This window comes from Paenibacillus sp. W2I17 (genome assembly GCF_030815985.1).
Taxonomy (GTDB): domain Bacteria; phylum Bacillota; class Bacilli; order Paenibacillales; family Paenibacillaceae; genus Paenibacillus.
On sequence record NZ_JAUSXM010000001.1, the window covers coordinates 5,303,610 to 5,418,952 of the forward strand.

Annotated in this window: 82 protein-coding genes, 1 tRNA gene, 3 rRNA genes and 2 pseudogenes (2 of these 88 cut by a window edge); 77 read left to right on the forward strand and 11 right to left on the reverse strand. The window is 45.6% G+C overall.

The window, feature by feature from the left end; all coding sequences use genetic code 11:
- A protein-coding gene (locus QF041_RS23700; RefSeq protein WP_307415910.1) for a hypothetical protein crosses the window boundary here: on the reverse strand, positions 1-221 show its 5' end (the start). The gene continues 340 nt to the left of window position 1, outside the view; 221 of the gene's 561 nt are visible here — the first part of the coding sequence; its start codon is at positions 219-221; the stop codon falls past the left edge of the window.
- Between the two features lie 844 nt (positions 222-1,065).
- Here QF041_RS23700 and QF041_RS23705 point away from each other — a divergent pair.
- The 5 genes from QF041_RS23705 (at position 1,066) to QF041_RS23725 (ending at position 8,136) form a co-directional block, all read left to right on the forward strand.
- The gene (locus QF041_RS23705; protein ID WP_024631599.1) at positions 1,066-1,263 is read left to right on the forward strand and encodes a cold shock domain-containing protein; all 198 of its coding nucleotides are present in this window, start codon (positions 1,066-1,068) and stop codon (positions 1,261-1,263) included.
- 421 nt (positions 1,264-1,684) lie between these two features.
- A complete protein-coding gene (gene hpf, locus QF041_RS23710) occupies positions 1,685-2,248 on the forward strand; it encodes a ribosome hibernation-promoting factor, HPF/YfiA family (RefSeq protein WP_047840659.1) in 564 nt (187 codons plus the stop codon).
- Positions 2,249-3,230: 982 nt separating this feature from the next.
- The gene (secA, locus tag QF041_RS23715) at positions 3,231-5,735 is read left to right on the forward strand and encodes a preprotein translocase subunit SecA (protein ID WP_307415911.1); all 2,505 of its coding nucleotides are present in this window, start codon (positions 3,231-3,233) and stop codon (positions 5,733-5,735) included.
- Between the two features lie 285 nt (positions 5,736-6,020).
- Positions 6,021-7,134, forward strand: a protein-coding gene (prfB, locus tag QF041_RS23720) for a peptide chain release factor 2 (RefSeq protein WP_145324346.1) whose coding sequence is annotated in 2 segments (ribosomal slippage) — positions 6,021-6,092 and positions 6,094-7,134 — 1,113 coding nt in all. Because the reading frame shifts where the segments join, the coding sequence is not laid out codon by codon here.
- A gap of 93 nt (positions 7,135-7,227) precedes the next feature.
- On the forward strand, positions 7,228-8,136 hold the full coding sequence (locus QF041_RS23725; protein WP_145324344.1) for a YitT family protein: 909 nt from the start codon (positions 7,228-7,230) through the stop codon (positions 8,134-8,136).
- Between the two features lie 248 nt (positions 8,137-8,384).
- Here the strand turns inward: QF041_RS23725 and cls are convergent, their stop codons facing one another.
- A complete protein-coding gene (gene cls / locus QF041_RS23730) occupies positions 8,385-9,833 on the reverse strand; it encodes a cardiolipin synthase (protein WP_307415912.1) in 1,449 nt (482 codons plus the stop codon).
- A 330-nt stretch (positions 9,834-10,163) separates the two neighbouring features.
- Here cls and argC point away from each other — a divergent pair, with 330 nt between their 5' ends.
- The 7 genes from argC (at position 10,164) to argH (ending at position 19,553) form a co-directional block, all read left to right on the forward strand.
- On the forward strand, positions 10,164-11,213 hold the full coding sequence (argC, locus tag QF041_RS23735; protein ID WP_307415913.1) for an N-acetyl-gamma-glutamyl-phosphate reductase: 1,050 nt from the start codon (positions 10,164-10,166) through the stop codon (positions 11,211-11,213).
- A 131-nt stretch (positions 11,214-11,344) separates the two neighbouring features.
- A complete protein-coding gene (gene argJ / locus QF041_RS23740) occupies positions 11,345-12,583 on the forward strand; it encodes a bifunctional glutamate N-acetyltransferase/amino-acid acetyltransferase ArgJ (RefSeq protein WP_307415914.1) in 1,239 nt (412 codons plus the stop codon).
- 319 nt (positions 12,584-12,902) lie between these two features.
- Positions 12,903-13,742 (forward strand): acetylglutamate kinase, encoded by an 840-nt coding sequence (gene argB / locus QF041_RS23745; protein WP_100528444.1) that lies wholly within the window; start codon positions 12,903-12,905, stop codon positions 13,740-13,742.
- Positions 13,743-14,101: 359 nt separating this feature from the next.
- Entirely contained in the window at positions 14,102-15,355 is a 1,254-nt protein-coding gene (locus QF041_RS23750) for an aspartate aminotransferase family protein (RefSeq protein WP_307415916.1), read from the forward strand.
- Between the two features lie 200 nt (positions 15,356-15,555).
- Positions 15,556-16,521: an ornithine carbamoyltransferase gene (argF, locus tag QF041_RS23755; RefSeq protein WP_017692003.1), complete on the forward strand. Its 966-nt coding sequence runs from the start codon at positions 15,556-15,558 to the stop codon at positions 16,519-16,521.
- A gap of 286 nt (positions 16,522-16,807) precedes the next feature.
- Positions 16,808-18,043, forward strand: a complete 1,236-nt coding sequence (locus tag QF041_RS23760; protein WP_017692004.1) for an argininosuccinate synthase — start codon at positions 16,808-16,810, stop codon at positions 18,041-18,043.
- A gap of 106 nt (positions 18,044-18,149) precedes the next feature.
- Positions 18,150-19,553, forward strand: a complete 1,404-nt coding sequence (gene argH / locus QF041_RS23765) for an argininosuccinate lyase (RefSeq protein ID WP_036612430.1) — start codon at positions 18,150-18,152, stop codon at positions 19,551-19,553.
- Between the two features lie 203 nt (positions 19,554-19,756).
- Here the strand turns inward: argH and QF041_RS23770 are convergent, their stop codons facing one another.
- On the reverse strand, positions 19,757-20,545 hold the full coding sequence (locus tag QF041_RS23770; RefSeq protein WP_307415918.1) for an alpha/beta hydrolase: 789 nt from the start codon (positions 20,543-20,545) through the stop codon (positions 19,757-19,759).
- A 273-nt stretch (positions 20,546-20,818) separates the two neighbouring features.
- On the opposite strand from QF041_RS23770, the gene QF041_RS23775 reads away from it, so the two are divergent.
- From QF041_RS23775 to QF041_RS23790, 4 genes are all read left to right on the forward strand, one after another.
- Complete coding sequence (locus QF041_RS23775) at positions 20,819-21,442, forward strand: YhbD family protein (RefSeq protein WP_036612427.1); 624 nt, start codon at positions 20,819-20,821, stop codon at positions 21,440-21,442.
- Between the two features lie 14 nt (positions 21,443-21,456).
- Positions 21,457-22,185: a polymer-forming cytoskeletal protein gene (locus QF041_RS23780; protein WP_307415919.1), complete on the forward strand. Its 729-nt coding sequence runs from the start codon at positions 21,457-21,459 to the stop codon at positions 22,183-22,185.
- A gap of 34 nt (positions 22,186-22,219) precedes the next feature.
- On the forward strand, positions 22,220-22,903 hold the full coding sequence (locus QF041_RS23785) for a hypothetical protein (protein WP_307415920.1): 684 nt from the start codon (positions 22,220-22,222) through the stop codon (positions 22,901-22,903).
- A gap of 72 nt (positions 22,904-22,975) precedes the next feature.
- Complete coding sequence (locus QF041_RS23790) at positions 22,976-24,529, forward strand: MDR family MFS transporter (RefSeq protein ID WP_307415921.1); 1,554 nt, start codon at positions 22,976-22,978, stop codon at positions 24,527-24,529.
- Between the two features lie 121 nt (positions 24,530-24,650).
- Here QF041_RS23790 and QF041_RS23795 read toward each other — a convergent pair whose 3' ends face one another.
- Complete coding sequence (locus QF041_RS23795) at positions 24,651-26,084, reverse strand: VanW family protein (RefSeq protein WP_307415922.1); 1,434 nt, start codon at positions 26,082-26,084, stop codon at positions 24,651-24,653.
- Between the two features lie 254 nt (positions 26,085-26,338).
- Between QF041_RS23795 and ftsE the strand changes: the two genes are divergently transcribed.
- The 5 genes from ftsE (at position 26,339) to QF041_RS23820 (ending at position 32,401) form a co-directional block, all read left to right on the forward strand.
- Positions 26,339-27,025, forward strand: a complete 687-nt coding sequence (ftsE, locus tag QF041_RS23800) for a cell division ATP-binding protein FtsE (protein WP_024631580.1) — start codon at positions 26,339-26,341, stop codon at positions 27,023-27,025.
- Positions 27,015-27,932, forward strand: a complete 918-nt coding sequence (gene ftsX / locus QF041_RS23805) for a permease-like cell division protein FtsX (protein WP_047840643.1) — start codon at positions 27,015-27,017, stop codon at positions 27,930-27,932. Before ftsE ends, ftsX begins: the two co-directional genes overlap by 11 nt.
- A gap of 187 nt (positions 27,933-28,119) precedes the next feature.
- Positions 28,120-29,400, forward strand: a complete 1,281-nt coding sequence (locus QF041_RS23810) for a murein hydrolase activator EnvC family protein (RefSeq protein WP_307415923.1) — start codon at positions 28,120-28,122, stop codon at positions 29,398-29,400.
- Between the two features lie 135 nt (positions 29,401-29,535).
- Positions 29,536-31,008, forward strand: a complete 1,473-nt coding sequence (locus QF041_RS23815; protein ID WP_307415925.1) for a S41 family peptidase — start codon at positions 29,536-29,538, stop codon at positions 31,006-31,008.
- A gap of 64 nt (positions 31,009-31,072) precedes the next feature.
- On the forward strand, positions 31,073-32,401 hold the full coding sequence (locus tag QF041_RS23820) for a PDZ domain-containing protein (protein ID WP_307415926.1): 1,329 nt from the start codon (positions 31,073-31,075) through the stop codon (positions 32,399-32,401).
- Positions 32,402-32,492: 91 nt separating this feature from the next.
- Here the strand turns inward: QF041_RS23820 and QF041_RS23825 are convergent, their stop codons facing one another.
- Both QF041_RS23825 and QF041_RS23830 read right to left on the reverse strand, forming a co-directional pair.
- Positions 32,493-33,182: a response regulator transcription factor gene (locus tag QF041_RS23825; RefSeq protein WP_307415927.1), complete on the reverse strand. Its 690-nt coding sequence runs from the start codon at positions 33,180-33,182 to the stop codon at positions 32,493-32,495.
- A gap of 21 nt (positions 33,183-33,203) precedes the next feature.
- Complete coding sequence (locus QF041_RS23830) at positions 33,204-34,421, reverse strand: sensor histidine kinase (protein ID WP_307415929.1); 1,218 nt, start codon at positions 34,419-34,421, stop codon at positions 33,204-33,206.
- A gap of 211 nt (positions 34,422-34,632) precedes the next feature.
- On the opposite strand from QF041_RS23830, the gene QF041_RS23835 reads away from it, so the two are divergent.
- From QF041_RS23835 to QF041_RS23845, 3 genes are read left to right on the forward strand one after another with little or no spacing between them, the layout of a single operon-like run.
- Positions 34,633-35,568: an ABC transporter ATP-binding protein gene (locus tag QF041_RS23835; RefSeq protein ID WP_307415930.1), complete on the forward strand. Its 936-nt coding sequence runs from the start codon at positions 34,633-34,635 to the stop codon at positions 35,566-35,568.
- Positions 35,569-35,580: 12 nt separating this feature from the next.
- Positions 35,581-36,777, forward strand: coding sequence for an ABC transporter permease (locus QF041_RS23840; protein ID WP_307415931.1), 1,197 nt, complete (start codon positions 35,581-35,583; stop codon positions 36,775-36,777).
- Positions 36,770-37,948, forward strand: a complete 1,179-nt coding sequence (locus tag QF041_RS23845; RefSeq protein WP_307415932.1) for an ABC transporter permease — start codon at positions 36,770-36,772, stop codon at positions 37,946-37,948. The genes QF041_RS23840 and QF041_RS23845 overlap by 8 nt, the downstream gene beginning before the upstream one ends.
- A 98-nt stretch (positions 37,949-38,046) precedes the next feature.
- Here the strand turns inward: QF041_RS23845 and QF041_RS23850 are convergent, their stop codons facing one another.
- Entirely contained in the window at positions 38,047-38,889 is an 843-nt protein-coding gene (locus QF041_RS23850; RefSeq protein ID WP_307415933.1) for a flagellar motor protein MotB, read from the reverse strand.
- Positions 38,873-39,670, reverse strand: coding sequence for a flagellar motor protein (locus QF041_RS23855; RefSeq protein WP_036612388.1), 798 nt, complete (start codon positions 39,668-39,670; stop codon positions 38,873-38,875). The genes QF041_RS23850 and QF041_RS23855 overlap by 17 nt, the downstream gene beginning before the upstream one ends.
- Positions 39,671-39,839: 169 nt before the next feature.
- Between QF041_RS23855 and uvrB the strand changes: the two genes are divergently transcribed.
- From uvrB to galU, 8 genes are all read left to right on the forward strand, one after another.
- Positions 39,840-41,831 (forward strand): excinuclease ABC subunit UvrB, encoded by a 1,992-nt coding sequence (uvrB, locus tag QF041_RS23860; protein ID WP_091013102.1) that lies wholly within the window; start codon positions 39,840-39,842, stop codon positions 41,829-41,831.
- Between the two features lie 719 nt (positions 41,832-42,550).
- Positions 42,551-45,409, forward strand: coding sequence for an excinuclease ABC subunit UvrA (gene uvrA, locus QF041_RS23865; protein ID WP_307415935.1), 2,859 nt, complete (start codon positions 42,551-42,553; stop codon positions 45,407-45,409).
- 338 nt (positions 45,410-45,747) lie between these two features.
- Positions 45,748-45,960 carry a hypothetical protein gene (locus QF041_RS23870; protein ID WP_017692026.1) on the forward strand — a complete coding sequence of 71 codons (213 nt, stop codon included), beginning with the start codon at positions 45,748-45,750 and terminating at the stop codon, positions 45,958-45,960.
- A gap of 273 nt (positions 45,961-46,233) precedes the next feature.
- Positions 46,234-47,346, forward strand: a complete 1,113-nt coding sequence (locus tag QF041_RS23875) for a S1C family serine protease (RefSeq protein ID WP_373461359.1) — start codon at positions 46,234-46,236, stop codon at positions 47,344-47,346.
- 101 nt (positions 47,347-47,447) lie between these two features.
- The gene (locus tag QF041_RS23880) at positions 47,448-49,343 is read left to right on the forward strand and encodes a stalk domain-containing protein (RefSeq protein ID WP_307415937.1); all 1,896 of its coding nucleotides are present in this window, start codon (positions 47,448-47,450) and stop codon (positions 49,341-49,343) included.
- Positions 49,344-49,847: 504 nt separating this feature from the next.
- Complete coding sequence (locus QF041_RS23885) at positions 49,848-52,361, forward strand: U32 family peptidase (RefSeq protein ID WP_307415938.1); 2,514 nt, start codon at positions 49,848-49,850, stop codon at positions 52,359-52,361.
- Positions 52,362-52,466: 105 nt separating this feature from the next.
- Positions 52,467-56,117: a DEAD/DEAH box helicase gene (locus QF041_RS23890; RefSeq protein WP_307415939.1), complete on the forward strand. Its 3,651-nt coding sequence runs from the start codon at positions 52,467-52,469 to the stop codon at positions 56,115-56,117.
- Between the two features lie 296 nt (positions 56,118-56,413).
- On the forward strand, positions 56,414-57,292 hold the full coding sequence (galU, locus tag QF041_RS23895) for a UTP--glucose-1-phosphate uridylyltransferase GalU (protein WP_307415940.1): 879 nt from the start codon (positions 56,414-56,416) through the stop codon (positions 57,290-57,292).
- A 95-nt stretch (positions 57,293-57,387) separates the two neighbouring features.
- On the opposite strand, the gene QF041_RS23900 is transcribed toward galU, so the two are convergent.
- Positions 57,388-59,853, reverse strand: a complete 2,466-nt coding sequence (locus tag QF041_RS23900; RefSeq protein ID WP_307415941.1) for an O-antigen ligase family protein — start codon at positions 59,851-59,853, stop codon at positions 57,388-57,390.
- Between the two features lie 108 nt (positions 59,854-59,961).
- On the opposite strand from QF041_RS23900, the gene QF041_RS23905 reads away from it, so the two are divergent.
- From QF041_RS23905 to ligA, 22 genes and pseudogenes are all read left to right on the forward strand, one after another.
- Complete coding sequence (locus tag QF041_RS23905) at positions 59,962-60,756, forward strand: ABC transporter permease (protein WP_076254116.1); 795 nt, start codon at positions 59,962-59,964, stop codon at positions 60,754-60,756.
- Between the two features lie 19 nt (positions 60,757-60,775).
- Complete coding sequence (locus QF041_RS23910) at positions 60,776-62,059, forward strand: ABC transporter ATP-binding protein (protein ID WP_307415942.1); 1,284 nt, start codon at positions 60,776-60,778, stop codon at positions 62,057-62,059.
- Positions 62,060-62,074: 15 nt separating this feature from the next.
- The gene (locus QF041_RS23915; RefSeq protein ID WP_307415943.1) at positions 62,075-62,956 is read left to right on the forward strand and encodes a class I SAM-dependent methyltransferase; all 882 of its coding nucleotides are present in this window, start codon (positions 62,075-62,077) and stop codon (positions 62,954-62,956) included.
- A 12-nt stretch (positions 62,957-62,968) separates the two neighbouring features.
- Positions 62,969-66,232, forward strand: a complete 3,264-nt coding sequence (locus tag QF041_RS23920) for a glycosyltransferase (protein ID WP_307415944.1) — start codon at positions 62,969-62,971, stop codon at positions 66,230-66,232.
- A gap of 11 nt (positions 66,233-66,243) precedes the next feature.
- A complete protein-coding gene (locus QF041_RS23925) occupies positions 66,244-67,599 on the forward strand; it encodes a mannose-1-phosphate guanylyltransferase/mannose-6-phosphate isomerase (protein ID WP_307415945.1) in 1,356 nt (451 codons plus the stop codon).
- A 23-nt stretch (positions 67,600-67,622) separates the two neighbouring features.
- Positions 67,623-70,193, forward strand: a complete 2,571-nt coding sequence (locus tag QF041_RS23930) for a hypothetical protein (protein ID WP_307415946.1) — start codon at positions 67,623-67,625, stop codon at positions 70,191-70,193.
- 21 nt (positions 70,194-70,214) lie between these two features.
- Entirely contained in the window at positions 70,215-72,311 is a 2,097-nt protein-coding gene (locus QF041_RS23935; RefSeq protein WP_307415947.1) for a YfhO family protein, read from the forward strand.
- Entirely contained in the window at positions 72,289-72,687 is a 399-nt protein-coding gene (locus QF041_RS23940; RefSeq protein WP_307415948.1) for a sugar 3,4-ketoisomerase, read from the forward strand. The genes QF041_RS23935 and QF041_RS23940 overlap by 23 nt, the downstream gene beginning before the upstream one ends.
- The gene (locus QF041_RS23945; RefSeq protein WP_307415949.1) at positions 72,687-73,241 is read left to right on the forward strand and encodes an acyltransferase; all 555 of its coding nucleotides are present in this window, start codon (positions 72,687-72,689) and stop codon (positions 73,239-73,241) included. The genes QF041_RS23940 and QF041_RS23945 overlap by 1 nt, the downstream gene beginning before the upstream one ends.
- A 27-nt stretch (positions 73,242-73,268) precedes the next feature.
- Positions 73,269-74,366 carry a DegT/DnrJ/EryC1/StrS family aminotransferase gene (locus QF041_RS23950; protein ID WP_307415950.1) on the forward strand — a complete coding sequence of 366 codons (1,098 nt, stop codon included), beginning with the start codon at positions 73,269-73,271 and terminating at the stop codon, positions 74,364-74,366.
- Positions 74,347-75,282 (forward strand): glycosyltransferase family 2 protein, encoded by a 936-nt coding sequence (locus QF041_RS23955; protein WP_307415951.1) that lies wholly within the window; start codon positions 74,347-74,349, stop codon positions 75,280-75,282. The genes QF041_RS23950 and QF041_RS23955 overlap by 20 nt, the downstream gene beginning before the upstream one ends.
- Positions 75,257-75,637 (forward strand): GtrA family protein, encoded by a 381-nt coding sequence (locus QF041_RS23960; RefSeq protein ID WP_307417043.1) that lies wholly within the window; start codon positions 75,257-75,259, stop codon positions 75,635-75,637. The genes QF041_RS23955 and QF041_RS23960 overlap by 26 nt, the downstream gene beginning before the upstream one ends.
- 15 nt (positions 75,638-75,652) lie before the next feature.
- The gene (locus QF041_RS23965; RefSeq protein WP_047840616.1) at positions 75,653-76,396 is read left to right on the forward strand and encodes a sugar phosphate nucleotidyltransferase; all 744 of its coding nucleotides are present in this window, start codon (positions 75,653-75,655) and stop codon (positions 76,394-76,396) included.
- A gap of 18 nt (positions 76,397-76,414) precedes the next feature.
- Positions 76,415-76,960: a dTDP-4-dehydrorhamnose 3,5-epimerase gene (gene rfbC / locus QF041_RS23970; protein WP_307417044.1), complete on the forward strand. Its 546-nt coding sequence runs from the start codon at positions 76,415-76,417 to the stop codon at positions 76,958-76,960.
- Positions 76,961-76,990: 30 nt separating this feature from the next.
- On the forward strand, positions 76,991-78,016 hold the full coding sequence (rfbB, locus tag QF041_RS23975) for a dTDP-glucose 4,6-dehydratase (protein WP_307415952.1): 1,026 nt from the start codon (positions 76,991-76,993) through the stop codon (positions 78,014-78,016).
- Positions 78,013-78,885, forward strand: a complete 873-nt coding sequence (rfbD, locus tag QF041_RS23980) for a dTDP-4-dehydrorhamnose reductase (protein WP_307415953.1) — start codon at positions 78,013-78,015, stop codon at positions 78,883-78,885. The genes rfbB and rfbD overlap by 4 nt, the downstream gene beginning before the upstream one ends.
- 291 nt (positions 78,886-79,176) lie before the next feature.
- A pseudogene (locus QF041_RS23985) lies at positions 79,177-80,110 on the forward strand (glycosyltransferase family 2 protein).
- On the forward strand, positions 80,107-81,507 hold the full coding sequence (locus QF041_RS23990; protein ID WP_307415954.1) for an undecaprenyl-phosphate glucose phosphotransferase: 1,401 nt from the start codon (positions 80,107-80,109) through the stop codon (positions 81,505-81,507). Before QF041_RS23985 ends, QF041_RS23990 begins: the two are co-directional and overlap by 4 nt.
- A gap of 131 nt (positions 81,508-81,638) precedes the next feature.
- Positions 81,639-82,514, forward strand: coding sequence for a phosphatidylinositol-specific phospholipase C/glycerophosphodiester phosphodiesterase family protein (locus QF041_RS23995; RefSeq protein WP_307415955.1), 876 nt, complete (start codon positions 81,639-81,641; stop codon positions 82,512-82,514).
- 114 nt (positions 82,515-82,628) lie between these two features.
- Complete coding sequence (gene pcrB / locus QF041_RS24000; RefSeq protein WP_307415956.1) at positions 82,629-83,324, forward strand: heptaprenylglyceryl phosphate synthase; 696 nt, start codon at positions 82,629-82,631, stop codon at positions 83,322-83,324.
- A 436-nt stretch (positions 83,325-83,760) separates the two neighbouring features.
- A complete protein-coding gene (pcrA, locus tag QF041_RS24005; protein ID WP_307415957.1) occupies positions 83,761-86,115 on the forward strand; it encodes a DNA helicase PcrA in 2,355 nt (784 codons plus the stop codon).
- A gap of 419 nt (positions 86,116-86,534) precedes the next feature.
- Entirely contained in the window at positions 86,535-88,556 is a 2,022-nt protein-coding gene (gene ligA / locus QF041_RS24010) for an NAD-dependent DNA ligase LigA (protein WP_047840609.1), read from the forward strand.
- A 128-nt stretch (positions 88,557-88,684) separates the two neighbouring features.
- On the opposite strand, the gene QF041_RS24015 is transcribed toward ligA, so the two are convergent.
- On the reverse strand, positions 88,685-90,058 hold the full coding sequence (locus QF041_RS24015; RefSeq protein ID WP_307415958.1) for a molybdopterin-dependent oxidoreductase: 1,374 nt from the start codon (positions 90,056-90,058) through the stop codon (positions 88,685-88,687).
- A 599-nt stretch (positions 90,059-90,657) separates the two neighbouring features.
- Here QF041_RS24015 and QF041_RS24020 point away from each other — a divergent pair.
- The 13 genes from QF041_RS24020 (at position 90,658) to pssA (ending at position 105,819) form a co-directional block, all read left to right on the forward strand.
- Positions 90,658-92,210, forward strand: a 16S ribosomal RNA gene (locus tag QF041_RS24020).
- Positions 92,211-92,318: 108 nt separating this feature from the next.
- Positions 92,319-92,394, forward strand: a tRNA-Ala gene (locus QF041_RS24025).
- Between the two features lie 213 nt (positions 92,395-92,607).
- Positions 92,608-95,535, forward strand: a 23S ribosomal RNA gene (locus QF041_RS24030).
- A gap of 79 nt (positions 95,536-95,614) precedes the next feature.
- Positions 95,615-95,731: ribosomal RNA gene (gene rrf / locus QF041_RS24035) — 5S ribosomal RNA — on the forward strand.
- Together the 16S, 23S and 5S rRNA genes with 1 tRNA gene alongside form the textbook arrangement of a ribosomal RNA operon.
- A 179-nt stretch (positions 95,732-95,910) precedes the next feature.
- Positions 95,911-96,846 carry a GNAT family N-acetyltransferase gene (locus tag QF041_RS24040; RefSeq protein WP_307415959.1) on the forward strand — a complete coding sequence of 312 codons (936 nt, stop codon included), beginning with the start codon at positions 95,911-95,913 and terminating at the stop codon, positions 96,844-96,846.
- A gap of 25 nt (positions 96,847-96,871) precedes the next feature.
- Positions 96,872-97,087 carry a sterol carrier protein domain-containing protein gene (locus QF041_RS24045; RefSeq protein WP_307417045.1) on the forward strand — a complete coding sequence of 72 codons (216 nt, stop codon included), beginning with the start codon at positions 96,872-96,874 and terminating at the stop codon, positions 97,085-97,087.
- A gap of 461 nt (positions 97,088-97,548) precedes the next feature.
- Positions 97,549-98,010, forward strand: a complete 462-nt coding sequence (locus tag QF041_RS24050) for a CtsR family transcriptional regulator (protein WP_036607135.1) — start codon at positions 97,549-97,551, stop codon at positions 98,008-98,010.
- A gap of 31 nt (positions 98,011-98,041) precedes the next feature.
- Positions 98,042-98,566: a protein-arginine kinase activator protein McsA gene (mcsA, locus tag QF041_RS24055; protein ID WP_036607138.1), complete on the forward strand. Its 525-nt coding sequence runs from the start codon at positions 98,042-98,044 to the stop codon at positions 98,564-98,566.
- A 28-nt stretch (positions 98,567-98,594) separates the two neighbouring features.
- On the forward strand, positions 98,595-99,665 hold the full coding sequence (mcsB, locus tag QF041_RS24060) for a protein-arginine kinase McsB (protein WP_036607140.1): 1,071 nt from the start codon (positions 98,595-98,597) through the stop codon (positions 99,663-99,665).
- 184 nt (positions 99,666-99,849) lie between these two features.
- Entirely contained in the window at positions 99,850-102,312 is a 2,463-nt protein-coding gene (locus QF041_RS24065) for an ATP-dependent Clp protease ATP-binding subunit (RefSeq protein WP_036607223.1), read from the forward strand.
- A gap of 272 nt (positions 102,313-102,584) precedes the next feature.
- Positions 102,585-103,952, forward strand: a complete 1,368-nt coding sequence (gene radA / locus QF041_RS24070) for a DNA repair protein RadA (RefSeq protein WP_036671578.1) — start codon at positions 102,585-102,587, stop codon at positions 103,950-103,952.
- Between the two features lie 13 nt (positions 103,953-103,965).
- Positions 103,966-105,042 (forward strand): DNA integrity scanning diadenylate cyclase DisA, encoded by a 1,077-nt coding sequence (gene disA / locus QF041_RS24075; RefSeq protein ID WP_047841130.1) that lies wholly within the window; start codon positions 103,966-103,968, stop codon positions 105,040-105,042.
- A 45-nt stretch (positions 105,043-105,087) separates the two neighbouring features.
- A complete protein-coding gene (gene pssA / locus QF041_RS24080; RefSeq protein WP_017692048.1) occupies positions 105,088-105,819 on the forward strand; it encodes a CDP-diacylglycerol--serine O-phosphatidyltransferase in 732 nt (243 codons plus the stop codon).
- Positions 105,820-105,945: 126 nt separating this feature from the next.
- On the opposite strand, the gene QF041_RS24085 is transcribed toward pssA, so the two are convergent.
- A complete protein-coding gene (locus tag QF041_RS24085; RefSeq protein ID WP_017692049.1) occupies positions 105,946-106,341 on the reverse strand; it encodes a nucleoside triphosphate pyrophosphohydrolase family protein in 396 nt (131 codons plus the stop codon).
- Positions 106,342-106,514: 173 nt separating this feature from the next.
- Here QF041_RS24085 and QF041_RS24090 point away from each other — a divergent pair, with 173 nt between their 5' ends.
- The 10 genes and pseudogenes from QF041_RS24090 to sigH form a co-directional block, all read left to right on the forward strand.
- The gene (locus tag QF041_RS24090; protein ID WP_047841132.1) at positions 106,515-107,600 is read left to right on the forward strand and encodes a PIN/TRAM domain-containing protein; all 1,086 of its coding nucleotides are present in this window, start codon (positions 106,515-106,517) and stop codon (positions 107,598-107,600) included.
- Positions 107,601-107,682: 82 nt separating this feature from the next.
- A complete protein-coding gene (gene ispD / locus QF041_RS24095; RefSeq protein ID WP_307415961.1) occupies positions 107,683-108,378 on the forward strand; it encodes a 2-C-methyl-D-erythritol 4-phosphate cytidylyltransferase in 696 nt (231 codons plus the stop codon).
- On the forward strand, positions 108,375-108,851 hold the full coding sequence (gene ispF, locus QF041_RS24100) for a 2-C-methyl-D-erythritol 2,4-cyclodiphosphate synthase (protein ID WP_017692052.1): 477 nt from the start codon (positions 108,375-108,377) through the stop codon (positions 108,849-108,851). Before ispD ends, ispF begins: the two co-directional genes overlap by 4 nt.
- Positions 108,852-108,884: 33 nt before the next feature.
- On the forward strand, positions 108,885-110,342 hold the full coding sequence (gene gltX, locus QF041_RS24105; protein ID WP_307415962.1) for a glutamate--tRNA ligase: 1,458 nt from the start codon (positions 108,885-108,887) through the stop codon (positions 110,340-110,342).
- A gap of 538 nt (positions 110,343-110,880) precedes the next feature.
- Entirely contained in the window at positions 110,881-111,540 is a 660-nt protein-coding gene (gene cysE / locus QF041_RS24110; protein ID WP_307415963.1) for a serine O-acetyltransferase, read from the forward strand.
- 42 nt (positions 111,541-111,582) lie between these two features.
- Positions 111,583-112,984 (forward strand): annotated as a pseudogene (gene cysS / locus QF041_RS24115) (cysteine--tRNA ligase).
- A complete protein-coding gene (locus tag QF041_RS24120) occupies positions 112,981-113,460 on the forward strand; it encodes a Mini-ribonuclease 3 (RefSeq protein WP_307415964.1) in 480 nt (159 codons plus the stop codon). Before cysS ends, QF041_RS24120 begins: the two are co-directional and overlap by 4 nt.
- Positions 113,461-113,503: 43 nt before the next feature.
- Positions 113,504-114,250, forward strand: coding sequence for a 23S rRNA (guanosine(2251)-2'-O)-methyltransferase RlmB (gene rlmB / locus QF041_RS24125; protein WP_017692057.1), 747 nt, complete (start codon positions 113,504-113,506; stop codon positions 114,248-114,250).
- Between the two features lie 5 nt (positions 114,251-114,255).
- A complete protein-coding gene (locus tag QF041_RS24130; protein ID WP_036607162.1) occupies positions 114,256-114,777 on the forward strand; it encodes an NYN domain-containing protein in 522 nt (173 codons plus the stop codon).
- 171 nt (positions 114,778-114,948) lie between these two features.
- A protein-coding gene (sigH, locus tag QF041_RS24135) for an RNA polymerase sporulation sigma factor SigH (RefSeq protein WP_017692059.1) crosses the window boundary here: on the forward strand, positions 114,949-115,343 show its 5' portion. The gene runs 250 nt beyond the window's last position; 395 of the gene's 645 nt are visible here — the first part of the coding sequence; it begins with the start codon at positions 114,949-114,951; its stop codon lies beyond the right edge, outside the window.

Here is a 115,343-nt window from a genome sequence, read left to right on the forward strand (position 1 = left end):
AATGGAGTACCCTTTGCCTTGCTATTAATCGTGTAATGCCAATTTTGGGGCAACGTAATCGAATGAAGATCAAGTTTAAAGTTAGCGACTTGTAGGGTACCTTGGGTCGCCTTCTCTTTAACAATGCTGCTCGATAATTCCCTGTGTATGTATGGTCGCCAGGTTTTTTGCCCATCCAGTAATCCTCCTCGGCTAGGATCGTTTTTTTTCTTTTGGAGCATAGATATACACTGTATACTACGCCTGGTAGGCATCGCGAAGCGTGAAGGATATACGGCTGATTTTTTGCCATTTCGACTTTAGAACGCTGTGAATCATCTTGGTAACCTCCCCTTATACAATAGATAATAATTACCACACTTAATTTTACGTTTAATGGATATGAACATCAATTGGACTCTTTATGTTTGTTATTAACGTCTACGCTAAGTTCCCCTTGTACCACTCGATCTAGATCGAAACCACTATTCGTCCAGTGGCTTGCTTGAATTGTTGGAGGTGGTTATTTATAGATACGGTCCATACACCGTAAGCTTAATGAAGAATAAGGTTTTTATGGAATATACTATTAAATATGTTCGGTAACTAGTAGGTAATCGAAGTAAGATTGATTCGGTGTTCTGTACGGATGATGAAAACCCATTAGAATTTGTTGAATGTAAATCAAACTTCACTATTGTAATGCCTTCTACCTTGCCGATTACTGAGCTTAGTCGGAGAGATAGGAAAAAATAGATTATCTTAGGATTGATTATGATTATTTAAGTGGAATTTATGTTCGCCAGAAATATACATAGCTTGCTTTAACGTAGATTACGATGATTCCTAAATATTAAATAGCTTCTCAGATTTTTTATTGTCTGAGCAGATGTCATAATTCATATTCTCTAAACGTTGAATCAATTACATTTTTCATAAGTTCGACAATAATATACAAAAAACTTCCAATAAAACATTTTCATTACCAATTGACAATGGATAACTTTGGATGGTATTATCTGAATTGTGGGCAGAGGTTAAGGCCGAAAGCTTCACTTCATTTGATGACGAAGGGAATGTTAGTGCATGCAAGGTAAAGTAAAATGGTTCAACGCAGAAAAAGGTTACGGTTTCATTGAAACTGAAGACGGCGGCGACGTATTCGTACATTTCTCCGCAATTCAATCCGAAGGATTCAAAACTTTGGAAGAAGGTCAATCCGTAGAATTCGACATCGTCGAAGGTGCGCGTGGACCGCAAGCAGCTAACGTAATCAAATTATAATCATCCGGACAATCCGACCTACATATATGGTTAGATGGTTACCAAATTGAATTATCGCTAGCATCAGACTCCGGTACGTTTCGGGGTCTTTTTTTGTTCTAATAGAATACAGATTTGAGGATCGTTTAGGAAACATTATTCTTAAAAATCTAATAGATTCAAGCGATAGATTAAAGTTCATTTTACATAATAGATTGAGCAAGCTCAAAATGGGTTAATTACATCATCAAGCGCCTAATAAGACATAGCATGTAAATTTGCGATTATGGCTGAATATGATGGAATATCGCGAAATATGGCGTTATGCCTACGTTGGCAGATGTGGCTTGAACAGACGTCATTATTCGGTCACCGGGAGTTTTTACATGGCGCTTACATTCGTGTTATAATGAAGTGGCAAAGGAAAAAGGAGGAGTGCCCTATGAATTTAAGTATTCGAGGTCAACAAATCGAGGTTACTGATGCTTTGAAGGATTATGTCGACAAAAAGTTGAGTAGACTCGAGAAGTATTTCGATGCACCCCTTAACTCTGACGGTGCTGTTACATTGAGCACGACGAGAGGCTTGCATACGGTAGAGGTGACGATCCCTTTGAAAGGCATTGTGCTCCGCGCCGAGGATGAGAGCGACGATATGTACGCATCCATTGACTCCGTGGTGGACAAGCTGGAACGTCAGATCCGCAAACACAAAACAAAAATTAACCGTAAGTTCCGCCAGGAAGGTAGCCTGAAAACACTCTTCGTTGAAGATCCAACAGGTACTGTAGCTACAGCTGAGCTGGATGCGGACACGGATGACGATGATCTGGAAGTTGTACGGACGAAACGCTTTATGTTGAAACCAATGGACGTGGAAGAGGCCATCCTCCAAATGAACATGGTTGGTCATAATTTCTTCGTATTCTCCAACATTGACAGTGAAGAAGTTAGCGTAGTTTACAAACGGAACGATGGTAAGTACGGATTGATCGAACAAGGTTAATCTTAATGTACAGGATCATCGGATCGAACTTGCATATGAATATCTAATAATAATGAACACAGGGACTGTAGTTTCCTGGATTAGACTTAACAAGAGCTTCCATTCCTTAGGGGATGGGGCTCTTTTGTGCGTAGAGGAGCTGGGAAATCACCTTTGGAAATAAAATGGTGAAACTATTCCCTATGCTGCTGCGTCTAATAGATAGTAAGAAGAAGCACAAACTGTAAAAGTTTACTGCCAGATTCGGATGGTTACGAAAATATTCGTACACCTACATTCGAGAACTGGATATTGAGATTTCCATCCAAATTTACCATCAAAATTCGTTGACAGGGGTGTCTATCCTGCAAAACGAAACATGACAATTGAACGCTTCCGCTAACGACTATGATTTTTTGCACTTAAACTCCATTTGATATGTCTCAGAAGTTCAAAGAAGTGTGCCGTGGCGTGTTGCGGCGGCCCTTACAAACTGTTACAATTTATGCAAAGAGAATCATTGTCCTGATGAGGAATTGTCAACGAATGATCGCTAATCATAATCAATGACAGGCACAGCACCATGAACATGATTCGCAAGGCTCGGGCTTCGGCTAGTTTTTAATAACCGAATCCGTTTGAATACCGAATCAGCTTCATGAGGAACCCTTGGCAAGCCTGGAGTTGATTCATCATATTACTTATTAGTATATGATTTGAATTTGATTTTTACACGAATGACGAAGAGGGCAGAAATGACCTGTAGAAGCGAAGCGTTCGCCTTTATCCCCGGATTTAACCCTCTGAGAAGAGAGTTTAAAAGAAATCAGGGGATAACAGCGATCGAAAGGACATTCTGGCAACTGAGTTGATGAAGTGTAACCTTCATTAAGCTCAAATCATATTGTTTGTCACCCCCGGGCAAGTGGATACAACATCCATCCGATGGTGTCGCGTGGCGGCAACAGGGGGTCTATTCTGTTTTGCACGAAAGGGGTATACCATGCTAGGACTTGTCAAAAAGATCTTCGGCGACATGAATGAACGTGATGTTAAACGTCTGATGAAGACGGTCGATGTGATCAATAAACTGGAACCACAATTTCAGGCGTTGTCTGATGAACAACTGAAAGGTAAAACGGACGAATACCGTGCTCGTATTGAAAAGGGAGAAACAACAGATGAGCTTCTTCCAGAGGCATTTGCAACCGTACGTGAGGCATCACGTCGTGTGCTGGGCAAACGTCACTACGATGTACAGATGCTGGGCGGTATCGCTCTGCATGAAGGCCGTATTTCCGAGATGAAAACGGGTGAAGGTAAAACGCTGGTAGGAACACTTCCGGTATATCTGAACGCGTTGATGTCCAAAGGTGTACACGTGGTCACGGTCAATGACTATTTGGCACAACGGGATAGCCAGGAAATGGGACAAATCTATGAATTCATGGGCATGTCGGTAGGGGTTAACCTGAGCGGTATGGACCATGCTTTGAAACAACATGCGTATGCATGTGATATTACGTACGGAACGAACAACGAGTTTGGATTTGACTATCTGCGTGACAACATGGTGCTATACAAAGAGCAAATGGTACAACGTCCATTGTTCTTCTGTATCATTGATGAAGTGGACTCCATCCTGGTCGATGAGGCGCGTACGCCACTCATTATCTCTGGACAAGCTCAGAAGTCGACGGATATGTACTATGCAGCAGATCGTTTTGTGAAACGTTTGGTGCCGGAAGAAGACTTTACGGTAGACATTAAGGTGAAATCCGTAGCGTTGACTGAGGCGGGCGTGGCAAAAGCAGAGAAAGCATTTGGTATCGAGAACTTGTATGATCATGCCAATGTAACTCTCAACCATCACATTGTACAGGGCTTGAAAGCTAATGCAATCATGCGTCGTGACGTGGATTATGTTGTCAGTGATGAGGAAGTCATGATCGTTGATGAATTCACAGGTCGTCTGATGTCTGGACGTCGTTACAGTGATGGATTGCATCAGGCGATTGAAGCCAAAGAAGGCATTGAAGTACAAAACGAAAGCATGACGCTTGCTACGATTACCTTCCAGAACTATTTCCGGATGTACCGTAAACTTGCGGGTATGACGGGTACAGCGAAAACCGAGGAAGAAGAGTTTAAAAAAATCTACGGTCTCGAAGTACTGCAAATTCCAACCAACCGTCCAAACAAACGCGATGACATGGCAGATGTCGTGTATAAAAGCATCGATGGCAAGTTCAATGCCGTCGTAGAAGAGATCGTGGCACGCCACAGTAAGAACCAGCCGGTTCTGGTAGGTACAGTATCCATCGAGAACTCGGAGCGCCTGTCTGACATGCTGAAACGCCGTGGTGTAAAACACCAGGTACTGAACGCCAAGTACCATGCGGAAGAAGCAGAGATCATCTCAGGAGCTGGTCAAGCGGGTGCAGTAACGATTGCAACCAACATGGCTGGACGGGGTACAGATATTATCTTGGGTGAAGGTGTAGCTGAAGTAGGCGGCCTTCATATCATCGGTACAGAGCGTCACGAATCACGCCGGATTGATAATCAGCTGCGTGGTCGTGCGGGACGTCAAGGTGACCCGGGTTCAACACAATTCTACCTGTCACTGGGTGATGAATTGATGAGACGTTTCGGTGCAGACAATGTATTGAACATGATGGAGCGCCTTGGTTTTGAAGAAGACCAACCGATTGAGAGCCGAATGATTACCCGTGCAGTAGAATCAGCGCAGAAGCGTGTTGAAGGTAACAACTTTGACGTACGTAAAATCGTCCTCCAATATGATGATGTTATGAACCAACAACGTGAAATTATATATAAACAGCGCCGCGAGGTACTGGAGTCCGAAAATATCAAACAGATCGTTATGGATATGATCAAACCTTCCATTGAACGTATCGTTGAAGCACATTGTAGTGACGATATCCCGGAAAACTGGGAGCTTCAGGAAGTTGCTGATTACATGAACAGCAAATTGCTGGACGATGGTTCCATAACTAAAGATGATCTGTGGGGCAAGGAAGCAGAAGAGATTATCGAGTTCCTGTTTACGAAAGTTCAGAACAAGTACAATGCACGTGAAGAGCGAATTGGCGAAGAGATGGTTCGTGAGTTCGAGAAAGTCGTTGTGCTCCGTGCAGTAGACAGCAAGTGGATGGATCATATTGATGCAATGGATCAATTGCGTCAAGGTATCCACCTTCGCGCCTACGGTGGTACAGATCCACTGCGTGAATACCAGTTCGAAGGCTTCGAGATGTTCCATCAGATGATCGCTTCGATTCAGGAAGAAGTAGCGACATATGTGATGAGAGCACAGATCGAGAGCAATCAGGAGCGTCAAGCGGTTGTTGAGGAAAGCCAGATCTCGACAAGCGGTGAGCCTGCTGAGAAACGTCCAGTGAAGGTTTCTGACCAAATCGGACGTAACGATCCATGTCCATGCGGTAGTGGCAAGAAGTTCAAACACTGCCACGGTCAAGAGTAGCGCGATCGGAAGATGCTACTGTAATCGGAGTGCAGGTGTAACATTTACTAGGTCAACTTATATAGCATGACATGAACGGCTCCTCGCAGCCGGGTATTCCATAGGATGAAGTGAAGGATGCAAAACAGATTAATGGTGCATAGTTATAATAATATGACCATGATCACGGAGAAGAGATATACTGATACACCAGTAATCTCAACACCGGTTTGGCGCATCGGATACTTGATCTGGAGGAATGCCCTGGATGCGGGGAGCTTATCTTAATGAAAAGAGGAATTGCACATGATCGATCCAAATGTGAAGCATGACCTGCGTGAAATAGGCAAGAAACTAACAAACCTTAGGGGGTCTCTTTGACTTAGATCTGAAGCAAGAGATGATCGGCAACTTCGAAGTGAAGATGTCTGCCCCGGATTTCTGGGATGACAGTGACAAGGCACAATCCGTAATCGCTGAGTTAAACGCGGTAAAGGGATCTGTAGATCAATACACCAAACTTCAACAAGATTATGATGATGCGGTGATGATGATTGAGCTGGCGGACGAAGAAGGCGACGAAGACCTCGCATCCGAGATTGGTAACAGTATTACAGCGATCGTGAACAAAGTCGCAGAGTTCGAACTTCAGCTTCTGCTGAATCAACCATATGACAAGATGAATGCGATTCTGGAGCTTCACCCGGGTGCGGGTGGTACCGAGTCCCAAGATTGGGGACAGATGCTGCTCCGGATGTACACACGTTGGTCCGAGAAGCGTGGCTTCAAGGTTGAGGTATTGGATTATCTGCCAGGTGATGAGGCTGGGATCAAGAGTGTTACGTTGTCGATTAAGGGACATAACGCTTATGGATATCTGAAAGCCGAGAAGGGTGTACACCGACTGGTGCGGATCTCTCCTTTTGACTCATCGGGCCGTAGACATACGTCCTTCGTATCCTGTGATGTGGTACCGGAGATTGATGATACGATTGAATTGGACATTCGCACAGAGGATCTCAAGATCGATACGTACCGGGCAAGTGGCGCGGGTGGACAACATATTAATACCACCGACTCTGCCGTACGGATTACTCACCTTCCGACAGGTGTAGTTGTAACGTGTCAGAATGAGCGTTCACAGATCAAGAACCGTGAGCGAGCGATGACGATGCTCCGTTCGAAATTGTATGAGCGTAAAATTGAAGAGCAAAAACAACAGCTGGATGAAATCCGAGGAGATCAATCGGATATTTCATGGGGTAGCCAGATTCGCTCCTATGTGTTCCATCCCTATAGTATGGTAAAGGATCACCGTACAAGCGTAGAGACTGGAAATACAGGAGCAGTAATGGACGGCGACCTCGATGCATTCATCGATGGTTATTTGCGTAGCCAGATTAAAGTAGAAACCGATTAATATAAGTTCCTGTATGGACCCATACGTGTAGGCGTATGCTGGTGTGTACAGGAGCTTTTTTTGAGTTTACAGACAAAAGGAGAGCAAGATGATATGCAACAACGATCACAACTTCACAATAATCGCAAAAAGAGGATAACTAGCCTCATTCCACTCAATGGTCCATGGAGGAACGTGGTGGATACGGTATCCATCATTGTAGGTTCGTTTTTAATCGCAGTGGCCTTTAATTTATTTTTATTACCGAATCAGATCGCTTCGGGTGGGGTGTCAGGCTTATCAATTCTGGGCAAGGAGTGGCTCAATCTGGAGCCGGCATACACCCAATGGGCAATTAACATTCCACTTCTGATTGCGGGTTTCCTGCTCATTGGCAAGCAGTATGGTGTTCGCTCAGTACTGGGAAGTATTGTCCTGCCACTGTTAGTCTATCTTACGAAGGATTGGGCGATTCCAACAACGAATCCACTCCTTGGTTCACTGTATGGTGGAATTGGCGTTGGCCTGGGGATCGGAATTGTATACCGGGGTAGAGGATCAACAGGCGGCATGAGCATTCTTGCCAGAATCGTGCAGAAGTACAGTGGACTCAGTTACTCTCTCTGTGTTGTGATTATGGATGCCACGGTTATTATTATGGCTGCTTTTGTATTGTCATTGGAACAGTCTCTCTATGCGTTGATTGGGTTGTATGTTACCGGTAAAGTGATCGATGCCGTCGAGATGGGGTTGGGCTTCTCCAAGGTAGCATATATTATCTCCAACCAGACGGAAGCGATTAGCAAAGTGATTCTGGATGACTTGGATCGCGGATTAACGAAGCTGGAAGCCAAAGGTGGTTACACTGACGATCAACGTACAGTACTAATGGTAGTGGTTGGGCAAAATGAGGTGCCAAGACTCAAAGCGTTGATCCGGTCTGTGGACCCGGGGGCTTTTGTCATTATCAGTAACGCGCATGAAGTGCTCGGCGAAGGTTTTAAGCGGGGAGAACATGTGTGAACGGTGTGAAAAATAGCGAGTGAACCATATAGGCTTAATAAGTTTGGGAGTTCAAAACAAGAAAAAAACAGGCATATCCTTCTCCGAAATGACGGGAGAGGATATGCCTGTTTTTTTTACTATTACTATAATTTCGACTAAACATCACGATAACGGAGAGGACAGAAATAGCCTGAAGAAGCGAAGCGTTCGCCTTTATCCTGGGGATAACAGCGATCGGAAGGGATTCTGTCATTGGAGTGCCACCGCTACAGAATCGGAGACAACAGACGGGAAATCGCTTCTTTGAAGCGGATAATCAGACTACGTTTTTGGTATTCATCAAGCGTCATTTCCCGCGATACATGCAGGTCGTGCTCAAAGGTTTGTACAAGTGCTGTCGCAATCGCTTCATCATACATAAAAGCATTAACCTCAAAGTTTAACCGGAAACTGCGGTAGTCAATATTGGCGGTTCCCACGGATGCAACCAAACTGTCAATGATAAGTGTTTTGGCATGAATGAAGCCATTATCATATATAAATACTTTGGCGCCCACCTTCAACAACTCACCAATATAAGATAGCGTAGCCCAATATACAAAGGCATGATCGGGTTTATTTGGAATCATGATACGAACATCTATGCCGGACAGACACGCGAGACGAATAGCTTCGAATACACTGGCATCCGGGATAAAATAAGGCGTTTGAATCAGAATCGATTGTTTGGCACCATTAATCATCTTGAGATAACTGTTCTTGATATGTTCAGTCTCTGCATCCGGTCCACTGGAGACAATCTGCATGGCAATCTTTCCAGTGCCCTCGATATGAGGGAAATGCGCCGGAACGTAAGGTGTGTCGTGTTGTTTGGACGCTTCATTCCAATCCAGAAGGAAACGGGTCTGCAGCGCATGAACGGCATTCCCCTGAATACGCAGATGTGTGTCGCGCCAGTAACCAAATTTCGAGTTTAAGCCAAGATACTCATCTCCGACGTTAAATCCGCCCGTGTACCCGAGGTTACCATCAATGATGACAATTTTACGGTGGTTCCGGTAGTTCATACGCAAGTTGATCAGACTGAATTTGGAGGGGAAAAAGACTTCAACCAAACCGCCTGCTTCGCGCAATTCTTTGAAAAAACGTTTTGATACCCGCCGTGATCCGAGCGCGTCATACAGTAAACGAACTTTGATGCCTTCCCGCGCTTTGCGGATGAGTGCATCCCGGATTCTTTTGCCCAGACGGTCGCCTCTATAGATGTAGTATTGTACGTGTACGTGATCCTGAGCCGCTTCGATGTCATCCAAGAGCCGCTGGAACTTGTCTGTTCCGTCCGTAATGATCTCAACCGCATTATCCTCCGTTAACAGAGCACCGTTCTGCTTCAGGTTCATATAAATCATGTCCTGGCTACTCTCGGTTGCTTGGTTGCGGAAAGGGGCGCGGTTATCGTGCAACTGTGTGAGCTGGGCTTCAATACGTTCCTCTAGCCCGAGCTTCTTACGTTCCTTCCACTGGAAAAGCCGGTATCGGGTCAGATTCTGACCGGTTAAAAGATAAAGTACAAACCCAAACACCGGAATAAAGTTCAAGACGAGCAGCCAAGCCCAGGAAGCGCTGGCATCCTTCCGTTCGAAGAAAACGACTGCTGCCGCAAAAATAATATTCAGGCCCAGGAGTACAATAAGTAAAATGGATTCGATATGCACTATAGTCCCCCACGTCTCATAATGACCATCATGAATCTATTCATATGTCCTTGATTAGCAGGTTAGTTATGAATGAGACCCTGATTGTAATGTTTCCTACTAATACGTATTTTAACAGATGTATACCTATTCGTCCCGGATGTTAAAAAAGATATGTTCGGATTGGATGGAAATCCATGTGAAATTGATGATAGAGTGTTGTATTTATATAACCAGAGTCGTATAATAATACACAAATATGCATATAAGCGACGGAATTGCTGTGTTCGAGTATCCTTCATGCGAGGGCACAGCACAAGTAGCGCATACATCGAGATTGGGGGAGCGAGAGTGAATAATAAATTAAAAGTAGCAATCGTCGGTTCCACCGGCTACGGCGGGGTGGAGCTGATTCGTTTTTTCCAGAACCATCCGCTGGTTGAAATCACATCGGTGATCTCATCATCGAGCAGTGGTGAGTCCATCGCAGATGGATTTCCGCATTTGACGGACGTGATTCACAGGCCACTCGACGGTGTAGATCCGGCTGAAATTGCGAGTCGTGCGGATCTGGTATTCACAGCGACCCCGTCCGGCGTAAGTGCCAAGCTCGTACCAAGTCTTCTGGCAGCAGGGCTTAAGGTGATTGACCTTTCTGGCGATTTCAGACTCAAGGATGGAACAGTGTACGAAGAGTGGTACAAACATCCGGCGCCTTCAGCTGATTTGCTGGAACAAGCGGTATACGGCATGGCTGAGGTGTATGGTGAAGAAGTGAAGGGACAGAATTTTATTTCAAACCCGGGCTGTTATCCAACGGCTACACTTCTTGGACTGATCCCTGCTGTAGAGGCAGGCTGGATTGATCCTTCTACTATTATAATTGATGCCAAATCAGGCGTATCTGGAGCAGGACGCGGAACAAGTCTGACAAACCATTATGCAGAGATGAATGAGAATTTCAAAGCCTATAAACTGAATAAACATCAACATATTCCCGAGATCGAACAAGTGCTTGGCAGTATAACGGGAACGCCTGTTACGGTTACCTTCACAACACATCTGGTGCCAATGACACGTGGAATCATGAGTACGATGTATGCCAGCCTCGTGGGGGGACACAGCGACCGGGAGATCGTAGATTTGTACCGTAAATATTATGAGAACAGACCTTTTGTACGTGTACGTGAACCGGGCATCTGGCCTTCTACCAAGGAAGTGTACGGATCCAACTATTGTGATATCGGATTTGCGGTGGATCCTCGCACAGGTCGTTTAACGATTATTTCGGTCATCGACAACCTGGTGAAGGGTGCTTCCGGGCAAGCGATTCAAAATATGAACCTGATGATGGGATGGGAGGAGAACCTCGGGCTGAACATGACACCGGTATATCCATAAGGGATTGGAAATCAGGAGGAGCACTGGAACATTCGGTGTAAAAGTGCTCTCTCAGAGTCTTCTAGGGAGAACGGATCAGGTTAAGCAGGCGGATCATCAGCATATAGCTGAACGCATACGGGGGATATGATATGGGAACGAATGTGGAGCAACAGACTTTTACCGTGGTAGAGAACGGAACAATTGTAACCCCTGGGGGATTCACTGCTGGTGGACTTCACTGCGGATTGAAAAAGACATCTCGCAATGACATCGGAGCGATCCGATGTGATATACCAGCTACAGCTGCTGCTGTATACACAACGAACGTGTTTCAAGCCGCACCACTCAAAGTAACGCGCGAAAGCTTGAGCAATGGACGCCTTCAGGCTGTTATCGTTAACAGTGGTAATGCCAATGCATGTACAGGGCAACAAGGGGAAGAAGATGCTTATGCGATGCGTTCGGCTGCTGCGCGTGAGTTGGGTGTGGCTGAAGAGGACGTTGCTGTGGCTTCCACAGGTGTCATTGGTGAATTGCTCAAAATGGATGCTGTACATTCAGGCATTACCGGACTTCCGGCGCATATGGGCAAGGAGTCGAATGAGGCGGAGCAATTTTCACAAGCGATTCTGACAACGGATTTGGTGAAAAAGGAAGCCTGCGTCTCCGTTATGGTAAACGGCAAGACGGTAACAATTGCAGGTGCCGCTAAAGGCTCGGGTATGATTCATCCGAATATGGCGACAATGCTCGCTTTCATGACCTCTGACGCGGTCATTGGTGCAGAAGCGTTGCAGCGCCTGCTGCGCCAGGCAACGAATCATACATTCAACATGATTACAGTCGATGGGGATACAAGTACAAACGACATGCTGGTAGCTATGTCCAGTGGATATGCAGGCAATGAAGAGCTGACCACAGAGCATCCGGATTGGGACGCTTTTGCAGCCGGCTTCACCTATGTATGCCAAGTGTTGGCCAAAGCCATTGCTCGCGATGGTGAAGGAGCAACCAAACTGGTCGAGGTAGAAGTTACAGGAGCAGTAAGTGATGAGTCCGCGCAAGCAATCGCGAAAACTGTCATCGGGTCCAGTCTGGTGAAATCCGCCATGTTTGGCGCTGACGCCAACTGGGGACGGATTATTGCAGCCGTAGGGCGTGCAGGACAACCGGTGAACCCGGATACCGTGGATATCCGTTTGGGTGAGATCTCCGTACTCGCGCAGTCCCGCCCAGTCGTGTTTGACGAAGAAGTGGCACTGGCGTATTTGCAGACTGATACAGTTCGCATCGTGGTGGATTTGCACCACGGCGAAGGAACGGCAACAGCCTGGGGCTGTGACCTGACGTATGACTACGTCCGAATTAACGCCGCATACCGCACTTAATAAGAATTAGCATTTATTCTATTGAAGCTAACAGCTTCCCTATGAGAAGCTGTTTCGTAAATATATAGAAAATCTATAAGGATTGAACTTTATTTGGTCTTTGAGATAACTGGCGAAGGCAGTGGAGAAGACGGAATCGATTCTGAAGAAGCGAAGCGTTCGCCTTTGTCTCCGGGTTTCCCCTTTAAAAAGGGAATCAAAAAACCTGGAGACAACAGCGATCAAAAGAACGATCCGGATTCGGAACGGTCAGCTACCGAATATGCATCAATTAAGTGTTAAGCCTTTTAGAATATTTGAACGAAAGGAGCTTGCCCTCATGAACTCAACAATGCCAAACGAGAGTACCGCAACGGAAGCGAGCACAGAGAAACAGATGTTTGTCATGAAATGTGGAGGCAGCACGCTGGCAGCATTGCCCGAGTCTTTCTTTGCGGATCTGCGTGATTTGCAATCTCAGGGCACGCAACCGGTAATCGTGCATGGTGGAGGTCCTGCGATCTCAGATAACCTGGCGAAGCTTGGTATCGAAACCGAATTCGTTAATGGCCTGCGCAAAACGACTGAACCTGTGCTGGACGTAGTGGAGATGGTGCTCGCTGGAAGTATCAACAAGCAGATCGTACGTCTGATTCAACGTGTGGGCGGTCGTGCACTAGGCTTGTCCGGCGTTGATGGAGGTCTGATTCAGGCGAAGCCCGTATCGAACCACGCAGAGATCGGTTGGGTAGGCGATGTCACTGGTGTGAACGCAGAGATTATCCAAGGCATCGTGAACATGGGATACATGCCGGTTATCGCACCAGTTGGCGTAGATGCAACTGGACAACGCTACAACATTAACGCAGATACAGCTGCGGGTGCAGTGGCGTCTCATCTCGGCGTAAGTCGGATGATTGTCGTGACTGACGTTCCTGGCATCATGAAGAACGTAGGCGGCGAGAAAAAAGTACTGCCATCCGTATCTGTACAAGAGATTGAGGACATGATCCAGACCGGAGAAATCTATGGCGGCATGATTCCCAAAGTGCGTGCAGCAATTGCATGTATTCATGGTCAAGTACGTGAGGTCGTCATCGTAGACGGCAGCGAACCTCAGATCCTGAGCCGTGTGCTCAGCGGAGAAATCATCGGGACAAGAATCATCCGTATGCAATAATTTGCTCTCGATGAGCTAGGGTCTTAATAGCCTTATATTATATATAAAAATATGTGCACGATTTTTTTGTGAATCTGGACATAACGCGATAACGGAAGAGTGCAAAGCCAATCTGAAGAAAAGACGTAAGAACGGAGAGGACAGAAATAACCTGAAGAAGCGAAGCGTGCGCCTTTATCCCCGGATTTCTACCTTTAAACAATTAATCAAAGAAATCCGGGGATAACAGCGATCAGAAGGTTGTTCTGTCATCGAAGTGGAAGTATGCATACGTTCGGAAGATGGACTGCAATCGAAGTGGTCTAGTGTTATGTTTATTCACCTTAGGCGTGCACCAACCAATAGGGAGTGATATGGTCATGGCAAAAGGCAACGAACAGCCAGGTTCTGGCATAGCGGTAGCGGGCGCGACAGCAACAGGTACAGCGGCACAGACGGAAAGCTCACTTTTCCAAACGTACGCGCGTTATCCAATCAGTCTGGTTAAAGGTAAAGGCAGCTGGTTATGGGATGATCAGGGTAACCGTTATCTCGATTTCATGTGCGGACTCGCTGTAACTAGCCTGGGCCATGCACCGGAGAAAGTTGGAGCCAAGCTGAAAGCTCAGATTGATGAGTTGTGGCATGTATCCAACCTATTCCAGATTCCAGGCCAGGAGAAAGCAGCAGCATTGTTGACAGCCAATACATGTGCTGACGCGGTGTTTTTCTGTAACAGTGGTGCCGAAGCGAACGAAGCGGCTATTAAAGTCGCACGTCGTTATCACCAGAAGGTGAAAGGCACAGATCGCTATGAAGTGATCACATTTGCCCAGTCCTTCCATGGACGGACACTCGCTACATTGACAGCAACCGGACAGGATAAGGTGAAAGAAGGATTTTTACCATTGCCAGCCGGATTTGTAACCGTACCTTTGCATGACATCCCTGCACTTGAAGCGGCAATTGGACCCAACACTGCAGCTATTATGCTGGAAATGGTTCAGGCCGAGGGTGGTGTGTATCCGGTTGAACCGGAATTCGTCAAACATGTACGGAAATTGTGTGACGAGCATGGATTGTTGCTCATTGTTGATGAAGTTCAAACGGGAATGGGACGTACAGGCAAACTGTTTGCACACGAACATTATGGCATTGAGCCAGACGTGTTCACCGTTGCCAAAGGTATCGGCAGTGGTTTCCCTGTAGGCGCAATGCTGGGTAAAGGTTTCCTGCGGGATGCGTTCACGCCAGGAAGTCATGCGACGACATTTGGCGGAACACCACTTGCTTCATCCGTTGTGATTGCTACAATCGAAACGATGCTTGAAGATCGCTTGCCAGAGCGTGCAGCGGAGATGGGCGAATACCTGATGAGCTCCCTACGGGATCGTTTGGCGGGTAACTCCTTTGTGAAGGAAGTTCGTGGTTTGGGATTGTTGGTCGGCATCGAATGCGCTGAACCGGTAGGTGATATTGTGCTTGCTGGGCAAAAACGAGGTATCTTGTTTGTCTCTGCAGGACCAAATGTGATTCGTTTGCTTCCGAACCTGTATGTGAGCAAAGAAGAGATCGACGAGGCGGTATCTCTGGTAGCCACATTGATCGAAGAGCAAGTAGCGGCGAAAGCCTAATATAAAAATGAGAACCTTTCTGTATCGGGGCCATTACCGGCCTCGAAGCAGAACGAGATGATGAATCCCTGTAGCCGCGCGGTGACTCTCGCAGAAGGTGGAAATGAATAAATTTGAGAAGCACGAAGCCAAGGTGTCAACGTTGCTCTCTCTTCTGCCCATGCGGGTGCAGGGAACCGGAAATAAGGAGGACATTATAGATGACAGCACAACAGACGGAAAAGGTTCAAAAGATTGATCTGAGAGGCCGGGATTTTATCGAATTCACGGACTACACGGCCGAGGAAATTCGTTATCTGCTTGATCTCGCGATTGAGATTAAAGGCAAGCAAAAAAGCGGTGTACCTTTCCAACCGTTGAAAGGTAAAACGATCGGACTTATTTTTGAAAAATCATCCACACGTACACGTGTATCCTTTGAAGTGGGTATGTTCCAATTGGGCGGACACGCGCTCTTCCTGAGCAAAAATGATATCCAGCTGGGTCGTGGGGAAACAACACATGATACAGCCAAAGTATTGTCCCGTTACCTGGACGGCATCATGATCCGTACCTTTGGACACCATAATGTTACTGAACTGGCAGAGCATGCTGATGTTCCAGTCATTAACGGCCTGAGCGATGCAGCGCATCCTTGTCAGGTACTGGCAGACTTCCAAACGGTGCTGGAGCACAAAGGCAAGCTCGCAGGTCTGAAAATGGCTTACATCGGAGATGGCAACAACATGGCACATTCCCTGATGCTCGGAGCAGCGAAGATGGGTATGCATGTTGCTGTAGCAACGCCAGAAGGCTATGAGCCGGATAGCGCAGTTGTGGAGCAGGCACGCATTATCGCACAGGAGAGCGGTTCTGAAGTGACTGTAACCTACAGTGCACAAGAGGCAGCCAAAGATGCAGATATCGTGTATACGGATGTATGGGCTAGCATGGGCTTTGAGGAAGAGCAAAAGATTCGGGAGCAGGCATTTGCGGCATATCAAGTGGACGAGGAACTGATGAAAGGCGCGAAGCCGGACTACATGTTCTTGCATTGTCTGCCAGCACACCGCGGCGAAGAAGTAAGTGCCGGTGTAATTGACGGACCGAACTCCCTGATCTTTGATCAGGCGGAGAATCGTTTGCATGCACAGAAAGCATTAATGGCTGCATTAATGAGCGAATAGCTGCTATTTCATTGAATGGGTTGATTTTAGGCGAAGATTTCGCGATGATAGATTCATCTATAATGTACTTTAAAAAGTTAGTTAAATAAGAAGCATACACAACAACGAAGAGATAGAAAAAACCTGAAGAAGCGAAGCGTGCGCCTTTATCCCCGGATTTTACCCTTTGTCATAAAGGGATGAAAAAATCTGGGGATAACAGTGATCGGAAGGGTTTTCTGGCTCGTAGGGTTCAGTGTATGAAGGCTCTGTTTAACTTAACTGATCTTGGGGAGGACCATCGAACATGGCTAAGGAAAAAATTGTACTCGCATATTCAGGCGGGTTGGACACATCTGTAATTTTGAAATGGTTGAAAGAAACGTATGATGCAGAGATTATTGCGTTCACAGCGGATATTGGACAAAAGGATGAACTGGATGGTTTGGAGGAAAAAGCACTGGCAACAGGCGCTTCCAAAGTATACATTGACGATCTACGCGATGAGTTCGCAAAAGATTTCATCTATCCGATGTTCCAGGCTGGGGCCCTCTATGAAGGACAATACCTGCTTGGTACAAGTATCGCTCGTCCACTGATCGCTAAACGTATGGTGGATATCGCTCGTGCAGAAGGTGCTACAGCCATCGCTCACGGCGCTACAGGTAAAGGTAATGACCAAGTTCGCTTTGAGCTGAACGCGGCTGCGCTGACACCAGACATTAACGTAATTGCACCTTGGCGTCTGGAGGAATTCCGTAACCAATTCCCGGGACGTGCCGAGATGATTGCTTACGCTGAAAAACATGGTATTCCGGTAACCGCTTCTGCGGCTAAACCATACTCCACAGACCGTAACTTGCTGCATATCAGCTATGAGAGCGGTGTGCTCGAAGATCCTTGGTTCGATCCAAGCGCGGACGAGAACAAAGACATGTTCCTGCTGAGCAGTGCACCTGAAGATGCACCAGATCAAGCGGAATATGTTGAACTTGAATTCGAACAAGGTGACTGTGTTGCGCTGAACGGTGAGCGTTTGAGCCCGCTGCAAGTGATGGAGCAACTGAACGAGCTGGGTGGCAAACATGGTATTGGCCGTGTAGATATGGTTGAGAACCGTTTTGTTGGTATGAAGAGCCGTGGCGTATACGAAACACCAGGTGGAACAATTTTGTTCACCGCACATCGCAAAATGGAGTCCATCACGATGGACCGTGAAGTGATGAACCTGCGTGATAGCCTGATCACACGTTACAGCACACTCGTTTACAACGGTTTCTGGTTCGCACCGGAACGTCTGGCGCTGCAAGCACTGGTGACTGAAAGCCAGAAGAACGTTACAGGTACAGTTCGTGTGAAACTGTACAAAGGCAACATCATCGGCGCTGGTGTGAAAAGTCCTGTCAGCCTCTACAATCCGGACATCGCAACAATGGAAGCTGATCCAACGCAAGCCTACGATCAAGGTGATGCAACAGGCTTTATCCGCCTGAATGCATTACGTTTGAAAGTAAACTCCGGCGTGGAGCAAAACAAAAACTAATTTATACCTGCATACAAGAGCTACATCAATATAAATGACAAGGCAGGCCGTTCTTGCACATCTGGCAGGAGCGGCTTTGTCCATGAGCGAAAGGGGAGTACTCACTGTGAGCAAGCTGTGGGGAGGACGTTTTACAAAACAAACCAATCATTTGGTTGAGGAATATACGGCATCGATCAATTTTGACAAAGCTTTGGCTGAGGAAGATATTCAAGGAAGTCTGGCTCATGTAACGATGCTGGGCAAATGCGGCATTCTGCCAGCGGAAGATGTAGAGACCATCAAAGAAGGATTAATCACCGTTCTGCACAAAATCCGTGCGGGCGAAGTGGAATTCTCCGTATCGGACGAAGACATCCACATGAATATTGAGAAAAACCTGATCGAGACGATTGGTCCTGTAGGGGGTAAATTACATACAGGCCGTAGCCGGAACGATCAAGTTGCAACGGATATGCACCTATACCTGCGCGAACGCGTGGTTGGATTTGTAGGCATGCTGCATTCCTTGCAGGAAGCACTGATCGGACAAGCGAAAGATAACCTCGATACGATTGTACCGGGTTATACGCATCTTCAACGGGCACAGCCAATTCTGTTCGCCCATCACCTGATGGCGTATGTATCCATGTTCCAACGGGATGCGGAGCGTCTGATGGACAGCTACAAACGCATTAACATCCTGCCACTGGGCGCAGGTGCGCTCGCGGGCACAACATTCCCGATTGACCGTCATTTTGTGGCGGAACAACTGGGCTTTGATGGCGTCTACGAGAACAGTCTGGACGCAGTAAGCGACCGTGACTTCATCGTTGAGTTTCTGGCGGCAGCTTCGCTGATCATGACCCACTTGTCCCGTCTGAGTGAAGAGCTGGTACTGTGGAGCAGCACGGAGTTTGGATTTGTTGAACTGGACGATGCGTTCTGTACAGGCAGCAGCATCATGCCTCAGAAGAAAAATCCAGACGTTCCTGAACTTGTTCGTGGTAAAACAGGACGTGTGTACGGCAACCTGATCGGTTTGCTGACGGTACTGAAGTCTCTTCCATTGGCGTACAACAAAGACATGCAGGAAGACAAAGAAGGCATGTTTGACACAGTAGCGACGTTGGAGGGTGCACTGCAACTATTCGCACCAATGATCGCGACGATGACAGTGAACAAGGATCGGATGCGTCAAGCGGTCAACCAGGATTTCTCCAACGCTACGGATATTGCCGACTTCCTCGTGGGCGAAGGCTTGCCTTTCCGTCAAGCGCATGAAGTAATTGGTAAAACCGTGCTGTACTGTATCCAGAACAGCAAGTATTTGCTGGATCTGACGATTGATGAATTCCGTCAGTTCTCACCACTGTTTGATGACCGAATCTATGATGTGCTGCAACCGGAAGCGGTAGTGAACGCTCGTAATGTTTACGGCGGGACAGCTTCGGGTCAAGTTGCTGAAGCGATTGGACGCAGTGAGAAGGTACTGGAGATCACCGAGCAATGGATTACGAACCGCGGTTAATACCACCGCTACTATAAGGTACCCTTACAGATACAACAGTACAACAAAGAAGCAGGCCAGAGAACTTTGTTCTCAACGGCCTGCTTCTTTGTGTTTTACAGCGATGTGCTCTAGATATATTCAACTCAACCGCGAACGGAAGGAAGGTTGTTCTGTCATCGGAGTACCAGCCTTCATTATCCGCAGTAGCTCCCAATGATCACCTAGTCCCGTTTGGGCAAAGGCAACCATTTCAATACATCCTGAATCTTGGCATCCCAGTAGCCCCACTCATGTTCACCAGGCCCTTCCTCGTATGTCAATTCGAAGTTCTTTTGTTCACAGGCATGCCGGAAGGTTTGATTATCCTCATACAGGAAATCTTCCGTTCCGCAGCATTGGTAGAGCAAAGGTCGAGGACTTTCGCTAGATTGATTTTCTTTTAACAGATGAATCAGATCGTTCTCTGTACCTGCCACCTCGGGTCCGAAAATCCGCTGTAACTCCGTCTGTTGTAATGCTGAGGATGCGTTTCTATCCATATGTGCAGACATATCGAGTGCTCCAGACAAACTAGCAGCTGCGGCATATTGATTTGGTTTACGAAGGGCGAGCTTGAACGCCCCGTAGCCACCCATGGATAATCCGGCAACGAAATTGTCCTCCCGTTGATCTGACAGCGGGAAGAAAGAACGAGCAAGTGCCGGCAGTTCTTCACTGATAAAGCTCCAATAACGTCCGCCTTCGACCATATCTGTATAGAAGCTACGATGTACCTGTGGCATAACAACGGCGATCCCGAGGTTGGCCACATAACGTTCGATGGAAGTCCGGCGTAGCCAGATGGAATCATCATCAGACAGACCGTGCAGCAGGTACAGGGTTGGATGCAGTCCTTTGCCAGTCACATTCTCCATGCCGATCTGATTGTGGGTTTGTTGCGGCAGAATGACATGCATGCTGGTGCTAAGCCCGAGCGTATCCGAGTAAAAATCACATTTAATAAGTGCCATGAGTGTAAGAAACCCCTTTCATAAGTTCGTCAACCACGTGTTCTGACATGAGACGATGGGATGGAAATCGGATGCCTAAGCCTCCAAAGTGTTTATATGTAACAGGTTATACGCATTACTCTTCCATTGCAATAACAAGATCTACAGTAGAAAACAAAGAATTTCACACCAGTGGTTAAAATGGAAGTCTGTAATCTGATCATCGATTTTTAACGCACTTCACAACGTAACAATGTTATGTTACACTCGTTTCAATAAAAAGGGGGACCATATATGACGGATGATTTGATCTCCAAGAAAGAATTGTTGGACCTGACAGGAATCTCATACGGCCAGTTATACCGTTGGAAGCGGAAAAATCTCATTCCGGAAGAATGGTTCATTCGGAAGTCGTCCTACACCGGACAAGAGACCTTTTTTCCCAAACAACAGATTTTACTGCGCATTGACAAGATTCTCAATATGAAAGACGGATTATCGCTGGATGAGCTGGCAGACGTGTTCTCACCTACGTTGGGTGAAGTAGAGATGTCTGCACAGCAACTATTAGAGCGAAACATTGTTTCACAGATCTCGCTGGATCTGTTAAAAGAAGCAGGTCGAGAACAACCGCTGTATGCTTTGGAGCAGATTATGATGCTCTACGTCCTTGATAAGCTGTTAATGAGCGGAGATATTACTCGGCAAGAGGGCGCGTTGCTGATCGAAGTGATGTCCGAACATTATTATCGTTTCACAGGCAAACCCAGCGAACTCGTGCTTATTCGTAAGATGGGTGTTCCTTCATTCATGCTGGTAACAGCAGGAACGGAGTTTTATTTTGACAATGGTGTGAAAGTGGTTCTTAGGCAGCCGATGGGAACATTTATGGAAGAATTAAAACTCAAATTGGGATAAGGAGAGGATCATCTATGGAAGAGCGGAATAAGCGGAATGATCTGAATGTGGCGGGCATAAGTCAAACGGCAGGCGGGAATTTTCACCGTGTATCTATTGATGGTATGGCTAAGGTGAACGGCAACCTGGACTGCACCTCTATGGAAGTGAATGGAACATTGAAGATGCACGGCGCTTTGACCTCCGAGAGTGCAACGATTAACGGCATGTGCACGTTGAATGGACCTCTGACCAGTTCTCGTGTTCGGGTGGATGGTTTAACTACGATTAACGGAGATCTCCATAGCCCTGAGCTTGAAGTGAACGGAAAGTGTACCGTACGTGGAAGAGTGGATGGGGAACGAATTGATATTGGCGGTGTGATCGATATTGATGGGGATGTCCAATGTGAGTCCCTGAATGTACGGGGCAATATTAAGATCAGCGGCTTACTGAATGCGGGAACAGTGGAGATTAGGCTTCACACATCTTCTTCGGCTAAAGAGATTGGCGGAGAGCGTATCGATATTCGTCGCAAGGAGCAACAGAATGGCTTTTGGAAAAGTATTGGTCTGGGCGGGACCCCTTCTTTTAAGACATCCTTAATTGAGGGTGATGAGATTGTGCTGGAAGATACCGAAGCTGACATTGTTCGGGGGAGTAACATTTTTATCGGTCGCGGCTGTAACATCAGGCTGGTCGAGTATTCGGGTGAACTTGAGGTAGATCAGGATGCCAATGTGGGCAGCAGTCAGCGAATTTAAAGTTTGGATATGGAGAGAAAGGGATGGGATCGACATGAATAACAATCCTGGGCGTTCATTGGACAAAAAAATGGATATCAGCATCGTTGGTGATGGCAGTTCTTCTGGTGGCGTGTACGGCAAGATCAAGGTCGTAGGGGACGCGTCCTTTAACGACAATCTATCTTGTGATCGATTCAAATGTACGGGTACATCGGTCATATACGGATCGCTTGAATCCACAGAGATTAAAATTACCGGAACCCTTACTCTGACAGAGCGAGCGGCCAGCAACGAAGGTGAGGATGGAATCCAGGCATCTGGCATGCATGCCAAAGCTGAGCATATAAAAGTGGTAGGTGAGCTTCATCTGTCAGGGGATTGTCAGGCGGAAAATATCAAGCTGAACGGACGGTTGACGATAGCGGGGATGCTCAGCGCTGAACACATGACACTCAAAATCATGGGTCCATCCGAGGTCAAGGAAATGGGTGGTTCCATCATCTCGGTGAAGAGTGGCCGGTTGAATGACTTGTTTACGGGGAATAAATCAATTCTCAAGGCACAGATTATCGAAGGTGATGATATTGAATTAGAGAATACGGAGGCCGAGATTGTCCGTGGCGATAAAATAAAAATCGGTCCTGGCTGCCGGATTGGTACAGTGGAATACCGTTCATCTCTGCAAATTCATCCGCAATCGGAAGTTTTGCTGCAAAGCAATCGGTCCTTGGACTGATTAACGGAAACTTCTTTTCGGATATACTAATGCAGTCATATGAATAGAGCGTGAATGGAGAGATTGAGTACAATGGTTGCACGTAAAAACAGTATTGGATTGGTGCTGGCAGGGTTACTGCTCAGCATACTAATGGCTTCGATGGATAACACCATCGTGGCAACAGCTATGGGGGACATTGTCGGGAAGCTGGGTGGGCTCGACAAGTTCGTCTGGGTTACCTCCGCGTACATGGTGGCTGAGATGGCAGGGATGCCGATATTCGGTAAGCTATCCGATATGTATGGACGGAAGAAGTTTTTTGTATTTGGTATTATTGTATTTATGCTTGGCTCAGCGCTGTGCGGAACGGCAACGTCTATTGTGGAATTGACGATGTACAGAGCGATTCAAGGTATTGGTGCGGGGGCCCTGGTGCCGATTGCCTTTACGATCATGTTTGATGTCGTTGCACCAGAATCTCGTGGTAAATTGGGTGGATTGTTTGGAGCGGTCTTTGGCCTGTCCAGCGTATTTGGACCTCTGCTCGGTGCTTACATTACCCAGTATGCGACATGGGAATGGGTATTCTATATCAACCTGCCGCTAGGCTTGATTGCATTTGTGTTTATTGCGTTCTTCTATAAAGAATCCCATCAGCATCAATCCCAACAGATCGACTGGCTGGGTGCTGTAACGCTGATCGGTGCTGTTGTGTGCCTGATCTTTGGTCTGGAACTGGGCGGCAAAACATTTGCCTGGGGTTCGTGGCAGATTCTTGGCTTGTTTGCCGGATTTGTAGCATTAGCGCTGCTCTTCCTTTTTGCAGAAACCAAAGCCAAAGAACCAATCATCTCCTTCAGCATGTTCCGCAACCGGGTCTACTGGTCCAGTAACGTTATTGGGATGTTCAGTGGTGCGGCGTTCATTACAGCATCCGTGTACATTCCGATCTTCATACAGGGGGTACTTGGTGGTAAAGCGACCAACTCCGGTCTTGTGCTGCTGCCCATGATGCTTGGGTCCGTTGTGACGGCGTCCTTGGGCGGGGTGTTGATGACCAAAATCAAGTATCGTAATATCATGATCCCTACGTTAGCCTTACTTGTCATTGGACTTGGATTGCTGACCACACTGGATGAGAATTCTTCCCTTTGGACGATACGTATCTACATGGTGATGGTTGGTCTGGGTGTCGGTGCTTCGTTTTCGGTACTCAGCAACGCAGCCATGAACGCGTTTGAACCGCAAAGACGCGGAGCAGCAAGCTCCACACTTAACTTTTTGCGGTCCCTCGGTATGACGATGGGCATTACGATCTTTGGTATCGTACAGAGTCAGGTATTTACACGTAAAATGAACGATGCTCTCGCTGGTTCAGCTGCGGAAGCAGGCGGTGCTTCAGCGGGTGGCGTGCCTCAGGGAGTGGATCTGACCGATCCACATGCGTTGCTCTCACCAGAACTCAGACAGGCGATTCCGCCTCAGGTGCTGGATACCATCACACATGCCCTGTCTTCTTCCATCGTACAGTTATTTGCCTGGGCTGTAATTCCGGCTGCACTCGCGTTGGTCGCTTCCTTCTTCATGGGAAAAGAGAAGATGGTTATAGGCGAAGAGCAAGGCGAATACACGGGCGGTCACTAAACCGTAATGCAGTAAACCATAAAGTTAAGGTTTTATAAAACATGAAAGACACACTTCTCGTGTATCCCCAAATGGGGCGGGATGTGTGTCTTTTTGTTTTTGTTGGCTTCGAACATAGAACCTAAGGCTGTTTTGTATCGCTAATCCCGTCCTCAACCACAGAAGGCCCTTGTGGATCAGGCAGGCTGCTATGACCGGAGCGGGCAATCAGGCGATTCTGAGCTTTGTACGTGTCCCGTGTAATCGTTTTGGATTCGACCACTTTGCCGTCCAGTCTTTTGGTTCTTACCGTCTCGACAATATATCCAGGCTGTCCGTCTTGCAGCACCTGCTGTGCACCATCAGGCAGTACCGTACTGGACACATATTTTACTGGAACACTTAATGTTTCAATGGTACGAGATTCAAGTGCATAGCTGACATTCTCCGGAAATGTGCCAAAAAATTTCACCATCAATTGGTGATTCTTCACCTCTGCATGAATGAGTAAGGATTTTCCGGTATTATTCTTGAAGCGAAAATTGATGGCTCCCGAGGCAAAGGTGGCATCCAGTCCTTTGGGTAAATATTTGACCGGCAGGGAATGGTTGCGACGCTCAATAATATCAAGACCCGTCAATAGCGCTGCATTATACACTGTACTTGATACCTGGCAGATTCCCCCGCCAATTCCGGGGGTTAGTCTTCCATTAACAATGACCGGTGCCTCACGAAACCCATACTCCTTTTCAGCTTGACGGACGACCTTCTCATAATCGAATGTGGCATCTGGTGGCAAAATCATGCCGTTAATCGCTTCCGCCGCTGCGCTGACATTATGTATCCGGCCTTCACTACTATTGCCCAGACCCGTGGAGAACTGGATGATCTTCCGGTCAATGCCTTCCTGGCGCAGCGAATCAAGAGTTACTTCAGGCTTCAGCGTATACAGTGGTACCTGGATCAGCAATGGGGCTGGTTTTTCATCCGGGTTCAGTACACTGAAATCCCTGTGCAGCTTCGTCTGAATGAGACTTGTGAGTGTAATCCAATCAATGCGGCGGACGCCCTTTTCCGGGATATACTGGACTTTGTCACTTGTGGTAATACGGCGAACAGCGTCCGCAGGTGTACCGAAGGTTTCTTTTTCCCAGGCAGGGCTGAGATGTTCTTGGAGTGGTCTTGAGTTGTAGGTCATATCGAGAGAGAACTCTTTCGGAAAATGATAACGTGCATAAGCGCGTTCCCACAGGTTACCTTCCTCCAGCTGCTGTATTGCGGACTCCAAGCTGTTAACGTTGTAACTCACCCCCACCTGAGCTGCGGTATACGACATCGTCTGGGGGTTGGGTTCAGTCACTTCAAAGGTGACAGGCCAGTCCTCCAGCTTTTGGATCTGTTCATCCAATTCATGCAATACGTTTTTGCGATTCTTCCCCTCCACAAGCATGCCGCCAACATGAACATCTTTGGGCAGGGCAGGTTGATTCACGTACATATACAGCAATCCATAAGACGCGGAGCCGATCAAGAGGATGGAGAATAGAACAATGACCGTCAGATGTATTTTTTTCATAACCGTACGCTCCTTTATACTTCAGTTGTTCCCGACTTTGTAACACTTTCTATATATATGATCCAATGCAGGAAAACTTTCGGGTACTCAATAGGTAACAAATTTGTTACAATAAACTTCATATGAATCCATGCTTCACCATTGAAACAGGAACGAAGTGGATTTTTTCCTGATGAAATTCAGGTCTTTTTAAAGGAAATGCCGGGATTGTGTCGAAATTATAATGGCTAACTATGCGAGCAGGAAGTGATGATGTGATAGAAATGCAGGACGTGTGGAAGACCTACGCCAATGGGACCCACGCATTACAAGGGGTGTCGGTGAAGATCGACCGCAATGAATTTGTCTATATCGTCGGTCCGTCCGGCGCAGGTAAATCGACATTTATGAAATTGATGTACAGAGAAGAAGTTCCGACCAAAGGACAAATATCCATTAACGGATTTAATATTGGTAAGTTGAAGCCAAGAAAGATTCCTTATGTGCGTCGTAACATCGGCGTTGTGTTCCAGGATTTTCGTCTGCTGCCACGGATGACAGCATTTGAGAATGTGGCATTTGCCATGGAAGTTATTGAAGCGCCGAAGCGTCATATCAAGAAACGGGTGATGGAAGTGCTTGATCTGGTGGGACTGCGGAGTAAGGCAAATCGCGAACCTTCACAGCTCTCGGGTGGAGAACAGCAGCGTATTGCTATTGCACGGGCTATCGTCAATAACCCATCGGTTATTATCGCGGATGAGCCTACAGGTAACCTCGATCCGGAGACGTCGTGGGGCATTATGCAACTGCTGGATGAGATTAATTTCCGGGGAACAACCATTGTTATGGCGACCCACAACAAAGATATCGTGAATACGATGCGTAAACGGGTAATTGCGATTGAACGTGGACAGATTGTACGGGATCAGATGAGAGGGGAATACGGTTATGAATTTTAGTACTCTCTTGCGCCATCTGCGGGAGGGATTCAAAAACGTATTCCGCAACGGCTGGATGTCTGTGGCCTCCATCATGTCCATCATTGTGTCGCTATTGATTCTTGGTGTGTTCATGCTGCTGGTGCTCAATGTGAACTCCATGGCAAATCAGGTTGATAGCCAGGTGGAAATCAGCACGTTCCTCGAACTGAATGTGGACGAGAACCTGCGTAACACACTGGAGAAAGAAATCAGTGCGATGCCTGAAGTAAGTGAGATTCGTTTTGTTTCCAAGGAAGAAGGACTCAAGGAATTCCGTGAGCGTCTTGGAGAGAGTGCAGATAACGTGCTTAGCGGTTTCGATGTGGACAACAACCCACTGCCGGAGACCATTGAAGTTGAGGTCATTGAACCGGAAACCGTCACTTTTGTGGCGCAAAAAATCGAAGCTTTGAACGAAAAACATCCGGAGAAGCCAATCATGAAAGTGAACTACGGCAAGGAAACGGTGGAAGTGTTGTTCAAATTTACGAAGCTTGTTCGTAACATCGGATTTATTTTTGTCGGGGGACTGGGTCTCATGTCCATGTTCCTGATCTCGAATACGATTCGCGTAACGATTCTGGCACGTCGCCGGGAGATCGGAATTATGAAGTTGGTTGGTGCAACCAATACCTTTATTCGCTGGCCTTTCTTTATTGAAGGTGCACTCATTGGATTTATTGGCTCGGTCATTACGGTTGGTGTGCTGTTTGTTGGATACAGCCAGTTGATGAAGACGATTGGTCAGGATGTCTTCATGCAGATGCTTAACTTGATTCCGCTCGGCGAAATCTGGGGGCTGTTTGGAACACTGTTGATCGGACTCGGTGTGCTGGTAGGTATTTTGGGAAGTACACTGTCCATTCGGAAATCACTCAACGTTTAATTTTGTTTTCAACGATCGAATTGCAGAATATGTCGAAAAGAATGGTAAAGCAGGTTCATTAATGGACGCTGTTTGACGATATGTAGGAAAGACGGAGTCTTTTAAGATTGAAGAAAGCAAAGAACATGCTGTTCACCACCTGTGCAGGTTGCTTTCTTGTGAAATCATAGGATGGGGGATCATCATTTTGAAAAAAACCGCTTCGCTGCTGGCCTTTACGTTATTGGCCAGTTTGACGCTTCAACCTTCTGACGGATATGCCAAGAGTAGCATCAGCGATATTGACCAACAGATTCAGCAACTGGAGAGCAAGGCGGCTTCTGCCAAGCAGGAGCAAAAAAAAGCGGCTTCCAACAAAAAGGAAGCACAGCATTACAAGAACAAAACCAACGCTTATCTGAAGGTTGTCATGGAACAGATCAATGTCGTTAGTGATGAACTGGCGAGTGTATCCTTGCAGATCGAGAACACGGAGGAAGATCTTCGTACAACGAAAAAAGATCTGCAAGCGGCAGAAGAACGCATTGTTGCAAGGGAAAAATTGTTGGAGTCACGCGTGCGCCTCATGTATACGGACGGTGCTGTATCCTATCTGGATGTATTGTTGTCCTCTACTAGCTTCACTGACTTCCTGACCCGTGCGGATTCACTCAAAACGATTGTGGATCAGGATCAGCATCTGCTGGATGAGCACAAAGCGGACAAGCAACTTGTCGTGGACAAAAAGGCAGAATTGGATGTGCAATATGCGGAAGCCAAGAGCCTGTATGCACAGAAGAAACAGCGCAAGTCCCAATTGAATGAAAAAGAAGCGGAAAAGCAAGTGCTTCTCGCTTCATATGATGCTAAAATTGAAGAGTCAGAAGAGCTGACACAAGAGCAGGAAGATGTATTAATGCAGATTGCCAGCAAACGTTCGGCACTTCTTCAAGAGAAAAATAAATTGCGTGAACAGCAGGCAGCAGCCGCAGCCAAAGCAAAAGCCGCGGCAGCAGCCCGGGCGAAAGCTGCAGCCAAGACACCAACCAGAGTGAGTTCGGATAGCAGCAGTGAGGTCACGTATTCATCCGGTAATGGTATCTTCTCAAGACCGGTATCTGGAGGACGTATTTCTTCTGGATTCGGTCCCCGTACCCATCCGATTACGGGTGTAGTGGGTAAGATGCATGCCGGTGTCGATTTTGCTGTTCCTCAAGGAACTTCGGTTCACGCTGCTTCTGGCGGAATCGTGATCATGGCTGAATGGTATAGCGGTTATGGTTATACGGTTATTGTGGACCACGGCGGTGGACTATGGACGTTATATGGTCACTTGCGCGAAGGTGGATTCAAAGTCAGCAAGGGAGACACAGTAAGCAAAGGGGATACCATTGCTGAGTCAGGAAATACAGGGAACTCTACTGGACCTCACTTGCACTTTGAAGTGAGAGATAACGGTACCGCTGTAAATCCGATGAACTATTTGTAATTATTGCTCCATTGTTCGAATGGAAAAAACATATTCCGTACAAGCTAGACATATACTAAGCTGGCATGTTCAGGGAATGGATTCTGGCAACAATGGAATCGGACACGCTTCAAAACTAAAGGCGGTGACAAACGGATGATGAAGAAAAGATCGGCGCTACTGCTTGTCATTGTGGGTCTCCTGGGTGGTAGTTTGCTAACCCTGGTACTAATGACTTACCCGGGAATAGCAAATCAAACCACAGCGGGCGAAGGTTTGCTGGCTAGTGTAACCGGCAATACACAGCAGAAGAACGATTTGAAAAAGATTGAAACTGCGATGGATTTGATCTCAAGCAACTATTATAAAGACGTGGATCAGACCAAATTGATTGACGGTGCGATCAACGGCATGATGGAATCGCTTGATGATCCGTACTCCAACTATATGGGGCAGGAAACGGCTGCTCAGTTTGAAGAGTCGATCGAAGGTTCATTTACCGGTATTGGCGCAGAGGTATCCTCACAGGATGGAAACGTTGTTGTTGTTTCCCCAATCAAAGGATCACCTGCCGAGAAAGCGGGTATTCGTGCAAAAGACATGATTATGTCAGTCAACGGCGAATCCCTGCAAGGTTTGGAACTGAACAAGGCTGTCAACAAAATCAGAGGTCCCAAGGGCAGTGAAGCGAAGGTACAGGTCAAACGTGCCGGATCTTCCGAGCTGATTGAATTTGTCATTGTACGCGATGACATTGATCTGGAAACCGTATATGCTCACATGGAGGATGGCGGAATTGGCGTTATTGCCATTACTCAATTCTCTTTGAATACAGGCGATCGCTTCAAGGAAGAGTTGGCGAAGCTTGAGAAGCAGAACATGAAAGGTCTGGTCATCGACGTACGGAATGACCCAGGCGGTGTATTGCAAGTTGTTATTGATATTGCTGAACAGTTTGTTCCTAAAGGCAAGGTTATTGTGCAAGTTGAAGACAAGAACGGCAAAAAGGAACAAAGCAAGTCCAATGGATCAGCCAAAACATATCCAGTCACAGTCCTGATGAACAAAGGCAGTGCGAGTGCGTCGGAGATTTTGGCCGGTGCATTACAACAGTCAGCAGGTGCTAAGTTGATTGGTGAAAACTCCTTTGGTAAAGGAACCGTTCAGACGAGTTATGACAAGCAGATGGGTGACGGCAGCTTGCTGAAGATCACCATTGCCAAGTGGCTCACTCCGAACGGAGACTGGATTCATGAAAAAGGAATCAAACCGGATATTGCGGTAGACCAGCCGGATTATTTCTCGGTGGCACCGATTAACAAAGAGAAGTTACCACTGAAATATGACAGTAATAGCACGGATGTGAAAAGTGCGCAGACGATGCTGAGAGGACTCGATTTCAAACCGGATCGTGTGGATGGATACTACGACCAGAAGACGGAAGAAGCGGTCAAGGCATTCCAGAAGCAAAAAGGCATTCAGGCTACAGGCCAGATTGACGAGAAAACCGCTGAAACACTGGAAGCGGCTCTGATTGAACGTATTGCCAATCCTCAATATGATGCACAGCTGAAACGCGCGATCGAAAATGTCTCGAAGGATATTTCGTCCGCTGTGTCGAAGCCATAAAGAAGGCTGATTTTCAGCCTTCTTTTTTTCTGAACCGGCTGAAAGAGAGGGGTGACCGACCACAATGGAATGGGTATGGCCGTGGTTAACTACATTAGGGGAAGCTATGTTGCAGTTGTTTATTCAGCCGTTTTATTATATTGCGGTGATCCTGATTGCGCTGATCTATCATCGTCAGTTACTGCAGGAGCGTAAATTGTTCCATGTTCGTTTGCAAAGCTCGATAACACAGACGATTCGTGCCGTGCTCGGAGGCATACTCATTGGTACCATCGTCTCAATTGTGTCCCTATTCCTCGGTGCACATCTTACACTGGGAAGCCTGATATGCATATGGGCTGCAACGTTAATTCTATCTTTGTTCCGCATACGGTATCTGTGCTTTGCTTATGCGGCCGGGTTACTGGGTGTGCTGCAATTTGGTTTGAATCTGGCTTCAGGCTGGCAACCATCGGGTTGGATGGGTAGTGTAACGGAAACGCTACGTACCCTGGATATGCCTGCACTGCTTGTCCTGGCGGCCCTTCTACATATGGGTGAAGCCTTGTTGGTACGCATGCAGGGGGTATCGATGGCATCACCGCTTCTCTTCGAGGGAAAACGTGGGAAACTGGTTGGGGGATATCAACTGCAACAGTTCTGGGCCATTCCTCTACTGATTCTTGTTCCAGTCACAGGAGGTGGCGCGGAGCTGGCATGGAATCCACTGATGAATGCAGGTCATAGTTACATGCTGGTTGCGTTGCCGATTATGCTCGGATTTGGTGAGATAACACAGAGTATGCTTCCGGGACAAAAGGTGCAGATCTCATCAAAGCGGTTGATGGTATATGGGGCAACTTTGCTCGTGTTCAGTTTGCTTGCTGCATGGTGGTCTCCACTCATGGTGGTTGCAGCGCTGATCGCATTTATTGGACATGAATTTCTGGTATGGTACAGCGCGTTTGAAGAGCAAAATCGCAGTCCGGTATTTGTCCATCCGCAGCATGGATTGAAGGTACTGGCTGTTATTCCGGAGAGTCCTGCTGCAGATTTGGGGATTGAAGCAGGAGAGACCTTGTACAAGGTGAATGGTAAGTTGGTTCATTCGCCGGAAGAGTTACATCGTGCTCTGCGGATGAACCCGGCTTTTTGCAAACTTGAGGTTCGCAATCACCAGGGAGAAAGCAAGTTCATGCAACGAGCGATCTATGAAGGGGAGCATCATCAGCTTGGGGTCATTATGGCACCGGACAATCACGAGGTCTGGGCGATTCGGTTACGTCCACTGACGCTGTTCCATGTCATCAACCTCAAATTGTTTGCCCGTCTGAAAAAACCACAAAGGGACGAAGCTCCCTTGGCGTTACCGCCAGCCCCTGTGGCCAGTGATAAAGGGTCCGTGGAGATGTAACTAGCATACGTGATGAATTAGTTGCATAAATCAAGCAATGAAAAAGGTATTTCCGAGCGCCGTCACAGGCAAGGGAAATACCTTTTTTTTGTTATTGTTTTAACATAAAGATGGCGATTTGGGTCCGATCACGCAAGCTCAGCTTGCCAAGAATATCCGTGACGTAGTTTTTGACCGTGCCTTCACTGAGGAACAATTTGGCGGCAATTTCCTTATTGGATAAACCCTCCGATATGGCCTCGGCAACCGCCAGCTCCATACGTGTCAGTCCATAGGCTTCGATTGGGTTCTGTGTCAGGGGAATCGCAGCAGGACGAAGAAGGCCTGCCAATTTGCGGGCAATATCCGGATGGATTAACATATCGCCGTTATGTACGGTCTTAATGCCTTGAATGATCCGCTCGGGGGGGACGTTTTTGAGCAAATAACCGCATGCTCCATTCTGCAATGCCTGAATAATATACTCATCGTCGTCAAAAGTAGTTAGCATGAGCACCTGATTTTCAGGAAAACGCGCCTTGATGCGTTTGGTACCTTCAACTCCGTCACATTCCGGCATCCGAATATCCATTAAAACCACGTCCGCAGGCGTTCCTGCTTCAAGCAATTCCAACGCTTCCTGCCCGTTTGAGGCTGTGCCTGTAACACTAATGCCGGAGCCGAGTCCAAGTAGCACTTTCAGGCTTTCGCGAATGAAATAGTCATCGTCGGCGAGAATCAGCCGGATAAGCGGAGGGTGGACTGAATCATTCTTGTTGTTTACATCATTCCGTTCGGACATGAGAACATTCACTTCCTTTTTTCAGAGTATATTCAACTGGTTCGTTATTGGAATGCGTGTAATCACTGTATACGGATAAGCCGATTGGATCTCCAAGGTACCTCCCACCATTTGTGTACGCAGAAGCATACCTTCCTGTCCTATGCCATTTCGCTTGGAAGAAGGAGGATTGATTTTGCCATCATTACTCACACTCATACACACTTCTTGATCCCCGAATACCAACTCCACTGTGATTGAAGAAGCATTTCCATGTCGCAGGGCATTGGTCAAGGCTTCTTTGGCATTTTTGAACAAAACGATCTGTATGCTGGGATACAGCACATGGGATGGGCCATGAACTTCATAATTTGTCTTCACGCCGGTATCTCTGCCCACTTCCTCTAGGAGACGATCCAGGGCGTAGGCTTCGGATGCATAGGAATTAGGTTGCAGTTTGTGTAGTGTGCTGCGCATATCATCCATACTATCGGCCAATTGATCGCGAATCTGTCTCACCATTTCCGTTCCTTGTTCCATATCGAGGGGGAGGGTCAGCAGGGCGGCTTCCGACATCATTTTGGTGCGAATCAGTCGATGCCCGATATCGTCATGAAGCTGTCTGGAGATACGGGTACGTTCCTCTGCCTGAGCCACTCCTTCAAGTTGCTTTGTAAATAACAGCAGCTGCGCACGAGTTTCTTGTAGCTCGTAATGTTTGCTGCGAAGTTCGTCATAGACTTGTTCCAGTTGTCCACGGCTGTTCGCCGTTCTTGATCCCTGCCAGGACAGAGCCGCTGTGATGAGCAGAAGCAGGTTGCCAAGAACCATCGCAGTTGTCTCTGTGGAGAGTAATGTAGTGTCGGTTGTAGTTGTATTTAGTGTGGTTAACCCTGGCTGCGATGCCTGTGGGACAGAATAATGCCAATGCAAAGCGACATTGTTAGCGACAAGCTGAATTGCAAACATCAACCATCTCCGATTTCCCTCCAGTCTGTATATATACACGTAGAGCACGGATAGAGAGAGGAATAGCAGAAACGGTCCATACGAAGCAATCAGCCAGCAGCTCCAGAGTATTTCGGTCAGAAGCAACAGCCACTGCTGTGTACTTGAACGATTGAAATCTTTCCACACGGAGAGTCCAAGTGCAATGATGATATACAGGGTGTAGACGGCTTCATTTTCCAAGGGCAGCATCAACATGTACAGTACTGCTGGAACGATAATTAATCCATATTGCAGAAACCGCATTGGCATATGTAAATGACATCCTTTATATAAAAAGTGGAGTAGAAAATCTCTTGGTAATGCGCCCTTGATTATACCATAAGCAGCATTCGAATCAGGAGATGACTTAAGTCACCTTCGATTCATGACTTTCTGTACCTTCGCTACAAATTGCTATCCGTTACAATAAAATTATGAAATCCAGCGGCGAAGGCCGAAACGGAAAAGGGGCGTAAAAGGGATGGGTATACTTGAAGTAGATCATGTAGTAAAACGATACGGCAGCAAGCTGTCCGTGGATCATTTGAACCTTAGTGTTGGCAAAGGCGAGATTTTTGGATTGCTTGGTCCCAATGGAGCAGGAAAAAGTACCACCATCAGCATGATTGCAGGGCTCCTGAATATGGATCAGGGTGAGATCAGATTAGATGGGATCTCGGTCAAGGAGCGACCGCTTGAAGTAAAGCGCAAGATCGGACTCGTTCCGCAGGATCTGGCTTTATACGAAACCATGTCTGCTGCGGAGAATGTGACCTTTTTTGCCAGACTGTATGGACTGCGTGGAAAATTGCTTAAGGAAAGAGTGCAGGAGTCTCTTGAATTTGTAGGGTTGCAGGATAAAGCAAAGGATGCCCCCTCGACCTTCTCTGGCGGTATGAAACGCAGGTTAAACATCGCATGTGCGATTACACATCGCCCGGATCTCATTATTATGGATGAACCTACAGTTGGCATTGATCCGCAATCTCGGAATCATATTCTTGAATCGGTACGGACACTCAACAAGATGGGTTCAACGATCATATATACAAGTCATTACATGGAGGAAGTGGCGGCGATTAGTCACCGGGTTGCGATTATGGATCAGGGGCGAATTATTGCCTGTGGGACTGAAGCAGAGCTGAGAGAACGGGTAGCATCGGAAGAAAAAGTAGTGCTCTCCACTTCCGGTATCGTTCCCGACGTCGTGGAAGAATTGAAACTTCACCCCCGTGTGCGGATGGTAGACGTTTCAGAGAATACACTGACCATTACGCTGCCTTCGGCACAGCAGGATCTCCAGGATCTGCTCTTCATTTGCAGCAAACATGAAGTATCCATTCAGTCGCTCAAGGTCGAAGAGCCGGATCTGGAAACGTTGTTCCTCAATCTGACCGGGCGTACGCTTCGGGACTAGGGGGAGCAAGAGATGAATATATGGCATATTTGCATCTTTGAATTAAGGCGTATTCTTAAGATTCGATCTGTAGTGTTAAACCTCTTTATTTTGCCGTTGTTACTGATTTTTATATTGGGCACGGCACTTTCCAGTACGATGGGTACGGCGGAGGATGTTATTCCCGATACTGTACGTGTGGGAATCATCCATTTGAGCACTGAATCTGGGGGAGGATCAAGTACGGTTAATCAAGCGCTGGATACATTCGTTAAATCCCCGGAAGTGGCTGAGATGGTCAGGGTGCAGAACTTTACGACTGAAGAGGAGGCCGTTCATGCGCTGCGTACCGACAAGCTGGACTTTGCTGTAATGATTCCTTCGGATTTTGAGCAAAACGTGATGATGGGGAAAGAGGCCAGGTTACAGTGGATACGAGGAAAGGACAACACACTTAATACCTTGGGTGAAACTTTGTTCACACGTTTTACGGATGAATGGAACCGACAGATGGCGATTACCAAAGTGCTCGGTCCGCAAGTAATTGCTGCCATGGCCTCTGCTTCGGAGTCTGGTACGGCGAATTCCACCTCCATTGCTGTCACTAATCCCGGTAAGACAGGTACGGCGTATAGTGCCTCCCAATACTATGCAGCTTCCATGCTGGCAATGTTCATGTTGTACTCGGGCATGACAACCAGTACCAGCCTTTTTGGAGAACGGGATAACAAAACGTTAATTCGCCTTCAGGCTGCGCCGATAGGTAACGGAGTTATTTTCGCTGGAAAAATTGCAGGCAATAGTCTGCTCGCTTTCTTACAAGCAACAACGATCATCCTTATGACGTATTGGTTCTACGGTGTGGATTGGGGAACCCATCCTGGGTATATTGTGCTGACTTGTGTATGTATCACATTGGCCTCCATGACCCTTGGCGTGATCGTTGCACTGGTATGCAAAAGCACAGCATCGGCCAGTGCAACCTTACAAGGTATCATCGTTGCCATGACATTCATCAGTGGTGGGTTCATGCCCATTCCGATTGATTTTGTACAACGGCTTAGCCAATTTACGGTTAACCACTGGGCGCTCCAAAGTTTTCTGAGAATGATGCTGGATGCACCTGTACGAGAGATTGTATATAACATTCTGATGTTAGGCGTGGTATGCGCTGTATTATTGTTCATCTCAGGATTGATCTATAGAAAGGCAGGATACCGATATGAATAGTCTACACATCGCCAGGTTGATGATTAGACGTACACTTGGCCGTAAAATGGGCTTCATTACGTTTCTGCTTCTGCCTTGCCTGGTGGTTACAGGAGCGGTTGCTCTTTTTGGAAGCGAGCAGATTGCACGTACTGTTATTCCCTATGTGAATGAGGACGGAGGGGTGGCAGGGACATGGATGATTCATGAACTTGCTGACAAAGAGGAGTATCTGCTCAAGCCGATGAATAACCAAGCAGAAGTGAAGGAAGCTATCGCTCAGCAAAAAGGAAGCTCTGGCATCATCATTCCGGCACATTATACGGAGGATCTGTTACAAGGAAAGCCAACCGAAATTCAATTGGTGGAACTGCGTATAAGTGAAAGTTCCTATACCCTACGAGCAGCAGTTGAAGGTTTGACGAGCGGATTGTTACAATCTGTTTCAGCTGTTAAGGTGGCGGCAGGTCCTGTCTCAAGTGAGACTGACATATTATCGAGTACACAGAAGCCATTTGAACAGCTTTTACAGGAGATAGGAAAACATCAGGTTGCTGGTGAAGTTACCGATCTGCAAATCTATCCCAAGCCAGGCCTGAACAATGTGACTGGATTTACGATTATGTTTATGATGGGGCTGCTGACCAGTGCAGTGGCTGTGATAATGGAAGATCGCAGGAAACGTACGATGGCCAGAGTATATACGGCACCCGTCCGTGCATATGAGATTGCGCTTGGTAACTTCCTGGGTAGCTTTGTCATTGGCTTGATTCAGATTGTTCTCGTTTTGGGAGTCAGCAGGTGGCTGCTGCATTATGATGCCGGTATTCCTTTTGGCATTCATTTCATGATATTGGCGGCATTCATGCTGGTCTCCATGGGGATCGCAAGTACCGTGGCAGGATTAATCCGGAATCCCAAAAATGCCAACATGCTGAATTCACTTGTCATTATGCCAACCTGCATGATAGGTGGTTGTTTCTGGCCGATCTCGTTGATGCCGGATTATATGCAAAAGCTCGCCAACTTTGTTCCACAGAAGTGGGCGATTCAGGCTGTGGAGGCGATCTCTGCTGGCGGTACATTGTCGGATATCACATTGCCACTATTGATTTTGTTTGGCATGGCTGCCATTTTGCTGACTGTAGGCTCTGCGATTCTACGCCCTAGCCAGCCAGGAGTAGAGGCATAAGGTTATACGACATAAAAAAAGCACGCTCTGCTGAATTGAATTCAGTTAGAGCGTGCTTTCTTTGCATAAGGAATGTGTATTATGTGAGATATTGATAATTAAGGTTGGAGTTGACGCAGGACCGTTATTTCGACCCGACGGTTCTTTTGTCTTCCGGCGGCTGTGGTGTTGTCACCCGTTGGGCGAGTATCCGCATATCCGGCATACTGGAAGCCGTCCGGGTTAAGCTTCTCTGTATCCAGAAAGAATCGCAATACAGACAGTGCACGTTCTCCGGAAAGTTCCCAGTTGTCTTTGTACGTGGAGTTGGCCCCGACCGGAATATTGTCCGTATGTCCTTCGATGCTGACAACGGTATTCAGATCCCGAAACAGACTTGCCAGCTTGGTCAGTGTGGGTGCAGCATCCCCTTTGAGGGCAGCTTGCCCCTGATCAAACAGGAAGCGGTCACTGAGGGTAATGGAGAGGCCTTGTGGCTTGTCCGCAACAAAAATCTGATTTTCCAGTTTATTATCCTCGATATATTGGGTAATCACATTGAACAGATTTTGCAATTCCTGCTCCTGTGATCTGAACTGTTCTTCCCGTTCTGTGAGAGGCTTGTTGTCATCATCTGGTGTTGCAGTCCCGGTATCGGAAGGGTTTCCTTCACCTTTTGAAGGGTCTTCACCCTGCACCTCGGATGGTGGAGTCTCTGTAATCGTTTGACCGGGTTTCTCACCGAGTCCCTCACCAAGCTCAAGGATAGAGTCGGACGCATTAAATGTATTTTGTAACGATTGAGTAACGACGTCATATTTACCTGAATCCAGATTGCTCATGGCATACATGATGACAAAAAAGATCAAAAGCAGAGTTATGAGATCGGCATAAGTAATCATCCAGCGATCCCGATGATCGATAGTTTCACGTTTTCCGCGCCGTTTACTGCGCCGACTCATCCAATCCCTCCTTTGCTAGGGGGCGTATATGCTGACGATGCGTGAGGGTGAAGGACTCCAGTCTTTTGCGTACAAGCTGGGGATTCTCACCGTTCTGAATGGCAAGTACACCTTCGAGAAGCATTTCCATGGTCTGCACTTCATCGGCACCTCTTGATTTGATCTTGGAGGCAATGGGCAAAAAGATAAGATTGGCACTGGCGACCCCATACAGGGTTGCGGTAAAGGCAACAGCAATGGCAGGTCCGAGTCCTGTGGGATCGGTCAAACTGCCAAGTACTTGAATAAGTCCCATCACGGTTCCGATGATCCCCATGGTTGGGGCGTAACCACCAGCGGATTCGAATATTTTGGCGTAGCCCTCATGTTTTTGTTCAATAGAATCGATCTCCATCTCCAGGATCTGGCGAACCACATCCTGATCGGTACCATCAACAACCATCTGAATACCGTCTTGCAAAAATGGATGCGGATGATCCATAACCTTGCGTTCCAATGCAAGTACACCTGAGCGGCGTGCGATTGAAGACATCTCCACCAGTTCTTCAACCCACAAGCCTGAATCATTATTGTTACGTCCAAAAGCCATACGCAGGGCAGCTGGAATCGTACGCAGGCGATGCGCCGGGAAACTGGCAACCACAGCAGCAATCGTTCCACCGAATACAATTAAAGCAGCCGTTTTTTGCAGGAGACCGGACAATTGGCCGCCTTCCCACAAAAAACCGCTAATGACTGCGGCAATTCCGGCAATAATACCGATAAGTGTCGCAATATCCATAAATTAACCCACTCCTATCTTCATTTCACGTTTGCATCACTAAAACGAACGAGGTATAATTAAACGGGAACAAATATTCCTATTACTATAAGTTTTCCCATATGAAAATTCGGGGAACTTCGACAATATATAGTGACTATTATTTTAGACGATAGGGTGAGATACGGCAATGAGCGATATTATAATGAGCGACAAAACGTTCGAAATCGAGTCAGAGTTTTCTCCCCAAGGTGATCAGCCGGCAGCCATTAAAGAATTGGTGAAGGGTGTTCAGGAGGGGAAGAGGTACCAGACACTGCTGGGTGCAACGGGTACGGGTAAGACGTTTACGATAGCCCAGACGATAGCCCAACTGCAACGTCCTACGCTGATTATTGCACACAACAAAACGTTGGCAGCGCAGCTTGCAAGTGAGTTCAAAGATTTTTTTCCTAATAACATGGTTGAGTATTTCGTCAGTTATTACGATTATTTTCAGCCAGAAGCATATATCCCGTCCTCCGATACGTATATCGAGAAGGATTCAAGTATTAATGAAGAGATCGACAAACTGCGGCACGCAGCGACAAGTTCGTTGTTTGAGCGCAGGGACGTCATCATTGTAGCGAGTGTTTCCTGTATTTATGGTTTGGGTTCACCGCACTCGTATTCAAGCATGTTGCTGTCACTTCGGGTAGGCATGGAGAAACCGCGCAATCAGATTTTGTCCCGTCTGGTAGAGATCCAGTATCAGCGGAACGATATTAACTTTGTGCGGGGTACGTTCCGTGTTCGTGGGGATGTTGTTGAGATTTTCCCTGCCTCCAAGGGTGAACATGCAATTCGGGTTGAATTGTTTGGTGATGAGATCGAGAAAATTACGGAGATTGATGTGTTAACCGGAGAATTGATTGGCGAACGTGAACATATTGCCATCTTCCCGGCGTCTCACTTCGTAACGCAAGAAGAGACAATGAAGGTTGCACTGGTGAACATTGAGCGTGAACTGGAGGAGCGTCTTGAAGTGTTGCGTGAACAGGGGAAACTGCTGGAGGCTCAGCGACTGGAGCAGCGCACACGGTATGATATCGAGATGATGAAGGAAGTTGGATTCTGTTCGGGGATTGAGAACTATTCCGGTCCGCTGACTTTCCGCGAACGCGGCGATACCCCATATACACTTATGGATTACTTCCCGGATGACATGTTGATCGTGGTCGATGAGTCTCACGTGACGCTGCCACAGATCCGTGCGATGTACAATGGTGACCAGGCGCGGAAGACAGTATTGGTTGAACATGGTTTCCGTCTGCCGTCAGCATTGGATAATCGTCCACTCAAATTCGAAGAGTTCGAAGGCAAGATGGATCAGATTATTTATGTATCAGCAACACCAGGCCCGTATGAGATCGAGCATACCGATACGATGGTACAACAGATTATTCGTCCAACCGGACTGCTTGATCCAATCATTGAACTGCGTCCAACGAAGGGACAGATCGATGACTTGATTGGTGAGATTAACGACCGGATTGCCAAAGACGAGCGTGTGTTGATTACAACATTAACGAAGAAGATGTCCGAGGACCTGACGGATTATCTGAAGGAAGTTGGAATCAAGGTTCGTTATCTGCACTCCGAGATCAAAACATTGGAACGGATGGCGATTTTACGTGATCTAAGGTTGGGCGTTTTCCATGTCCTGATCGGAATCAACTTGCTCCGGGAAGGTCTCGATCTGCCCGAAGTATCCCTCGTAGCTATTTTGGATGCCGATAAGGAAGGATTCCTGCGTTCTGAACGCTCACTGATCCAAACGATTGGTCGTGCGGCACGGAACAGCGAGGGTCGCGTTATTCTATACGGTGACAAAGTGACGGATTCGATGGATAAAGCGATAAAGGAAACAGAGCGTCGTCGTGCAATCCAGATCGAGTACAACGAGAAGCATGGAATTACACCACAGACGATTCGCAAAAAAGTGCGTGATGTGATTGAGGCAACCAAAGTTGCCGAATCCAAGAAAGACTATCTCACAGGCGCAGCCGAGAAGATGTCGAAGAAAGATCGCCAGGCGCTTATTCAGCGCCTAGAGGTAGAGATGAAAGATGCAGCCAAAAACCTGCAGTTTGAGCGTGCTGCCGAGCTTCGCGATGCGTTGCTGGAACTTCGCGCCGAATAAGATACTGCTCATTCATATGCTCCAGTAAAGATGGATCTGTAACAAGAGAACGGCCAATTGGCCGTTCTCTTGTTGAGTAAGGAAATCGTTGATATCTACCGATAATAAGAGATGTTGAAATCTTGAAATAAAGTCTATACTGATAGAAATGTTGAAATTGGTTAAAAGGTTTATAGGAAAGCAATTGGGAGTCGAGAGTGCCCCGGTGTTGACCTCGGAGCCGAGCCAAAGGCAATGGCGACCTGACGCGATCAAGCGAAGCCGAGAGCGTCCTGGTGTTGACCTTGGAGCCGAGCCGAAGGCAATGGCGACCTGCCGCGATCAAGGCGAAGCTGAGAGCGTCCCGGTGTTGACCTTGGAGCCGAGCCGAAGGCAATGGCGACCCTGTCGCGACCAAGGCGAAGCTGAGAGCGTCCCGGTGTTGACCTTGGAGCCGAGCCGAAGGCAATGGCGACTTGTCGCGAACGTGGCGAAGCCGAGAGCGTCACCACGCAGTAGAGCGGCCGTATAAGGTTCCGGCAATGAGCCGGAACCTTATGTGGAGCCGCGGGCACACGACCACCCTTCACATAGCAAGACCCGACCCCTCACCGTTGCACCGCTTGTTTCGGGTGTCCAGAGGGCTGCGCCCTCTGGGGCCCTCCCTTGGAAGGGAGGGTTTGGGAGGGATCGAAAAGCCTTTAAAGGTTTGGATTAACACACTGAGAGGATGAATACTATTGGCGAGCGATAACATTGTCATTAAAGGCGCACGAGCGCATAACCTGAAAAATATCGACATTACCATCCCGCGTGACCGCTTTGTTGTATTGACCGGCCTGAGTGGCTCAGGCAAGTCCTCGCTGGCTTTTGACACGATCTATGCCGAAGGACAGCGGCGGTATGTCGAATCATTGTCAGCTTACGCACGGCAGTTTCTGGGACAGATGGAGAAACCGGACGTTGATTCCATCGAAGGATTATCTCCTGCCATTTCAATAGATCAGAAAACAACAAGCCGTAACCCACGTTCCACGGTTGGAACTGTGACGGAAATCTATGATTACCTGCGCCTGTTATTTGCACGTGTGGGTCATCCACATTGTCCAGACCACGGCGTAGAGATCAGTTCCCAGACCGTAGAACAAATGGTTGACCGCATTATGCAATATCCAGAGCGTACCCGGCTACAAATACTGGCACCCATTATCTCTGGTCGTAAGGGTGAGCACAAAAGTGTATTTGCTGATGTGTCCAAGCAGGGCTTTGTCCGTGTGCGGGTGAACGGGGAACTTCGTGACCTGTCAGAAGATATTCAATTGGAGAAAAACAAAAAGCATACGATTGAAGTCGTTGTTGACCGGATCGTTGTTAAAGATGATGTGCAGGCGCGTCTGGCCGACTCCATTGAAACAGCACTTAATTTGTCCGGTGGACAACTACTTGTGGACATTATGGGTGAAGAAGAGCTGCGCTTCAGTTCCAACTTTGCTTGCCCTGTGTGTGGATTCAGTATTGAAGAGCTGGCACCGCGGATGTTCTCATTTAACAGTCCCTTCGGGGCTTGCCCGGATTGTGATGGGTTAGGTGTCAAAATGATTGTTGACCCTGATCTGCTCGTACCGGATCGCAGCAAGACGATAGAAGAGGGAGCTTTTGATGCTTGGACAGGTGGTACATCCACCTATTATCCGCAGTTCCTGAAGTCAGTATGTGAGCACTTCAACATTCCGCAAAATGTACCTGTCGAAGATCTGCCAGCTGAGCAGATGAACAAGTTGTTGCAGGGTACAGGTACGGAGAAAATTCGTTTCCGCTATGAGAATGATTTTGGACAACGGAAGGAAGCACTGGTTACCTTTGAAGGTATCGTGAATAACTTAGAACGTCGATATCGTGATACAGCATCTGAAGGTATCCGTGAGTTTATTGAGGGTTACATGAGTGCGAAGCCCTGTGGTACATGTAAAGGTCAGCGTCTCAAACGCGAGAGTCTTGCGGTTACGATCAATGATCACAACATGGCCTATGTGACTAGTTTGTCCATTGGTGAAGCTGGCCGATTCTTCGATACATTGGAATTGACGGAGAAGGAGCAGACGATTGCCAAACTGATTTTGAAAGAAATCAACAGTCGTCTCGGCTTCCTGGTGAATGTTGGTCTGGATTACCTTACACTGAGTCGTGCTGCCGGAACATTGTCCGGTGGGGAAGCCCAGCGGATCAGACTGGCTACACAGATCGGTTCCAGCCTCATGGGTGTGTTATATATTCTGGATGAACCAAGTATCGGTCTGCATCAACGGGATAATGACCGTCTGATCTCAACGCTTGCGCATATGCGCGACATTGGTAATACGTTGATCGTGGTTGAACATGATGAGGATACAATGATGGCTGCCGACTATATTATTGATATTGGCCCAGGTGCAGGTATCCACGGAGGTACCATCATGTCACAGGGTACACCGGAGGAGATCATGAACGATGAGAACTCCTTAACGGGACAATATCTGAGTGGGCGCAAGTTCATTCCGATTCGTACAGAACGTAGAAGTGTAGGAGACCGTTGGTTGGAAGTACGTGGAGCCAAAGAAAATAACCTGAAGAATCTGAATGTGAAGATTCCTATTGGTGTATTTACTGCGGTAACGGGTGTGTCTGGCTCAGGTAAATCCACATTGATCAATGAGATTCTCTACAAAACGCTGGCTCGTGATCTGAATCGTGCTCGGGTACGTCCGGGTCAGCATAAAGAGATTCGTGGTTTGGAGCATATCGATAAAGTTATCGATATTGACCAGTCGCCAATCGGGCGGACACCACGTTCCAACCCGGCTACGTATACCGGTGTCTTTGATGATATCCGGGATCTGTTTGCTCAGACGAACGAAGCCAAAGTACGTGGATACAAAAAAGGTCGGTTCAGCTTTAATATCAAAGGTGGACGTTGTGAAGCCTGCCGTGGAGACGGCATTATCAAAATCGAGATGCACTTCTTGCCGGACGTTTATGTTCCTTGTGAAGTCTGCAAAGGCAAACGATACAACCGGGAAACGCTTGAAGTGAAATATAAAAACAGAAATATTTCCGATGTGCTGGAAATGACGGTTGAAGATGCAACCCAATTCTTCGAGAACATTCCGAAGATCCATCGTAAAATGCAGACACTGATGGATGTGGGTCTGGGTTATATCAATCTGGGACAACCTGCAACCACATTGTCTGGTGGTGAAGCCCAGCGTGTGAAGCTTGCTTCCGAGCTGTATCGCCGCAGTACGGGGAAAACCATCTACATCCTCGATGAGCCGACTACGGGTTTGCATGTCGATGATATCGACCGTTTGCTGAACGTATTACACCGTCTGGTTGATTCTGGGGAATCGGTGTTGGTGATCGAGCATAACCTGGATGTGATCAAAACGGCAGACTATGTTGTTGATCTGGGTCCAGAAGGCGGTAGCGGTGGAGGAACCATTGTTGCAACCGGAACACCTGAGGATATCATTAAAGTGGAAGCCTCCTATACAGGCAAGTACTTGAAGCCGGTTCTGGAGCGGGATACCGAGCGGAGCAAGGCACTGCAATTAGTAGACTAAGGTCCTCTAACCAGTAGTTATATCAATATGAAGTGGCAGTATTTGTCCTTCTTTTCGAAAAGGTAGAGATATTGGATTACGATCTGATGTGCTCTGCTTCCGAAAAGAAGGGCTTTTCATTTTGAGTTATGCACAGTGTTTTCCTCGGACTAAGGTTATTTCGTGAAAGTGTTTACATATGCATTGCGACGAGCATTACAGGAATATTCGGCCAAAATGGATTTTTTTCATTTTTATGGATGATAGGGCTTGCATTACAAGCAGGGTACAGATAACATAGAGGAAGATATTAGGGTATGCGTTAGCTGTTCAACTATGGTAAGGAGGTCTGTCTATCCATGCTGTTTGCAGAAGCTGCCACGGCGAGTACATCGAATTTTAATGCATTTGATATTTTTGTCATCTTATTTACAATCCTGATTTTCATCGGAGTTGTTCGGCTTCTTCGGGCACCGAAGAAGAATCTGTTTGCGATCGGATTTGCAGTAGTCAGCCTACTGGTATTTCTGATGACAGACTATGCGATGATAACGGGTTGGTTTGCTCAGTAGGAATGCCGTTAAATGTATTTAAGCCAAAAGAGGTACCATACGAACACTTTCCACGAGAGACATGGAGGGTGTTTTTTTTCGTTTATATCGAGCGATAGAACAAGATTCTACCTTCTCTACTAAAATAGGACTTAAAACAATTGTATATCCAGATTCTGTATGATACATTGAGGGATACCGGAATTGCAGATGAGAGAAAGAGAGAATAGATTCAGCGATGAATCCGATGTCGAGTCGCGCAAGAAGGATGTATAGAGAGGGTCAGGTGAGAATATGAGCGTGTTGGGTAAAAAGGGGATAGCCATACTGATGGCTGCTGTACTCTCGATTAGTGTAGCGGCAACGGCCGGTGCAGCTGAATCCAAAGCGGCAATGCAAGCGAAGGTGGTAGACGGTCAAGTCTATGTGAACACCAAGGATCTGGTTAAGGCATTTGGTGGAAGTGGACAATATGATGCCAAATCCGGAACGTACACGTACAAGGGAAGTGAAGCCATTCCCAAAGTGATCGAAAAGGTATCTCCTTCGGTCGTAGGCATTATTGGGAAATCTACCGAAGTGCAGGACGGTGCAACATCAGACGACCGTTATAATCTTGCACATGGTACAGGTGTCATTATCCGGTCCAACGGATGGATTGTAACGAATGCTCATGTGGTCGATGGATTAACGAATCCGGTGGTCGTAACGACGGATGGCAATACATACAAAATTACGAAAACATACAGTGATGCACTAAGTGATCTGGCTCTAATCAAAATCAATGCCAAATCACTCAAACCGGCGAGCTTTGCCAAAGCTTCACAAACCACTGTTGGAGAAACGGTGATTGCCTTGGGTACGCCGATTTCCTTTTCTTTGCGCAACTCGGCAACAGTAGGGGTAATTAGCGGCTTGAATCGTGGTGTTGAGGCGACCTACCGGTTGATTCAGACCGACACGGCCATTAACCCAGGAAATAGCGGAGGACCGCTGGTCAACCTGAAGGGTGAAGTGGTTGGTATCAATTCCATGAAATTCTCTGCGGTAGGCGTAGAGAGTTTGGGATTTTCGATTCCGGTGGATACCGTTCAATATATCATCGATCAGTTTTTTAAATATGGCAAAATAAAACGTGCAAGTCTGGGGCTACAGCTTGAAGAAAGCTGGTCTGCAATTGTGGGCCTGCCTACAGATGATCCCTTAACAATTACGGGCGTACTGTCTCCTGAAGCCAAGAAAGCCAAAATCAAAGAGGGCGACGTCCTTTACAGTGTCGCGGGCACACGTGTCTCTTCAGTAGTGGATATCAATGAGTTGCTCAAAAAGTATCTGCCTGGGCAAAAGGTAAAGCTGTTGATGCAATCGGATGGCGATATCGTCACCGCGCACGTTGGTGCTTGCTGATCGCGCAGACATCGTAGACGAGGAAGATGAAGCGTTCCTTGCAGATGAAGAACAATAAAGCCCGGCGATCAGCCCGGATGGAGAGAGGACGAAAGAACGGAATGAAAAAGTCATGGATACGTGTGCTAAGCACAGGTGTATTAACCGGGATGCTGACCATTGGCGCGGCATTGCCTGTATGGGCATCTGATCTGACGACAAGTGAACTACGGGTGAAAGCGGGGAGCACGAGCGCCTACATCAACGGCGATAAGCAGGCCATAGCCAAACCTTACAAGTTCAAGGGTGTTACGATGGTGCCTGTGGGAGTGTTCAAGAAAGCATTTGGCAGTGAAATCCGGCTGGAGAAAAATGATGTTGTCAAAATCAAGGAAGGTCCACACACGGTTACCCTAACGATTGGCAGTTCAATTGCCTGGGTGGATGGTGTAAAACATGAGATGGGTGCCGCTTCCAAAATGGTGAATGGCGTACTTATGGTTCCACTTCGTCCGGTTGCTGCCGGTATCGGAGCGACACTAGCTCCAACCAGTTCCGGAGAAATGGTCATTCGTCTGTTGCAAACCGATGATTCGGTGGATGAAGAGGATGGCATTCATCCGGACGAAGGCAAAACCAGAATTGGCAACAGTTTTTACGGTTGGTCCATTAACTACCCGGCAGACCTTATGGTTTTCCAGACCGGTGAGCAGGAGCGCATGATGACTTTTGGCGCTGCCGACAACAGTTATTATCTTGAAGTGTATGTCAGCGATCAGGATGTGGCTCTGGATGCGGATGATTTGTTGCAGCAACTTGTCCAGGAGGCCAAACAATCGGGAGATACGGTGCTGGATCGTCAAGCGATGTCGAAAGGCAAAACACCTTATGCACGGATTATCGTGAAAGATGTAGACGGCATGTTATGGGAGATGCGTCAGTATCTGAGTGAAGGTCGTCAATATGATGTGTACCTCGCGGATTACGAAGCCCTGAATTATAAAGATCTGGGCAATCGTGCAGCGCTACTCAATTCATTCCAGCCAACCTATGCAGAGTCGGATCGAACGATCAAGGATCTGTCCACCGTAGATAATGGCATGCGCTCCGCGTGGAATGATGACTATGGTATTGAATTGAAGATTCCAGCCGGCTGGTCGATGGATAACAATCAGATGATCTATGAAGCCAAGGATGGTGCGTATCTGCAATGGCGTGTCACATCCGCGAAGGCAGGTACAACGGTAAAAGATTGGAGCGGTCAACTGGATAAGTGGATGCGGGAGACCTTTACACCAGAGAGTTACGAGCCAATTGGCTCATATACGATGGATATCTCAGGAGAGACTGCCGAGGTAAATGAATTCCGTTATAACTTTGGCGGGGGCTGGCAGACCGAGTTCGATGTTCTTTTGCAGAAGAATGGGTATCGATATTATGCGGAGTATACGTTCCCTGAGGAGCATGTTGCAGATCGGGCATGGTTTGAACGGATTATGAAAAGTGTGGAGATTGATTTTGATACGGTTGCCGATAATTTCGGTCAGCTGGATGAAGATCCTTATTTGACAGACAAAACGAAGACACTTACACGTACGTCCAAACGTTATAAATACAGTGTAGATATTCCGCGTTACTGGACACCGTATAGTGACCGATTCGAATATTCACCTGTGGTATACACCTTCACGGGCGGAGAATTCTCCATTGCGGCTAGCGAAGATAAGTCAATTGAGATGACGGTCAGCCAATTGAGAGAAGCTTATGCCGAAGCCACCAAAACCCGTAAGAACTTCAAGTTGCTTGGCAGTGAGGAGCTGACGTTTGCGGGTGTGCCTGCATTTTCCTTTACGTATCATGAACTGGACAAAGGCGTGCCATATGCGGGTCGCCAGATCGTGTTTGAAAAGGACGGAACAACCTATACGATCACAAGTGGGCTGAATGATGCGAACAAGACAGAAGTTCAGGCGGCAGCCTTGGAAAAAGCAGTGAACTCATTTACTTTTATTAAATAATATTGATGCATGCCGGAGGGTCAAAAGACCTTTCGGCTTATTTGTTTTCTGTATAAGATAAATTAAATATTTACACTGGGACGAAGAGTGCAGAACCGATCTGAAGAAGCGAAGCGTGCGCGTTTATCACCAGATTTTTCCCCTTTAGAAAAGGAAATAAAAAAATCTGGGGGTAACAGCGATCGGAAGATGGTACTGCAATCGGAGTGTCTAGTGTAAATCTTAATGGAAATGAAAATGGTAAACGGTTTTTTCAGGAAAACGTAGAAGAGTCGGTGCAGAAGTGGTACACTATACTAGTTCAGGAGTTATGACTACTGATCTGATGAATAGGAATGACTGTAAGCTTGGAGTTCAGGCAATACAGACATAATAGATAGATATTGTAATACCGTGACAATGCAGGTGTACCCGATAAGGTGCAGTCTTAGGCTTAGTTTGTTCAGGCGTTTAAGGATATAGGGATGAAATCCGGCGGATAGCGCGGTTATGGGGAGGATCTACATGAAAACAGCAACAATACGAAGAGAAGACGTTGAACTTCTGGCACCGGCTGGTGACTGGGATTGTATGCGTTCGGCGGTAGCCAATGGCGCAGATGCAATTTTCTTCGGAGTCGAAAAGTTTAATGCACGGGCACGGGCGAACAATTTCCGCATGGACGAGCTGCCGGAGATAATGGCGTTTTTGCACAGTTATGGCGTAAAAGGTTTTTTGACCTTTAATATATTGATTTTTGAAAATGAATTGACGGATGCAAAAGAACTGATTGACGCTTGTGTTGATGCAGGTGTGGACGCTGTAATTGTTCAGGATTTGGGTTTGGTGAAGATGATTCGCGAGATCTCGCCGGATTTCCCGATTCACGGTTCAACACAGATGACGATTACGTCTCCGGAAGCGGTTGAGTTTACGAAGCCGTTTGATATGGAACGTGTCGTTCTGGGACGGGAGAACAACCTGAAGCAGATCCAGAAGATCGGTGAGCAGGCAAAACTTCCAATGGAAGTATTTGTTCATGGTGCGCTGTGTGTATCCTACTCGGGTCAATGTCTCACTTCCGAAATGTGGGGAGGACGTTCGGCGAACCGTGGGGAGTGCGCACAAGCTTGTCGTCTTCCATATGACCTGATGGTGGATGGGGTACACAAACCGATGGGTGATGTAGCCTATCTGTTGTCTCCGAAAGATCTGGCAGCGATTGACCTGATGCCGGAACTGATCGAAGCAGGAGTAACTTCTTTCAAAATTGAAGGACGTCTCAAAACGCCGGAATACGTAGCAAACGTAGTAAGCAAATATCGTAAAGCGATTGATCGTTATTTTGATGGAGATAACACACCGTCAAGCAAGGAAGAAGTTCGCGAATTGCAGCAAAGCTTCTCCCGTGGCTTCACGCATGGTTTCCTCAGTGGTACAAACAACAAAGAACTGGTGGATGGAACGTTCCCGAAAAGCCGTGGTGTCTACCTCGGTCGTGTGGATCAAGTGTTGCGCGATGGTGTGGTCCTGAAGCTGGATGCACCCGTGAAACGTGGAGACGGGATTGTATTTGACGCCGGAGACCCGACTCAGAAGGAAGAGGGCGGACGTGTATACGATGTACGTCGCAAAGGCGTAAAACTCGAAGGCGAAGCCGAAGAGGGTTGGATCGTTGATGTCGTGCCAGGCCGCAGTGACGTAGATCTGCGCCGCGTGAAAGTTGGCGACAAAGTGTGGAAAACGAATGACCCGGCGCTGGACAAACGTCTGCGTCAAAGCTTCGAGACCGAGAAGCCGTACCGTGTATTCCCGGTGAAGGTGAAGGTCATCGGCAGCCCGGGGCAGCCGCTTAGCACATGGTGGACAGACGTGCAGAAGGGCACAACCGTCCGTATTGATTCCGAGATGGAACTGGACATTGCGCAGAAGCGTCCAATGACACATGAATTGCTCGAAGAGCAGTTCGGACGTCTGGGAGGCACCGTGTTCCAGTTGGAAGGAATGGACGTCAATCTGCACGGTGATGTCATCATCCCAATGCGCGAGTTGAATAACATTCGCCGTCAGGCGGTAGAACAACTCGCGGGCGAGCGTCCTAAACCGCCCGTCTACGTGAAACGCGCGGTAGATGTGTACGGCGATTCGGTTAAACCGGCATCACCAGTCGCTCGCGGTCAAGCAGAACTGACCGCACTCTGCCGTAGCCTGCCACAAGTGGAGGCAGCGATTGAAGCAGGAATCGGTATGATCTATGCCGACTTCGAGTTTATCAAACAGTTCCCGGCAGCCGTGGAAGCTGTGCATGCCGCTGGTCGCAAGATCGCGCTGGCAACACCGCGTATTCATATGCCTGGGGAGAACGGATATCACAACAACATCTTGCGTCTGAAGCCGGATGCGGTATTGGTACGTAATACAGGCGCACTGTACTTCTACCTGCGTCACCGGATGGAAAACCCGGATGCGAAGCACCCGGAACTGATCGGTGACTTCTCATTGAACATCGCCAATCACAAAGCAGTAGAATTGTTCCTGGAAGCCGGATGTGACTGGATTACCCCATCCTATGACCTGAACATTCAACAAATGGTTGATTTGCTGGGCCACTCCCGTACAAGTCAGACCGAAGTGGTTATCCACCAGCATCTGCCTATGTTCCACACCGAGCACTGTGTATATTGTACGTTCATGAGTGAAGGAACGGACTTCACGAACTGTGGCCGTCCTTGTGAGGAACAGCGTGCATCCCTGCAAGACCGAATCGGCATGTCACACCCCGTACGTGTGGATGAAGGCTGCCGTAATACGGTATACAACGCAGTGGAGCAGTCGGGTGCCGAGTATCTGACCAACTTTATGGATCTGGGTGTATCCCGTTACCGTGTGGAATTCCTGGAAGAGACACCGGAGCAGGTACGCGAAGTTATCGATCTGTACAACCGTGCACTGCGCGGCGAGATCAGTGGTACACAAGTTTGGAAAACACTTAAAGCAACGAACCAACTGGGCGTTACACGTGGTCAATTGGTGAAATAAACAGTTTTATGGTACAACAACAGTTACAAGCATGAAGGAACCCCAAACTCTGCTTCAAGGAGCTCTTGGGGTTTTTTTACATCATGATACAGGAGGCGAAGAAGCGTGGCGCCATTCACAATTATGGATATCAAATTGCTGTGCGGGGTCACGGCATTCAAGCGCGGAGAAGATTATAACCAATCTGGCAGGGTGACCAATCTGGTGGTCGGTGAGGATCAGCTTCATTATGAAGCTCAGGTACGTGGATCGGAGCGTTATCAGGTGACCGTGGATATAGATGGAACGGGTGAGGTTGTAGCAGGCTGCAGTTGTCCGGGTGATGGCAGGCATTATGACTATTGCAAACATGTCGCTGCTGTCCTGTTGGCTATTCACGAATGGGGTGAGCAGCAGGAGCGTAATGCCACAATTGTCTCAGGGAAGCCTTCTCAACCTGCTACAGGCCAAGGAGCCAATACCAGTTCTAACTTAGGTTCCAAGTCCAGGGTCGGGACGCTAGTCGAAGAGAGCGTGTGGGAGCGCCCACAGTCTGCTTCACAACGAGAGCAACTGAATGATGCTCCAGAGCGTCCTCCGGTTCATTTTGCCCAGGCAGGTCGTCCAAGCTCAGCTTCGGGGTGGGGTCGCTCGGCAGATAAACCTTCTTACCGTACGGCGGATCAGATTCTGTCCATGTTTGCCAAGGATCGGAGACCGCTGCACGGAAATGACCGTAAATACACCGCTCCTGTCAGCCGTTCCTTCCTGCGGGAAGAATTGCAGGTTCAGTTTATATGTAAGCTGACACAGGTTCACAAGGGTGGCGGGAAACTTGCTCTTGAATTGAAAGTAGGTAACAAACGTCTGTATGTGGTGCAGAAAGTGAAGCAATTCCTGAACTGTATCCAGAAGGGCGAGCCAATGTCATTTACCAAGCTGTTCCACTATGATCCATTAATGCATGTTTTCACTCCGCAGGATCAGGCCATTCTCTCGATGCTTATTCGAATGAGACAGAGTGAGGAGGCCTATCGCCAATCCATCTCCGGTTATCTGGGAGCTTCGGACGGACGGGATATATTGATTGCTCCTCTCGTATGGAAGCCATTGCTGGAATTGCTGCTAAAGGCTGACAGCCGGATGGAGGGCACGGGATTTGCCAATGGACCACTCACACTGGGTGAGGGCGTACTTCCTTTATTTTACCGGATCGCCCAGGGAGTGAATGAAGGATATCAGCTTGAAATTTCCGGACTGCGTGAGCTGATTCTTCTCCCTGCTTATGATGCCGCTGTGGTGGAAGGGCAGTTGCATATGTTGGAGCCGATGCAGATGCGAAGTCTGGAGGACTTGAGCGCGGCACTTACCTCATATGGGATCAAGGAAAGCATTGATATTTCGACCCAGCAGGTGGATGAGTTCGTACAGCATGTCGTGCCAGAACTGCGTACGCTCGGCCATCTGTCTATTGATTCACAGGTGCGTGAACAGATCGCGGAACCGGAACTCTCACCGAAGCTGTACATCGACTTCTATCGTGAACGTATCACAGCACGTCTGGAATTCGACTATGAGGTCATGGTTATTAATCCGCTTGCCGAGTATTTAATAGATGAAGAAGAGAAAAAGGTTATTTTGGTGCGTGATCGATATAAAGAGCGGAATCTGATTGAACGGCTCGATCGTTCTTTCCTGGAACGTGATGGTAGCGTCTGGGCGAGTGAACGGGAAGATGCGATCTATGATGTTATGTACCATCTGTTGCCTGAGCTTGAGAAACAGGTAGACATCTACATGCCGAACGCCGTGAAGGCGATGGTGCAATCCTATCCAACACCGCCGAAAGTACGGGCAGATTTGGGAAGAGGATTGGACTGGCTGGAGATTTCATTTGAGATGGAAGGTGTGGACGAGCAGGAGCTTCAGGAACTCATGCGTCGCATTGTGGAAAAGAAACCGTATTTCCGTCTCAAGAGCGGTGTCTTTCTTTCACTTGAAAATGAAGGTGCAGATAGCTTCGCTCACATGGCCGATTCACTTGGGCTGGGAGCAGATGACATCAAGAGCAGCCATATCCGGCTGCCAGCTGTTCGGGCGTTACAATTGCCGGGCAGGGATGAAGTCTCCGGTCATGTGAAATGGGGAGGTTCTCTGAAACGTTTCCTCGATGATCTGCGAGATCCCGAACGGATGGATTTTGCATTGCCAAAAGCGCTGAGCCCCATCCTGCGGGATTATCAGAACAGTGGATACCAGTGGCTTCGTACCCTCGCTTATTATCGTTTTGGCGGCATTCTGGCGGATGATATGGGACTTGGCAAAACATTGCAAAGTATCGCCTATATTACAGCGGTGCTTGAGGAAAAGCCCGAGTACAATATGGACAATACGGGCGTTGATAAATACCGGGAGAGCGGATCATTACGGGGTGGTGAAACGTTGGCGAATTCCGACATCGATCCCGAAACTGGGCTCCCATTGGACAAGATGGCTTCAGTGAATACAGATGGTTTATGGTCTACGATGCAGCAGGATGGACTAACAATCCGAACGAGGGTCATTCATCCCCCGGTACTTGTCGTGGCGCCTGCCTCACTGACCTACAACTGGGCTAATGAGTTTGCGCGGTTCGCCCCGCATCTGAACGTCCTGATTGCAGCCGGTCAGAAAGAAGAACGAGCCAGCATGCTTTCAGGCATGGATGAGGCAGATGTGATTGTGACGTCGTATCCTCTGTTGCGCCGGGATTTGGACACATACCTGGGCCGAACCTTCCATACGCTCATTTTGGATGAAGCTCAGGCAATCAAAAATGCTTCTTCCCAGACCGCGCAGGCAGTCAAACAGATTCAGGCCCCGCGTCGTTTTGCACTCACAGGTACGCCTGTAGAGAACTCACTGGATGAATTGTGGTCCATTTTTGAAGCCGTATTTCCTGGGTTGTTTCCAAGTTACAGAAGATTCCGCGACCTTCCTCCGGAACGGATCTCGCGGATGGTGCGTCCGTTTATTCTGCGCCGCCTGAAGAAGGATGTGTTGGAAGAATTGCCTGATCGAATTGAAACGGTACAGCGGTCAGAGCTTACGGTTGAACAGAAGAAACTGTACGCCGCATACCTTTCTCAGCTTCAGGATGAAGCATCGAAGGACATGGAGGATAACGGATTCCAGAAGAATCGTATCAAAATTCTGGCTGGCATCACGCGCTTGCGTCAGTTGTGTTGTCACCCGGCCCTCTTTGTGGAAGGCTATCAAGGCGATTCTGGGAAAATGGAACAGTTGCTTGAAACGGTCGAAGATTGTTTGGCTTCAGGGAAACGAATTCTCATCTTCTCCCAATTTGCTAGCATGTTGAACCTGATTCGTCAGACCCTTGCGGCACAGGGAAGGAATCTGTTCTACCTCGATGGTCAGACCCCTGCACAGAGCCGGGTTGAGATGTGCCACAGATTTAATGAGGGCGAAGCTGAACTGTTCTTAATCTCTCTGAAAGCTGGCGGTACCGGACTAAACTTAACAGGGGCAGATACCGTTATATTATATGATCTATGGTGGAATCCCGCCGTGGAAGAACAGGCTATTGGCCGTGCCCATCGTATGGGACAGAAACAGGTGGTTCAAGTCATCCGCTTGGTTACCGAAGGTACGATCGAAGAGAAGATTTTGGAACTTCAGCAGCGGAAAAAGGACTTGATTGCCGAAGTGATCGAACCGGGAGACGGGGGATCGACGACCTTGTCTGAGCAGGATATCCGCGAATTGTTGATGGTATAATGAAGTCCAAGCATCCTAGCAATAAGAACCATTAAATATATGAATCTATACAAGATGGACTAATTATTTACATGATAACGGAGAGGACAGAAATAACCTGAAAAAGCGAAGCGTTCGCCTAAAAGCTTTCTGAAAGAAAGCTGCATCGGAAGCATACGCTATCCCCGGATTTTCCCCTTTAAAAAAGGGAATGAAAAAAATCTGGGGATAACAGCGATTGGAAGGTTGTTCTGTCATCGTAGTGTCAGTGTAAATAATCTTTAGTTCAACTTGTTTAGCAAAAGGAGTGGGTTCGTGTGCGTATTCGCAAAGCGATTATTCCAGCCGCAGGGCTGGGTACCCGGTTTCTGCCTGCCACCAAGGCGATGCCTAAGGAAATGCTGCCCATCGTGGACAAGCCAACGATCCAGTACATTATTGAAGAAGCCGTAGCTTCAGGCATTGAAGATATCATTATTGTGACAGGTAAAGGGAAGCGGGCCATTGAGGATCACTTCGACTATTCGTTTGAGTTGGAACAAAATCTGGCTGATAAACAGAAGTGGGACTTGCTTAACGAAGTGCGAAAACCCTCCGAGATGGCAGATATCCATTATATCCGTCAAAAGGAACCGAAGGGACTTGGTCACGCCATCTGGTGTGCCCGCAAGTTTATCGGCAACGAGCCTTTTGCCGTCCTGTTAGGGGACGATATTGTAGAAGCGGAACATCCCTGCCTGAAGCAGATGATCGATGTCTACGATGAACTGCAATCTCCGATTGTTGGTGTACAACCTGTTGATTGGAGCGAGGTATCCCGCTACGGAATTGTGGACGGAGAGTTGCTGACCCCTACCGATGATCGTGTTTTTCGCGCCCGCCGCTTAATTGAGAAACCAAAGACTGAAGACTCTCCCTCCAACCTGGCTATTATGGGACGTTATATTCTTACACCGGATATCTTTGAGATACTAGGTCAACAATCTGCTGGTGTCGGAGGAGAAATCCAACTTACGGATGCCTTGTCCCAATTGAATGAACAGCGGCAGATTCTCGCATATCATTTTGACGGACTGCGTCATGATGTTGGTGAGAAGTTGGGCTTTATTGAGACATCGATTCATTACGCGTTGCAACGCCCGGATCTGCGGGAGGATTTGTTGAAGTATTTAAAGAAGATAACAGAATCGAACTAACACATCCCTAATGAATTAGATCAAAAAAAAGGTTTGCCCTTTGATGAAGGCAAACCTTTTTTTGTGGAATTATAGAGGACCACTAGTGCATTTTATTAGAAATTCAGTTCTGCTATCTGTTTAATCTCGTCTGCTTCATTAGGTGCGACAGCGATAAGGTTATCATATATAGCTTGATCTTGTTGTCCATCCTTAGTTAGAGCGGCAAGGTACCAACGAGCAATTTCACGGTTGGTAGCATCGGTCAGATCCTCTGCGATTCCACCCTTAAGGATAGCAGCAGATCCAGCTGAATCATTTAACATATATTTTATTTTCCCTGCGTTCAGAATCATTGTTGGAGTCAGCTCGAACGGCTGTCCTTGGAGCTGTCCTTCAGGAAGAGTCTTTAGATGTTCTACTCCATCAACAACATGCTGATAGGCTTCCAGACCTGAAGTGAAATAAGATTCCTTCTTAGCTTTATTGCCTTGTCCAAGTGCTTGATATCCGAGATCGAACGAACGGTTGATCAGTGTCTCATACCAAGCCATATCCCAGACGTAATTGGAGGCATATTCTTTTTGGAGTGCATAAGCCTGGTCAAACTCACCCTTCAATTCGTCTAAACTTATGAGTTGCTTAACCATACCTTTATTAAATGGCTCTGCTTCAAGACCACGCTGGAGCAACTGTGCTGAGGCTGTATAGAACTGATCATCTTTTGTTTGCTCATAGCCTTGTTGATACAGGGAAGCCAGCATCAGCAAGGAGTCTGAATGTGTGCTGCGAATCGAAAGATCTTTTTCCAGTGGAGCTTTGATCATCTGGAAGTCTTGGCTCGTTTGAGCTACCTCCTTAGCCTCGTAGGCATATTGATTCGCTTGCAGGAAACGAATAGACATAATGAGCAGAACGATTACAGCTACTCCCGAAATCGAACTGTAGATTCCGCGTGCGGTGGAGTCACTCATCTTCAATCGACGCATCGGCTTGGGGTCCATGGCAGCAGCCATACCGCCGAGTCCAAGGAATACCAAGATTCCAATAAAGACATAACTCATATTGAAATCGAGAAGGCTCAATACCAGAATGGACATCGATAGAATGAAGTACACAAAATGCGATTCGCGTTCTTCCTCACTCCGTTTTAAATAAGCACGCACATATTGATAGAATACAAAGAGAATAAATGCCATAAAAACAACAAAGCCTATGATCCCGACCTCAACCAGATATTGCATGAAGAAGTTGTGAGCCTGGGCGCTAATATAAGGATTGTTCTGGTACTTCTCATACAAGGCGGTCCAAGCGCCACCGCCCGCACCAATGACTGGGTAGTCTGCAAATAACTTTGTAGCATCTTTATAAAACGTAATTCGCTCGAGTACACTGTGTTGTTGGAAATTAATATTTTCAAGTCGTGTACTAATGCTATCAGGTAAAATATTTCGCACACTCGTACCGAGCAGAAGCACGGAAACAACAACTGTGAGAATAACAGATCCTAGTGGAATCCATAAACTGGAGCCTTTTCGAGCTGACCAGGATTGAATGCCATGCTCTAGTTGTGGTGCGATCCAACGCTGGATAACCCAACTTACTATTGCCACAATGATGGATGCTGCTATCAGATAAATCCAACCCTTGGCTGCGAGTGAGCCGGAAAATTGCAGTTGCAATTCAAGTCCTGCTGTATTTATTGGATTCAATACAACCAGTGTGCCGATTGCGGCTACTCCGCTATAGATAAACCATAGAATTTGTTTAGCGGGTTTTAACAATAATAACAGTATAACGAACACAATCGGAAGCATGACAAGCCCAGTCCGGGAAAGTGTCAGCAGTAGCGACAAAATAATAGGTACAAGCATAAAACTATGTAGAAACTGCGTGTACACTTTTTTGGAACGGATCATACTAAAAATGGTGATAAATAAAAATGCCATCAGGAATGCGGCGTATGTATTAGGATACTGAAATACTGATGCAAGTCGTGGTCCATTTGAATCATTCCAGATCGCTTGGTTGTATACACCGTTAATAACTCCTGCAGAAAACCACCCCACCAGCTTGCCTGCGAAACTGAAGGCCCCCAGCCAGTTTAACAAACCAAAACCCACAATAACATATGCAATTCCTATTAAAGAAGATTGTATGATATGATTGATTTTGTTGTTTTGAAGCAGGTACATCGTCATCACAAAAATTATCGCATAAATGCACTGGATGAGGATCATATTGACTGCCAAATATTCCGATGCAGCATTGATGAGGGATAGTACATAGGTAAGTGGAATCAATAGCACGGCCACTTTGAGCCAATCTTGCTGTGTTTCTAACTTGATTTGTTTGAAGTAAATGGCCACCCAGATGATAAATAGGAGGGTAGTGATTGCAACCGCCCAATAAATGGGAGCTTCAAATTGCAGCAATTGCCCATTGAATAGCGCAACTTGAAAAGCGGACCAGAGTAAAAATAAGATAAGTCCTATGGTTAATGACCTTTTTAGAAGTGGAGACGAACCAAGCGTGGCTTTGTTCGACGTCTTCTTCGTTTTCCCGTATACTGGATTCGACAAGATTGAAGTCTCCTTTGCTTGTAGATACGACATTATTTTAGCATAGGTATGTAAACACCGCTACTTTCTAAAGGCTGTTAAATTTATAGAAATGAGGTTCATGTGTGAATGTTATCTAGATGGAATGATGAGTTTATTACAAAATATAGATTTGTTGCTGAACTTACAAAGAAAGATTTTAAAACAAGATATGTCGGATCTTTTTTAGGAATACTGTGGGCCTTTATCCAACCTATGATTCAAATCATTATTTTTTGGTTTGTTTTTCAAGTTGGATTCAAATCAACACCGATTGATGATTTCCCATTTATATTATGGCTAATTTCAGCTATGATTCCGTGGTTTTTTATTTCAGATTCTATTCAAGGAGCGACTACATCTATTACAGATAATAGTTATTTGGTGAAAAAGGTCGTTTTCAAAGTGAGTCTCTTACCGATTGTAAAGATTTATTCTGCCTTATGGGTTCATCTGTTCTTTGTTGCAGTTATTTTTTTAATGTTTAGTATCTATGGTTACTTCCCGAATGTTTATAATGTCCAGGTGTTATATTATGTTTTTTGTATTTCAGTATTAGTGTTGGGGATTTCTTGGATTACATCATCTTTGATAATATTTTTTAAAGATATGGGACAAATCGTATCTACAGTTCTACAGTTTGGATTTTGGTTAACTCCTATATTCTATTCACTGGATATTATTCCTCAGAAATATGCTTTTCTTTTGAAAATAAACCCTGCCTTCTATATTATTCAGGGTTACAGAGATACCTTTATTTATAAGTCATGGTTCTGGGAGCATCCAAAACTAACAGTCTACTTCTGGTTATGTACTATAGTTATATTAGTAGTGGGAAGAACCATGTTTAAAAAACTTCGTCCGCATTTTGCAGACGTACTTTGATAAGGGAGAAAATAAAAGCATGAATTCAGATGTTGCTATTAAAGTTGAGGGCCTAACTAAGACATATAAAATATATGAGAATCCTATTGATCGTTTAAAAGAGGGCTTGAATCCTTTTAAAAAAGATTATCATCGAGATTTCAATGCGTTGAATCAAGTGTCATTTGAACTCAAAAAGGGAGATGCACTTGCTATTATAGGTAAGAACGGTTCTGGTAAATCGACACTGCTTAAGATTATAACAGGAGTCCTTACACCTTCTAGCGGGAAAGTTACAGTTAATGGGAAAATATCAGCGTTGTTAGAACTGGGAGCAGGTTTTAATCCTGAATATACCGGCTTAGAGAATATATATTTAAATGGAACCATAATGGGCTATTCCAAAGAGCAAGTAGATGAGAAAATAGAGGATATTTTAAATTTTGCGGATATAGGCGAGTTTATTAAGCAGCCTGTCAAGTCCTACTCTAGTGGAATGTTTGCTCGACTGGCTTTCGCTGTTGCCATTAATGTTGACCCAGATATATTAATTGTTGATGAAGCCCTATCTGTAGGAGATATTCACTTCCAGGCTAAATGTTACAGGAAATTTGACGAGTTTAAGGAAAAAGGGAAAACCATTTTATTTGTATCTCATTCACTAGATAGCGTAATTCGTTACTGTAACACCGCGATCTTACTTGATGAGGGCCAGCTTATAGATCAAGGTTCTCCTAAGGAAATGGTTGATATTTACAAAAGGATCCTTACCAAAAACTTCACTTCAACTACCACTTCTTCTCAACCTGAAGTTCAAATGAATGCAGAAAGAAAAGAGATAAGTACGAACTGGAAAATTGAAATGGATGTTCATCCTGATTTTTTAGACTATGGTGATAAGAAAGCTGAAATTATTGATTTTGGAATGTTTGATCAGTTAAATACATTGAATAACTCTTTTCAAAGTGATGAAATTACAACATTTAGAATTAGAGTTCGTTTTAACTCTAGTGTATCGAATCCTATTTTTGCCTTCGTTATCAAGGACATTAAAGGTATGGAGATTGCTGGAACAAACACGTGGTATAATGGAGAATTTACAGGTGATTATAATTCGGGTGATGAGGTAGTGGTTTCTTTCTCGCATCAACTGAATTTACAAGGTGGTACTTATACATTATCGTTCGGTTGTACGGGATATGAAAATGATGAACTGGTAGTTTATCACCGATTATATGATGTTATTTTTTTTAGAGTTGTTTTATTGAAATCTATCGTTGGAATAGCGGACTTAAATACTAAAATACAACTAGACCGATTATAGAAAGGAGAGTTAACGTTGAAACTCAACCTAGATTACTATAATGGGAAAGATCTTTATAGTGATGGAGAAGTAGAAGATAAACTGCTTCATATAACTAAAAATCATAAGTCCTTTCATAATGTTCTTAAAGAAAATTCCAGTTGGCCTATTCTATACCATCTGTCTCCAATTAGATCCAACCTTCTTGAATGGTATCCATTTAATGAAAAAGCATCTTTACTGGAAATCGGAGCGGGATGTGGAGCAATTACTGGACTTTTAAGTGAAAAGGTAAATAAAGTCACTGCTATTGAACTTTCAAAAAAAAGAGCAGAGATTCTTGCGAACAGATATGAGGAACGTGAAAATATAGAAGTAATTGTTGGTAATTTTGAAGATATACCTTTTGATAGGAAATTTGATTATATTACACTCATCGGAGTGCTAGAGTATTCTGGAAAATATGGGGAGGGGTCCTCCCCATATTTTGATTTTTTGAAAAAGGCAAAATCAATGCTTAGTCCTAATGGGACTCTTATTATTGCGATTGAAAATAAATATGGACTGAAGTATTGGGCTGGAGCTGCTGAGGATCATACCGGGCAATGGTTTGATGGTATTGAACATTATGTGGGAAATGATGAAGTTAGGACGTTCAGTAAAAAAGAGATTGAAGAGTTATTGAAAAAGGCTGGATTTTTTAATAATGATTTTTATTACCCAATGCCGGATTATAAGTTGCCATCTCAAGTGTTCTCTGACAGCTATTTACCAAAGCCAGGTGATCTTAAAATTACACCGAACTTCGACCGTGATAGGTTACTTTTATTTAACGAAAAAATTACCTTTGATAATATAATTCAGAATGAGATGTTTCCTTTTTTCTCTAACTCGTTTCTGATATTTTCGAAAGAATGAGGGGATTGTTTCATGAAAGTTATATATTCTAAATTCAATAGGGAACGGCTGCCCCAATACCAGACATCTACTATTGTGTATATTGATAAGGTGGGGGGGATATTCGCACAAAAAAAAGCTCTGACCAAAGAGGCTTATTCCCATATAAGCAGTATTCACGATAATTATATCAAGTTAAGATTAATAATGAATGATATAAAAATAGCAGAATCACATTTGGGAGAAAATGTTATTACCTTTGAGTATATTAATTCTCCTAGTCTTGATTCCTTATTGTTTAAGGAAATAATAGATGGTAACAAAAACAAGATATTTTCTTATTTGAACCAATACAAGTTGATGGTGCTTCAACAACCGCTTGTTTATAATGAAAGTTTTGAATCCGGAACAACGTTTAAAGAAGTGTTTGGACTCGAACCTCCGTTTTCTAATGTGATGTGTCAAAGGATATCCAACTTGGACTTAACTTTTGAAAATGTAACTCTTGATAAAGGACAATTTACTGTAATAGATTATGAATGGGTATTCGAAATGTTGGTACCTGTAGATTTTATTCTGTATAGAAGTATTAATGAATTTTATGCTAAGTACGCAGACTATCTGAGTCACATTGCAAAAAAGGAAGAGTTTCTTCTCTTTTTTGGAATAAATTTGGATTATATTCAGATGTTTGAGCAGATGGAAGAAGGGTTCCAACGCTATGTCTTTGGAGAAGGTAGAGAATATCAAAATGCTCAAAGAGTACTAAAAGACACAAGCACTCTAGAAGATGTCCTTTCTGTTCAATTCGAGATTAATAAAAAAGATGAAGAACTACAGCTATTGCATGTAAAACTGGATCAAATTCAGAAGGAAGTTTATCAAGAAGTTTCTTCGCTACACTCAGAAATCTCCTCAAAAGACAAAACAATAGACGAGCTTACCAAACAAAGGGAAGAATCTGAGGTTCAACTTGTAGCAAAAGAAAAGGAAATAATGGATTTTAAACAAGAAATAAAAAATAAGGATGGCCACATCAACCAACTACTCGAAAGTGAACGGAAATTAGAGAATGTTTATTCCTCTCATGGCTGGCGTATTTTAAGTAAATATTACTCTACGAGAGACAGGGTGGTGCCACAAAATTCAAAAAGAAAGGTATTTTTAAAACTTGCTTCAAAAACTTTGAAGAACCCAAGATTAATGCTTTCAAAGTTAAATAAAACAAATTTTAAAAAAATAAAATATTATTTGAATTCTGAAAAACCTTCCCAACTTATGAGTAGAATTGACTCCTATGTTGATCGTCATGATGACAATAACCAACAAACGGAACTGCAGCTATATACTGTAACAAACTACGACGAGTTAGAGTTCCACCATTTTGAGAAACCTTTGGTATCTATTATTATACCTGTTTACAATCAATGGAAGTATACGTATTCTTGCCTCGCTTCTATACTGGAAAACACACCGGATCTAACATACGAAGTGATTATAGCAGATGACATGTCCACTGATGAGACAATTGATATTGAGAAAATAGTGAAAAATATTACTATAGTTAGAGATGGGGTAAATAGAGGGTTCCTGCTTAACTGTAATAATGCTGCCAAGTCAGCTCGTGGAAAATATGTGTTTTTTCTAAATAATGATACTAACGTCCAAGCAAATTGGCTGAGTTCTCTGGTAGAACTTATTGAGCCCGAACCTTCGATTGGTATGGTAGGGTCTAAACTTGTGTATCCAGATGGGAGATTACAGGAAGCTGGCGGAATTATTTGGAATGATGCAAGCGGTTGGAATTACGGCCGTTTGGATGATCCTGAGAAACCAGAATACAACTATGTGAAAGAAGCGGACTATATTTCCGGAGCTGCTATTTTGATTAGACACACGATATGGCAGGAGCTCGGAGGATTCGATGAAAGATATGTACCAGCTTATTTTGAGGATACAGATTTGGCATTTGAGGTTAGGCGCCTAGGCTATAAAGTGTTATTGCAACCTAAGTCTGTTATCGTGCATTTTGAGGGTATTTCGCATGGAACAGATACGAGTAACGGCATTAAAAGTTATCAAGTTACTAATAAAGAGAAGTTCATGGATAAATGGAAGGAAGAATTACTCAGAGATCAATTTCCTAATGCTGAACATATTTTTTGGGCCAAGGATCGAAGTAGGAATAGAAAAACCATTGTAGTCGTGGATCACTATGTGCCGCATTATGACAAAGATGCAGGTAGTAGAGCGACGTATTTCTATTTACAGTTATTTGTTTCGATGGGTTTCCATGTGATTTTCATAGGCGATAATTTCTTTAAACATGAGCCTTACACCTCGAACTTACAAGAACTTGGAATAGAAGTCTTATACGGAGACTATTATGCGAAAAATATAAACAAATGGATTAAAAATAATGGAGCCTATATTGATTATGTTTATCTTAATCGTCCACATATTTCTATAAAATACATGGAAACGTTTAAGAAATTCACTTCAGCGAAAATCATCTATTTCGGCCACGATCTTCATTTTCTTAGAGAAATGAGAAATTATGAATTAACGGGAAATATAAATCTTATAAAATCCTCAGAAGAGTGGAAGAAAACAGAGTTTTCCCTATTTAATGATGCTGATGTTATTCATGTAGTAGGTTCATATGAACAATCACTGCTTCAAAATGAGTTCCCGAATAAACCAGTAAGAAATATTCCGTTATTTCCGTATGAACATTCTTATAATTACGCTAAAAAGATTGAGGGCTTTGATGCTAGAAAAGATTTGCTATTTGTTGGTGGTTTTAACCATGCTCCGAACTATGATGGAATCGTATGGTTTTTGGATGAGATCTTCGATACCATCAAGAGGGACATTCCAAATGTGAAGCTTTATATTGTGGGTTCGAATCCTCCTGATGATTTAAAAGCAAGATCCGCAGAGGATGTAATCGTTACTGGGTTTGTATCCGATGAAGAACTAGAGAGATATTATAATCAGTCCAAGCTTGTCATTGTGCCTCTACGTTATGGAGCGGGCGTTAAAGGAAAAGTAGTCGAAGCGATTTATTATCAAGTACCTGTTATTACAACATCAATCGGTTCAGAAGGATTGGAAGAGTCTGAGATAGTAATGACAATAGCCAATGATGCACAGCAGTTTGCTCATTCCGTCATTCAATTGTATCAAGACGAAACGATGTGGAATGCGCATTTCCAAGCATCAGTCCAATATATAGAAAAATATTTCACGCGAGAGGCTGCTAGTAAGATCCTTGCTCTCGATTTTAAAGACTAGGAGATACGAATATGATAAATGTTGTGTTATGCGGAGGGAATGGTACCCGGTTATGGCCGCTATCTCGAACTTTGTATCCTAAACAATTTAATAAAATGATAGGAGACCGCTCTTTATTTCAAATGACCGTGGAGAGAAATGCCTCCCTCTGTGATCAAACATATATTGTATCTAACGAAGAACAGTATTTCTTGGCATTAGATCATCTTAATGAGTTAGAGATAAAAGCAGATAAATTTATCCTGGAGCCAGTCGGCCGGAATACCGCGCCGGCTATAGCTTTGGCTTGTTTTGCTGCAGAGGAAGATGAATTGGTATTGATTACACCATCTGATCATGTTGTTCAAAATCAGCAAGAATATAATCGTTGTCTGGAAACAGCCAAAGGACTGGCTCTTGAAGGATACATGGTAACCTTTGGGATCAACCCGAATTATCCTGAAACAGGTTACGGTTACATAGAAGCGGATGGTCAGGATGTAGTTTCTTTTAAAGAAAAACCGGATGTATTAACTGCTGAAAGGTATTTGAAATCAGGAAACTTCTATTGGAATAGCGGAATGTTTCTATTTAAAGCAGGGGTATTCCTCAAGGAATTAGAGGCCTCAGCCAATGAGATTTATGATAGAACGCTCTTGGCTTTTAACAATGCAAGAGTCCATTACGACACCATTCGTATACTCAAAGAAGAGATGGAGGCCATACCTTCTAACAGTGTCGATTATGCGGTTATGGAATACAGTACCAACGTAAAAGTCGTCTCGTCCGACATTGGATGGTCCGATCTTGGCAGCTTCGAAGCTTTATATGAACAACTGCCCAAAGATGAGGCAGGTAATTCTCTGGCTGATCATTATATTAGTGTTAATTCTTCGCGTAATCTTATCCTGTCAAATGACAGGACGATTGCAACCATCGATGTGGAAGATCTCATGATTGTAGATACGCCTGATGCATTAATGATATCCAGACATGGCTCTTCTCAAAAAGTAAAAGAAATTGTTAATGAATTGAAACGAAGAAAATCTAATCTTTGTGATAACCATGTTACTGCTTACAGACCGTGGGGAAATCATACGGAGTTAGATATTTCAACGAATTATAAGATAAAAAAAGTGGTAGTGAAGCCAGGGGAAAAGCTTAGTGTGCAAAAACATTTCCACCGTAATGAACATTGGATCGTTGTAAGCGGGACGGCTTTAATTACAGTGAATGGAGAACAGTCTCTACTTCGTAGAAATGAATCAACCTTCATTCATATGGGCGATGAGCATACGGTCGAGAACCCAGGGAAGATAGATTTACATTTAATTGAGGTTCAAGTAGGGGAGTATATTGGAGAAGATGATGTGGTCAGGAAAAAATAAATGAATAGAAAAAGGGTGTAAAAGTGAGTTCCAAAACCTTTAAATCAAAAATCTTTTGGCTATCTTTTCTTTTGGTATTAACGAGTTTGATATTTAATATTGCCTCTATAAAAAATATTCTTATTGATGTTTATCAATGGCATGCTGTTCAGCCAGAAACTGTACAGGGCGGGATAGAACTTATTTTCTTTTTTTTAATAATTTATTTTTTTATTGTGCTATCTAGTGAAAAACCTTACCTGAAATATGCACCACTTTTAGCTATTGTTATCTATTTGCAATTCCATCAGGTATTATTACCTGCGGCTCTAGCAACCCTATATTTCGAAATAATTATTTCATTGGGTTTATTTATATTAACCTTTGCTAAGGTGCGCTACAGCGCATATTCCTTAAAACTATATTTTGTTGCATTTTTGGTAGGGTTTGTATGTTGGAGCGTGCTGGCTATTATACTTTCAGGGATAGGGGTAGGTAGAATTAATGATTTAATATTACTTACTTTATTCTTAGCAGTCTTAAGTTTATTCAAACGGACTACTCCTATGTTTGTTTATGTTTATAATAAAGGTCTATCTTTCAATCGTCTTAATGCAATGGGATTTACATTTGTAATCATTCTTCTTATGACGCAGTTTGCTAAAACTAATAGAGCCTTAGATTATGATTCTCTTTGGTACGGATTAAGACCGCAAGAAGTTCTTATAGGAGATCATTCTTTCTTTGATAACCTTGGTCTCACCATGGTAGTTCACTATTATCCAAAGCTATTTGAATTATTTGCACTGCCTCTCTCAGGTTTAGGGGATTATAGTTTTATATTATCTGTTAACATTCTTTTGTTTGCCTTTATATTATTAGTTATATTCAAATTTACAAAAGATATTACGAATAATAATAGTTATAGTGTTCTAGCTACGGTGATATTGGGGAGTACCCCAGCTATTGCTAACATGGCATCAACTGCAAAGACTGATATTTTTTCTTCCTTATTTATTTTGGGTGCAGCTTATAGCCTTTGGCTGTGGAATAAAGAAAGGACTACATGGAGTTTTTTGATTTCAATGTGCGCTGCTCTGTTAGCGTGCGGTGGGAAAATCACTAGTTTAATGTATGTTCCGTTATTATTTCTCGGATATGGTTTAGCGTACATTATTAATCTTAGAGCAGATCCAGAGCGAAGTTTTTTTGAAAAATTCGAGTATACAAAGCGATCAATTCTATTGTTGTTAGGTTCTGTATTTGTATTTTTAGGGATAACATTTAGAACTTATAAATTGACAGGGTACCCCTTCTATCCTATACTGAAAAGTTTTTGGGAAAAAATAGGTTTCAAAGGGGAATATCCATTCACAGATAGTTCTCAAGATTTTATTCTTAGTGATCAAAAAAATATTCTTTATCATTGGTTTAAAATTCTTTTTGATCCAGCAGGATATAATCACTATGTTATGGTATGGCCGAGTAACATGTATTTGTTCTTTTGGATATTTAGTATTGTACTTGTCATAGCATTTAGAAAACTAATAACAAGAAGTAGTTGTTTTTTATTAATAGCTTTCTTACCTATAAGTATATCGGCAGTTTACAATATTATGAGCTTCCCCCAAGGTGGCGACGGCAATTATTATATACCAGTGATATTGTTTGCTGGGATATCTTTTATTGGCCTAATTTCAAGCTTTGATATAAAGCTTAAGAAAGTAATAGTGTTCTGTCTAATTTTGTTTATTCCTGTACAATCATATGTGATGATGGTTTCTCATTTTTCTTGGAGCTGGGGGACATCTAAATTTTCTGCAAACCTCTTGAAAACTAATTTTGAGACATACGACAGTAAACTTCAGTTCTTTCAAAACGAGGGATTGTTGGAGATAGAAAAAGAACTTGAATTACGTGGGGAAGATAATAACTGTATTGGTTTCTTACATTATGATGGACAAGAACAAATACTTAATCAGCTATCTTGTAGGTACGAAGATGTTCCGCATATGAATTCGAGATATGGTAATTCAAATCTATTTAGTTCATTCGAAAATTTCAAAAAGTATCTTTTGTGGGCAAATGTTAAATTCATTATCGTACCAAAAACGCATATAGAGGGATTCGATCAAGTAGAGAGTGTTATCACTGAACTGGAAAATACAGGTAAAACAAAACGTGTTGACTCAAGCGACTTCTATTTATTGGAAATTGATCGAAAGGATATTCATTCATTATCAGGAATGAAAGATTCATTTTCCGAGGCTTCACTACTAAAAGGTTGGTACCCTAAAGAGAATAATTATCGTTGGATTTCAAAAGAAGCTATAGGAAATTTCCAAAGTGGTGAAGAGGGGCGCTTAACCATTGCAGGTAAGGTTCCAGATGTACTAGAAAACATTGAACTTTCTATTCAAGTAAACGATTATAAATTTCCTGTACAAAAATTAAATGAAGGTGAATTTACTATCCAGCTTAATAATCATATCCCTATTAATTCAAAAGTGAGAATAAAAATTGAGGTTAATAAATCATTTGTACCTGAAGAAATGGGGTTAAACAAAGATACCAGAGAGTTGGGGATAGTGATAACTGACATAACTTTAAAATAAATAATTTATTTGGGGTGTTAAATGAACAGGAAATTTATATTTATAGATAGGTATAAAATTCAGTTTTCTATCTTATTTATGATAATTACTCTAATACTCATCTATTATTCAATTATTTCAGGTCAATTATGGCTGAAATGGGATGTTTACGATGCTGCCTTTCCCTTGTATGTTGCTGAATCTGATGCTTTAAAAGCGGGTGAGCTCCCCTTATGGGAACCATTTGTTTATAGGGGAGTACCGTTATCACATTTAATTGGAGTATCTGTATGGTTTCCCCTCACGATAATTTTAGGATTTATTGGTTACACGCAATACTTAATGCAAATACAATATTTAATTCTAATAATACTTGCTGGAATTTTTATGTATATTTCATTATATAATATGGTGAAAAGTCCTTGGCTTTCCATGATTGGTGGAATTGCATATGCAACTTGCGGTCAATTTATAAGTAATGCACAACATTTAACCTTTATAGTACCGATGGTACTCTTCCCTCTATTACATTTTGCTTTTAGAAAATGGTATCGAAGTCAAGGCAGGGAAAGAGTAAAGTGGTCTGTACTGATGGGGATAACCCTTGGGATGTTTTTATTGAATAACTACCCTCCATTCTTATTTGTCAGTGTTATATATATTCTAGTTGAATATATTTTGTTTTTAAAGCAGGCTTATTCAAACGAGGATAAATATAAAACATTCGTCGAACATTTTAAAAGTGCGTTAATTGTATTTGCTGTTACTTGCTTGACAGGAAGTGCGAGTTTATTTACAACTTTAGAAATATTCGGCCAGATAACTCGAGAAAAATTATCATGGGAGTTAGCTTCGGGTGCCTCTTTAAATCCTTGGTACTGGTTTAGTTTTATATCTCCTGTTTTTGCTCAAATAATACATGCTTCAAGATATGATATTAGCCTTTCAATGTCTAATATTTATATTGCCTTACCAATTATTCTGATTGCTATATTCAAGAAACCCACCAAAAAATATGAATTTTTCCTTTTATCAATTATTCTTTTTTCTATTCTATTGGTTATGGGCAAGTATGGGTTTGTTTATAAAATATTTTATGATTTTGTTCCGAGTATGGATGCATTTAAATTTCCTGCTGGCTTAAGATATTTTTATTTTTATTATATAATTTTATTGAGCATCTTGAATATTCATTCTCTTTCAAAGGAAAACAAAGAGCTTTATGATTTTTGGCGAAAAAACGTATTATCATTTTTCTCGGTCACCCTTGGAACCACATTAGTATTTGTAATACTAATGTACATATTTAAGGTCAATACAATTGATATTCCGAGATATATAGTTTTAGAATTAGGGATTTCTTTTATACTAATAAGTTCATTGAAATTTTTTTGGGGTGTACCTAAAAAGTACTTCATAGTCTATTTGAGTTCTCTAATAATTGTTTTTAGCTTTATGGGAGTCCTTAGAAATCAAAATTTCACAATAGGAACTGTCGATCGTCCCGATTCATTTCAAAAAGAAATAACTAATTTATACAATGAATCAGGATCGAAAGATTTAGATAATTATTTTGTTGAGCCAAGCACAAATTCCACAATATACAGAGAACAATTTCAGACTTCAGGGTATGTAGGTAGCTTTGAATTAAAGAAATTTAATGAAGCTACTGAATCTAATGAAATTCCTTTAGAGAGCGATCCAGTGGTTTTTGCTTTAGAAAAGGATTGGGTCATCGAAACAGGTAATGTTTTAGCTACAAACAATGATAATCTTGTTCAAATGACTGTACCTCAAAAGATTAATTATGCCCCTAACAAGTTTTCTAGTGACATTGTAATGAATGAAGAGGGTTATGTGGTATTGCAGCAAACCTATTTTAATGGATGGAGAGCATTTGTAAATGATGTTAAGGTAGACATAAAAGAGTTTACTGGAGGAGTGATGGCAGTAAAGGTTGAACCAGGATTAAACCATATTGTTTTCGAATTCAAGCCGATTGGAACAATAATCGCAGTATGGGTTTCATTTGTCTCTTGGTTTTTATTGATCATCTATGGCTCTTATTTATTTTATAAAAACCAACGTAAAAGAATTACTTTAGGGAGATGTATACATGAACAAATCGACAGTAATTGATATCAATCAATTAGGTGACGAGCGAGGTTTGCTTACAGTTATTGAAGAAAAGCTTACGATTCCATTTGAGATTTTACGCGTATTTTATATTTATGGTACGAAGGAAGGGGTTCGTCGTGGTTTCCATGCACATTACAAGACAAGACAGGCACTTATATGCGTTTCAGGAAATTGCAAGGTATATCTAGATAATACAAAAAGAAAAGAGGACATTTTACTCGATACTCCTACAAAGGCTCTAATACTAGAACCAAATGATTGGCATGAAATGTATGATTTTTCGCCAGATTGTGTTCTTCTTGTGCTGGCTTCTCATCTATATGATGCCGAAGATTACATTCGGGACTATAATAAATTTATAGAGGTATATGGCTGATGAATCAATACTTCATACACACTCATGCTATTGTCGAAACCGAAAATATTGGTAGGGATACCAGAGTTTGGGCGTTTGTGCATATCTTATCTGGAGCAGTGATTGGACAAAATTGTAATATTAACGACCACACTTTTATTGAGAATGATGTCGTTATTGGTAATAATGTCACTGTAAAATCAGGAGTGTACATCTGGGACGGGATTAGAATTAAAGATAATGTTTTTATAGGGCCTAATGTTACCTTTACTAACGATCTTAGACCTCGGTCTAAGCAATACCCGTCTGAATTTCTGAAAACCACTCTAGAAGAATGGGCATCTATAGGAGCAAACTCAACTATAATAGCTGGGAACACTATTGGTAAATATGCTATGGTTGGTGCTGGTTCTGTTGTTACCAAGGATATCCCTAACAATACGCTATGGTATGGGAATCCAGCGGTGTTTAAGAGCTATATCTGTAACTGTGGAGAGAAATTAAACAAATTGTTGGAATGTCCAGAATGCCATAAAAAATATTCTCTTGAACGTGGCTTCATTGTAGAGAATTAATACTTCATGGAAATTAGGTGAGCTAGATTGATTCCATTTTTGGATCTCAAGAAAATAAATTTACGCCATGAGAAGGCCCTGTTGGACGGAGTACATAAAGTTCTTCATTCAGGTTGGTACATCTTAGGTAGTAACGTAAAATCTTTCGAAAATGAATTTGCTGAATATTGTGGTACTCAATATTGCGTAGGTGTTGCTAATGGGTTGGATGCGCTTGAACTTATTATTCATGGCTACGATATCGGCCCAGGTGATGAAGTGCTCGTGCCCTCCAATACTTATATCGCTTCGATATTATCAATTTCTGCTAATGGTGCTATTCCTGTATTAGTGGAGCCTGATTTGCTAACTTTTAATCTGGATCCTGCCAAAATTGAAGCACATATCACTCCCAAAACAAAAGCAATATTAGTCGTACATTTATATGGACAATCCTGTGATATGAACCCTATTAATGAGATTGCCAATCGACATAATTTAAGAGTAATAGAAGACTGTGCCCAAGCCCATGGTGCATTGTATGACGGCAAACGTGTGGGGAATTTGGGAGATGCGGCTGCATTCAGTTTTTATCCAGGAAAAAATCTGGGTGCCTTAGGAGACGGTGGGGCTATCACTACAAATGATGAAGGTTTGTACAATCGATTAATGGCTCTTCGTAATTATGGCTCTCATAAGAAATACGAGAATTTATACAAGGGGTACAATAGCAGATTAGACGAACTTCAGGCACCGATTTTAAGTGAAAAACTAAAATGGCTTGAACAGGACAATGAGAGAAGAAGAGAGATTGCTGCGTATTACTCTGACCATATTATTAATTCTGAAGTGATCTTGCCTACTGTACAGCATGCTACAGAATCTCATGTGTGGCATTTATTTGTTGTTAGGGTGAAAGAACGGGATCATTTCATGGAGCACATGAACAGAAATGGCGTACAGACGATGATTCATTATCCGATTCCACCCCATAAGCAAGAAGCTTACAAAGAGTGGAGTGATCTTGTATATCCTGTTTCCGAGCAAATTCATGCTGAAGTGGTTAGCCTGCCCATAAGTCCAGTCATGGATATGGAAGAGGTTGTGAGAGTTGTGGAGGTCGTAAATGAGTACAGAACGAATTAAATTCTCTATTGTGGTGCCCATCTACTACAACGAATTAAATATACCGCATACCGTTCCACGGTTGCAAAAACTGCAAAGTCTTATGCCAGAGTGTGAATTTGAGTTCGTGTTTGTTGACGATGGGTCCAAAGATAAATCTTTAGATTTACTTCTTGAAGCTAAGGATCGAGATTCACGAATCAAGGTAGTCAAACTTAGCCGGAACTTTGGCTCCATGGCTGCAATTCAAGCCGGATTGGAGTATGCAACTGGTGATTGTGTTGGGATCATTGCTGCTGACTTACAGGATCCACCTGAAATGTTCAGGGAGATGCTGGACCATTGGAAATTAGGTAAAAAGATTGTACTCGGAACCAGAGCGGACCGTGAAGAATCCTTCTCCCAGAAGTTATTCTCTAATACCTACTATTTCTTGTTAGAGAAGCTTGCACTGAAGGGGTATCCCAAAGGTGGATTCGATTTTTTACTAATAGATCAGCAAGTGGTTCAGGAAATACTTCAAATTCGGGAAAAAAACACGAATATAATGAGTTTGATTTTTTGGCTTGGACATGACCAAGTTCAAATTCCTTATGTCAGACAAGAACGTAAACTTGGGAAGTCAAGATGGACACTTTCAAAAAAAATCAAGTTATTTGTCGATTCATTTGTTAGTTTTTCTTATGCACCAATCCGTTTTATGTCTTTAATTGGATTTTTCACCGCTGTACTTAGTATTATATATGGGATTTTTGTAGTGGTAAGTACGGTATTTGGAATTATTGAGTTGCAGGGATGGACTACGATCATTGCACTAATCACATTTTTGTTAGGTGTTATTATGGTTATGTTAGGAACAATTGGGGAATATCTTTGGAGGATATTAGATGAAAGCAGGGAACGGCCTTCTTATGTTATTGACCAAACATTTGAATAAGGAATTCTTGAAATTTTTGATCAGTGGAGGAATAAATACGCTGGCTACATATCTGATGTATTTATTTTTGCTGCTGTTCTACAATTATTCCCTATCTTACTCCGTATCTTATATTACAGGTATTTTTCTATCCTATTATCTAAATTCGGTATTTGTTTTTAAAGAGAAAATATCATTTCGAAAATTTCTTAAATTCCCAATTGTTTATTTGGTACAATATATAGTCAACATGCTAATGCTCTATGTTTTAGTTGAGTACGCTCAATTTAATGTTCAAATCGTGCCATTGGTTGCCATGATAATCACAGTTCCGATCACTTTTATTTTGTCTAAAATGATTATAAAAAGTAAGTAAATGGAGGCTCTGTTCATGAAAGGAATAATTCTAGCAGGTGGGACAGGCTCACGCTTGTATCCCTTGACCAAAGTTACTAATAAACACCTTCTTCCTGTGGGGAAGTATCCTATGATTTTTCATTCCGTATATAAACTAAAACAAGCCGGTATTGTGGATATTCTGATTGTTACAGGTAAAGACCATATGGGGGATGTTGTCAATCTGCTTGGTAGTGGTAACGATATGGGGGTCACTTTCACATACAAAGTTCAAGATGAGGCTGGAGGTATCGCTCAAGCTCTGGATCTCGCTAAGCATTTTGTAGGAAATGATCAAATGACCGTCATATTAGGAGATAATGTGTTTTCGGATGATATCGTTACTTATGTAGATAATTTTAGGGTACAGGGAACTGGAGCCAAAATTTTGATTCAAGAGGTTTCGGATCCGCAACGTTTTGGAGTACCTGAAATTGAAGGAACACGCATAGTATCCATTGAAGAAAAACCGCAGTTGCCTAAAAGCAACTATGCAGTTACTGGAATATACATGTTTGATAGCCAGGTCTTCGACATCATCAAGACACTGAAACCCTCTGGACGTGGGGAGCTTGAAATAACCGATGTAAACAACGCATATATTCAAAAAGGAGAGCTAAGCTTTGATATCTTGCAAGGTTGGTGGACCGATGCCGGTACGCATGCCTCTCTTGCACGAGCTAATGAGCTTTCCCAAAAGATTGTGTTCGGAGAAGAGTTTGGAAAGTTAAAATTATAATAAAAGGGGAGTTCAATGATGAAAGTGACTTCCTCCAAGTTGCAAGGCGCAATGTTGCTTGAACCAGTCGTTCATGGAGACAATCGTGGTTTCTTTATGGAGAGTTATAATGAACAAATCATGAGGCAGAAGGGACTAAGCCATCATTTTATTCAAGATAATCAGTCTCTTTCTACACAGCCAGGTGTGCTTCGTGGCCTGCATTATCAAATCAATCCAAAAGCCCAAACCAAGCTGGTTCGTGTTATTGCTGGAGCGATCTACGATGTTATCTTGGATATACGTACAGGATCTCCGACATACGGCCAATGGGAGGCATTCATTCTTAGCGAATATAACCACCGACAATTGCTGGTTCCCAAAGGGTTTGCTCATGGTTTTTGTACGTTGGTACCGAATACCCAAGTATTTTATAAAGTGGACGAATACTATTCCCCTGAAAATGATCGTGGAATATTATGGGATGATCCAACACTGGGTATAGACTGGCCTACATTTAATCCAATTTTATCAGAGAAAGACAAACAGCATCCTCTGTTTAAGGACGCAGAGATGAATTTTTAGATAGTGAAGTAATTAGGAGGTTTCAACCATATGAAACTGCTTGTTACCGGCGGTGCCGGATTTATCGGAAGTAACTTTGTCATGTATATGCTTGAGCAGTATCCCGACTATGAGATTATCAACGTGGATGCACTCACATATGCTGGAAATCTGGAGAACTTAAAGTCACTTGAAGCCAACAAGCGACATACCTTTGTTAAAGCAGATATCACTGACGCCAAGGAGATGGACCGCCTGATCGGTCAGGGCGTGGATGTGGTTGTTAACTTTGCAGCTGAGTCTCATGTGGATCGCAGTATTCTGGAACCGGATGTGTTTGTAAGAACGAACGTCAACGGTACTCAGGTATTACTGGATGCTGCCAAAAAGCACAATATTACTAAGTTTGTTCAAGTTTCAACAGATGAGGTGTACGGCTCTCTCGGGCCTACGGGATTGTTTACGGAAGAGACGCCACTTCAGCCGAATAGCCCGTACTCTGCCTCCAAGGCTGGAGGAGATTTATTGGTACGCGCTTATCACGAAACCTTTGGTCTTCCTGTGAATATTACACGCTGTTCTAACAATTACGGACCTTTCCAGTTCCCGGAAAAACTCATTCCACTCATGATCTCGCGTGCGTTGAATGATGAAGCTCTGCCTATATATGGAGACGGGCTGAACATTCGAGATTGGCTATATGTAGAGGATCATTGCAGTGCGATTGATCTGGTCATCCACAAGGGACGCAATGGTGAGGTCTACAATATTGGTGGCAATAACGAGAGAACCAATGTACACATTGTCGAAACGATCCTGGAGCAGCTCGGTAAACCCGAATCTCTGATCCAATACGTACAGGACCGTCTTGGACATGATCGTAGATATGGTATTGACCCGACCAAAACGATGACTGAACTCGGCTGGAAGCCCAAATATATCTTTGAGACAGGAATTAAAGAAACCATCCAGTGGTATCTAGATAACAAGGAATGGTGGACGCGTATTCAATCTGGTGCGTATCAGGATTACTATGCGAAGCAATACGGTTCTCGTTTGGGAGACACCAAGGGATGAAGGTGCTTGTGACTGGAGCTAACGGACAATTGGGACGGGATATGGTGCTTCTTTTGGAGAAAGAGGGGCATGACGTCATGGCTTGTGATCGTGAACAATTGGACATTACAGATCAGCTTCAATGCAACGATGTTATATCAACTTATCGTCCAGAGGTGGCCATTCATTGTGCGGCTTATACCGCGGTGGATGCCGCTGAGACGGATGTGGATGGAGCTTACCTAGTCAACGCCACAGGAACCCGAAATATTGCGGTAGCTGCTGAGTGTATTGGAGCAAAGCTCATTTATATTAGTACGGATTATGTATTCGACGGTACCTCCGATATCCCTTACCAAGAATATGATAACACGAACCCCCAGAGCGTCTACGGTAAGTCCAAGCGTGCGGGAGAGTTGTTGGTGCAATCTTTATCTTCCCGATGGTTTATTGTCCGCACTTCGTGGGTGTATGGCGTTTATGGTAATAATTTTGTAAAAACTATGTTGAAACTTGGTCAGGAGAAGCCAAAGCTTCAAGTTGTACACGACCAGAAGGGATCACCCACGTATACGGTTGATTTGGCCTGCTTCTTGCATGATTTAATGAGTACTGAAAAATACGGCGTCTACCACGCTTCCAACAGTGGGGCATGTACTTGGTATGAATTCACTCGAGCGATCTTTGAAGAGGCTCAATTATTACCTGGTTTCCATATTCAAGCTGAGGTTGATCCTTGTGCTACAGATCAATTTCCTCGTCCTGCCCCGCGCCCACAAAACTCGGTATTGGATCATCTATCAATTCGTACCAATGGTTTTAATGATCTTAGGCCTTGGCGTGAAGGACTGCGCGATTTTTTGGGAAAAATACCCGAAGTACAAAATTAAGCACTCTAATCTCCCGCCCATTAATGTATGAGCGGGAGATTTTTCATGGTATAGAAAATATCTATAAAACCTTTCAACTGCTACCTCCCCCGAAATATGATATACTCTCGTTGGATAGATATCGTCTATCTTAAGAATAAATAGTTTCTTGAAGCTTGCTTTTACCATGTATTTCGTATGAGAACATGATCTAGTTTTTATATAAAGCACCACAAGTCAGGAGTTTTACAAATGACCCAAGTATCAGAATCCGCCCATTCGGTCGGTTTACAATTAACAGAGGCATCTCAAATGGTCGACACTAGCATCATCATCGTCAACTACAACACCCGACAGCTGACGCTGGACTGTCTGGACTCTATCTATGCCTCCAATACCTCATACAGTCACGAGATTATCGTTGTGGACAATGCCTCGCAGGATGATTCTGTGCAAGCGATCCGAGAGGCGTATCCTCAAGTGAATCTTATAGCTAACGAAGACAACACAGGCTTCGCCGTTGCCAACAACCAAGGCATGAGAGTAGCGAAAGGACGCTATATCCTGTTACTCAATTCTGACACCGTTATTCAGCCGGATACGCTGCAAATTATGGTCGGATTCATGGACCGCTACCCCGAGATGGGGGCTTCAGGCTGTAAAGTCATCCTGCCTGATGGCTCCTTGGATAAGGCTTGTAAGCGTGGATTTCCTACACCATCGGCTTCATTTTATTATGCATTCGGTATTTCTCGTCTTTTCCCTGATCGGCCGAAGTTTAATCAATATCAACTGGGACATTTGAGCCCGGATGATGAATATCCAGTGGACTGTCTTGTCGGTGCATTCATGCTAGTGCGGCGTGAGACGATTGAGCAGGTTGGCGGGTTGGATGAAACATTCTTTATGTATGGAGAAGATATTGACTGGTGTTATCGCATCAAAGAAGCGGGATGGGGCATTTTTTTATTATCCACGTACATATATTGTGCACTACAAGGGCGGCAGTGCCCGTCGCAAACCTTTGAAAATAACGTATGAGTTTCATAGAGCGATGTGGGTGTTCCACCGCAAACACTACGCGAAGAATTACAATCTACTCACGAATACAGCTGTGTGGATGGGGATTTCACTCAAGTTTACGTTATCTTTATTACGCAGCAAGTTGTCTATTCCTTCCCGTCAAGTGCGGACTGAAACCCGCCTGAGAGCGGAGAATGAAGCATCTTCCGAGGTGAACCCATGATTCGGCGTAATCAACGATTTCTAACCCAATTGTATATTGCGGCTGATTTTGGCGTGATTCAGCTTTCATTTTTGCTGGCTTGGTGGCTGAAATTTGAGAGTGACCTGTTAACGAACCAAAATCCACTACCTATAGAGAAATATATGATGTGGAGCTTGGTTTACGCAGCTCTTGCTATCATTACAGGACTGATGTCCTCTCTTTATATAGCCAAGCGAAAAAAACGATTTGTAGACGAACTTTGGAGAATCCTCCAATCTCATGGCATAGCCTTCTTCATGCTGCTGAGCCTGATGTTTTTTTTCAAGGAAGTAAATATCTCACGTGCATATCTCGCCATGTATATGATTGGCAATGTATCTTTCACACTGTTTTATCGTTATATAGTGAAAGTGCAACTGAAACGCTTGCGCAAAAAAGGCTTCAACCGTCAGTTTGTGCTCATCCTTGGTGCTGGATCACTGGGCAAGCGTTTCTATGACAACCTTAGAAATTATCCTGAACTTGGATATGAAGTGACTGGATTTATGGATGATTATCGTCACTGGGATGAGAGTGAACAGAAAAGATACAAACCTATCCTTGGACGAATCGACGAACTGGAAGAGTTCTTGTCTACGCATCTTGTTGATGAAGTCATTCTGGCATTACCTCTGGATGCTCACGACAAGTATTCGCATATTATCAATGTGTGTGAGAAGGCAGGAGTTCGGACACTAATCATTCCTGATTTCTTTGATTACTTGCCAGCACGGCCGCATTTCGATAACTTTGCGGGTATGCCCATGATTAACGTTCGCGACATTCCACTGGATATTGCGGTGAACCGATTGATGAAGAGAACTTTCGATATTCTTTTCTCTCTTACTGCGATCATCTTAACTTCTCCGGTAATGCTCGTTGTCGCGGTAGGAGTACGACTTACTTCTTCTGGGCCCGTCATCTTCAAACAAGAGCGAGTAGGACTTAACCGACGCAACTTCATGATGTTCAAATTCCGCTCGATGAAAGTCATTCCTGAGGGCACAATGGACACAGGGTGGTCTACCAAGAATGATCCGCGACGAACGGCTTTTGGCACTTTTATAAGACGCACAAGTCTAGATGAGTTACCTCAATTTTTTAACGTTTTGCTTGGTCATATGAGTGTAGTTGGCCCTAGGCCAGAACGTCCTTACTATGTGAATCAATTCCGAGACGAAATACCGAAATATATGATCAAACACCACGTTCGGCCGGGAATAACAGGATTGGCACAGAGCAAGGGATTACGAGGAGATACCTCGATTGAGGATCGAATTGAACAAGATATCTTTTATATTGAAAACTGGTCTTTATTATTCGATATCAAAATCATATGGGAAACCATTCGAAATGGTCTCAAGAATGCATATTAGGATTACTTGACGGTATTGATTTACAATTTCATCCCACCATTTAACAGCCGCCTCCGGGCGGCTATTTTGTTTTGCACCTCCTCAATTCGGGTAGTTAGCTATCAAAAAGGTAATGAGGATGTGAATGCTATATGAAACGCATTGCCGCCGTGTTAATACTACTGATCGTCACCGTGGGCACACTCTTTTTCGCCTATGAAAGCGAGAGTGAGGAACAACGGGACGGATTTACCGCTTATAGATTAATCGCCCATGCGATGGGGAGCATTCGTGATCAACCATATACCAATGCCTATGAAGCGATGATTGCCAATTACGAGAAAGGCACACGTGTATTTGAGATCGACTTTATGTTGACTTCGGATCGCAAAGCCGTAGCCAGACATGAATGGACCGCTAATATGAGCAAAATGCTAGGACAAGACGAAGAGCTTCCGGAGGATAAACAGGCCGGGGCGTTGACACATGATGAATTCATGGATACGCCAATCTTGGGCATGTATCAACCCATGGATGCCGATGGCATTATAGATGTACTGGCTGAGTACCCGGATATGTATATCGTAACCGACACCAAGGAACAGAAGGATGAGGATATTCAGCAGGTGTTAAGATCCCTCGTGGATGCCGCCAAAGAACATGATCCATCCGTGCTGGATCGGGTGGTTGTACAGATCTATAACGAACCCATGCTTGAAACGGTGAAAGAAGTCTATGCATTCCCTTCCATTATCTATACGTTATATGCCACACAGGATACAGAAGATCAGGTTGTTGATTTTGTGCAAAAAAATGATATTGATGCCGTGACTATGCCGGAATATAAAGTAAACCAGAATTTCGTCGCCAAGCTGAATAGTGCAGGCTCAGTCACCTACGTGCATACCATCAATGACACTGAACAGGTGGCTAACTATGAGAAATGGGGCGTGTACGGAGTGTACTCGGACGTGCTAACGGAGCAGGAGTTGGATGAGATGAATACACGTTTTGCCTGGAAACCGTAAAATTCATGTTTTTCTGTTCCCCTTTTTATACGAACATTGACACTCACTGTCTGCTGACTTAGACTTAGTTTACAAGCTTTCTAGGATGCAGAAGAACCTCTGGAGGAATGTTCGTTGATAGACATGATTAAGCAGTGGAGACATGTATTTAAGCTTGACCCGGACCGGGAGATTACGGACGAAGAACTCGATTTGGTCTGCATGTCGGGGACCGATGCAATTATCGTCGGTGGCTCTTCGGGAATTACTTATGATAACACGGTAGACCTGATGTCCCGTGTGCGTCGTTATGAGTTGCCCTGTGTGCTTGAAGTATCTGACTTGGAGGCTGTTGTTCCCGGCTTTGATGGATATCTGATCCCTATGGTCCTGAATGCAACGGACAGCAAATGGATGATTGGGCACCACCAGCAAGCCATAGAGCGTTACGGTTATCTTATCCCTTGGGATCTGCTGATTGCCGAGGGTTATATTGTGCTTAATGCAAACTCTACGGTAGCGCGGTTGACTGGTGCAGATACGGATCTGACGATAGGAGCTGCGGTGGCATATGCCCAGGCTGCGGAGCGTTTGCTCAATCTTCCCATTGTATATATGGAGTACAGCGGAACGTTCGGAGATATGGAGCTTGTTGGTGAGACACACAGAAAATTGGAGCGGGCACACCTCATCTACGGCGGCGGAATTGATGATCCGGAGAAAGCCACGCAAGCTGCCCAGGTGGCAGACACCATCGTGGTAGGTAACATTGTGTACAGCGATTTGAATAAGGCACTTGAGACAGTGTTGGCTGTAAAAGGAACCATTTAATCGGTTTAGTTTACCATTCCCCCATTTTCCCCTTATGATCTGTTAAAATAGAACTTTGCCCTTACTAATTAAAGAAGTTATATGAGCGTAATGTCGTTTACACGAGAACGAAGAGGAAAGAAGTGAGCTGGAGAAACGAAATGCTCGTTAAAAGCTTTCTGTAAGAAAGCTAAATCCTAAGCATATTTCTATTACCCGATATTGTTCTTTTTTTACTAAGAAATTCGTATACACGGACTATGTTTACACAGAAACGGAGAGTGCAGAAGCAATCTGAAGAAACGCAGTGTTCGTATTTATCACCGGATTTTCCCTTTGATAAAGGGAATCAAAAAATCTGGGGATAACGACGATCGGAAGATGCTGCTGCAATCGAAGTCCAAGTGTAACCGATAGCTCAGTTATACCGACCAACCAACGAAAGGAGCATGCATGCATGCAACCTGTAAATATACATGATGCCGTTGCACGACTTAACACCCCTCAACGGCAAGCCGTCGAGGCGACGGATGGCCCGCTGCTGATTATGGCCGGAGCGGGCTCGGGCAAGACCCGGGTGCTGACACACCGGATTGCCTACCTCATTGCAACACGGAAGGCGCCCCCGTGGGGCATTTTAGCGATTACATTTACGAACAAAGCCGCCCGTGAGATGCAAGACCGTGTATCCCAACTAGTTGGTGGCTCCCAAGGCCGCGACATCTGGGTATCCACGTTCCACTCCATGTGCGTGCGTATTTTGCGCCGTGATATTGAACGTATTGGCTTTACCTCCAACTTCAGCATTTTGGACTCCTCCGACCAACTATCTGTTATTCGTAGCTGTATGAAAGATCAGAATATTGATACCAAGAAATTCGAGCCCAAAGCAGTTCAATCGATGATGAGCACGGCGAAGAATGAACTGATCAGTCCGGAGCAATATGAGAAGCAGGCAGGAGATTATTTCGAGGGTATTGTAGCGAAGATATATAAGATGTACCAGAAACGGTTAAGAGCCAACAACTCACTTGATTTCGACGATCTCATTATGCAGACCATTCAACTGTTCAAGGAAGTGCCGGAAGTCCTCGACTTTTATCAAAAGAAATTCCAGTACATTCACGTGGACGAGTATCAGGATACGAACCGTGCACAGTATATGCTGTGCCGTATGCTCGCTGACAGTCATCACCACATCTGCGTTGTAGGGGATAGTGACCAATCAATCTATCGCTGGCGTGGGGCGGATATCAGCAATATTCTGAACTTCGAGAAAGATTACCCTGAAGCAAGTACGATTTTGCTGGAGCAGAACTATCGTTCAACTTCCAATATCCTGAATGCAGCGAATGAAGTGATCGGCCTGAATACAGGGCGTAAACCGAAGAAACTGTGGACGGACAAAGAGGGTGGTTCGAAGATCAAGGTGTACCGTGCAGATTCCGAACATGATGAGGGGTATTTTGTTACCTCCGAGATTAGTAAAAATGTGAAGAACGGCAAATCCTATCAGAACCATGCCATTTTGTACCGTACCAACGCACAGTCCCGGGTTATAGAGGAAATTCTGATCAAGTCTGATATTCCGTATCAGATTGTCGGCGGCATCAAGTTCTATGATCGTAAAGAGATCAAGGACATTCTGGCGTATCTGCGCCTGTTATCTAACCCGGACGATGATATCAGTCTCACTCGGATCATTAATGTACCGAAACGTAGCATCGGTGATACAACAGTAGCGAAGCTGGCGGCTGCGGCAGGAGAGCGTGGTATTTCCATTTTCCGAGTACTTCAGGTTGTGGATGATCTTGGTTTTGCTGGTCGTACGCGGAATGCGCTGGTGGAGTTCTATGACATGATCGCTGCATTGCATCAGATGGTAGAGTATCTATCTGTAACTGAACTGACCGAGAAGATTCTTGAGATGAGCCAATACCGTCTTGAGATGCAAAATGAAAACACGCTCGAATCTCGTGCACGGCTGGAGAATATTGAAGAGTTCCTGTCGGTAACGATGGAATTTGAGAAAAATAATGAAGACAAAACGCTCGTGTCGTTCCTCACCGATCTTGCATTGATTGCTGACATCGACAGCATGAACGATGATGAAGAGGATCAGAGCGACGCTGTTACCCTGATGACCATGCACAGCGCCAAAGGTCTGGAGTTCCCGGTTGTCTTTATCGTGGGTATGGAGGAAGGGGTCTTCCCGCATAGCCGTGCTTTTATGGACAATGAAGAGTTGGAAGAAGAACGCCGACTTGCTTATGTAGGGATCACTCGTGCAGAAGAGCAACTTTTCCTGTCGTGTGCCCAGATGCGTACCTTATTTGGACGTACCACAGCGAATCCACCTTCCCGCTTCCTGGACGAAATTCCGGATGAGCTGAAGGAAGACACCTCGATGGCTCGTGATCGTTACCGTCGTGGCAGTAGCGGAGGCGGTTCATATGGTGGACGTGGATTAGGTTCCAGTGGAGGAAGTAACTTCGGTGGTGGCACCAAGCTGTTTGATCACCAAAGCAAGAGTGGTTCATCTGCTACCTCATCCACGCCAACTTCTCGTGTGACCACGAGTACCTCCCGCCCAACATACTCTACGCCATCATCTGCTTCCAAGCCGGTGGCTTCTAATGGTGAAGCAGGATTCAAGGCAGGAGATAAAGTGCAGCATGGCAAATGGGGGACAGGCACCATTGTTGCGGTCAAAGGTACAGGTAATGATACCGAACTGCAGATTGCCTTCCCGGCTCCGGTTGGCGTGAAACGTCTGCTTGCCGGTTTTGCCCCTATTACGAAAGTGGAATAAGAACGAAACTTCCTTTTGCACGATAACGGAGAGAAAAGAAATAACTTTCCTAAGGAAAACCGCTTCTTAAGCATCTTCCTCGTTTTTGTCACGGGATTTCTAACCTTGATTGATATGACTAGAAATCTATATAATTTCAATGTAATATCGGCACGGTAACGGAGAGAACAGAAATAACTTGAAGAAGCAAAGCGTTCGCCTTTATCCCCGGATTTCTACCTTTTAAAATAAATTAAAAGAAATCTGGGGATAACAGCGATCGGAAAGTTATTCTGTTATCGGAGTGTTAGTGTGGATATTCATTCATTGAAATTATGTAGTGATACCAACGATGGAAAGTTATTCTGTTCTCCGAGTTCAATTTGCAATAGGGTGTTCGTTCTACATATATGATCAAATTAACGGAGGGATGGCCCTGTATGGACCCGATGCACCGGATGGAGCAACTCGTTACCGAGCTGAACCAGCATAATTATCAGTACTACACGATGGATCAGCCACAAATCAGCGATAAGGAGTATGATCTTCTGTACGATGAACTGGTTACGCTGGAACAGGAAAGCGGCATGGTTCTGCCTGATTCTCCAACACAGCGTGTGGGTGGCGAACTGCTCAAGGGGTTTACCCCGCATCGCCACTTATCCTCCTTATGGAGTCTGGACAAAGCACAGAATATTGAGCAGCTGCGGAGCTGGAATACCCGTGTACTAAAACTGATTAATGACTATAACAGTAAAAATCCCGATACGCCTTTACCGGAACCAGGTTATGTCATTGAGTTGAAGTTTGACGGATTGACGCTGAACCTGACATACACCAACGGTGAGTTGGTGCAAGCCTCTACACGAGGGAACGGTACCGTAGGTGAAGGTATTTTGGCACAGGTAAGAACGATCCGATCCGTTCCGCTCAAAATTCCTTACACAAGCGGTACGATTGAAGTACAGGGTGAAGGCATCATGAATCTGTCTGTCTTGGACCGATACAATGAGACAGCGGCAGAGCCACTCAAGAATGCGCGTAATGCAGCAGCAGGAGCGCTCCGCAACCTGAATCCGAAGGCGACGGCTGAGCGTCGGTTGAATGCTTATTTTTATAATGTAGGTTATTCGGATGACATTCAGTTTGCCAATCATCAGCAAATGATGGATTTCCTGCGTGAGAACCGCTTCAAAGTTAATCCATCGATTACTTATTTCCATGAGTTTGATGATGTGATGGAACAACTGGCCGCGATTCAGGAGAACCGAGGGCAGCTAGACTATCTGATCGATGGAGCTGTTATCAAAATTACGGACATGCGCACCCGCGAAGTGTTGGGTTATACCGATAAGTTCCCTCGCTGGGCGGTGGCATATAAATTCGAGGCTGAAGAGACCACAACGGTTCTTAACGCTGTGGTATGGAATGTGGGCCGTACTGGCAAAGTAACTCCGCTGGCACGCGTAGAACCGGTTGAACTTGCCGGGGTAACGGTACAGAACTGTACTCTGAACAATGTCGGCGATATTGAGCGCAAAAATCTGAAGTTTGCTCTGGGTACACGGGTCTTTATCCGTCGCTCCAACGACGTCATTCCTGAGATTCTGGGCAAAGTGACGGAGGAGAGTGATGGCGAGGAGATCGTCTTCCCTGAGCAGTGTCCAGCATGTGGATTCCCACTGGAGCAACGCGGAGCGCATCTGTTCTGTAACAATAGACTTGCGTGTAAACCACAAACGGTGGCACGTATTTCCCATTTTGCTTCTCGTGATGCCATGGACATCGAGACGTTCAGTGAGAAAACAGCGATTCAGTTGTATGATGAATTGAACGTACGTGAGCCTGCCGACCTGTATACGTTACAGTTTGATGATTTGGTGAAGCTGGAGCGGTTTGGGGAAAAGAAAGCGAACAACCTTATCGCTGCGCTTGAGCTTAGTAAAGATAGAGACTTGGCTTCCTTCTTATACTCACTGGGTATTCCGAACACAGGTAAGTCCACCACGCGCATGCTCGCTGATCATTATCGAGATCTGCACGCCATTATGAATGCAACCGTGGAAGAACTGGTTGAACTACCCGACGTCGGTGGTATTGTGGCAGAGAGCATCGTAAACTTTTTTGCAGATCCGTTTACACAGGCTGCAATTGAGAAAATGCTCAACTTGGGAGTGAAAGCTCAGGCACCTGAGGCACCAGCCGTTGCTGTTGTGGAAGATTCCTTCTTCAGTGGTAAAACGGTTGTCTTGACCGGAACGCTGCATCAATTGACGCGGGAAGAGGCAACACAAAGACTGGAAGCGCTCGGAGCGAAGGTGACTGGCAGTGTGTCGAAAAAGACAGATTTGGTTATTGCCGGAGAGAAGGCAGGTAGTAAACTAACCAAAGCTCATGATCTCGGCATTCCAACGATTGAGGATGAGGACGAACTTGTGCGTCTTTTGAACCCACAGGGTTAGAGGATAAATGAACAAAAGAGTTCATATAAAAAAAGCCCCCGAAGACACGAATATGTGATCGGGGGCTTTTGCTATTTATTGAATTACTTTTACAACGAATGAACGCTCACCAATCTTATCTTAAATGATCATGATCCACTTAAATTGTTAGGAATGCGCTGAGATGCGCCTGTAAGCCATGCATCCTTATCATATCCTCGTTCTTCCCAGTAACCGATATGTTCGCTGTCGATGAGTTCAATGCGATTCAACCATTTTACCGATTTATAGGCATACATCTGAGGAATAACGAGCCGTACCGGACCGCCAAGATCAGCAGGGATAGGTTTGCCATCATGCATGACAGCGACCATAATATCATCCATTTGCGCTTGATCCATCGTAATGGCATCCGTATACACACCATCACCGGAATAAAATTTCACACTGTGAGCTTCCGGTTTAACCCCGGCTTGTTTCAAAAGCTGTGCAAGAGAAATGCCTTCCCAGGTATTTTTATATACAGACCAGCCCGTTACACAGTGGAAATCACTAACCTGTACGGTACGCGCCAGCTTCACGAATTGTTCCCAATTCCAAACCTGTGCCCGTTCAACCAGTCCATCGATTCGGAAAGACCAGTTAGCATTGGAGAAGGACGGTATGGGCGTAACCGTATATACGCGGAAATGACCTTCAGCCCCGCCTCCAATGGGAGGTGAAGAGGCAGACAGCGGTTGTGGCAGAGGAACCATACGGTTAGGATCGTTCTCCAGCATGCTATCAATACTGTTATCGATCTTGAGATTTCGTCCTACCCAGGATATAAAAGTAGGACCAAGAGTCAGGGCGAGACCAACCCCCACAGCAGAACGGATGAAAGCTCGTCGTGTATACAAAGGTTGAGGTCGCTCCTCTGATTTGAGGAGATCTCTCTCGGAACTGCGATCAAACTGGGAAGAAGATATAGCAGCCGGAGTTTCTTTTTCATCCGATATTGAATCAGATGGATCAGCTGTATTTTGAGTTCGTGTTGAAGTTGTAGTGGTTTTAACTGCACGACGTGCAGGATCCTTTAACCATTTGGTCCGAGTGATGGAGTGATAGATAATATAAGGTAAGCCCACCCAAGTCAGCAGGTCATGGATCAAAAGTGCAGCATTCGACCATCGAGGTCCAGCTAGCTTAAACTGCCATAATACAATACCCGAGAGTAGCCAGCCTACCAGCAGAGCAAGAACAAAGATAGTGTTTACCCTTTGCCAAGGTCTATTTCGAAGCTGTTTCCAGTGCTTTCCGGCCAAAATCAAGTAATATACTACGGGTGCCAGCATAGCTAGCCCAACGATGATATGTAGCCATTTTAACCAGACACGTCCAATTCCGAGTATCTCGCGCCAAAAGCCGCCTACCAGCATAAGACCTGAAATAGCAAGGATCACAACAATCCAGGCATTCCAAGCATGGATGGAAACCAACTTTTTGCCGTAACCTTTGCGTCTGTTCTTTAACCATTGCTTCAAGTGCGATCACCCCATATAGGTTAGTAATGAGTTTATTCAGAACTTTGATATGTAATAGCTAGCTGTGAATGGAGTACGTGATCTGTGTAAAGGTGCAATGCGAGATGGTTATACGATTGTTCATAGGCTACTTATGAAAGTAGTACACTTGACTGCTTAACCTTATCCCTATATCTATATACCTTATTATAGAGTTTTTGGATCACTTTCTTCAAACCATTAGAAGGGCAGGGATTGTTATCCCATCTTGGGTTCAGAGAATGTGCTAATCTGTCGAATACAGGTTGGAAACAAGACAGCGTAGATGAAGATATGATGATATCAAAAGGTCGATTAAAAATGCTTGCTAAATAAATCACTACGTGATATATTGTTTCTTGTCGCTTCAAACGAATGATTGTCATAATCATTTGAAAGATGACGAAAACAAAGTGTTGACAGTAAGTTAGTTAACATGATATGATAAGATTCCTGTCCGGTTGACAAACATCAACATAAACGGACATACAAGTTCCTTGAAAACTGAACAAATGGATAGTAACTTTTGATTCACAATGAATCGTCAGATTCAAAATGAGCTTATCGCTCTTTTCAATACTTTATTGGAGAGTTTGATCCTGGCTCAGGACGAACGCTGGCGGCATGCCTAATACATGCAAGTCGAGCGGACTTGAAGAGAAGCTTGCTTCTCTGATGGTTAGCGGCGGACGGGTGAGTAACACGTAGGCAACCTGCCCTCAAGTTTGGGACAACTACCGGAAACGGTAGCTAATACCGAATAGTTGTTTTCTTCGCCTGAAGGAAACTGGAAAGACGGAGCAATCTGTCACTTGGGGATGGGCCTGCGGCGCATTAGCTAGTTGGTGAGGTAACGGCTCACCAAGGCGACGATGCGTAGCCGACCTGAGAGGGTGATCGGCCACACTGGGACTGAGACACGGCCCAGACTCCTACGGGAGGCAGCAGTAGGGAATCTTCCGCAATGGGCGAAAGCCTGACGGAGCAATGCCGCGTGAGTGATGAAGGTTTTCGGATCGTAAAGCTCTGTTGCCAGGGAAGAACGCTTGGGAGAGTAACTGCTCTCAAGGTGACGGTACCTGAGAAGAAAGCCCCGGCTAACTACGTGCCAGCAGCCGCGGTAATACGTAGGGGGCAAGCGTTGTCCGGAATTATTGGGCGTAAAGCGCGCGCAGGCGGTCATTTAAGTCTGGTGTTTAATCCCGGGGCTCAACCCCGGATCGCACTGGAAACTGGGTGACTTGAGTGCAGAAGAGGAGAGTGGAATTCCACGTGTAGCGGTGAAATGCGTAGATATGTGGAGGAACACCAGTGGCGAAGGCGACTCTCTGGGCTGTAACTGACGCTGAGGCGCGAAAGCGTGGGGAGCAAACAGGATTAGATACCCTGGTAGTCCACGCCGTAAACGATGAGTGCTAGGTGTTAGGGGTTTCGATACCCTTGGTGCCGAAGTTAACACATTAAGCACTCCGCCTGGGGAGTACGGTCGCAAGACTGAAACTCAAAGGAATTGACGGGGACCCGCACAAGCAGTGGAGTATGTGGTTTAATTCGAAGCAACGCGAAGAACCTTACCAGGTCTTGACATCCCTCTGACCGGTACAGAGATGTACCTTTCCTTCGGGACAGAGGAGACAGGTGGTGCATGGTTGTCGTCAGCTCGTGTCGTGAGATGTTGGGTTAAGTCCCGCAACGAGCGCAACCCTTATATTTAGTTGCCAGCACTTCGGGTGGGCACTCTAGATAGACTGCCGGTGACAAACCGGAGGAAGGTGGGGATGACGTCAAATCATCATGCCCCTTATGACCTGGGCTACACACGTACTACAATGGCCGGTACAACGGGCTGCGAAATCGCGAGATGGAGCCAATCCCAACAAAGCCGGTCTCAGTTCGGATTGCAGGCTGCAACTCGCCTGCATGAAGTCGGAATTGCTAGTAATCGCGGATCAGCATGCCGCGGTGAATACGTTCCCGGGTCTTGTACACACCGCCCGTCACACCACGAGAGTTTATAACACCCGAAGTCGGTGGGGTAACCGCAAGGAGCCAGCCGCCGAAGGTGGGATAGATGATTGGGGTGAAGTCGTAACAAGGTAGCCGTATCGGAAGGTGCGGCTGGATCACCTCCTTTCTATGGAGAATCGTTTCCTGCAACGGAAACATTCAAATAAGTAGGTTCTTAGAACCTACAACAGCAACACAGTTACTTATCCATTTGTTCAGTTTTGATGGAATTTGAGGGGCCATAGCTCAGCTGGGAGAGCGCCTGCCTTGCAAGCAGGAGGTCAGCGGTTCGATCCCGCTTGGCTCCACCAAACAATTTCATCTATTTGGCTTGTTCTTTGAAAACTAGATATCGAAACGAAACAAACGCGAATTAGAACATTCCTTTAAGCTGAACTTGTGCAAACAAGTCAAGTGTATAAAGGTAGTTAAATTGCTTTTGTGATGGTATCGGGTGAGAGCGACTTTTGGATTTGGACGTAGTCCAAACCAAGGGAAGCGAGCGACCGAAACCGGAACAAAATGGTTAAGCTACTAAGAGCACACGGAGGATGCCTAGGCGCTAGGAGCCGATGAAGGACGTGGCGAACAACGAAACTGCCTCGGGGAGCTGTAAGCAAGCTTTGATCCGGGGGTGTCCGAATGGGGAAACCCAGCTGGGGTAATTTCCAGTTACACCTAACTGAATACATAGGTTAGTGTGAGGCATACCAGGGGAACTGAAACATCTAAGTACCCTGAGGAAGAGAAAACAATAGTGATTCCGTCAGTAGCGGCGAGCGAACGCGGAGAAGCCCAAACCAAGGAGCTTGCTCTTTGGGGTTGTGGGACGTCTCACATGGAGTTACAAAGGAACCGGTTAAGCGAAGAGGTCTGGAAAGGCCCGCCAAAGAAGGTAAAAGCCCTGTAGTTGAAAGTCTGTTCCCTCCGAGACGGATCCCGAGTAGTGCGGGGCACGTGAAACCCCGTATGAATCCGGCAGGACCATCTGCCAAGGCTAAATACTTCCTAGCGACCGATAGTGAAGCAGTACCGTGAGGGAAAGGTGAAAAGCACCCCGGAAGGGGAGTGAAATAGAACCTGAAACCGTGTGCTTACAAAAAGTCAGAGCCCGTTTTAGGGGTGATGGCGTGCCTTTTGTAGAATGAACCGGCGAGTTACGTTCCCGTGCAAGGTTAAGGTGAAGAGCCGGAGCCGCAGCGAAAGCGAGTCTGAATAGGGCGACTTAGTACGTGGACGTAGACCCGAAACCGGGTGATCTACCCCTGTCCAGGGTGAAGGTGCGGTAACACGCACTGGAGGCCCGAACCCACGCATGTTGAAAAATGCGGGGATGAGGTGGGGGTAGCGGAGAAATTCCAATCGAACTCGGAGATAGCTGGTTCTCCCCGAAATAGCTTTAGGGCTAGCCTCGGAAAACAGAGTCGTGGAGGTAGAGCACTGATTGGGTGCGGGGCCCGCAAGGGTTACCAAGCTCAGTCAAACTCCGAATGCCATAGACTTACTTCCGGGAGTCAGACAGTGAGTGCTAAGATCCATTGTCGAAAGGGAAACAGCCCAGACCATCAGCTAAGGTCCCCAAGTGTGTGTTAAGTGGGAAAGGATGTGGAGTTGCACAGACAACCAGGATGTTGGCTTAGAAGCAGCCACCATTGAAAGAGTGCGTAATAGCTCACTGGTCGAGTGACTCTGCGCCGAAAATGTAACGGGGCTAAACACACCACCGAAGCTATGGCTTGATGCTTTGCATCAGGGGTAGGGGAGCGTTGTATAAGGGTTGAAGGTGTACCGTAAGGAGCGCTGGACATTATACAAGTGAGAATGCCGGTATGAGTAACGAAAAGATCAGTGAGAATCTGATCCGCCGAAAGCCTAAGGGTTCCTGAGGAAGGATCGTCCGCTCAGGGTAAGTCGGGACCTAAGGCGAGGCCGAAAGGCGTAGTCGAAGGACAACAGGTCGAAATTCCTGTACCACCGTAAGCCGTTATGAGCAATGGGGGGACGCAGTAGGGTAGTGACGCGGACTGATGGATGTCCGTCTAAGCAGTGAGGCTGATGTGTAGGCAAATCCGCACATTGTAAGGCTGAGCTGTGATGGGGAGCGAAAATTATAGTAGCGAAGGTCATGATCTCACACTGCCAAGAAAAGCCTCTAGCCAGGTGAAGGTGCCCGTACCGCAAACCGACACAGGTAGGCGAGAAGAGTATTCTAAGGCGCGCGGAAGAACTCTCGTTAAGGAACTCGGCAAAATGACCCCGTAACTTCGGGAGAAGGGGTGCCCCGGTAGTGTGAATAGCACGAGGGGGCCGCAGTGAAAAGGCCCAAGCGACTGTTTAGCAAAAACACAGGTCTGTGCGAAGCCGTAAGGCGAAGTATACGGGCTGACGCCTGCCCGGTGCTGGAAGGTTAAGGGGAGTGGTTAGGGACTAGTCCCGAAGCTGTGAACCGAAGCCCCAGTAAACGGCGGCCGTAACTATAACGGTCCTAAGGTAGCGAAATTCCTTGTCAGGTAAATTCTGACCCGCACGAATGGCGTAACGACTTGGGCGCTGTCTCAACGAGAGATCCGGTGAAATTTTAATACCTGTGAAGATGCAGGTTACCCGCGACAAGACGGAAAGACCCCATGGAGCTTTACTGCAGCTTGATATTGAATTTGGGTACGATCTGTACAGGATAGGTGGGAGCCTTTGAAACGTGAGCGCCAGCTTGCGTGGAGGCAACGTTGGGATACCACCCTGATCGTATCTAGGTTCTAACCTGGTACCGTAATCCGGTGCGGGGACAGTGTCAGGTGGGCAGTTTGACTGGGGCGGTCGCCTCCTAAAGAGTAACGGAGGCGCCCAAAGGTTCCCTCAGAATGGTTGGAAATCATTCGAAGAGTGCAAAGGCATAAGGGAGCTTGACTGCGAGACCTACAAGTCGAGCAGGGACGAAAGTCGGGCTTAGTGATCCGGTGGTACCGCATGGAAGGGCCATCGCTCAACGGATAAAAGCTACCCTGGGGATAACAGGCTTATCTCCCCCAAGAGTCCACATCGACGGGGAGGTTTGGCACCTCGATGTCGGCTCATCGCATCCTGGGGCTGAAGTAGGTCCCAAGGGTTGGGCTGTTCGCCCATTAAAGCGGTACGCGAGCTGGGTTCAGAACGTCGTGAGACAGTTCGGTCCCTATCTGTCGTGGGCGTAGGAAATTTGAGAGGAGCTGTCCTTAGTACGAGAGGACCGGGATGGACGTACCGCTGGTGTACCAGTTGTTCCGCCAGGAGCACCGCTGGGTAGCTATGTACGGACGGGATAAACGCTGAAAGCATCTAAGCGTGAAGCCCCCCTCAAGATGAGATTTCCCAGTATGTAAGACCCCTTGAAGACGACGAGGTAGATAGGCTGGGGGTGGAAGTGCAGCAATGCATGGAGCTGACCAGTACTAATCGGTCGAGGGCTTATCCAATAGCAAGTGATAATTCGCATGTTTCGTTTCGAATCTAGTTTTCAGAGAACGATCTCTGAAATGTAAGCTAAGCTATGCGTTTGGTGGCGATGGCGGAGGGGTTCCACACGTACCCATCCCGAACACGACCGTTAAGCCCTCTAGCGCCGATGGTACTTGGACCGCAGGGTCCTGGGAGAGTAGGACGCCGCCAAGCGAAGAACCACTGCCGATGTTATTCGGTGGTGGTTTTTATTTGTTTATTTTAGGGGATGCGAAAGCATCTCTTATTTGACTTTGTAAGAATCCTCTGACACACTCTAAGGGGTACATATATCAGATATCAGGCCATGATTTGGATTGATAATAACTCTAGCGAATGGGGTGTAGGACAACATGGAAATTCAGAAATTGACGGTAGATGATTTTGAACCGGCGATGGCACTCTCCGAATATGCTTTTCAAGTAGTAATGAGTGAAGAACAGAAAGAAAAACGGCGGAGTCAATTTTCGTCACAGGATATATGGGGTGTATATGAGGACGGGCAGCTAGGAGCTAAACTTCACATCATTCCTTTTCAAACCTATATTCATGGCAGATCGTTCGAGATGGGCGGTATTGCGGGTGTAGCCACCTGGCCAGAGTATAGACGCAAAGGCTGGGTAGCTGGTCTGCTGAAGCATGCGTTGGAAGAAATGAATCGTAACAAACAGAGTATATCTTTCTTGCATCCATTCTCTTTTGGCTTCTATCGGAAGTATGGATGGGAGACGTATGTTGAATTTAAACGTTATAAAGTACCTACAGCTCATTTGCCTCTGAAAAAAGCGACACCTGGAACAATTCGGCGTGGGGATCCGGGCCTCAGCATATTAAAGGAAGTATACAGTGCGTATGCTGAGCGTTATAACGGAACTCTGGTTCGGGATGATGCAAGGTGGGAGAATTCAGTTCTTGTTAATGGGACCAGCCAGAAGGCTGTATATTACGATGAAGCTGATGCAGCACAAGGTTATCTTTTATATGAGGTTAAGGAAAATAAGTTTACCATTAAAGAGATCATCTATCTGAATGAAGAGGCTAGGCAAGGGCTGTGGACCTTCATTGCTAACCATGATTCCATGATCCAGGAAGTTACGTTGCAGGCGCCTGCCAGTGACACGCTTGCCTTCCAATTGGATAACCCACGGATTCAGCAGGAGATTGTACCTTATTTTATGGCGCGTATCGTTAGTGTAGAGCAGTTTATATCCCAGTATCCATTTGCAAGCCAGGACTCACCGGTGCAGATTGTACTTCAGGTAGAAGATGCCCCACGCTCCATGGAATGAAGGGGTATGGCAATTAAACGTGGCAATGAACGGAACGGCGTCCATATGGAAAACATCGGAGCCAATTACTGATGATCAGATCATTAAGGTGGATATTCAATCCCTTACCGCGGTGCTCATGGGATATCGCAGACCAACGGAAATGGCACGAATCGGAAGAATTCACGGACCGAACACAGCAATCAAGGCTTTGGAAAAAGCGATTCCTGAGCGGGAAACCTATTTGCTCGATTTTTTCTGATGGCTATGCCCACTGCTCCATTTAACTTGATTAGCTTATATAGAAATACGGCGTGATTGAAAGACAAATGGACTTCTCCAGCAATTTTGGGGAGGTTTTTTTGTGTCCGGGGAATATTTCGTGTAAAATCGTAAAAAATGAATAGTGACCCCACTTGGCAAAACCACAAAATATGCTATAATGGTTATAAAGTCAAAGAAAGTCAAAGTCAACTAAAGGTTTAATACTTAAGTAGCTTTCTTTCTACAATCTGATGCATGATCGCCAATATACGGGATTCATTTCATCGGAGGATCAAGGGAATATTAAAGGACCTTCGTGCTTCCTTCGCTCTCCTGTTAACACCTGTGGAAGCAAGATTCGATGTTTCCCTGATTGGTTAAATGGGTAGAGAAGGTGTACTCTGTGGGGGCGTGTGGGTCCTTATTGACTTAACGTTTCAGACAGTGGAGGATGATTGGATGCGTAATATCTCTGATATTATCGAACGATATCTGAAGAGTATTTTGCATGAAAGTCCCGAAGGAATGGTTGAAATTCAGCGTAATGATCTGGCAGATCAATTCTCATGTGTACCTTCCCAGATCAATTATGTCATCAGCACACGTTTTACACTCGAGAAGGGATACCTGGTAGAGAGTAAACGCGGCGGTGGTGGTTATGTTCGCATACAGCGCATTGAATTACCGGCCCAATCAGCTCTGCATAATCATTTGCACCATAGTATTGGTGAAGAGATCGGGCAGACAGCTGCCGAAGGTCTGATCTATCAATTGGAAGAAGCGCGCTTCTTGAGCAAGCGGGAAGCCGGGTTGATGCGAGCTGCTGTATCTAGAGAGGTTATATTGGTCAAACTTCCTTACCGGGATCAAATTCGTGCCAGAATGTTGAAGGCGATGTTAATATCTTTGCTCGGTAAATGAAAACTATCGGGGTCAAAGGAGGTACATCAATATGCTGTGCCAAGAATGCAATAAACGTCCGGCGACACTTCATTTTACGAAGATCGTAAATGGAGAGAAGACGGAATTCCATATTTGTGAGTCATGTGCCCGTGAAAAAGGGGAAATGATCCCTGGAACAGCAGGTGGGTTTTCCATTCACAACTTGTTGTCCGGATTGCTTGATTTTGATCCAGCCGGCAAAAGTGGATCGGCAGGAACACCACCTGCAAAAGCTCTTCAATGTGAAGAGTGTGGTATGACGTACGCACAATTTAGTAAGATAGGCCGGTTCGGCTGCAGTTCATGTTATAAATATTTTGACAGTCGTCTGGATCCTTTGTTCAAGCGGGTTCATGGTAATACGTCCCATGTAGGCAAAGTGCCTGCACGAGCTGGTGGTCGCATCAAGGTGAAACGGCAAATTGCTGATCTGAAGCGTGAGCTACAAGAGAGCATCGCACAAGAGGAATTTGAAGAGGCGGCCCAGATCCGTGACCAGATCAGAGGACTTGAAAAAGGAATAGCTCAGGAGTAAAGTTTGTCATGAGTAGGAGGGATGCGTAATGCCTAATCTGCGCTTTACAGAGAAGGCGCTCAGCGACTGGATGCGCAGTGATGCGGCTGATTCCGAAATTGTCATTAGCAGCCGTGTCCGGATTGCACGCAACCTTCAGCATGTTCCGTTTCCGATGCTGGCTTCCAATGAGCAATCGGAAGAGGTGCTGAATAAGCTGAGCGAAGTACTTCAATACGATGACGTTCATGCCTTTGGGGATTTTCATACGTTGGATCTGATCGATATTGACGAACTTGACAAACGGGTGCTGGTGGAGAAACATCTCATCAGTCCAAGTCTTGCGAATGAATCCAGGAATGGTGCGGTTATTCTCAGTGAGGATGAGTCAGTCAGTATTATGATTAACGAAGAGGATCATCTTCGTATCCAGTGCCTCTATCCGGGATTCCAGGTGAAAGAAGCCTGGGAGAAAGCTTCCGCAATAGATGATGCTTTTGAAGCGCACGTGGATTATGCTTTTGATGATCGCAGAGGATACTTAACCAGCTGTCCTACTAATGTAGGTACAGGTGTCAGAGCATCGGTTATGATGCACTTGCCTGCCCTGGTGATGACACAACAGATAGGCCGTATTCTAACCGCAGTTTCCCAAGTGGGATTGACGGTAAGAGGAATATACGGTGAAGGTAGCGAGGCGATGGGTAACCTGTTCCAGATCTCGAATCAGATTACATTGGGACAGACCGAACAGGAAGTCATCGAGAACCTGCATGGTGTTGTGTTACAGATGATTGGTCATGAACGTACAGCGAGAGAACGGTTAATTACCGACTCCAGACTTCGGATTACGGATCGGGTCATGCGTTCTTATGGCATATTGTCTCATGCAGCTATTGTTGATTCCAAGGAAGCTGCACAGCGCTTATCGGATGTACGCCTTGGCGTGGATCTCGGATTGTTGGATGGACTGTCCATCACGGTAATGAATGAGTTGAATGTGATGACACAGCCGGGATTTTTGCAGAAAACATTCGGGGAAGATATGCGCACAGATGAGCGTGACATATACCGTGCTCAGTTGATTCGTGATACGATCAATGCAGCGAAGCAGTCCTAGTTTAACCTGATATTGTATTGAATTATGGTTTCATGCCGCATTGCGGCTTTTATATAATAAGGCATCTACAAATGCCAAATGACTTTATTCGCAGCACGGCTGCAAACAAAAATGATATGAAGAATACGACGGTTATTTCATTACATGACCTCGTTTTATCCAAAACCATGGAGGTGCAGGAGATATGATGTTTGGAAGATTTACGGAACGGGCCCAAAAGGTGCTCGCACTCGCGCAGGAAGAAGCTGTCCGTCTCGGTCATAATAACATCGGTACTGAGCATATTTTGCTCGGCCTCATTCGTGAAGGCGAAGGCATCGCAGCCAAAGCACTGATCGGCCTGGGACTCGGATTGGAAAAAATTCAGGATGAAGTAGAAACGCTGATTGGCCGTGGCCAAGAGCAACCTACCAACATTGCATATACGCCACGTGCGAAAAAAGTAATTGAACTGTCTATGGATGAAGCTCGTAAATTGGGCCACACCTATGTAGGCACAGAGCATATCCTGCTCGGATTGATTCGTGAAGGCGAGGGTGTTGCAGCACGTGTGCTCAATAACCTGGGTATTAGCCTGAACAAAGCACGTCAACAAGTGCTGCAATTGCTTGGCAGCAGTGAAGCTGTATCCAGTCATAATGGAACACCTGCCAATGTAAGCACACCAACGCTGGACAGTCTGGCACGTGACCTCACGGCTTATGCGAGAGAGAACAACCTGGACCCAGTCATTGGACGTAGTAAAGAAATTGAACGTGTCATTCAGGTGCTCAGCCGTCGTACGAAGAACAACCCGGTATTGATCGGTGAGCCAGGTGTAGGTAAAACAGCGATTGCTGAAGGCCTTGCACAAAAAATCATTGCAAATGAGATTCCGGAAACATTACGCGACAAACGTGTAATGACCCTGGATATGGGTTCTGTAGTCGCTGGAACCAAATATCGTGGTGAGTTTGAAGATCGTCTGAAAAAAATCATGGATGAGATTCGCCAAGCAGGTAACATTGTCTTGTTTATCGACGAATTGCATACCTTGATTGGCGCAGGCGGAGCTGAAGGTGCCATCGATGCTTCTAACATTTTGAAACCGGCTCTGGCCCGTGGAGAATTGCAATGTATCGGTGCGACAACACTGGATGAGTATCGTAAATACATCGAGAAGGATGCAGCGCTTGAGCGTCGTTTCCAACCGATTACTGTAGATCAGCCTTCTCCAGAAGAAGCGATTCAAATCTTGCACGGTTTGCGTGACCGTTATGAGGCGCATCACCGCGTGAAAATTACGGACGAAGCAATTGTGCAGGCGGTTAAACTGTCTGATCGTTACATTACAGACCGTTTCCTGCCAGACAAAGCGATTGACCTGATTGATGAAGCGGGCTCCAAAGTAAGATTGAACTCTTACACGATCCCACCAAACCTGAAACAACTGGAAAGCCGTCTGGAAGATATCCGTAAGGAAAAAGACGCTGCAGTTCAAAGTCAGGAGTTCGAAAAAGCAGCAGCTCTGCGTGATACGGAACAAAAAATCCGTGAAGAGCTTGATGTAACGAAGAACCAGTGGAAAGAGAAACAAGGTCGCACCGATTCCGAGGTTACTCCTGAGGATATCGCACAAGTGGTAGCCAGCTGGACAGGAATCCCTGTGAACCAACTGAAAGAAGAAGAGACACAGCGTCTGATGAATTTGGAGTCTATTCTACATGAACGTGTCATCGGTCAGGATGAGGCAGTGAAGTCTGTCAGCCGTGCGGTTCGTCGTGCTCGTGCAGGACTTAAAGATCCAAAACGTCCGATGGGTTCGTTCATTTTCCTCGGCCCTACAGGGGTAGGTAAAACAGAACTTGCTCGTGCTCTGGCTGAAGCGATGTTCGGCGATGAAAATGCAGTAATCCGGATTGATATGTCCGAGTATGGTGAGAAGCACTCGACTTCCCGACTTGTCGGAGCGCCTCCAGGATATGTTGGGTACGAAGAAGGTGGCCAGCTGACAGAGAAAGTTCGTCGCAAACCATATTCCGTAGTCCTGCTCGATGAAATCGAGAAAGCACATCCAGAAGTATTCAATATCTTGTTACAAGTGCTTGAGGATGGTCGACTGACGGATTCCAAAGGTCGCGTCGTTGACTTCCGCAATACGCTGATCATCTTGACATCCAACGTGGGTGCCGAAGCGATCAAACGTAACTCTACACTAGGCTTCACTGCAGTTGTAGATGCAGGAGCAGATTATGACAACATGAAGGGGAAAGTGATGGATGAGCTGAAGAAAAGCTTCCGTCCAGAGTTCCTTAACCGGATTGATGAAATTATCGTGTTCCACTCACTCGAAGAAAAACACATCGCTGAAATTGTTACGCTTATGAGTGAAGAACTTCGTAAACGACTGCTCGAACATGAGGTCGATTTCGAACTCACTGATAATGCCAAGTCGTTCCTTGCTAAGTCAGGCTTTGATCCAGCTTACGGTGCGCGTCCGCTTCGTCGGGCAATCCAGAAGCATATCGAGGACAAATTGTCCGAAGAGTTGCTCACAGGTAACGTAACCAAAGGGGATTCATTGCTCATCGACGAAGAGAACGGTGCACTGTCTGTTACGAAAAAAGACGTGGTCGTTCCGTCCAATGAGGAAATCGAAACTAAATAATATTTAGCAAGCTTTGGAGTTAAACTTCAGCTTGTATTGATCCATAATCCTTAATCAAATCCTTCTCGGCTTCGGCCTGGGAGGATTTTTTGCACTTTGGACAGAAGACGGACATGATTATGTCAGGAACATGTGTAAAGTTTGCGATAATCCTTTACGAAAAATCTCAAACAATGGTAAACTTTTAGTAACCCTGCACGTCAGGGAGTTTGGGTGAAATTCGTCGAATAATGCAAAATGCTGTTATAAAATTAAATTATAGGAGTGCTGAAGTGGCCAAAGTTAAAACCAAGTTTCAATGTACGGAATGCGGCTATGAAGCCCCCAAGTGGTACGGTAAGTGTCCAGGTTGTCAGTCATGGAATTCAATGGTGGAAGAAACAGAGACGGTGGTCAAAACACAAGGGAGAAATTCTCCTCTGTTTGACAGTAAAGATAAACCGCTTCCTATCATAGATATAGATAGCGGTCAGGAACCGCGTGTACAGACTGGAATCGGAGAGTTGAACCGGGTATTGGGTGGCGGAATCGTTCCGGGTTCACTCGTTCTAGTGGGCGGAGATCCGGGTATTGGGAAATCAACGTTGATGTTGCAGACATCTCATGCTTTGACGCATTCGGGTTTGCGTGTGTTATATGTTTCCGGTGAGGAATCAGTCAAACAAACCAAATTGCGGGCAGACCGCCTCGGGGCACTCTCTGCCGAGTTGTATGTACTGTGTGAAACCAATATGGAACGTGTAGAGGAAGCGGTGGATCAGATCCAGCCGCATTTTCTTGTCATCGACTCCATTCAGACGGTATATCTTCCCGAAGTTACCAGTGCGCCGGGTAGTGTAGCACAGGTAAGGGAATGTACGTCAAGGTTCATGCGGATTGCCAAAGGCAGAGGCATTGCAACGGTTCTTGTGGGGCATGTTACCAAAGAAGGTGCCATTGCCGGTCCACGTATGTTAGAACATATGGTGGATTGCGTGCTTTATTTTGAAGGAGAACGGCATCATACGTATCGCCTGTTGCGTGCGGTGAAGAACCGTTTTGGTTCCACCAATGAGATTGGCATTTTTGAAATGGGTGAGGATGGACTTCGTGAGGTGGGCAATCCGTCCGAACTCTTTTTGTCGGAACGTCCACTAGGGGTAGCAGGTTCAACGGTAGTTGCCAGTATGGAGGGTACACGCCCTCTGCTCGTGGAATTGCAGGCGTTGATCTCGACGACCCATTTCCCTTCTCCCCGCCGTATGGCAACAGGGGTAGATCTGCACCGATTAAATCTGATCATTGCAGTGCTGGAGAAACGGATGGGGATGTTTTTACAGACCCAGGATGCATATCTGAACGTGGCTGGTGGAGTACGGTTGGATGAGCCCGCTGTAGATTTGGCGGTTGCCGTCAGCATTGCATCCAGTTTGAGAGATGTACCGACCAAGCCGGACGACGTCATCTTTGGCGAGATCGGTCTGACAGGTGAAGTTCGAGCCGTATCACGGGCCGAACAACGAGTGAAGGAAGCCGCAAAGCTGGGCTTCAAACGAGTCATTTTACCAGAAAAAAGCTTAAAGGGCTGGAAACATCCTCGCGGGATACAACTGATCGGTGTGAATACCGTGGCAGATGCACTAGCGGTTGCTTTAGATTAGGGGGCATAACAAGATGAAAGATATGAGCCAACTGGATAATATGAATGAGTTGTTAAGGCTGATCGCACCAGGTACACCTTTCCGCGAAGGTCTGGAAAATGTGCTGCGCGCCAAAACGGGCGCACTGCTTGTTGTAGGATACAGCCCTGAAGTAATGGAAGTGGTGGATGGGGGATTCTCGATTAACTGTGATTTCTCCCCAAACTACCTGTACGAACTCGCCAAGATGGATGGTGCCATTATTCTTAGCGAAGATTTGAAGCGTATTCTTTACGCCAATACCCAGTTAATCCCAGATTCATCTATCTCTTCATCAGAGACGGGGATTCGTCACCGGACGGCAGAGCGTGTAGCAAAGCAAACGGGTAAATTGGTCGTATCCATATCACAGCGCCGGAATATCATTACTTTGTATCAGGGAACACTTCGTTATTCCCTCAAGGAAATCGGGGTTATTTTGACCAAAGCGAATCAAGCGATTCAAACCTTGGAGAAATACAAAGCTGTATTAACACAGTCCCTTACAAATCTGAGTGCCTCTGAATTTGAGGAACTGGTGACGATTCCTGAAGTGGTTAATGTAATTCAGCGTACCGAAATGGTGATGCGGATCAAAACGGAAATCAAACGTTACATTCATGAACTCGGGAATGAGGGACGACTCATTTCCATGCAAATGGAAGAACTCGTGGGTACAACGGAAGAAGAAGCCTGGTTATTGTATAAAGACTATGCCCGTGACGACAGTGATGACAAAATCCGTGAAATTATCGTGGGACTGAAAAGATTGTCGGACGATGAGTTGCTGGATGCACATCATATTGTCCGTCTGCTCGGCTATCCTTCATCAGCGGCTACTTCAGAGGATTCGGTTGCCCCTCGTGGATTCCGGGTATTAAATAAGATCCCCCGCCTGCCCAATGTCATTATCCATAATCTGGTGGATCAATTCGAACAATTGCCTCATGTTATTATGGCTACAATTGAAGAACTGGACGAAGTCGACGGTATTGGTGAAGTTCGTGCCCGGACCATTAAGGAAGGCCTCAAACGTTTGCAGGAGCAAATGTTTATCGACAGACAGATGTAAGGGTTTGCCTATATAAAGGCTTGAAATGGATGAGGTGAAACAACGATGCTAACCAGATTCATTCCGAATCTCTTTACCCTGGGTAATCTGTTTCTTGGAATGATGGCAATTTTGCTTGCGATTGATGGAAATTACAGTTTGGCTGCCATTATGGTCATTGTAGCGATGCTGCTGGATGGTCTGGATGGCCGAGTGGCACGTGCACTCAATGCCCAAAGCGAATTCGGCAAGGAACTTGATTCCTTGTCTGACATGGTTTCCTTTGGTGCAGCACCAGCCCTGATCATATTTATGGTGTCGTTTCAAGATTCGATGCCGATCCTCGCCTGGATCGCAACAGCGGCTTTTCCGATCTGTGGAGCCATTCGTCTTGCTCGGTTTAATGTTCGTCCGGGAATTCCCGGGTACTTCACAGGTCTGCCGATTCCCGCAGCCGGTGGGGTGCTGGCTACACTGTCCTTGTTCAATAAGGATATTGGCCCGGTTAGTATGATGATTGCTACGTTGCTGTTATCGTATCTGATGGTGAGTTCGCTTAAATATCCCAATTTCAAAAAGGTTGGTTTGCCACGCAAGGCAATCTGGATTGCACCATGGGTTGTGTTATTTGCCATAGCCGTAGCCGTTATTTTCCCGGAGCAGTTATCCAAATTGATCTTTATTCCGCTGGTGTTATACGCCCTCTATGGAATGAAGCATAATGTGCGAACGGCGGCCTCACGTAGTCGGGCGAAAAAGCGCAAGGATGAGAAATCTTCCCGTCCTTCCGATCGTTAAGTCGCCTTGGGGACAGACACTATACAAAGAAAGCACGTACTCTCCTGAACTGGAGAATGCGTGCTTTTTGTTTATTCAGATCTATTTACGGTAAAAGAAACCCTTACGGACGACATACATATCTTCTTACGACAGATTAAACATCCCTAACGTTGAACACTTCTGTGATTCGTGATTTACGACCTCTTCCATGTTAATGTCCAGCAGATTGCAGAGAGCCGACATGTAGAACAGGTTCCGCCCTAGTTCAGAGCTGATGACCTCTCTGCAGTTCTCACACAACTCACCTTCCACATGCGTTTCCAGCAGGCCCTTGGTTTGAGCGATATCGCTCTCCGGGGCATATTTCTGCTTGGTGGCGTGCAGCTCGATGCAGCCGCATTCGGTAATGGCTTTGGACACGGCACGGTTAACAGACGCTCCGGCTTGTCCCGTTTTGGACAGTACATCAATCAGGCTGCGATGACGCAGTAACAGTTCAGAAACTTGATCCTGGAAAGCCTGTAAACTTAGCGTACTCATTTTGCCACTCACCTCGGGATATGAATTGAATTCATTATATGCCAATAATTTACCTACTTTCAACTGACGATTGCAACATTTCCAAAAAGTTCTTCCAGATGGGATTAGCAATTCAGGAATTGGATCATACTGGATATAAAGATCAAGATACATTGAAGGAGGTGCAGGGACTAATGTGGAAAAAAGGCATTTTAACTTTTACAGGATTGTGCGGTGCATGGTTCGGCTACACGGCATATCATCTGGCAGGAAAATCGGTCCCATGGATGGCGGAGTGGATTCAGTCAGCAGGATTACTGGGAGCTGGTATATCGACACTGCTGGGAGCTGTAATGTTTATGGCTGTATGTAATATTGGTGGAACATTGATGGCAGACAGGCTGCATAGTGGAATTGATTCATTGGCAAAAGTACCTATGAACGAATTGGCTGCAGGTGCCGCAGGTACCGTTGCAGGATTGCTCGTGGCCTTGTTACTCTACCCTGTTGTGGGATGGATGGGGACGGCAGGAGAAGTGCTGCAAGTGGCGCTGACGGTGATTAGTGCTTATTCCGGTTATACCCTTGCCATGGCGAAGAAAGACGATCTGGGGGCCTTCTGGATGTCTGGACGATGGGGTCATCCCGAGGTGGACGAGGATAGACGGATGGAAGAACATAAAATTCTGGATACCAGTGTTATTATCGATGGGCGTATCGCTGATATATGCAAAACCGGATTTATTGAAGGCACGATCGTAATTCCGGAATTTGTTCTGGAGGAGTTACAGCATATTGCCGATTCATCGGATCTGCTCAAGCGGAACAGAGGACGGCGTGGACTGGACATTTTGAACAAAATCCAGAAGGAACTTGATGTAAAAGTCCTGATCTACGAGGGGGATTTCGAGGAAATCTCCGAGGTGGACAGCAAACTGGTTAAACTGGCTAAAGTGCTTCAGGGCAAAGTGGTCACCAATGACTTTAACCTGAACAAAGTGTGCGAACTCCAGGGTGTATCTGTGTTGAACATTAATGATCTCGCCAATGCGGTTAAGCCAGTTGTTCTGCCAGGTGAGGAGATCATGGTGCAGATCATCAAGGATGGCAAGGAGCATGGTCAAGGTGTAGCCTATCTGGATGATGGCACAATGATCGTTGTGGAAGGCGGACGCGAGTATATCGGCATGATGATGGAAGTGCTGGTGACCAGTGTGTTGCAGACTTCAGCGGGACGAATGATTTTTGCCAAGCCGAAACTGTTGGAAAAAGCCCAATAAAGCGGTATGATGGGTAGTGTATCGTTGAATGATATTGTATATCTTTGGACGATAAACTGACAGACAAGGCAGGGATTGCGGCATGGATAAAGGGTGGGGCGTTGTCATTGTGGCAGCAGGTCGCGGAACCCGGATGGGGACGGCCGAGAGCAAACAGTTTCTGTTGCTGCAGGACAAGCCCGTTTTCATACATACGCTTGAGGTATTTGCTTTGCTGGACGAGATCCGCGAGATGGTGCTGGTCACAGGAGCCGCAGATGTTGAGCGCTGCCAGGATTGGGTAAAAGAATACCAATTGGATTCACGTGTCCGTGTTATCCCCGGAGGGAAAGAGAGACAACATTCTGTCCATAAAGGCCTTGAGGCACTTGGGACGGATTGGGTTCTCGTTCACGACGGGGTACGTCCTTTTGTGAACCATGAGCAGATCAAGGGATGCATGGCGGCCGCCATGTCCGGTGGTGGAGCAGCTGTACTGGCGGTTCCCGTGAAGGATACGATCAAACAAGTGAATGCGGAAGGAGTCGTTACGGCGACGCCAGACCGCAGCAGTCTGTGGAGCATTCAAACCCCGCAGGCTTTTCGTCTTTCTTCCCTGCTCTCCGCCTACGAATCAGCCGAGCAGGACGGATTTCTGGGGACAGATGATGCCATGCTGGCTGAACGTCAGGGAATGTCGGTCAAGGTTGTGGAAGGCAATTATACCAATATCAAATTAACAACGCCGGAAGATTTGCAATATGCTGCGTTTTTGCTGGGGGGAGAGAAGAAGCGATGATACGTGTAGGACAGGGATTTGATGTACATCAGCTGGTAGAGGGACGCCCGTGCATTATTGGCGGAGTAACGATTCCTTATGAAAAAGGACTGCTGGGTCACTCGGACGCAGACGTGCTGTTGCACGCGATCAGTGATGCCATTTTGGGTGCGCTGGCACTTGGGGATATTGGCAAGCACTTCCCGGATACCGATCCGGAATTCAAGGATGCCGACAGCCTGAAATTGCTGGAGCATGTATGGCAGCTTGTGAAGGATCGCGGGTATAAGCTAGGGAATATCGATTCAACGATTATTGCCCAGAAGCCAAAGATGGCTCCTTATATCCCGCAGATGGCTGAGGTTATTGCCAAGGCACTGGAAGCGGATGTAACGCAGGTGAACGTGAAAGCAACAACGACAGAGCAACTGGGATTCCCGGGACGGGGAGAGGGCATTGCCGCTCAATCCGTTGTTTGCCTTGTACGTGTGTGATATCATCAATCAATTAGTGACGGAGGGGATCATATGAGCACGGATATTCGTGTGCGTTACGCGCCGAGCCCAACGGGACACCTGCATATCGGGAATGCCCGTACGGCGTTGTTTAACTATTTATATGCCAAACATAATAACGGTAAATTCATTATTCGTATTGAAGATACGGACGTAAAACGGAATATTGCCGGTGGTGAAGAAAGCCAACTGAAATACCTGAAATGGCTCGGAATTGAGTGGGACGAAAGTATTGACGTGGGCGGAGAATACGGACCATACCGTCAAACGGAACGTCTGGACCTCTATCGTAAATATACGCAGGAGTTGCTGGATAAAGGTCTGGCTTACCGTTGCTTCTGCACGGAAGAAGAATTGGAGCAAGAGCGCGAGGAACAGTCAGCACGTGGAGAAACACCGCGTTATTCTGGCAAACACCGTGACCTGACTCCAGAGCAAATTAGTGCGTTTGAAGCGGAAGGCCGCGTAGCGAGTATTCGTTTCCGTGTGCCGGAAGAGCGCACATATACGTTTGATGATATGGTTAAAGGCACAATCTCGTTCAACAGCAAGGAATCCGGTGACTTCGTCATTGTGAAAAAAGACGGCATTCCCACATACAACTATGCCGTTGCTGTGGATGATCACTTGATGAAGATCTCCCACGTCTTGCGCGGGGAAGATCACATCTCGAACACGCCGCGTCAACTGATGATCTATGAAGCGCTTGGCTGGGAGCCGCCGCAATTCGGACATATGACGCTGATCGTGAATGAAAATCACAAGAAGCTGAGTAAACGGGATGAGTCCGTTATTCAGTTCATTGAGCAGTATGATCAGCTCGGCTATTTGCCTGAAGCGATGTTTAACTTCATTTCCTTACTCGGCTGGTCGCCGGAAGGGGAAGAAGAGATTTTCTCGCAAGAGCAGCTGATCTCCATTTTTGATACGAAACGTCTGTCCAAGAGCCCGGCGGTATTTGATACCCACAAGCTGGCTCACTTGAACAACCACTATATCAAACATGCTGACCCGGAACGTATTGCCGAAATGGCCATTCCGCATCTGCAAGAGGCTGGACGTATTTCTTCCGAGCTGTCTGCTGAACAAAAAGAATGGGCTTATACTCTGGTACACCTGTACCAGGAGCAGATGAATTCTGCCTCCGATATTGTCGAATTGTCGGAAGTATTCTTCCGTTCCAATCTGGAGCTTGAAAGTGAAGGAGAAGCAGTGCTTGCGGAGGAGCAGGTGCCAACCGTACTGAAGGCATTTGCGGATAAAGTACAGGCGAGCGAAGAGTTTACTCCAAGTAAAATGGCTGCATTGATCAAGGAAGTACAGAAAGAAACCGGCTTTAAGGGCAAACAGCTCTTTATGCCAATTCGTGTAGCCTTGACTGGACAGACGCATGGACGGGATCTGAACCAAACGATCGTACTTCTGGGTCGTGATACGGTGATCGAACGCCTGCTTGCACAAGTAAAATAATCTTAGTCGAGGACATTCCGTTTATTTGGAATCTGAACACAGTCCTACGATGGATGGATTACGTAGGAGGCTGTTGTCAGTCTGAGGCCTTTTCGCTATAATAACAACACAACGAATAATTGATATGATTTATCTAATAGAACAGCAAAGATCGGGAGGAGTAGACTGACCCGGACAGATTCAGAGAGGATGGTCCCGCTGCAAAGAGAGATTTCTTTGGTTGCGGTGGCTGTGAACCATCCACTGTCCATCAGCCGAAATGCGCCCGTGAGCTGCACAGCCGAATCCGGCCCCGCCTTTGTCGATCATGACATGGGAAAACGTTAGGATAGGTTGTGACGATTGGTTTCCGTTACCAAACCGCTTGAGGGCTCATTCTATTTAAGAATGGACCGAGCAGAGTGGGACCGCGATAAACGCCTCTGCAGCTAAATGCTGCAGGGGCGTTTTTTTGTTTAGGCGAGTGTGCAGTACACTACCAAGGAACGCGCCGTCCGGTAAGCCGGAGGACGGGAACCTGAACAAGAGGGGAACGAGCATGTTCAAGAAGATCAGATCAGATATTCAGGCGGTGTTTGAAAACGATCCGGCGGCCAGAGGTTGGTTTGAGGTGGTATTCACCTACTCAGGGCTGCATGCGATATGGGCACACCGGATCGCTCATTTTTTATACAAGCGAAGATGGTTCTCGGTTGCCCGGTTCATTTCGCAGGTTAGCCGTTTTATGACAGGAATCGAGATACATCCTGGAGCTACGATCGGAAATCGGTTGTTTATTGACCATGGGATGGGCGTCGTTATTGGAGAAACATGTGAGATTGGCGATGATGTCGTTATCTATCAGGGGGTTACCCTGGGCGGAACAGGGAAAGAAAAAGGAAAGAGACATCCGACCATTGGTAATAATGTGGTTATCTCATCCGGAGCCAAGGTGCTGGGTTCATTTAGCGTGGGGGATCAGTGTAACATTGGTGCGAACTCTGTTGTGCTTAAGGAGGTCCCTTCCAATAGTACCGTGGTAGGTATACCGGGCAGAATTGTTAAACAGGATGGTCGACGAGTAGATCGCCTCAGTCAACAATTGCCCGATCCGGTCGTTGACTCCTTGCGCAGTATGCAAAAAGAACTCGAACGATTGCAGGAAGAAGTACGTACACTGCAGAATGCCCGTGAAAATGAGACTGTGCGTGATACGTGATACAATAAATAAAGGCAGTATAGGATGAAAGGATAAGTGACCATGACGCTTCAGATTTATAATACGATGAGTCGTACCAAAGAGGAATTTGTTCCCCAAGAACCAGGGAAAGTAAAAATGTATGTTTGCGGACCAACGGTATATGACTACATTCATATCGGGAATGCACGCCCGGTTATCTTTTTCGACACGGTTCGTGGATACCTGGAACAGACAGGACATGATGTGAACTATGTGGTGAATTTCACGGATGTGGACGATAAGCTGATTCGCAAAGCAGAACAACTTGGAACAGACGTTCCTCACGTGGCTGAGAAATTTATTGCTGCCTATTATGAAGACATTGAGGGATTGGGTATTCCCAAGGCAAGCAGCAATCCGAGAGTAACGGAAAACATGCCGCTGATCATTGACTTTATCCGTGAGCTGGTTGAAAAAGGATTTGCGTATGAAAATGGCGGTGACGTCTATTATCGTACAGGCAAATTCAGCGAATATGGCAAACTTTCAAAACAAAACCTGCAGGAGCTGCAATTTGGAATCCGTGTGGGTGTGGACGAGCGCAAAGAGCATCCCGAAGATTTTGTGCTCTGGAAGGCTGCCAAACCAGGTGAGATCTATTGGTCCAGTCCTTGGGGCGATGGTCGACCAGGCTGGCATATTGAGTGCTCCGCCATGGCTAGGGAGTACCTTGGGGATACACTGGACATTCACGGGGGTGGACAGGATCTGCAGTTCCCGCACCATGAGTGCGAATGCGCCCAATCCGAGGTATTAACAGGTAAACCCACTTGCGAACTACTGGATGCATAATGGATTCATCCGGATTGATAACGAGAAGATGTCGAAATCACTCGGTAATGGTGTTCTGGTTAAAGACTTGCGGAATCAATATAAACGCGAAGCGATTCGTTATTTCATGTTGTCTACCCACTATCGCAACCCATTAAACTTTACGGATGATACGATGGAGCAGGCACAGAACAGTGTGGACCGGATTGCAAATGCGGTAGGTAACCTGAATCATCGTCTGAATGCGGTGACTGTAGATCAGGATATCACAGTAGAGTTTGCGGCAAGACTCGACCAAATTCGTCAGCAGTATCACGAAAAGATGCAGGATGATTTCAATACTCCTGATGCGATCACTGCGATGTTTGAGTGGGCAGGTGAAGCCAACCAACTGTTGCAGCAAGAAGTAGTTAATGCGGCAGACATTCGCGCGCTCCTCGAGTTGTTCAGTGAATTGAATGCTGTGCTGCGCATCTATACTGACGCAGAGCCAGAACTTCTGGATGAGGAAGTAGAACGTCTGATTGAAGAGCGTGTAGAAGCGCGCAAGTCCAAAAACTGGGCAAGAGCGGATGAAATTCGCGATGAATTGTCTGCACGTGGCATTCTGCTTGAAGATACGGCGCAGGGCATGAGATGGCGGCGCAAATGAGCGAAGGACATCCAAATACACCAAAACAACAGGAGCAGGTCACAGAGGGAGGGTGGTTCCCTTATCCTCCTTCCAGACCTGCGAGGTTGATTCCACCTATTGCACTGGCCTATATTGGTGATGCGGTATATGAGGTAGCTGTTCGTCAATATCTGTTGTCGAAGGCCAACATGCGTCCCAATCATTTGCACCGTAGTGCAACTGGGTTGGTATCAGCAAAGGCACAGAGCCGCATACTTACAACGATTGAGGATGAACTGTCAGAGGAAGAACGGGATATCGTCCGGCAAGGGCGGAATGCCAAATCGGGTAGTGTACCCAAAAATGCAGATGTATTGGAGTACAGACATGCTACGGCTTTTGAATGTCTCATTGGTTACCTCTATAGCAGTGGTCATCATGATCGCATGATTGAACTGATCGGGCTTGGCATTGAGCACGCGGAACAACAATCGCCATCGCCGACAAAAAAATAGAAATTTCAACAAAACAATGCATTACAGAGAGGATCGAACAACGATGGAAGAAGAATGGATCGCCGGTAAACACTCCGTGACGGAGGCGCTGCGTTCAGGCCGGACCATTAATAAAATATGGATTGCCGATACAGCACAGAAACATCTGACTCAACCTATTATCTCGGAAGCTAAAAAACTAGGTATTGTCATTCAACACGTGGACAAGCGTAAGCTGGATCAAACGGTACCAGGCATTCAGCATCAGGGGGTAGTTGCTCAAGCGGCACCTTACGCTTATGTGGAGGTAGAAGACATTCTTGCCGCAGCAAAAGCGAAGAATGAGCATCCTTTCCTGATTCTGCTGGATGAGATTGAAGATCCTCATAACCTGGGGTCAATTTTGCGGACAGCAGATTGCACGGGTGCGCATGGCGTCATTGTACCCAAACGTCGCTCGGCAGCGGTAACCGTGACAGTATCCAAAACATCAGCAGGCGCTGTGGAGTACGTGCCAGTGGCTCGTGTAAGTAATCTTGGACAGACCATCGATCGCCTCAAAGAGGAAGGTGTATGGGTTGTAGGGACAGATGTCACGGCTCACGAAGGTGTCTTTGGTAATGGAGTCTTTACTGGCCCTGTGGCATTGGTAATCGGAAATGAGAACAAGGGAATGGGACGACTTATTCGTGAGAAATGCGATGTGCTGATCAAACTACCAATGCAAGGTCAGATTAATTCCCTGAATGCTTCCGTGGCAGCCGGGGTTGTCATGTACGAAGTGCTCCGCTCGCGTCAAGCGCAGGAATAGAAGGTATGGCTGATTCCCGTGATGTGCTTCTTGTAGACGGGTACAACATGATTGGCGACTGGCCGGAATTAACCAAACTGGCGGAAAGTGGGCTCGAAGAGGCGCGTAACAGGCTTCTCTTTCGTCTTGCAGACTACCAGGCTTTCTCCGGCCGGCGAGTCATTGTTGTGTTTGACGCCTACCTCGTGCCTGGACTCGGTAAATCCTTTACTCAGAGCAAAGTGCAGATCTATTTTACAAAGGAAAAAGAGACGGCAGACGAATGCATTGAGAGACTCGTTCGGGAACTAAGCATGCGAAGACGCCAAATCTATGTGGCTACGAGCGATATGGTAGAGCAACATGTTATTTTTGGACAGGGAGCGCTACGCGTATCTGCAAGGGAGTTACTAATTGAAGTTGAGCAGAACGAAAAAGAATTAAAAAAACGACTGGAAGAAGATCAGGCGAAGACCACGCGTAACACACTCGGGGGTAAGTTAAGTCCCGATGTATTAAAAGAGTTTGAGCGATGGCGCCGGGAATAACAGCACGTTTTTACAAAAATTAGAATATTGAAACTCTTGACATTTATGTTATTGATGTTCTTTTTTAGGCAGAGCGTGGTTGACGGTGCGAGGTACCATCATATATACTGATCCTATATTTCATAGAGTAGAGTAACGGGGTACCTTGCGTTGCAGCCGGAGGGATTGTCTGTGAGTGTCGACCTCAAAGATATCATGTTATCTAAGTATGATTACCAAAGTGACGAAGACATTGTCGAAGCTTTCCGTGAAGGCGAAAGCGAAGCGTTAGAGTTTCTAATTAACAAATATCGTAACTTTGTACGCGCCAAGGCAAGATCTTATTTTCTGATTGGGGCAGACCGGGAAGATATTATTCAAGAAGGAATGATTGGCCTCTACAAATCCATTCGAGATTTCAAAGGGGACAAGCTGGCTTCGTTCAAGGCTTTTGCCGAACTGTGTATTACAAGACAGATCATCACGGCGATTAAGACAGCAACACGTCAGAAGCATATTCCGCTTAATTCTTATGTATCTCTGGACAAGCCTATTTATGACGAAGAGTCTGATCGTACGTTACTCGA

Coding starts and splice junctions, on each gene's coding strand:
- QF041_RS23920 (WP_307415944.1), top strand. CDS start 62,969: ATGAAAGTTATATATTCTAAATTCAATAGGGAACGGCTGCCCCAATAC.
- QF041_RS23705 (WP_024631599.1), top strand. CDS start 1,066: ATGCAAGGTAAAGTAAAATGGTTCAACGCAGAAAAAGGTTACGGTTTC.
- QF041_RS23940 (WP_307415948.1), top strand. CDS start 72,289: ATGAACAAATCGACAGTAATTGATATCAATCAATTAGGTGACGAGCGA.
- QF041_RS23880 (WP_307415937.1), top strand. CDS start 47,448: ATGAAAAAGTCATGGATACGTGTGCTAAGCACAGGTGTATTAACCGGG.
- QF041_RS23995 (WP_307415955.1), top strand. CDS start 81,639: ATGAAACGCATTGCCGCCGTGTTAATACTACTGATCGTCACCGTGGGC.
- QF041_RS24085 (WP_017692049.1), bottom strand. CDS start 106,341: ATGAGTACGCTAAGTTTACAGGCTTTCCAGGATCAAGTTTCTGAACTG.
- argF (WP_017692003.1), top strand. CDS start 15,556: ATGACAGCACAACAGACGGAAAAGGTTCAAAAGATTGATCTGAGAGGC.
- QF041_RS23830 (WP_307415929.1), bottom strand. CDS start 34,421: ATGCCAATGCGGTTTCTGCAATATGGATTAATTATCGTTCCAGCAGTA.
- QF041_RS23790 (WP_307415921.1), top strand. CDS start 22,976: ATGGTTGCACGTAAAAACAGTATTGGATTGGTGCTGGCAGGGTTACTG.
- gltX (WP_307415962.1), top strand. CDS start 108,885: ATGAGCACGGATATTCGTGTGCGTTACGCGCCGAGCCCAACGGGACAC.
- QF041_RS23840 (WP_307415931.1), top strand. CDS start 35,581: ATGAATATATGGCATATTTGCATCTTTGAATTAAGGCGTATTCTTAAG.
- ispD (WP_307415961.1), top strand. CDS start 107,683: ATGGATAAAGGGTGGGGCGTTGTCATTGTGGCAGCAGGTCGCGGAACC.
- pssA (WP_017692048.1), top strand. CDS start 105,088: ATGCTAACCAGATTCATTCCGAATCTCTTTACCCTGGGTAATCTGTTT.
- QF041_RS23960 (WP_307417043.1), top strand. CDS start 75,257: ATGTTATTGACCAAACATTTGAATAAGGAATTCTTGAAATTTTTGATC.
- ligA (WP_047840609.1), top strand. CDS start 86,535: ATGGACCCGATGCACCGGATGGAGCAACTCGTTACCGAGCTGAACCAG.
- hpf (WP_047840659.1), top strand. CDS start 1,685: ATGAATTTAAGTATTCGAGGTCAACAAATCGAGGTTACTGATGCTTTG.
- secA (WP_307415911.1), top strand. CDS start 3,231: ATGCTAGGACTTGTCAAAAAGATCTTCGGCGACATGAATGAACGTGAT.
- QF041_RS23750 (WP_307415916.1), top strand. CDS start 14,102: ATGGCAAAAGGCAACGAACAGCCAGGTTCTGGCATAGCGGTAGCGGGC.
- mcsA (WP_036607138.1), top strand. CDS start 98,042: ATGCTGTGCCAAGAATGCAATAAACGTCCGGCGACACTTCATTTTACG.
- QF041_RS23795 (WP_307415922.1), bottom strand. CDS start 26,084: ATGAAAAAAATACATCTGACGGTCATTGTTCTATTCTCCATCCTCTTG.
- QF041_RS23850 (WP_307415933.1), bottom strand. CDS start 38,889: ATGAGTCGGCGCAGTAAACGGCGCGGAAAACGTGAAACTATCGATCAT.
- argB (WP_100528444.1), top strand. CDS start 12,903: ATGAACTCAACAATGCCAAACGAGAGTACCGCAACGGAAGCGAGCACA.
- rlmB (WP_017692057.1), top strand. CDS start 113,504: ATGGAAGAAGAATGGATCGCCGGTAAACACTCCGTGACGGAGGCGCTG.
- QF041_RS23815 (WP_307415925.1), top strand. CDS start 29,536: ATGATGAAGAAAAGATCGGCGCTACTGCTTGTCATTGTGGGTCTCCTG.
- QF041_RS23935 (WP_307415947.1), top strand. CDS start 70,215: ATGAACAGGAAATTTATATTTATAGATAGGTATAAAATTCAGTTTTCT.
- disA (WP_047841130.1), top strand. CDS start 103,966: ATGAAAGATATGAGCCAACTGGATAATATGAATGAGTTGTTAAGGCTG.
- QF041_RS24090 (WP_047841132.1), top strand. CDS start 106,515: ATGTGGAAAAAAGGCATTTTAACTTTTACAGGATTGTGCGGTGCATGG.
- QF041_RS23965 (WP_047840616.1), top strand. CDS start 75,653: ATGAAAGGAATAATTCTAGCAGGTGGGACAGGCTCACGCTTGTATCCC.
- QF041_RS24045 (WP_307417045.1), top strand. CDS start 96,872: ATGAACGGAACGGCGTCCATATGGAAAACATCGGAGCCAATTACTGAT.
- QF041_RS24120 (WP_307415964.1), top strand. CDS start 112,981: ATGAGCGAAGGACATCCAAATACACCAAAACAACAGGAGCAGGTCACA.
- QF041_RS23780 (WP_307415919.1), top strand. CDS start 21,457: ATGGAAGAGCGGAATAAGCGGAATGATCTGAATGTGGCGGGCATAAGT.
- QF041_RS23785 (WP_307415920.1), top strand. CDS start 22,220: ATGAATAACAATCCTGGGCGTTCATTGGACAAAAAAATGGATATCAGC.
- QF041_RS24065 (WP_036607223.1), top strand. CDS start 99,850: ATGATGTTTGGAAGATTTACGGAACGGGCCCAAAAGGTGCTCGCACTC.
- QF041_RS23775 (WP_036612427.1), top strand. CDS start 20,819: ATGACGGATGATTTGATCTCCAAGAAAGAATTGTTGGACCTGACAGGA.
- QF041_RS23870 (WP_017692026.1), top strand. CDS start 45,748: ATGCTGTTTGCAGAAGCTGCCACGGCGAGTACATCGAATTTTAATGCA.
- mcsB (WP_036607140.1), top strand. CDS start 98,595: ATGCCTAATCTGCGCTTTACAGAGAAGGCGCTCAGCGACTGGATGCGC.
- QF041_RS23760 (WP_017692004.1), top strand. CDS start 16,808: ATGGCTAAGGAAAAAATTGTACTCGCATATTCAGGCGGGTTGGACACA.
- cysE (WP_307415963.1), top strand. CDS start 110,881: ATGTTCAAGAAGATCAGATCAGATATTCAGGCGGTGTTTGAAAACGAT.
- QF041_RS23945 (WP_307415949.1), top strand. CDS start 72,687: ATGAATCAATACTTCATACACACTCATGCTATTGTCGAAACCGAAAAT.
- QF041_RS23925 (WP_307415945.1), top strand. CDS start 66,244: ATGATAAATGTTGTGTTATGCGGAGGGAATGGTACCCGGTTATGGCCG.
- rfbC (WP_307417044.1), top strand. CDS start 76,415: ATGAAAGTGACTTCCTCCAAGTTGCAAGGCGCAATGTTGCTTGAACCA.
- uvrB (WP_091013102.1), top strand. CDS start 39,840: ATGAGCGATATTATAATGAGCGACAAAACGTTCGAAATCGAGTCAGAG.
- QF041_RS23825 (WP_307415927.1), bottom strand. CDS start 33,182: ATGTCCGAACGGAATGATGTAAACAACAAGAATGATTCAGTCCACCCT.
- QF041_RS23820 (WP_307415926.1), top strand. CDS start 31,073: ATGGAATGGGTATGGCCGTGGTTAACTACATTAGGGGAAGCTATGTTG.
- QF041_RS24050 (WP_036607135.1), top strand. CDS start 97,549: ATGCGTAATATCTCTGATATTATCGAACGATATCTGAAGAGTATTTTG.
- QF041_RS23770 (WP_307415918.1), bottom strand. CDS start 20,545: ATGGCACTTATTAAATGTGATTTTTACTCGGATACGCTCGGGCTTAGC.
- QF041_RS23990 (WP_307415954.1), top strand. CDS start 80,107: ATGATTCGGCGTAATCAACGATTTCTAACCCAATTGTATATTGCGGCT.
- QF041_RS24040 (WP_307415959.1), top strand. CDS start 95,911: ATGGAAATTCAGAAATTGACGGTAGATGATTTTGAACCGGCGATGGCA.
- ftsX (WP_047840643.1), top strand. CDS start 27,015: ATGAATTTTAGTACTCTCTTGCGCCATCTGCGGGAGGGATTCAAAAAC.
- rfbD (WP_307415953.1), top strand. CDS start 78,013: ATGAAGGTGCTTGTGACTGGAGCTAACGGACAATTGGGACGGGATATG.
- ispF (WP_017692052.1), top strand. CDS start 108,375: ATGATACGTGTAGGACAGGGATTTGATGTACATCAGCTGGTAGAGGGA.
- QF041_RS23855 (WP_036612388.1), bottom strand. CDS start 39,670: ATGGATATTGCGACACTTATCGGTATTATTGCCGGAATTGCCGCAGTC.
- QF041_RS23905 (WP_076254116.1), top strand. CDS start 59,962: ATGTTATCTAGATGGAATGATGAGTTTATTACAAAATATAGATTTGTT.
- argJ (WP_307415914.1), top strand. CDS start 11,345: ATGGGAACGAATGTGGAGCAACAGACTTTTACCGTGGTAGAGAACGGA.
- QF041_RS23845 (WP_307415932.1), top strand. CDS start 36,770: ATGAATAGTCTACACATCGCCAGGTTGATGATTAGACGTACACTTGGC.
- rfbB (WP_307415952.1), top strand. CDS start 76,991: ATGAAACTGCTTGTTACCGGCGGTGCCGGATTTATCGGAAGTAACTTT.
- QF041_RS24130 (WP_036607162.1), top strand. CDS start 114,256: ATGGCTGATTCCCGTGATGTGCTTCTTGTAGACGGGTACAACATGATT.
- pcrA (WP_307415957.1), top strand. CDS start 83,761: ATGCAACCTGTAAATATACATGATGCCGTTGCACGACTTAACACCCCT.
- QF041_RS23910 (WP_307415942.1), top strand. CDS start 60,776: ATGAATTCAGATGTTGCTATTAAAGTTGAGGGCCTAACTAAGACATAT.
- QF041_RS23955 (WP_307415951.1), top strand. CDS start 74,347: ATGAGTACAGAACGAATTAAATTCTCTATTGTGGTGCCCATCTACTAC.
- QF041_RS23835 (WP_307415930.1), top strand. CDS start 34,633: ATGGGTATACTTGAAGTAGATCATGTAGTAAAACGATACGGCAGCAAG.
- QF041_RS23885 (WP_307415938.1), top strand. CDS start 49,848: ATGAAAACAGCAACAATACGAAGAGAAGACGTTGAACTTCTGGCACCG.
- QF041_RS23725 (WP_145324344.1), top strand. CDS start 7,228: ATGCAACAACGATCACAACTTCACAATAATCGCAAAAAGAGGATAACT.
- QF041_RS23875 (WP_373461359.1), top strand. CDS start 46,234: ATGAGCGTGTTGGGTAAAAAGGGGATAGCCATACTGATGGCTGCTGTA.